88 protein-coding genes and 1 pseudogene (2 of these 89 cut by a window edge) are annotated in these 115,343 nt (G+C 65.1%); 54 read left to right on the forward strand and 35 right to left on the reverse strand.

Annotated elements, in window-relative coordinates; genetic code table 11:
* The 5 genes from AC0MRV_RS10145 to AC0MRV_RS10165 all read left to right on the forward strand — a co-directional run.
* Positions 1–130, forward strand: the 3' end of a protein-coding gene (locus AC0MRV_RS10145) for a type IV pilus twitching motility protein PilT (RefSeq protein WP_472764350.1). It extends 1,448 nt beyond the left edge of the window; the window shows 130 of its 1,578 coding nt (coding positions 1,449–1,578); its start codon lies beyond the left edge, outside the window; it ends in the stop codon at positions 128–130.
* A 5-nt stretch (positions 131–135) separates the two neighbouring features.
* The gene (locus AC0MRV_RS10150; RefSeq protein ID WP_472764351.1) at positions 136–1,212 is read left to right on the forward strand and encodes a type IV pilus twitching motility protein PilT; all 1,077 of its coding nucleotides are present in this window, start codon (positions 136–138) and stop codon (positions 1,210–1,212) included.
* A gap of 206 nt (positions 1,213–1,418) precedes the next feature.
* Positions 1,419–2,369 carry an RraA family protein gene (locus AC0MRV_RS10155; protein ID WP_472764352.1) on the forward strand — a complete coding sequence of 317 codons (951 nt, stop codon included), beginning with the start codon at positions 1,419–1,421 and terminating at the stop codon, positions 2,367–2,369.
* 39 nt (positions 2,370–2,408) lie between these two features.
* Entirely contained in the window at positions 2,409–3,695 is a 1,287-nt protein-coding gene (locus AC0MRV_RS10160) for a mandelate racemase/muconate lactonizing enzyme family protein (protein ID WP_472764353.1), read from the forward strand.
* 31 nt (positions 3,696–3,726) lie between these two features.
* A complete protein-coding gene (locus AC0MRV_RS10165; protein ID WP_472764354.1) occupies positions 3,727–4,794 on the forward strand; it encodes a bile acid:sodium symporter family protein in 1,068 nt (355 codons plus the stop codon).
* Positions 4,795–4,810: 16 nt separating this feature from the next.
* Here AC0MRV_RS10165 and AC0MRV_RS10170 read toward each other — a convergent pair whose 3' ends face one another.
* On the reverse strand, positions 4,811–5,608 hold the full coding sequence (locus tag AC0MRV_RS10170) for a YqjF family protein (RefSeq protein WP_472764355.1): 798 nt from the start codon (positions 5,606–5,608) through the stop codon (positions 4,811–4,813).
* Between the two features lie 272 nt (positions 5,609–5,880).
* Here AC0MRV_RS10170 and AC0MRV_RS10175 point away from each other — a divergent pair, with 272 nt between their 5' ends.
* Entirely contained in the window at positions 5,881–7,050 is a 1,170-nt protein-coding gene (locus AC0MRV_RS10175) for a S41 family peptidase (RefSeq protein ID WP_472764356.1), read from the forward strand.
* A 263-nt stretch (positions 7,051–7,313) separates the two neighbouring features.
* On the opposite strand, the gene AC0MRV_RS10180 is transcribed toward AC0MRV_RS10175, so the two are convergent.
* From AC0MRV_RS10180 to AC0MRV_RS10195, 4 genes are all read right to left on the reverse strand, one after another.
* A complete protein-coding gene (locus tag AC0MRV_RS10180) occupies positions 7,314–8,081 on the reverse strand; it encodes a LytR/AlgR family response regulator transcription factor (RefSeq protein WP_472764357.1) in 768 nt (255 codons plus the stop codon).
* Positions 8,082–8,111: 30 nt separating this feature from the next.
* Positions 8,112–11,267: a histidine kinase gene (locus tag AC0MRV_RS10185; RefSeq protein ID WP_472764358.1), complete on the reverse strand. Its 3,156-nt coding sequence runs from the start codon at positions 11,265–11,267 to the stop codon at positions 8,112–8,114.
* Between the two features lie 128 nt (positions 11,268–11,395).
* The gene (locus tag AC0MRV_RS10190) at positions 11,396–12,439 is read right to left on the reverse strand and encodes a hypothetical protein (RefSeq protein WP_472764359.1); all 1,044 of its coding nucleotides are present in this window, start codon (positions 12,437–12,439) and stop codon (positions 11,396–11,398) included.
* 235 nt (positions 12,440–12,674) lie between these two features.
* On the reverse strand, positions 12,675–14,204 hold the full coding sequence (locus tag AC0MRV_RS10195) for a hybrid sensor histidine kinase/response regulator (protein ID WP_472764360.1): 1,530 nt from the start codon (positions 14,202–14,204) through the stop codon (positions 12,675–12,677).
* Positions 14,205–14,469: 265 nt separating this feature from the next.
* On the opposite strand from AC0MRV_RS10195, the gene AC0MRV_RS10200 reads away from it, so the two are divergent.
* The 3 genes from AC0MRV_RS10200 (at position 14,470) to AC0MRV_RS10210 (ending at position 17,784) form a co-directional block, all read left to right on the forward strand.
* Positions 14,470–16,569: a DNA gyrase/topoisomerase IV subunit A gene (locus AC0MRV_RS10200; protein WP_472764361.1), complete on the forward strand. Its 2,100-nt coding sequence runs from the start codon at positions 14,470–14,472 to the stop codon at positions 16,567–16,569.
* Between the two features lie 99 nt (positions 16,570–16,668).
* Positions 16,669–17,064: a response regulator gene (locus tag AC0MRV_RS10205; protein ID WP_472764362.1), complete on the forward strand. Its 396-nt coding sequence runs from the start codon at positions 16,669–16,671 to the stop codon at positions 17,062–17,064.
* Between the two features lie 63 nt (positions 17,065–17,127).
* Positions 17,128–17,784 carry an HAD family acid phosphatase gene (locus AC0MRV_RS10210; protein ID WP_472764363.1) on the forward strand — a complete coding sequence of 219 codons (657 nt, stop codon included), beginning with the start codon at positions 17,128–17,130 and terminating at the stop codon, positions 17,782–17,784.
* Here AC0MRV_RS10210 and AC0MRV_RS10215 read toward each other — a convergent pair.
* Positions 17,778–19,391 carry a hypothetical protein gene (locus AC0MRV_RS10215; protein WP_472764364.1) on the reverse strand — a complete coding sequence of 538 codons (1,614 nt, stop codon included), beginning with the start codon at positions 19,389–19,391 and terminating at the stop codon, positions 17,778–17,780. The two genes, AC0MRV_RS10210 and AC0MRV_RS10215, sit on opposite strands and share 7 nt — an antisense overlap.
* 173 nt (positions 19,392–19,564) lie before the next feature.
* Here AC0MRV_RS10215 and AC0MRV_RS10220 point away from each other — a divergent pair, with 173 nt between their 5' ends.
* Positions 19,565–21,628, forward strand: a complete 2,064-nt coding sequence (locus AC0MRV_RS10220) for an ATP-binding protein (RefSeq protein WP_472764365.1) — start codon at positions 19,565–19,567, stop codon at positions 21,626–21,628.
* A 74-nt stretch (positions 21,629–21,702) separates the two neighbouring features.
* Here AC0MRV_RS10220 and AC0MRV_RS10225 read toward each other — a convergent pair whose 3' ends face one another.
* A complete protein-coding gene (locus AC0MRV_RS10225; protein WP_472764366.1) occupies positions 21,703–22,866 on the reverse strand; it encodes a hypothetical protein in 1,164 nt (387 codons plus the stop codon).
* A gap of 191 nt (positions 22,867–23,057) precedes the next feature.
* A complete protein-coding gene (locus AC0MRV_RS10230; RefSeq protein ID WP_472764367.1) occupies positions 23,058–24,362 on the reverse strand; it encodes an O-acetylhomoserine aminocarboxypropyltransferase/cysteine synthase family protein in 1,305 nt (434 codons plus the stop codon).
* Between the two features lie 87 nt (positions 24,363–24,449).
* Between AC0MRV_RS10230 and AC0MRV_RS10235 the strand changes: the two genes are divergently transcribed.
* Entirely contained in the window at positions 24,450–25,178 is a 729-nt protein-coding gene (locus tag AC0MRV_RS10235; RefSeq protein WP_472764368.1) for an alpha/beta hydrolase, read from the forward strand.
* Between the two features lie 43 nt (positions 25,179–25,221).
* Here AC0MRV_RS10235 and AC0MRV_RS10240 read toward each other — a convergent pair whose 3' ends face one another.
* The 6 genes from AC0MRV_RS10240 to AC0MRV_RS10265 form a co-directional block, all read right to left on the reverse strand.
* The gene (locus tag AC0MRV_RS10240) at positions 25,222–25,641 is read right to left on the reverse strand and encodes a GFA family protein (RefSeq protein ID WP_472764369.1); all 420 of its coding nucleotides are present in this window, start codon (positions 25,639–25,641) and stop codon (positions 25,222–25,224) included.
* A gap of 8 nt (positions 25,642–25,649) precedes the next feature.
* A complete protein-coding gene (locus AC0MRV_RS10245) occupies positions 25,650–26,003 on the reverse strand; it encodes a DUF2200 domain-containing protein (RefSeq protein ID WP_472764370.1) in 354 nt (117 codons plus the stop codon).
* 13 nt (positions 26,004–26,016) lie between these two features.
* Positions 26,017–27,183, reverse strand: coding sequence for a hydrolase (locus tag AC0MRV_RS10250; RefSeq protein WP_472764371.1), 1,167 nt, complete (start codon positions 27,181–27,183; stop codon positions 26,017–26,019).
* A gap of 134 nt (positions 27,184–27,317) precedes the next feature.
* Positions 27,318–28,973 carry a Na/Pi cotransporter family protein gene (locus AC0MRV_RS10255; RefSeq protein ID WP_472764372.1) on the reverse strand — a complete coding sequence of 552 codons (1,656 nt, stop codon included), beginning with the start codon at positions 28,971–28,973 and terminating at the stop codon, positions 27,318–27,320.
* Positions 28,974–29,122: 149 nt separating this feature from the next.
* Complete coding sequence (locus tag AC0MRV_RS10260) at positions 29,123–29,851, reverse strand: hypothetical protein (protein WP_472764373.1); 729 nt, start codon at positions 29,849–29,851, stop codon at positions 29,123–29,125.
* 106 nt (positions 29,852–29,957) lie between these two features.
* Positions 29,958–30,533: a YMGG-like glycine zipper-containing protein gene (locus tag AC0MRV_RS10265; RefSeq protein ID WP_472764374.1), complete on the reverse strand. Its 576-nt coding sequence runs from the start codon at positions 30,531–30,533 to the stop codon at positions 29,958–29,960.
* Between the two features lie 190 nt (positions 30,534–30,723).
* Between AC0MRV_RS10265 and AC0MRV_RS10270 the strand changes: the two genes are divergently transcribed.
* The 4 genes from AC0MRV_RS10270 (at position 30,724) to AC0MRV_RS10285 (ending at position 35,259) form a co-directional block, all read left to right on the forward strand.
* Positions 30,724–31,584: a MotA/TolQ/ExbB proton channel family protein gene (locus tag AC0MRV_RS10270; protein WP_472764375.1), complete on the forward strand. Its 861-nt coding sequence runs from the start codon at positions 30,724–30,726 to the stop codon at positions 31,582–31,584.
* Between the two features lie 100 nt (positions 31,585–31,684).
* Positions 31,685–33,145, forward strand: a complete 1,461-nt coding sequence (locus AC0MRV_RS10275; protein ID WP_472764376.1) for a hypothetical protein — start codon at positions 31,685–31,687, stop codon at positions 33,143–33,145.
* Positions 33,146–33,171: 26 nt separating this feature from the next.
* On the forward strand, positions 33,172–34,236 hold the full coding sequence (locus AC0MRV_RS10280; RefSeq protein ID WP_472764377.1) for a vWA domain-containing protein: 1,065 nt from the start codon (positions 33,172–33,174) through the stop codon (positions 34,234–34,236).
* A 12-nt stretch (positions 34,237–34,248) separates the two neighbouring features.
* The gene (locus AC0MRV_RS10285; RefSeq protein ID WP_472764378.1) at positions 34,249–35,259 is read left to right on the forward strand and encodes a vWA domain-containing protein; all 1,011 of its coding nucleotides are present in this window, start codon (positions 34,249–34,251) and stop codon (positions 35,257–35,259) included.
* 45 nt (positions 35,260–35,304) lie between these two features.
* Here AC0MRV_RS10285 and AC0MRV_RS10290 read toward each other — a convergent pair whose 3' ends face one another.
* Genes AC0MRV_RS10290 through AC0MRV_RS10300 form a run of 3 tightly spaced genes read right to left on the reverse strand, consistent with a single transcriptional unit; the run spans position 35,305 to position 39,081 of the window.
* Positions 35,305–36,411 (reverse strand): hypothetical protein, encoded by a 1,107-nt coding sequence (locus AC0MRV_RS10290; protein ID WP_472764379.1) that lies wholly within the window; start codon positions 36,409–36,411, stop codon positions 35,305–35,307.
* Positions 36,412–36,441: 30 nt separating this feature from the next.
* Positions 36,442–37,359 (reverse strand): hypothetical protein, encoded by a 918-nt coding sequence (locus tag AC0MRV_RS10295; protein WP_472764380.1) that lies wholly within the window; start codon positions 37,357–37,359, stop codon positions 36,442–36,444.
* Positions 37,360–37,404: 45 nt separating this feature from the next.
* Complete coding sequence (locus AC0MRV_RS10300; protein WP_472764381.1) at positions 37,405–39,081, reverse strand: tetratricopeptide repeat protein; 1,677 nt, start codon at positions 39,079–39,081, stop codon at positions 37,405–37,407.
* A 281-nt stretch (positions 39,082–39,362) separates the two neighbouring features.
* Here AC0MRV_RS10300 and AC0MRV_RS10305 point away from each other — a divergent pair, with 281 nt between their 5' ends.
* From AC0MRV_RS10305 to AC0MRV_RS10325, 5 genes are all read left to right on the forward strand, one after another.
* Positions 39,363–40,211: a M48 family metallopeptidase gene (locus AC0MRV_RS10305; protein WP_472764382.1), complete on the forward strand. Its 849-nt coding sequence runs from the start codon at positions 39,363–39,365 to the stop codon at positions 40,209–40,211.
* Positions 40,204–40,956 carry a TonB family protein gene (locus tag AC0MRV_RS10310; protein WP_472764383.1) on the forward strand — a complete coding sequence of 251 codons (753 nt, stop codon included), beginning with the start codon at positions 40,204–40,206 and terminating at the stop codon, positions 40,954–40,956. Before AC0MRV_RS10305 ends, AC0MRV_RS10310 begins: the two co-directional genes overlap by 8 nt.
* Positions 40,957–41,056: 100 nt before the next feature.
* Complete coding sequence (locus tag AC0MRV_RS10315) at positions 41,057–41,641, forward strand: superoxide dismutase family protein (RefSeq protein ID WP_472764384.1); 585 nt, start codon at positions 41,057–41,059, stop codon at positions 41,639–41,641.
* 87 nt (positions 41,642–41,728) lie between these two features.
* On the forward strand, positions 41,729–42,742 hold the full coding sequence (locus tag AC0MRV_RS10320) for a putative zinc-binding metallopeptidase (protein ID WP_472764385.1): 1,014 nt from the start codon (positions 41,729–41,731) through the stop codon (positions 42,740–42,742).
* Positions 42,739–43,773 (forward strand): D-alanine--D-alanine ligase family protein, encoded by a 1,035-nt coding sequence (locus tag AC0MRV_RS10325; RefSeq protein ID WP_472764386.1) that lies wholly within the window; start codon positions 42,739–42,741, stop codon positions 43,771–43,773. The genes AC0MRV_RS10320 and AC0MRV_RS10325 overlap by 4 nt, the downstream gene beginning before the upstream one ends.
* A 21-nt stretch (positions 43,774–43,794) precedes the next feature.
* Here the strand turns inward: AC0MRV_RS10325 and AC0MRV_RS10330 are convergent, their stop codons facing one another.
* The gene (locus AC0MRV_RS10330; RefSeq protein ID WP_472764387.1) at positions 43,795–45,501 is read right to left on the reverse strand and encodes a potassium channel family protein; all 1,707 of its coding nucleotides are present in this window, start codon (positions 45,499–45,501) and stop codon (positions 43,795–43,797) included.
* Positions 45,502–45,621: 120 nt separating this feature from the next.
* On the opposite strand from AC0MRV_RS10330, the gene AC0MRV_RS10335 reads away from it, so the two are divergent.
* A complete protein-coding gene (locus AC0MRV_RS10335; protein WP_472764388.1) occupies positions 45,622–46,134 on the forward strand; it encodes an asparaginase domain-containing protein in 513 nt (170 codons plus the stop codon).
* A 6-nt stretch (positions 46,135–46,140) separates the two neighbouring features.
* Here AC0MRV_RS10335 and AC0MRV_RS10340 read toward each other — a convergent pair whose 3' ends face one another.
* Complete coding sequence (locus AC0MRV_RS10340; protein ID WP_472764389.1) at positions 46,141–46,563, reverse strand: hypothetical protein; 423 nt, start codon at positions 46,561–46,563, stop codon at positions 46,141–46,143.
* Between the two features lie 176 nt (positions 46,564–46,739).
* Here AC0MRV_RS10340 and AC0MRV_RS10345 point away from each other — a divergent pair, with 176 nt between their 5' ends.
* From AC0MRV_RS10345 to AC0MRV_RS10445, 21 genes and pseudogenes are all read left to right on the forward strand, one after another.
* Positions 46,740–49,463, forward strand: coding sequence for a DUF7133 domain-containing protein (locus AC0MRV_RS10345; RefSeq protein ID WP_472764390.1), 2,724 nt, complete (start codon positions 46,740–46,742; stop codon positions 49,461–49,463).
* Positions 49,464–49,597: 134 nt separating this feature from the next.
* Entirely contained in the window at positions 49,598–50,908 is a 1,311-nt protein-coding gene (locus tag AC0MRV_RS10350) for an ABC transporter substrate-binding protein (protein ID WP_472764391.1), read from the forward strand.
* 256 nt (positions 50,909–51,164) lie between these two features.
* Positions 51,165–51,680, forward strand: a complete 516-nt coding sequence (locus tag AC0MRV_RS10355; RefSeq protein WP_472764392.1) for a hypothetical protein — start codon at positions 51,165–51,167, stop codon at positions 51,678–51,680.
* A 249-nt stretch (positions 51,681–51,929) separates the two neighbouring features.
* Positions 51,930–53,057 (forward strand): LuxR C-terminal-related transcriptional regulator, encoded by a 1,128-nt coding sequence (locus AC0MRV_RS10360; RefSeq protein ID WP_472764393.1) that lies wholly within the window; start codon positions 51,930–51,932, stop codon positions 53,055–53,057.
* Positions 53,058–53,154: 97 nt separating this feature from the next.
* On the forward strand, positions 53,155–55,536 hold the full coding sequence (locus tag AC0MRV_RS10365; RefSeq protein ID WP_472764394.1) for a glycoside hydrolase family 3 C-terminal domain-containing protein: 2,382 nt from the start codon (positions 53,155–53,157) through the stop codon (positions 55,534–55,536).
* A gap of 19 nt (positions 55,537–55,555) precedes the next feature.
* Positions 55,556–56,587: an alpha/beta hydrolase gene (locus AC0MRV_RS10370; RefSeq protein ID WP_472764395.1), complete on the forward strand. Its 1,032-nt coding sequence runs from the start codon at positions 55,556–55,558 to the stop codon at positions 56,585–56,587.
* 88 nt (positions 56,588–56,675) lie between these two features.
* Positions 56,676–57,977: a CitMHS family transporter gene (locus tag AC0MRV_RS10375; protein WP_472764396.1), complete on the forward strand. Its 1,302-nt coding sequence runs from the start codon at positions 56,676–56,678 to the stop codon at positions 57,975–57,977.
* Positions 57,978–57,987: 10 nt separating this feature from the next.
* A complete protein-coding gene (locus AC0MRV_RS10380) occupies positions 57,988–59,328 on the forward strand; it encodes an acyclic terpene utilization AtuA family protein (protein ID WP_472764397.1) in 1,341 nt (446 codons plus the stop codon).
* Positions 59,325–59,666, forward strand: a complete 342-nt coding sequence (locus AC0MRV_RS10385) for an AtuA-related protein (RefSeq protein WP_472764398.1) — start codon at positions 59,325–59,327, stop codon at positions 59,664–59,666. The genes AC0MRV_RS10380 and AC0MRV_RS10385 overlap by 4 nt, the downstream gene beginning before the upstream one ends.
* The gene (locus AC0MRV_RS10390; RefSeq protein ID WP_472764399.1) at positions 59,656–60,837 is read left to right on the forward strand and encodes a thiolase family protein; all 1,182 of its coding nucleotides are present in this window, start codon (positions 59,656–59,658) and stop codon (positions 60,835–60,837) included. The genes AC0MRV_RS10385 and AC0MRV_RS10390 overlap by 11 nt, the downstream gene beginning before the upstream one ends.
* Positions 60,834–61,469, forward strand: a pseudogene (locus AC0MRV_RS10395) (CoA transferase subunit A); the annotation flags it as partial. The gene AC0MRV_RS10390 and the pseudogene AC0MRV_RS10395, both read left to right, overlap by 4 nt.
* 96 nt (positions 61,470–61,565) lie before the next feature.
* Positions 61,566–62,201: a 3-oxoacid CoA-transferase subunit B gene (locus AC0MRV_RS10400; RefSeq protein WP_472765299.1), complete on the forward strand. Its 636-nt coding sequence runs from the start codon at positions 61,566–61,568 to the stop codon at positions 62,199–62,201.
* A gap of 31 nt (positions 62,202–62,232) precedes the next feature.
* Positions 62,233–63,456: an alpha/beta hydrolase gene (locus AC0MRV_RS10405; protein ID WP_472764400.1), complete on the forward strand. Its 1,224-nt coding sequence runs from the start codon at positions 62,233–62,235 to the stop codon at positions 63,454–63,456.
* A gap of 602 nt (positions 63,457–64,058) precedes the next feature.
* Positions 64,059–66,332 (forward strand): tail fiber domain-containing protein, encoded by a 2,274-nt coding sequence (locus AC0MRV_RS10410; RefSeq protein ID WP_472764401.1) that lies wholly within the window; start codon positions 64,059–64,061, stop codon positions 66,330–66,332.
* A gap of 69 nt (positions 66,333–66,401) precedes the next feature.
* On the forward strand, positions 66,402–67,241 hold the full coding sequence (locus tag AC0MRV_RS10415; protein ID WP_472764402.1) for a hypothetical protein: 840 nt from the start codon (positions 66,402–66,404) through the stop codon (positions 67,239–67,241).
* Complete coding sequence (locus tag AC0MRV_RS10420; protein ID WP_472764403.1) at positions 67,238–68,998, forward strand: hypothetical protein; 1,761 nt, start codon at positions 67,238–67,240, stop codon at positions 68,996–68,998. The genes AC0MRV_RS10415 and AC0MRV_RS10420 overlap by 4 nt, the downstream gene beginning before the upstream one ends.
* Positions 68,998–77,619: a hypothetical protein gene (locus AC0MRV_RS10425; protein ID WP_472764404.1), complete on the forward strand. Its 8,622-nt coding sequence runs from the start codon at positions 68,998–69,000 to the stop codon at positions 77,617–77,619. The genes AC0MRV_RS10420 and AC0MRV_RS10425 overlap by 1 nt, the downstream gene beginning before the upstream one ends.
* 3 nt (positions 77,620–77,622) lie before the next feature.
* Positions 77,623–78,153 (forward strand): hypothetical protein, encoded by a 531-nt coding sequence (locus tag AC0MRV_RS10430; RefSeq protein ID WP_472764405.1) that lies wholly within the window; start codon positions 77,623–77,625, stop codon positions 78,151–78,153.
* Positions 78,150–79,229: a hypothetical protein gene (locus AC0MRV_RS10435; RefSeq protein ID WP_472764406.1), complete on the forward strand. Its 1,080-nt coding sequence runs from the start codon at positions 78,150–78,152 to the stop codon at positions 79,227–79,229. Before AC0MRV_RS10430 ends, AC0MRV_RS10435 begins: the two co-directional genes overlap by 4 nt.
* 30 nt (positions 79,230–79,259) lie before the next feature.
* On the forward strand, positions 79,260–80,801 hold the full coding sequence (locus AC0MRV_RS10440) for an autotransporter-associated beta strand repeat-containing protein (protein WP_472764407.1): 1,542 nt from the start codon (positions 79,260–79,262) through the stop codon (positions 80,799–80,801).
* Positions 80,798–83,023, forward strand: coding sequence for an MBG domain-containing protein (locus AC0MRV_RS10445; protein WP_472764408.1), 2,226 nt, complete (start codon positions 80,798–80,800; stop codon positions 83,021–83,023). Before AC0MRV_RS10440 ends, AC0MRV_RS10445 begins: the two co-directional genes overlap by 4 nt.
* 79 nt (positions 83,024–83,102) lie before the next feature.
* Here the strand turns inward: AC0MRV_RS10445 and AC0MRV_RS10450 are convergent, their stop codons facing one another.
* The 5 genes from AC0MRV_RS10450 to AC0MRV_RS10470 all read right to left on the reverse strand — a co-directional run bounded on the left by AC0MRV_RS10450 (position 83,103) and on the right by AC0MRV_RS10470 (position 90,261).
* Positions 83,103–84,533, reverse strand: a complete 1,431-nt coding sequence (locus tag AC0MRV_RS10450) for a DUF1593 domain-containing protein (protein ID WP_472764409.1) — start codon at positions 84,531–84,533, stop codon at positions 83,103–83,105.
* Positions 84,534–84,630: 97 nt separating this feature from the next.
* The gene (locus AC0MRV_RS10455) at positions 84,631–86,382 is read right to left on the reverse strand and encodes an Rne/Rng family ribonuclease (protein ID WP_472764410.1); all 1,752 of its coding nucleotides are present in this window, start codon (positions 86,380–86,382) and stop codon (positions 84,631–84,633) included.
* A gap of 99 nt (positions 86,383–86,481) precedes the next feature.
* Complete coding sequence (gene rodA, locus AC0MRV_RS10460; RefSeq protein WP_472764411.1) at positions 86,482–87,717, reverse strand: rod shape-determining protein RodA; 1,236 nt, start codon at positions 87,715–87,717, stop codon at positions 86,482–86,484.
* A gap of 80 nt (positions 87,718–87,797) precedes the next feature.
* Positions 87,798–89,285 (reverse strand): O-antigen ligase family protein, encoded by a 1,488-nt coding sequence (locus tag AC0MRV_RS10465; protein ID WP_472764412.1) that lies wholly within the window; start codon positions 89,283–89,285, stop codon positions 87,798–87,800.
* 61 nt (positions 89,286–89,346) lie between these two features.
* Positions 89,347–90,261: a sulfotransferase family protein gene (locus tag AC0MRV_RS10470; protein ID WP_472764413.1), complete on the reverse strand. Its 915-nt coding sequence runs from the start codon at positions 90,259–90,261 to the stop codon at positions 89,347–89,349.
* A 245-nt stretch (positions 90,262–90,506) separates the two neighbouring features.
* On the opposite strand from AC0MRV_RS10470, the gene AC0MRV_RS10475 reads away from it, so the two are divergent.
* Positions 90,507–91,475, forward strand: coding sequence for a glycosyltransferase (locus AC0MRV_RS10475; protein WP_472764414.1), 969 nt, complete (start codon positions 90,507–90,509; stop codon positions 91,473–91,475).
* Here the strand turns inward: AC0MRV_RS10475 and AC0MRV_RS10480 are convergent.
* Positions 91,461–92,765: a flippase gene (locus tag AC0MRV_RS10480; RefSeq protein ID WP_472764415.1), complete on the reverse strand. Its 1,305-nt coding sequence runs from the start codon at positions 92,763–92,765 to the stop codon at positions 91,461–91,463. The genes AC0MRV_RS10475 and AC0MRV_RS10480 overlap by 15 nt on opposite strands.
* Before the next feature lie 36 nt (positions 92,766–92,801).
* Positions 92,802–93,959: a glycosyltransferase family 4 protein gene (locus AC0MRV_RS10485; protein ID WP_472764416.1), complete on the reverse strand. Its 1,158-nt coding sequence runs from the start codon at positions 93,957–93,959 to the stop codon at positions 92,802–92,804.
* A gap of 134 nt (positions 93,960–94,093) precedes the next feature.
* On the opposite strand from AC0MRV_RS10485, the gene AC0MRV_RS10490 reads away from it, so the two are divergent.
* Complete coding sequence (locus AC0MRV_RS10490) at positions 94,094–95,251, forward strand: glycosyltransferase (protein WP_472764417.1); 1,158 nt, start codon at positions 94,094–94,096, stop codon at positions 95,249–95,251.
* Positions 95,252–95,256: 5 nt separating this feature from the next.
* Here the strand turns inward: AC0MRV_RS10490 and AC0MRV_RS10495 are convergent, their stop codons facing one another.
* Positions 95,257–96,348 carry a glycosyltransferase family 4 protein gene (locus AC0MRV_RS10495; protein WP_472764418.1) on the reverse strand — a complete coding sequence of 364 codons (1,092 nt, stop codon included), beginning with the start codon at positions 96,346–96,348 and terminating at the stop codon, positions 95,257–95,259.
* Positions 96,349–96,430: 82 nt separating this feature from the next.
* Between AC0MRV_RS10495 and AC0MRV_RS10500 the strand changes: the two genes are divergently transcribed.
* From AC0MRV_RS10500 to AC0MRV_RS10520, 5 genes are all read left to right on the forward strand, one after another.
* A complete protein-coding gene (locus AC0MRV_RS10500) occupies positions 96,431–98,083 on the forward strand; it encodes an exosortase C-terminal domain/associated protein EpsI (protein WP_472764419.1) in 1,653 nt (550 codons plus the stop codon).
* A 34-nt stretch (positions 98,084–98,117) separates the two neighbouring features.
* On the forward strand, positions 98,118–99,698 hold the full coding sequence (gene rny / locus AC0MRV_RS10505; protein ID WP_472764420.1) for a ribonuclease Y: 1,581 nt from the start codon (positions 98,118–98,120) through the stop codon (positions 99,696–99,698).
* 74 nt (positions 99,699–99,772) lie between these two features.
* Positions 99,773–100,183: a preQ(1) synthase gene (queF, locus tag AC0MRV_RS10510; protein WP_472764421.1), complete on the forward strand. Its 411-nt coding sequence runs from the start codon at positions 99,773–99,775 to the stop codon at positions 100,181–100,183.
* Between the two features lie 23 nt (positions 100,184–100,206).
* Positions 100,207–101,619 (forward strand): MFS transporter, encoded by a 1,413-nt coding sequence (locus AC0MRV_RS10515; RefSeq protein ID WP_472764422.1) that lies wholly within the window; start codon positions 100,207–100,209, stop codon positions 101,617–101,619.
* Positions 101,620–101,678: 59 nt separating this feature from the next.
* Positions 101,679–101,861 carry a YqaE/Pmp3 family membrane protein gene (locus AC0MRV_RS10520; protein WP_472764423.1) on the forward strand — a complete coding sequence of 61 codons (183 nt, stop codon included), beginning with the start codon at positions 101,679–101,681 and terminating at the stop codon, positions 101,859–101,861.
* A gap of 66 nt (positions 101,862–101,927) precedes the next feature.
* Here the strand turns inward: AC0MRV_RS10520 and AC0MRV_RS10525 are convergent, their stop codons facing one another.
* The 4 genes from AC0MRV_RS10525 to AC0MRV_RS10540 form a co-directional block, all read right to left on the reverse strand.
* Positions 101,928–103,508, reverse strand: a complete 1,581-nt coding sequence (locus tag AC0MRV_RS10525) for an ankyrin repeat domain-containing protein (RefSeq protein WP_472764424.1) — start codon at positions 103,506–103,508, stop codon at positions 101,928–101,930.
* 328 nt (positions 103,509–103,836) lie between these two features.
* Entirely contained in the window at positions 103,837–104,910 is a 1,074-nt protein-coding gene (locus AC0MRV_RS10530) for a hypothetical protein (protein WP_472764425.1), read from the reverse strand.
* Positions 104,911–104,999: 89 nt separating this feature from the next.
* Entirely contained in the window at positions 105,000–105,875 is an 876-nt protein-coding gene (locus AC0MRV_RS10535; RefSeq protein ID WP_472764426.1) for an alpha/beta hydrolase family protein, read from the reverse strand.
* Between the two features lie 101 nt (positions 105,876–105,976).
* Positions 105,977–107,530 carry a pyridoxal-phosphate dependent enzyme gene (locus AC0MRV_RS10540; protein ID WP_472764427.1) on the reverse strand — a complete coding sequence of 518 codons (1,554 nt, stop codon included), beginning with the start codon at positions 107,528–107,530 and terminating at the stop codon, positions 105,977–105,979.
* A gap of 317 nt (positions 107,531–107,847) precedes the next feature.
* Here AC0MRV_RS10540 and AC0MRV_RS10545 point away from each other — a divergent pair, with 317 nt between their 5' ends.
* Positions 107,848–108,177 carry a hypothetical protein gene (locus AC0MRV_RS10545; RefSeq protein WP_472764428.1) on the forward strand — a complete coding sequence of 110 codons (330 nt, stop codon included), beginning with the start codon at positions 107,848–107,850 and terminating at the stop codon, positions 108,175–108,177.
* A 9-nt stretch (positions 108,178–108,186) separates the two neighbouring features.
* Here AC0MRV_RS10545 and AC0MRV_RS10550 read toward each other — a convergent pair whose 3' ends face one another.
* The 3 genes from AC0MRV_RS10550 to AC0MRV_RS10560 are packed head-to-tail and all read right to left on the reverse strand — an operon-like array spanning position 108,187 to position 111,369.
* Entirely contained in the window at positions 108,187–109,212 is a 1,026-nt protein-coding gene (locus AC0MRV_RS10550; RefSeq protein WP_472764429.1) for a cupin domain-containing protein, read from the reverse strand.
* Complete coding sequence (hisN, locus tag AC0MRV_RS10555; RefSeq protein WP_472764430.1) at positions 109,209–109,982, reverse strand: histidinol-phosphatase; 774 nt, start codon at positions 109,980–109,982, stop codon at positions 109,209–109,211. The genes AC0MRV_RS10550 and hisN overlap by 4 nt, the downstream gene beginning before the upstream one ends.
* A gap of 58 nt (positions 109,983–110,040) precedes the next feature.
* A complete protein-coding gene (locus tag AC0MRV_RS10560; protein WP_472764431.1) occupies positions 110,041–111,369 on the reverse strand; it encodes a DUF2254 domain-containing protein in 1,329 nt (442 codons plus the stop codon).
* Between the two features lie 260 nt (positions 111,370–111,629).
* Between AC0MRV_RS10560 and AC0MRV_RS10565 the strand changes: the two genes are divergently transcribed.
* The 4 genes from AC0MRV_RS10565 to AC0MRV_RS10580 all read left to right on the forward strand — a co-directional run bounded on the left by AC0MRV_RS10565 (position 111,630) and on the right by AC0MRV_RS10580 (position 114,657).
* On the forward strand, positions 111,630–112,439 hold the full coding sequence (locus tag AC0MRV_RS10565) for an SDR family oxidoreductase (protein ID WP_472764432.1): 810 nt from the start codon (positions 111,630–111,632) through the stop codon (positions 112,437–112,439).
* 91 nt (positions 112,440–112,530) lie between these two features.
* Positions 112,531–113,340 (forward strand): SDR family NAD(P)-dependent oxidoreductase, encoded by an 810-nt coding sequence (locus tag AC0MRV_RS10570; protein WP_472764433.1) that lies wholly within the window; start codon positions 112,531–112,533, stop codon positions 113,338–113,340.
* Positions 113,341–113,392: 52 nt separating this feature from the next.
* On the forward strand, positions 113,393–114,058 hold the full coding sequence (locus AC0MRV_RS10575; RefSeq protein ID WP_472764434.1) for a 3'-5' exonuclease: 666 nt from the start codon (positions 113,393–113,395) through the stop codon (positions 114,056–114,058).
* A 50-nt stretch (positions 114,059–114,108) separates the two neighbouring features.
* On the forward strand, positions 114,109–114,657 hold the full coding sequence (locus AC0MRV_RS10580; protein WP_472764435.1) for a hypothetical protein: 549 nt from the start codon (positions 114,109–114,111) through the stop codon (positions 114,655–114,657).
* On the opposite strand, the gene AC0MRV_RS10585 is transcribed toward AC0MRV_RS10580, so the two are convergent.
* On the reverse strand, positions 114,644–115,343 hold the 3' portion of the coding sequence (locus tag AC0MRV_RS10585; protein ID WP_472764436.1) for a WecB/TagA/CpsF family glycosyltransferase. 41 nt of this gene lie beyond the right edge of the window; the window shows 700 of its 741 coding nt (coding positions 42–741); its start codon lies off the right edge, out of view; its stop codon occupies positions 114,644–114,646. The genes AC0MRV_RS10580 and AC0MRV_RS10585 overlap by 14 nt on opposite strands.

Genomic DNA, 115,343 nt, shown 5'->3' on the forward strand with positions numbered 1-115,343 from the left:
AACCGGCGTGCGCGAGGGCATGTGCACGATGGAGAGCTCCATCTTCGAGCTCTACAACAAGCGCCAGATTTCCGCGGTCACCGCCCGCCAGAATATCACCACCAAACAACTGCTCGCGCAGATTCGTTAACCGCCATGGCCGCGATCGATCGACTTCTCAAACTCATGCTGGAACAGGGCGGGTCCGACCTGCACCTCAATGTGGGCATGCCGCCCAAAGCCCGCATCTCGGGCAACCTCGTTGCCTTGGAGGACGGGATTATCAGCAGCACGGAAATGGAGACGCTGCTCAGCGAGATTTGTCCGCCTCACCGCTGGGCGGAGTTTGTGGAAAACAAGGACCTCGACCTCGCGCACGAAATTCCCGGCGTCGCGCGTTTCCGTGGCAACTACCTCTACAACCACTGGGGCCAGGCCGGCATTTTTCGGCAGATCCCGTCGAAGATCCTGTCGTTTTCCGATCTCAACCTGCCCGAGGTGCTGAAGAAGTTCTGCCACATGACGGAGGGGTTGGTGGTGGTGACCGGGCCGACGGGTAGTGGTAAGTCCACTACGCTCGCGGCGATGATCGACTACATCAACGACAACCTCGCCCGGCACATCATCACGATCGAGGACCCGATCGAGTTTGTGCACCCCAACAAGAAGTCGGTCATCGTGCACCGTGAGGTGGGGGAGCACACCCAGACCTTTGCCGATGCGCTGAAAGGCGCCATGCGGCACGACCCCGACATCCTGTTGCTCGGTGAAATGCGCGAACTCGAGACGATCAAACTCGCCCTCGGCTGCGCCTCCATGGGCATGCTGGTGTTTGGCACGCTGCACACCAACAACGCCCCCAAGACCGTCGACCGCATCATCAATACCTTCCCGGCCGAGGAGCAGAACCAGGTGCGCGTGATGCTCGCCGGTTGTCTGTCCGGCGTGGTGGCCCAGTTGCTCTGCAAGAAACAACCCAAGGGTCGCGTGGCGGTGCACGAAATTCTGCTGCGCCATGAGGCGCTGCCGAATACGATCCGCAGCGGTCAGATCGCGAACATCCGCGCCATCATCGAGAGCGGCAAGAATGACGGTATGACGACGATGGATTGGAGCCTGATGGATCGCGTGAAAGACGGTTCCATCACCGCCAAGGAAGCCTTCATGAAGTCGTCCAACAAGGGCGTCTTCCAGGGTATGCTCAAACCCGGCGACCTGGACGGAGAGCATTGAGGCGGAATGGGGCTGGTTTGCTGGCGGAGAGGCAAGGCAGCCCACGGTGCGCGTGCGAACGCGAAGTGCAGGCGAGGCGCTTGCGCCCGCTTTCGTTTCCCCGGGTCGCGCGCGGGTTAACAGATGCGCACACGGTGGGCGCTTCCCGGATTCGGACTGGTGGTGTCGGGCGGGCACGCGTTTGATGGGTGCACCCCAACCCCGTTATGACTCGATCTCGTCTGCTGTGCTGTCTGCTGGCCGCGGCGTGTCTGCACGCTTCGGTCGTCGCCCAACAAATCACGAAGGAGGACCTCCTTTTTCTGACCCGCGAATGGACGGGGGCGCGTTTCGATGACGGCCGACCCCAGGTGCCGGACGCCGTCCTTGAGCGCATGAAGGGGGTGACGCTGGAGGAGGCGTGGGCGGTCCTGCGTAATCACGGGTTTCACTATCAATACGAAGGGGAGTGGGAGATCGTGCATCCGGATGGCGTGCTCGTTGGCCGCGCGGTCACCGCCACCTTCATGCCGGGGCGGAAGGACATCCACGCCGCCTTCACCGACCGCGGCAAGGAACAGGGACGCCTCCTTGGGATGAACACCTGGCCGATCGATATGCTGACCACCGGTGACGTGTATGTGGCCGACCAATTCAACGCCACGATCGACGGTCCCACGGTCGGTGACAATCTGGCCAACTCCATCAAAGCCCGCACCGGCAATGGCTTTGTCTACTACGGCGCGGTGCGTGATGTAAACGGCATGAAGGAGCTCGAGGGCTTCACCGCCTACTTCAAGAGCTACCACCCCTCGCATCATCACGGCAGCGCGGAGCGACCGAACCTCAACACCACCTTGGTCGGGCTCAATCAGCCCACCCGTATCGGCGCCGCCACCGTGATGCCGGGCGACGTGGTGTTGGCGCGCGACGGCGGCGTGATTTTCATCCCGCCGCAGCTGGCCGAGGAGGTCGTGCGCGTTTCCGAAGTCGTGCGACTGCGCGACATGTTCGGGCATCAGCGCCTGCAGGAAAAAGTCTACACCGCCGGGCAGATCGATCGCCGTTGGACCGACGAAATCGAGGCCGACTTCTCGCGTTGGCTTGAGTCGCACATCGACGAGTTGCCGGTGGCCAAGGAACAAATTCAGGAACTGCTGAAGAGCCGCACCTGGTGACGAGTCGCTTTCAACCCCAACCCCCAACCTCTGCAACACATGGCCTCCCGTTCCTCCCGGCGCGCCTTCCTGCGCCATGCCGCCCTCGGTTCGGTCGCTGGCGCGACCGCTCTCTCCACCTCCTTTGGCCAAGGTCTCACCGAGGCGATTGACCGCACTCCACTTTCCTCGGCGCCGTCGGACCTCAAGATCACCGACATCACCTGTGCCTTCATTCGCAACGGCAACGGGCTGTTCGTGAAGGTGCACACCAATCAGGACATCGAAGGTCACGGCGAGGGCGTCGATGCGGTCGCGGGTTCCTACCAGTTGATCAAGCTCATGGCGCAGAGTCTCAAGGGGCAGAACCCACTCGATGTGCATCGCCTCTTTGAACACGTGCGTCGCCAGGGATTCTTCCGCGGCGCGCAGTCCGGCATTTACGTGGCGGTGCTGTCCGCCGTTGAAGCCGCGTTGTGGGATGTCGCAGGCAAGGCGCTCGGTCTGCCGGTTTACCGACTCCTCGGGGGCAAGTTTCGTGATCGCGTTCGCGTCTACATGGACACCGCGCTCTACCAACGCACCTTGCCGGAACCGGCCGACTTCGCGGCCGCGGCGCGCGAGGCGGTCGACATGGGCATGACCGCGGTGAAGTTCGACCTCGATCAGGCCAACGATCCGAATAAATACGACGCCTACAACTGGACGGCCAGCCCGCTGGAACTGCAGCGCATGTATGATCAGATCGCGGCCGTGCGCGCGGAGGTGGGGCCAAGCATCGACATCTGCGTCGACATGCATGGCCGCTACGACGCCCTCACCGGCGAACAGGTCGCGCGGTTGCTCGAACCCTTGAAAGTCATGTGGCTGGAGGAACCGTGCCCGGCGGAAAACGTGCAGGCCTACAAAAAGATCGCCGACTCCACTTCGACGCCGATCTGTGTCGGCGAGAATCAATACCTCGCCCACGGCTTCCGCGAGATGCTTGAGATCGGCGCCGCCGACATCGTGATGCCCGACCTGCAGAAGTGCGGCGGGCTGGGCGAGGGGCAGCGCATCGCCAACTTGGCCAACCTCTACTACGTGCCCTTTGCGCCGCACATGGTGGCGTCCTACCTTGGTGCGATGGCTTCGTGCCACTGCTGCGCTTCCGTCCCCAATTTCCTGATACTGGAATGGCAGATCTACTTTCACAAGAACCCCATGTTCCAGGAGATCGTGAACTTCGACGGACCGATGGTGGAGGACGGGTTCATCACCGTGCGCGACAAGCCTGGGATCGGGGTGGAGATCAACACCGAGGGCATGCGCAAGCATGCCACGCCGGGCTATCCGTTCTTCGAATGATCCTGCACCACCGACTCGCTCCGTATTGCCCATGACCCTACCCCACCAAACCATCCTGCGTGGCGCGTTGGCGCCGCTCGCCGCCGCCGTGGTGCTTTTTGCCCTCGGGCGACCGGTGCTCGGCGGCACCTTGCTCACCGCCTTTTTCCTCGCGGCCTCGCTGGGCGTGCGCGGGAGCGCGAAGTTGCACGGGCTGTCCTTCAGCCTGCTCATCTTTGCCTGCGTCACGTTCTCGATGTGTTTCCCGGCGCTCTTTGTAAGTTGGGGGAGCTTCAAACTGAGCTCGCTCATCGTGCCACTCCTGCAGGTGATCATGTTTGGCATGGGCACGGCGATGAGTGTGCAGGACTTCGCCGGCGTGGTGAAGGCGCCGAAAGCGGTCGGCGTCGGTCTGCTGTGCCAGTTCACGATCATGCCGTTTGTGGGCGCCGGCCTCGCCATGGTCTTTGGATTTTCCCCGGAACTGGCGGCGGGCGTGATCCTGATCGGCGCGTCGCCGAGTGGTCTGGCCTCGAACGTAATGGCCTACATCGGCAAAGCGAACCTGGCGCTGTCGGTCACGCTCACCACGGTGGCGACGCTGGTCGCGCCGTTCATCACGCCGTTTTACATGCAGTGGTTGGCCGGCCAATACATCCCGATCGATGCCCTGGGCATGATGTGGAGCATCACCAAGATCACGATCCTGCCGATCATCGCCGGCCTGATCTTCAATCGACTTTTCCACGGCAAAACGGCGTGGCTCGACCGGCTCATGCCGCAGGTCTCGATGGGCGGCATCGCCTTCATTCTCATGATCATGACGGCGGGTCGACGCGACGAACTGCTGGTGGTCGGCGCGGTGCTCATCGTCGTCGCCTTGCTGCACAACGTGGCGGGCTACGCCCTGGGTTACTGGACCTGCCGCGCGCTGCGAATGGACGAAAAGACGTGCCGCACGATCTCGTTTGAGGTCGGCCTGCAGAATGCCGGCCTGGCCACCGGTCTGGCGCAGGACCTGGGTCGCATGGTGGCGTTGGCGCCCGTGGTCTTTGGCTCGCTGATGAACATCACCGGCGCGACCTTGGCGACGTGGTGGCGGGACAAGCCGTCTAAGTGACGCGTGGCGCCGCGGATCAGCGTAAAGGATCGGGGGTGAGCTCGCCGGCGGCGAGCTCGTCCGGATCTTCCGCCATGTCCCCCAGCACCTTCGGCGGATAGGCCACGACGTCGACCCCCGTGGAGAAAAGCCCGTGGGGCTTCTCGGTCGGCGGGGTCAGGCCGGCGGCGGCGAAGAGGTCGTTGTGGTCGATCTCGACCTCGGCTTCGCGCAAGGGCCACGGCGGGTGGTGGACCTCGCCGCGCACGATTTCACCGCGGCGGTTGAGCGTGTAGAGACAGTAGCGCTCGGTGGCCCAGTGCTCGAAGGAACCCGGCTCGGCGATGAAGCTATCGCCGATCGCCCGATAGCGGCCGCTGAATCGAACCTTGCCGCCGATGCGGCGACTCGCGAACGCGAGCCCATCCTCGCTCTCCTGGCAGCGGATCGAGGCGTAGTGGTAGGGCAGGTGGAAGCCGAGACGACCACCGCACACAATGGGCCAGCTTTGCGCATCGAGGCTGAAAAACCAGACGCCGGGTTTGTCGTCGTATTCGACGTAGGTGCGCAGGTTGAGCTCGGGAAACGAAGGCATGATCGGCAACCAGGGCAACCCGCGGCGGCGCACATGGCCGAGTTGGAAGGGCACCACGGCGATCCAAGGCGAACCGTCGAACTCCTGCAGCTTGAGGTTGCCGGGAATGAGCTCGCGCAGCTCGCGGCGCGAGGCGCGGTAGTGGGCGAAGGCAAGATCGGACCACGTTTGACTCCAGCCCCAGGGAGAGGTGGGCAACGGCCAAGGCCGATGGGAGACGTTTTGCAGAACCGGCAGCATGAAAACCTGGAAGGTGCAGGGCTTAGCCCGTTGTGCCCAGGACCGCAACCCTCTGCATCCGGGAGCTCACGCAATTCCGGTTTCCCGGCGGGCTTGGCGGGGTGGCCACGACCGAACCTTGACCTAGGGTGGGTTCCTTAGGTTTGTTGGCGGCGCTGTTTTCCCGACCCATGCGAAACGACCTGTCCCGATCCCTCCCTCACCGACGTGCCGCGTGGACGAGGATGTGGTCCGCGGGATTGTTGGGTCTAAGCTTGGTTTTGGGCGGGTGTGTGCTGCCGCGCACCGGGCCGCCGGCGGAGCCGACTTACGCGTCGGCGGAGCAGCGGGCCGAAGCGCATCAAGCCGTGCTCGAGCAGGTTTGGGAGTTGGTGGAGAAACGATTCTACGATGCCGGATTCAACGGCGCCGATTGGGCCACGGCTTACGCCCGTTACCGGGACCAAGCGGCCGCCGCGGAGGACAACGAGGCGCTTTACGACGTGATCAACACCATGCTCGAGGAGCTCGGCGACGCGCACACCCTGGCGATGGATCCGCTGGAGGCGTGGGAGGATTACGTGGCGGAGCGGGCTTTTGTCGGCATCAACCTGGAGCGCGTCGAAGACGAGTGGGTCGTGGCGGAGTTGCGGCCCGGCAGTGCGGCGGAGGAGGCGGGCGTGGAGGTCGGCTGGATCGCCATTGCGCGCAACGACGAGCCACTGACCGAGGAGGGCATCACTTTCGGCAGCGAGCCGGGCGAAAGCTACAAATGGACCTTCGTCGACAGCCAGAACGAGCTGCGACAGGTCATGCTCACGGCGCGCACGCTGTCCGACCGCATGCCGCCGATGGAGCGGCACTCGGCGGAGGGCTGGATTTACCTGCGTTTCGACGAGTTCGAGACCGATTACGACGCTTGGCTGCACGAGCGGCTGAAGGTGCACCGCGACGCGCCCGGCATCGTGCTCGACCTGCGCTACAACAGTGGTGGTGCGGTCTCGTCGTTGGAACGGGTGATCAACCAGTTTTTCCCGGATCGCAAAGCCTATGGTGCCTTCGTCTCGCGACAGGGACGGCGTAATGAGGAGAAGTCGGCCTGGCGCAGCGGGGTCGACTACGACGGCGAAGTGGTGGTGCTGATCGGGCCCGGTTCGGCGAGCTCGGCCGAGATTCTGGCGCATGTGATGCAGCATTATGAGCGTGCGACCCTGATCGGGCGACCGACCGCCGGTGTGGTGGTGGCAAGTCAATACCACCGGCTGCGAGATGGCGGCGAATTGCAGCTGGGCACCTACGATTTTGAGACGCTCGATGGGGAGCGTTTGGAAGGCAACGGCGTCGAGCCCGACGTGTTGATTGAGCGCTCGCTGGCCGATTTGCGGGCCGGCCGTGACGCCGATCTGAATGCGGCGGTGGAGTGGTTGCGGGCGCGGGTGAAGTCGCAACGGACACACCAATAGCCAATCGTTTTCAGGAGCGACGATGAGTGACCTTTGTGTGAAAAGGTCCTCCCCCGGAGAAGCGGGTTGCTTTCATCCTAGTTCCTAATCACCGGAGCCCGAAACGACCCCGGGGGAGACGCCGAAACTGTGCGCATTTTGCTCCATTCGTCGATGCCTGTTTGATCAAAGGTGTAACATTACTGACAAACGGGCCTGTTTTTGATGGGGGGTTTACGAAGGCTCGTTCCTCACGCGCGCTCAGGAGCGCAAAATTGTGGCATTCACGGCAGCATTTGCGTCAAACCGGCCTCGTTCAGGCGCTGTTTGAGGTCAGCCACGCGCCGCCGGCTGGCGGCGAATTCGGGCAATGGGGTGTCAAATTGGAAAATGACGCTCTCACCCTCGCCGCGCACGATGGCGCGAACATGAGTAAGATTAATGAGAGTCTGGCGATGGATGCGCACAAAAGTGGCGGCGGGTAGGGCCGCCTCCCAGGATTTAAGGGTGCGCAGGGTCATGAGTTTCTGGCCGTCGGCGAGCAGGAGCTCGGTGTAATTCTCGTTGCTGTTGACGGCCACGATCTGGGCCACGGGCACGAAGCGGGTGGCGTTACCGGTCTTCACGAACACGCGGTCGTCGGGCAGCAGCGGCGAGGTGGAGTGGTCGTTGGCGGAGGCATTGTCGGTGGAGCGTTCCTGTTCGATGCGCCGCAGGGACGCGCCGAGACGCTCGGCGGTGACCGGTTTGAGCAGGTAATCGAGGGCGTTCACCTCAAAGGCCCGCACCGCGTAGCGATCGTAGGCGGTGACGAACACGACCTGGACCGCGGGGGGGATGTGGTCGAGGAGGTCGAAGCCGTTGCCCCCTCGCAGTTGGATATCGAGAAAAACGAGGTCGCAGGCGGTCTCACCAATGACGGCGATGGCCTGGTTGAGGGTGCCGGCTTCGCCCACGATCTCGACCTGCGGATGCGATTGCAGCAGCCGCCGCAATTCGATGCGGGCGAGCGGTTCGTCGTCGATGATAAGGGTGCGCAGAGGAGCGGACATGTTGCGGGAGGCGGGATGCGGGGGCAGGACTCAGGCGGCGGGCGGGCGGCAGGGGAGGCGCACGGTGATGATGACGCGGCCGTCGGTTTCGCGGTGCGCGACGCCGGCCTGTTCACGGTAGTGGCGATGCAGGCGTTGGCGCAGGTTTTGCAGGCCGATGCGGGTGGAGTCGGTGAAGGTGTTTTCCTCTGGCTCGACCCAGTGGCCGGTGTTGCTGACCTCGCAGTGCAGGTTGCCGTCTTCGTGGCGGATGCGCAGCGAGACCTCGAGCAGCGAGTCGGAGGTGCGGCCGCCGTATTTGATGGCGTTTTCCAGCAGCGGGAGGAGCAGGTTTTGCGGGAGCAGGCAGGGCGAGGCGGCGGGATCGATGTCGAGTTCGATGGCCAGGCCGTCCTGCCAGCGCACCTGCTCGATCTCGAGGTAGTTGCGCGCCATCTCGACCTCATCGTCGACGCTCACCATCTCGTCGCTGCCGCGGTTGAGGGTGCGGCGACAGAACTCGGCCAGCTTCGTGACCATCTCGCTGGCGGCTTCCGGCGAGGTGTGCACGAGGGCGCGGATGGAGTTGAGGGAGTTGAAGAGGAAATGCGGGTTGAGCTGGTAGCGCAGCAGCTCGAGTCGCGCGGTCTCGGCCGAGAGCCGGGCGGCGAGGGTGGCGTCGTGTTCGAGTTGGTGCAGGCGCTCGAGGGCCTTGGCTTTGTTGGCGAGCTCGGCGGTGCGCTCGGCGACCACGCCCTCGAGGTCGGCGCGCTGGCGGACGAGGCGACCGGTGCGCAGGCGCACGATGAGATAAACCCCGCAGAGCAGGAGCAGCAGGTAGACCACCTTGGCCCAGGGAGTGAGCCACCACGGGGCGAGCACCTCGAAGTGAAACTGCACGGGTTCACTCCAACGGAAATCGGAGGCGCGCCCGCGTGCCTCGAAGGTGTAGTTTCCGGGCGGCAGGTTGGTGAAGGTGCGTTCGCCGGCGTTGCTCACCTCCTCCAAGCCATCGACAAAGCCAATGAGGCGCGAGGTGTGCAGGGCGTCGGGTTCGCCGGCGAGCCCCGGGGTGCCGAAATAAAAGCGCAGGGAATTCTCGCGGGGCGAGACCTGCAACGGGTGGGTGGAACGATGGGTGACCAGCACCTTGCCGGCGGTGGTGACGACGCTGTGGAGCAGGGTGTCGCCGATGGCCGGGGGCGGACGTTCGCGGTAGCGGGTGACGTTGACCCGCATCAGCGCGTTGCGGCCGCAGATCCAAAGAATTTCGTCGCCGTCGATCAGCTCGGCCGAAATCGAATCGAGGGCGCCGATTTCGCTGAGGTGCGGGAGGGCGAGGGGGGTGAAGACGCCGCCGACCGATTTGCCGATGGAGTAGGCCACGTTGTCGGGTGAGAGGGCCGACGCTTTGGGGCGGGCCTCGATCCAGATGCCACCGGTCGGGGAGGGCGCGAGGTAGTAGGCGCGCCAGGTGCCATCGGTGAAACGTGGGTCGTAGCTGGAGTCGGGGGTGAAGCGATCGGTGGCGGGGTCGTGGCGATACAGACCCGCGCCGGTCATGAACAACGGTGCGCCATCGATCTCGCGCACGACCGCGCGGTTGCGCAGCGTGGGGATGCCGTCGTCCTCGTTGTAGTGCACCGGCTCGGGCACCGGCAGCGGGACGGTGAGATCGGGTGCCGGAGTCACCTCGCCATAGGGCAGGCGCCAGAAGCCATCGTTGTTGGTGCCGATCCAGATGTCGCCCGTCGCATCCTCGGCCATGCCGCCGAACTCGCCACGCGGTTCCTTCAAGGCGTCTTCCATCTTCCAGCTGTCGCCGTCGCGATACCAGATCGCCACGCCGGTGAGATGGAGCCCAAAAACCCGGTCCGGGAAGCGCGAGTGCACCATGAGATCGCGGATGTTGGACGGGCTGGTGAGGGCATCCACGCGACCGTCCTGCACCCACCACAGTCTTTGCAGGCCGCCGAGCAGCACGCCGTCAGGCAAGGGAAAGAAGATATTGAGGTTGTCCTCGATGGTCACCCAACGTTCGAACCGGGGATTGTCGGTGAGCGACTCGCCGGGGCGCAGGGCGAAGGGGCCGCGGTTGGTGGCGAAGACCACCTCACCATCGATCCGGGCGGCACTCTCAACCCCGTTGCTGCTGAGCCCGGAGGCGCTGCCGTAGCGGGTGATGCCCGCGGCGAAGTCGAGGCGGATGATGCCGTTTTCGGTCCCCACCCACGCAATGCCGTCGCGGGTGATTTTGATTTCAATGATGGTGTCCGAAGGCAGGCCGTTGCGGTTATCGAGGTGGAGGATGGGGTTGAGGTTCGCATCGGTGACGAGGATGCCACGGCCGAGGCTGCCGAACAGCAGCCGACCATCGGGCAGACGGGCCAGCGTCATGAGTCGCGAGGCTTTGATGAATTCCCCGACCTCGTCGGTGATGAAACGGGTGGTTTCGCCGTCGGTGTGCAGCAGACCGTGACGGGTGGCGGCACCCCACCAGCCCCCCCGTCCGTCAGGCACGAGGTCGGAGAGCAGCACTTCGCCGATCGGTTCGGTTTCCCACGTCACCGGATCCCACCCCCCGGCGGCATTTGGCATCACCCAACCCTCGGTCCGGCACACGATGAGGCGGTCGCCCTGCGGCATGGCCAGAACGACGAAACGTTCCTGCATCGACCAGGTCTGCAAGGTCTGCCCGTCCCACAGCAGCAGGTAGGCATCGGTCTGAAAATAGACGCCTTCGGGCATGGCATGCACCGTGCGGACGTCGCCGATTTGATCGATGTCGGCCGGGAGCTGCGGACGCAGCGAGACAAAGGCGAGGCGGCCGGTTTCGTCGGGGCGGATCTCGCCAAATTCATTTACGCCGCCGGCCCAGATGCGATCCCCTGAGTCGATGGTGAGCGCGCGGATAAACGCGGCGCCGGGCACGGGGATGGCGCGCCAGGCGATGCCGTCGAATTCGATGACCTCGCCGTGGGCGCCGAAGTAGAGCAGGCCGTTGCTGGCCTCGGCGACGCACCAGATCTGGTTGTGCCCGCTGTAGTCGCGGGGCAAATACGTGCGGATGGCCGGGTAGCCGCGCTCCTCGAGGGGGACGGCCGAGGCCCGCGCCGCCGGGTCGCTTTGTGCGTGCGATGCGCCCACGAATCCACCGCACCACAGGAGGGCGAGGCCAAGACAAAGCAATGGGCGGCGGCGCGACACGGCGGGAATTGAGAACAGATGCGGTGAACCGGGGCGAGCCCGGGGAGTCACGAAGGCTACAGATGACGAACGCGCCACGGGGATTTCCCGGGCGCGTGCTTCGTTTGAAAATGGAGGTGGGGGCGGGTTCAGTCGGGCGGGGTGAGCAGGAAGCCGGTGGAGTGAGCGCCGTGATCGCTGGCGACGATGATGGCACCGGCGGAGTTGGTGCCGAGCGCGGAGCTGAGGTGGAGGGCTTGGCCGGGAACGAGCAAGTCGTCGAGGAACTGCACGCCGCGGTGCGGCGTCCAGCGGGCGGCGCATTCCCGGCCGTCGGGGCGACGGGCGGTGCCGACGATGAGTTGGGCGTCCCGGGCGGCGGCGGGACGGAATTTGAGGGCGAAAGGAATGCCGAGATCGACGAGGCGACCATCGCGCCACAAGGCGGCGCACTCGATGTCGCCCTCGGTGCGCACGAGGCCCACGACCGTGCCATCCGGGGTGAGGGTGTGGCCAAAGGCAGAGCAGTGGGCGGGCGTTTCCAGGGGCTCCCAGGTCTTGTCGCGCCATAGCCAGGCGCGGTGCACGGGATTGCCCGGCGCGAGGCTGCTGACATTGAGGAGCACGGTGCCGGCGTCGTTGATCGCCACGGCATCGGTGAGACCGCCTTCAGGGGCATTGAAGAAGCTGGGGCGGCCTCCCGGGGCGATCATGAAGCCGCGCGAGATGAGCAGAGGTTCGACCGGCAATAAGGTTTTGCCGACGACGATGCCCTCGGCGTTCACCCCTTGGGCGAGGCTGACGGAGCCGGGCCAGTAGAGTTCGCCAAAGTCGCCGAGATGGGAGGCCCAGGCGCGCCGGTTCTGGGCCGGGGTGCCGTGGGTGCCGGCAATGTAGCCGTTGGAACTGAGGGCGGCGTAGGGCCAGGCGTTCTGGGCCTGGTGCCCGCCGAGCGTGGCCTCGTTGGCGACCGGGTGATGCACGCCGCTGGCGATCCATGAACCCTCTTCAAAGCGGGGCGGACGCACCAGGTTGCCGATCATTTCGCCCCGGTCGTTGAGAGCGGCAGGTCGGTAGCCGTGGTCGTCCGGCGGCGCGAAGATGGGCTTGATGCGGTAGGTGTCGGGCACAGTCGCGGCGGCAGTCGGGGACTCCAGGGCCGCGGATGGAAAGGGTGCTTGGGTGTTGAGCATCAGCGGACGCATAGCGACGACGGCGGGGGTGGGTTGACGAGTGGAAGGCTTCCGGGTTTGGGCACCGGGGAACGCGTCTAGAAACGGTCGGTGCAAGCCGCTCGCAAAAGGCGATTGACGGGTGGTGGGGATCAATTGACGAGCGGACGCCGTGGTGGCGCAGGCGTGCCGACCGACTCCGTTATGATCCCGTGCGATTCGCTCAGCCTGAGCCCGAGCCCAACGCGGCCGCGGCCTAGGCCGGATCTTCAGCTTCCTTCAGCGCGAGCGCCTGCACGGCGTGCAGCAGCACGCGGCCGGAAAAAGGTTTGGCGAGCGAAGCGTCGGGTTTCGCCTGGTTGGGCAGTTCCCATTTTTCCGCCACATTGGGATGGCCGCTGATGGCAAGGACGGGCAGCTCGGGGGCGATGCGTTTGAGCACATTGACCAGGACGTCGCCGGTCATGTGGGGCATGTGCACATCGGTGATGACCAGGGCGATCGAGGTCGGATTGAAGTTGATGACCGAGAGCGCCTCGATGCCGTCGGCGGCGAGCATGACCTCGTAGCCGCGCGAACCGAGCGTTTCGCGGATGACGTCGCGGACGGAAGGCTCGTCGTCGACCACCAGCACCCGGGTGCCGGGCGGCGGGCGTCGTGCCTCCACGGTCTTGACCGGCGCGGGCGGTTGTCCTGGCCGGGGGATGGTGGGGAGGCTCACGGTGAAGCGGGTGCCCTCGCCGCGTTTGCTCTTCACCTCGACGAAGCCGCCGTGCGCGGCGACGAGGCTGCGGACGGTGGAGAGTCCGAGGCCGGTGCCCTGGCCGGCGGGTTTGGTGGTGTAGAACGGAGTCCAGATTTCCTCGAGCTGCTCGGTGGTCATGCCGTGGCCGGTATCGGCAACGCTGATACGGACCCATTCGGCGCGTTGGCTGGCGACCACGGTGCCTTCCGGCGGATCGGTGAGGATGAAATTCTCGACGGCGACGGTGAGGGTGCCGTGGTTATTCATGGCGTCGCGGGCATTCACCGCCAGATTGAGCAACAGCTGGTGGAGCTGCGTCGGGTTGGCATGGACCGTCGGCATGTTGGTGGGAATCCGGGTGTCGACGGTGATGGATCGCGGGAATGTTTCCTCCATCACGATCACGAGCTCGTGCAGCACATGGCGCAGCTCGACGGGCCCGCGCCCCTCCTCGTCGGCGTGCGCAAAGTTGAGGATCTGGCGCACGATGCGGGACCCGCGCTCGGCGGATTGTTGGAGCACGGTGACCATGCGGCGCTGGGTGGGGTTCTGGGCGAGCGGCTCCAGCAGGGAACCGGCGATGAGGATCGGCGAAAGAATGTTGTTGAGGTCGTGGGCGATGCCGGCCGCCAAGAGGCCCAGGTTCTCCAGGCGTTGCGCTTCGATGAGTTGGGTTTCGCGCAGCCGGCGGGAGGTGATGTCGACCATGAGGCCGACGATCCCGGTCCCATCCGTCGCGGGATTTTCGCGGACTTCCACCCACAGTGGCAGTTTGCCCTCGCGGAGGATCTCCACTTCGAAGGGCAGGTCGCATTCCCCCCGAGCGGTGGCGGCGTGCAGCGTCTGCCAAGTTTCGCGGCTACCGGTGCTGCCTTCAAACCAGGTGGCGAGGTCCCGCCCCGTCGCCACGGCGGGCGAGCAGCCCAGAAATCGCTCGCAGGCTCCACTCACGTGCGTCAACTCGCCGCTCGGCGCCCGCACGTAGTGCAAGGCGGGGCTAAGGTTCCAAGCTGGGTCGTATTTCGCAGGGCTTTGATCCATCGAAGGGGGAGAGGATCGGGTGACGGTGCGGGTAGCGCAAGGCAACAAGGCTGTTAACACCTTGCAATGAAGCATGATACAAATTTGCGTCATCGGACCTGAGGTGAAGCACCCAGGCCGTGGCGGGGTCGCAATCAAGCGGCAAATGGCCGTGCTTCCAACCAGTTTATCCGCTTCGCCCCGGGCGCGGGCTTGCGCCGGTTCCGGCCGAGCGTTCACCTAGCTCTTTTCGTCCGCCGAACTCCGCTTCCTTTCGTCCACCCGCATGCCCAAACGCAAATCGCCCAAGGCCGATCAATCCGAACTGAATCTTGCCGCCGCCGCCGCCGCCGCGGCCGATACGCCTCCCCCCGTCGAACCGACGGTCGAGGCGGAGTCCGATGGCGATACGCCGCGCGAAGCGCCCTTGGCGGGAGCCTACCGCAATTGGTTCCTGGACTACGCGAGTTACGTCATTCTCGACCGGGCCGTCCCGCACATCGACGACGGCCTCAAACCCGTCCAGCGCCGCATCCTGCACACCCTGTGGGACAAGGACGACGGCCGCTTTCACAAGGTCGCCAACATCGTCGGCGCGACCATGGCTTTTCACCCGCACGGTGACGCCTCCATCGAGGCCGCCCTCGTCAACATCGCCCAACGCGGCTACCTGATCGAGCCGCAGGGTAACTTCGGCAACACGCTCACCGGCGACGGCGCCGCCGCCGCGCGTTACATCGAGGCGCGTCTCACGCCCTTCGCCCGTGAGGTCGTTTTTAATCCCAAGACGACCACCTGGCAGTCCAGCTATGACGGCCGCGCCAAGGAGCCGGTCACGCTGCCCGCCAAGTTCCCGCTCGTCTTGCTCGAGGGCGCCGAGGGCATCGCGGTTGGTCTCTCGACCAAGATCCTGCCCCACAACTTCAACGACCTATGCCGCGCCTCGATCAATTATTTGCAGGGTAAAACCTTTCGGATCCGGCCCGACTTTCCGACCGGCGGCACGGCCGACTTTTCGGAATACAACGATGGAGCCCGCGGCGGCCGCGTAAAGGTCCGCGCGACCATTGAGTCGCAGAGCAAATACGTGCTCGCCATCACCGAACTCGCCTACGGCACGACCACCACCTCGCTCATCGACTCGATCCTCTCGGCCAACGCCAAGGGCAAACTCAAGGTCAAGCACGTCGACGACAACACCGCCGACAAGGTCGAGATCCTCGTGCACCTGCCGCAGGGCGCCGACCCGAAACAGGTGAAGCAGCAGCTCTACGCCTTCACCGACTGCCAGGTCTCCCTCTCGCCCGCCGCCTGTGTGATCGAGAACGTCGAGGGCAAGGATCGCCCGGCCTTCCTTGGTGTGTCCGAGATCCTCAAGCGTTCGACTGACCAGACCGTCGGCCTGCTCAAGCGCGAGTTGGAAATCAAACTCGGCGAGCTTGAGCAGCAGTGGCACTGGGATTCGCTGGAGCGCATCTTCATCGAGGAACGCATTTACCGCCGGATCGAAAAATCCACGACGTGGGAAAGTGTGTTGGAGGAGATCCGCACCGGCCTCGAGCCCTTCCTCGACCGCCTGCGGCGCGAGGTCACCGACGACGACATCACCCGCCTGACCGAGATCCGCATCAAACGCATCTCCGCCTACAACCGCTTCAAGGCCGACGAGAAGATCAAGCAGATCGAGGCCGACATCAAAGAGGTGAAGCACCACCTGGCCCACCTCGTCGACTACGCCATCGCCTGGTTTGAGTCGCTGCAGGAGAAATACGGCAAGGGGCGCAAGCGCCGGACCTCCTTTGACGAGATCGAGCAGATCAACGTGAAGAAAGTCGTCGCGGCCAACCAGCGCCTCTACGTCGACCGCGAAGGCGGTTTTGTGGGCCTCAACTGGCGTCAGCACGAATTCGTCACCGAATGCCGTCCGATCGATCAGGTCATGTGCATCATGGCTGATGGCTCGCTCAAGATGACCAAGGTGGCCGACAAGGTCTTCATGGGCCGCGACATCCTGCATGTGGCCCTTTTCGACAAGAACGGGCCGCCCGAATTCTTCACCCTGCTATACCAGGACAAGAAGTCGAAGAAGTGCTTCGCCAAGCGCTTCACGGTCGGCGGCCTCACCCGGGACAAGCTTTACCCGCTGGTGGCGAGCGAGGGCTCCAAGGTGGTGTATTTCGACGCGACCAAGAACGAGGCGGCCATGCCGGCCAAGGTCCGCATCCAGCTCAGCGGGCGCTGCTCGGCGCGGATCAAGGACTTCGAATTCGACCTCAGTGGTCTCTCCGTCAGCACCCGTGGATCCAAGGGTGTGACCGTGACAAAGTATCCCGTGCGTAAAGTCACCAAGGTCCTCGGCGCCGGGGAAACGGAGGCGGGCGAGTAGCGCGGGCGGGGCGGTCAAACCCCGTAAACGCCTCGCGAAAATGCATTAGGGGCTCGCCGACCGGGAACCCAAGCGTTTGTTTGGGGTTCGAATCCGTTCATGAGCACCGCCGAGTCCGAGTTCAAAAGCCCGTGCGTGTTGGTGGTTGAGGACGAGGCCCAGCTCCTCGAAATCACCAGCCTGCGGTTGGCGAATTTGGGTTGCGAGGTGCATGAGGCCGGTTCGGGCGAGCAAGCGCTGGAGATCTACCGTGAGCACGGTCGCGACATCAACTTTGTCTTCACCGACCTGCGGATGGACGGCATCAGCGGCTTCGAACTCATCGAGCGGCTCCTGGAGCTGAACCCGGAGGTGCGGGTCGTCGCGGTGAGCGCGCTCATTGACGAACTCGATGCGGTGCGCAATCGCTGGGGCGGCCGCGTGCGCATGATGCTCAAGCCCTACAACACCGACGAGCTGCAGGTCCTGCTGCGCCTCGAGAGCGAAGGCGCCTGAACAAGCCCGCGCCAATCGGCGGCGGGGTTTGACCCCGGGGCGGCCCGGCCTTTGTTCGAGTCCATGCTTTTGCGGTCCTTTTGTATTCTGGCGGCGGGTCTGTGGGCGGGGTCGGCGTTGGCCACGCCGCCACTCAACCTCACGCGAGCCAAGGCCGCGGTGGCGGAGTATTATGAAAGCGGCGCGTATCATGCCGACGTGCAGGCCGTGGCGGATGACGCCGCGGCGTGGCTGGAGCGGCGCGTGGCCGCCGCGGAGCCCGGCGAACGCCTCGCGATCGTCTTCGATATCGATGAGACCGTGCTCAGCAACTACCACCAGATGGCGTCACAGGATTTTGGTTACGTGCCGGCCGTGTGGGAAGCCTGGGTGGAGCGCGGCGCGGCGGCCCCGCTCAAACCGGTGCGCGAGCTCTACCGGCGGGCGCGCGAGTTGGGCGTGGCGGTCGTGTTTCTCACCGGGCGCCACGAGGTGAGCGAAGGCGAAGGCACGATCAAGAACCTGCGCCAGACCGGCATGGGCGAGTATGAGCGGCTCATCTTTCGGACCGACGCGGACACCGCGCCGACGGCGGCCGAGCGCAAGGCGGCGCGACGGGCCGAGTTGGAGGCCGAAGGTTACGTGATCATGGCCAGCATCGGTGACCAGCACAGCGATCTGGCGGGCGGTCACGCGGAGCGCACCTTCAAACTGCCCAATCCGTTCTACGAGATTCACTGACCGCGTTCGAGCACCAGGTCGTAAACGGCGAAGCACAGGAGGCGGGCGTCGGCGTGGGCCGCCTCGCGCGCGGGCGGCGTAGTGGAGGTGAGCGTGAGCAGGGCTTCGTCGTTGGCGTCGAACCGCAGGTCGTCGAGCGGCACGCGCAGCGTGCGTCCGGCCAGCGGTGCCTCGCCGGTCCAGAGGGTGCGATCGCCTTGTTGTAGGATGACCTCGGCGGGAACAAAGCCGGTGAGCGTGAACCGAATCACCCCATCGGCGTTGGTCGGCTCGGCTTCGCTTTGAGGGAAGCGGCGCACGCGGATCGAGGCCTCGCCCGGCGTCCAGGTCCAGTAGTGGTTTTTATCCCGTTCGATCCCGAACCAGCCCTGACCTTCCTCGACCACGTAGGCGCTTTCGCCGATCTTGGCGGCCGCGTATTCGTGATCGAATTTGCCGCCATCGCTCAGCATCGCGATGCCGCCAAACACGGAAAGGTTACCCAACACCAGCAAAGCGAGGCCGCGACGTGTGGGGGGCACCAATCGGCAAAACACGAGATGGAGTGGCAGGAGAATGCGCGTGTAGGCGCTGGGGAAGCCTTCAAAAGTGGGCCAACCCAGGATCGCAAACAGGCCGACGTAGCCGATGCCGATCTGCCAGGCGGCTTCGCGCCAGCGTGGTCGCAGGGCCACCACGAGCACCTGCACGGTGAGGGAAACCCAACAAGCGGCGCTGAACCAATCGTAGCGGTTGGCGTTGGCCGAAGGCAGCGACGCGGCGAGCTCGACGGCCTTGTGCCACCACGCGGAGAGGGGCCAGGCGAAGTTGCGCAGGCTGTTGAGATCCCGCCCGAGGGTGAGGTAGACATACAACATCCACAGCGCGAGCGGCAGCACGAGCAGCGCGGCGCGGCCCAGACGATGTCGGGTGGAATCGCCCGGCAACAAGGCCGCTCCGGCGAAGATGGCGGTTTCGCGGGCGAGGGCGGCGGTGGCCATGAAAGCGGCGGCGCCATAGCCCGGCCACTTCCGGCGTTCCAGAGCCAGCAAGGCGGCCGCGATCAGCACCAGCGCCGGCAAATCGGTGAGGGCATAGCGCACGCTGGTGAGCACGCCGCAGGAGCCCATGAGTCCCAGCCAGGCGATGAGGTTATGAGCCGAGTGCGGCGGGAAAAGTCGCAGCAAGATCGCGCCGAGCAAGACCCACGCAACGAGGTTCACCCAAGCGTAGGCGTGCAGGGTGAGCGTGGCGTCTCCGCGGCCCACGAGGGCGGCGATCCAACTGCCGAGAATGCGGCGGGCACGCAGCGGGGGATTGTCAATTGCGATGTGCAGCGCGGGATCGCGGAGCGATGGCCGCAGCGCGAGCTGGCCGTAAAACTGGCCGTCGTAGCCTGTGTTGCGCTCGTAAACGAACACCCGGCCGTGTCGCACCTCCGGCAGCGCGGTGGCGGCGAACTCACGCTCGAGTTGGAAGAAGCGAGTGAAGCCAAAGGCCGGGTGGTGGTAACCGGCAACGGCGAAGCCGAACCACGTGGTCGCCGCAAACACAACGAGCAGACCCACGCCGAGCGCCCACCGTTTGGGCGAAGGAGGCGAGGACGTGGCGGGATAGGGGGCGGGCATGGCGCGGTTGAAAGCAGGCATCGAAGGGGAAAGCCGATGGCGGGCAACCGCATCCTTTGGGCGAGCCCTTGGCAGTGAAGGCAGTTTTTACCGGAAGCACGTCCGATCGTCACTCAGTTGTCACCCCGGGGAATCGACACCTGGCTCGGCCCAAGCTCAGCTACGGGTCGTCTATGAATGCGACCGGCGCGCGATCAGAACCTGAAATGGGGCGGAACGGGGCGGCGAAGGACAGCGCCGACTACGCGGTGCGATCTGTGCCGCTGCCGTCCTTGGTGCATCATCACCACTGGGTGGCGGACGACGAACGTCTGGAGTTTGTCTTCGAAAGATTTCGCGAGTTGGAGGTCGACTTCCTCGCGGTGCGCCAGCGCGAGCGCGTGATCGGGTTGATGGGGCGCAGCCGGTTGGGGCTGCTCATGGGATCGCGCTTCGGATTCTCTCTCTACAGCCACAGTGAGGCGCGAAAATTCATGCTGCCGCACCCCTTGATTGTGGCTGAGTCGACGCCGGTGCACCGTCTGTTGGATCTGGCGTTTTCACGGCAGGGCGACGCCTTCTACGAGGACGTGCTGCTGGTGCGTGATGACGGCGAGTTGGTGGGGTTGATCAATGTGGAGACACTGGCCCGCCTGCAGACCCGTTTGGTGAGCGAACAAGTGACAACCATGCGGCGCCAACACGAGGCGTTGCACGAGCAGAACCTGGCCTTGTTTCGCACCAACCATGCGCTGCGACAGTCCCAGGGTCTGTATCAAGGGCTTTTCAGCAGCGAAGCGCTGGGGGTCGCCCTGCTGAGTCCCGAGGGGCGGGTGGAGCTGCACAATCCGCGGTTCCTGGAACTGACCGGTTTGCCGGTCGACGAGGCCGATGCCGGTCGACTGCTGGAGCGCATGGCGGGGCGGGACCGGGAGAGTTTCGTCCGCATGCTGCGGGATTACGCGGCGGGGGCGCCGGGCATCGAGTCGACCCGGGAGGTGGCTCTCGCGGTGCCGGGCCGGCGCACGCGGATGTTTCGCGTCACCACGGGGTGGATACGAGAGACGTCGCAGATTTGCGCCTGTTTTGACGATGTGACGGAGCAGCGGGCCCTTGAACAGGTGATGGTCCGGCAGGAGAAGCAGCACCTGTTGGATACTTTGGTCGGAGGCATCGCGCACGAGCTGAACAACAAGCTCACCCCGGTGCTGGCCTTTGCCGAGCTGCTGGCGGGGGAAGTGGAAACCCGCCACCGGTCGCAAGTGGATACCATTCGTTCCAGCGCGGCGGAGGCATCGCAGATCATTCGCCAGTTGTTGCAGTTTTCGCGGCCGGTCGAGGCCGAGCACAATCTGGTCGACTTGCGGCGCGTCGTGGAGGAAGGGCTGGCGATGGTCGAGATCACGACCCGCGACCGTTGTCGCATCTGCGTCGATAATCCGAACGAGCCGCTTTGGGTGATGGGAGAATTGGGTCAGTTGAAGCAGGTGTTGATGAACCTGATCCTCAACGCCTGGCATGCGGTCGCCGGGGTGGAGTCGCCGCGGATTGAGGTGAAGTTGTCGCACGAGCAGGAGGTGGCGGAACTGGCGGTGATCGACAACGGACACGGTATCCCGCCCGAAATTTTACAGCGGGTCTTCGATCCGTTCTTTACCACGAAGGGACCCGACAAAGGTTCTGGTCTGGGTTTGAGCATTTGCTACAGCATCGCGCGACAGCACGGCGGAGAGATTGCGGTGGAAAGCAGTCTTGGGGAGGGCACGCGTTTGGTGCTGACGCTACCGCGGCAGGACCCGGCGACCATGCTGGTGCATCGCGACACCGCCCCGCCGGTCTTGTTGGCCCCCGCGGAGGAGGGCCGGCGCCACCGGGTTTTGGTGGTGGAGGACGAGCAAGTGTTGCGCGGGGTGTTGCGTGAGATGTTGCGGTCCCAGTTCGGCTGCGAAATCGACATGGCGGAAAACGGTCGCGAGGGTTTGGAGGCCCTGCGCGCGCGGTCCTATGACCTCGTCCTGTCGGATATCCGCATGCCCGAGATGAACGGACTGGAGTTCTACCACGGCATGCGGGAGGTGCGGCCTGAACAAGCACGGAGTTTCGTGTTTGTGACCGGTTATGCCGGACCGGTGGAGGACATGGTGATGCCGGCGGATGTGCCGGTCTTGGCCAAGCCCTTCAGCTTAAAACAATTTGAAGTGCTTTGCGGTCCCTACCTGCGGGGGGAGGCGACCAAGGCCAAGGCAGTGGCGCGTTGACCACTGCCCGGGCTTGGTGAGAGAACGCGGTGACTCGTTGGCGCCAACCGCGCGCGCGGAGTTGGTTTTAAGTCTTAACCGCTGATCGGCGTTTGGGTGCCGGCCGTCCATCCACCGCCCGAATTCCAGGCCAGTTGGTAAAGCAATCCGATTCCGCTGAGCCCGAGGATGAAGGCGCCACCTTTGGGGTTGTTGACGAGCTTCCAGGTGGTGGATTTGCCGCTGGTGGGAATGGAGCTGGTCGTCGTGCTCCAAGCGCTGCCGTAGGTGGCGATGGTGCTGAAACCGTCGGCGTCGCCGGTGATCACGTTGAGAACCGTGCTGGAGCCGTCGGTGCCGACAAACACGTCAAAGGTGCGGCTGGAAACCGAGCCCGCGGGCAGCACCTGCAGGCTCTGACCGGACCAAGTGCCGCCGCCACCGGCAGCGGGTGAGAACTGATCGATGTCCCAAAGGCCGCCATTGATATCGAGCCCGATGACATGCATGCGGCCGGCGGCGTCCGCGGTTGCGACGCGGACCTGCGCCATCATGGGCAGACCGGCACCACCGAGCGGTCCTTTGCCGATGGTCCAGCCGGCGGGGCCGAGCTGACTGCCGGAGGCGCAGGCGACTTCGGCGGCCCAGCCGGGGCCGGTAAGACCGATCACGTGCGTGGTGCCGGCATTGCTCAGCTCCGGGCGGGCTTCGATCGACGCGAAACCAATTCCGACCGGGCACGGCAGGGCGTAGCCGGGTTGCCATAAACCGTTGCGGTCAAGGTAGGTGGCGACCCAGGGCATGTTGTTGGGGCCTAGGCCGAAGACCGTGTCGGTGTTGGTCAGCTGGGCGCTCAAGGTGCCGGGTGCAAACGTGGTGGGGCCGCTCATCGGACCGCTGCCGTTTTGCCACGAACCGTTCGGCGGCAGGAGACCGGCTTGGTAGAGTTTGCCCGATTGATCCACGCCGATGGCGTAAACGGTGTCGGTGCCGCAGCTGAGCACGAGATCCGCGAGCGGAGCCGGCTGCGCAAAGGTGAGCGGGATGGCCTCGGCCGTCCAGTTGTTGGGGGCCGGGCTGCTGTTCTGTTGGGAGGCGATAACAGGTAGGCCGGAGAGTTTGCCCGAGGTGAGACCGGCAATCATGACCGCAAGACTGAACTCGGATCCGGAGGTGAAGAAGCCGGAGGTGAAGGTGCCGTAGGTTTGGTGGCGGGTGGCCGAGTCGGCGGAGGCCACGGGAGAGGCGAGCGTGCTCATGGGAGTAGGATTTGGGAGTGAAGAAAACGCCGGCCCACAAAGGTTGGTTGAGGCTTTGACGGCGTTGGGCATGCATGCGCGATCGGTCCGTGCGGAGGGGACAGAGCGGACGCAGGATTTCTTCCGGCCGACAAAAAACCCTCCAGCTTGTGACTGGAGGGTGAGATGGGGGGACGAGGTGAACGGGTGGTTCAGCTCGCGGCGTCGAGGGCTTGGCGGAGGTCGGCCTCGAGGTCGGGCCAATCCTCGATGCCGAGCGACAGGCGGACATAGTCGGGCGAGACGCCGGAGGACACCTGTTCGGCTTCGGTGAGCTGGCTGTGGGTCGTGCTGGCCGGGTGGATGGCGAGGGACTTGGCGTCGCCGATGTTGGCCAGGTGGGAGAAGAGCGAGAGACCTTCGATGAACTTGCGGCCGCCTTCGTAGCCGCTCTTGAGGCCGAAGCCGAGCAGGCCGCCGAAACCGCCGCTGCAGTATTTGCGGGCGGCCGCGTGGTGCGGGCTGGACTCGAGTCCGGGATAGTTGACCCAAGCGACACGGTCGTCGGCGGCGAGGAACTCGGCGGCCATCTTGGCGTTGGTCGAGATGCGGGCCATGCGCAGGTGGATGGTCTCGAGGCCTTGGAGGATGGCCCAGGCGTTGAAGGGCGAGATGCAAGCGCCGACGTCACGGAGAAGCTGCAGGCGCATCTTGAGGATGAAGGCGATGTTGGCGCCGCCGGCGGGCGGGAAGGCCTTGAACGCTTCCCAGTGCACGAGGCCGTGGTAGGACGGATCAGGTTCGGTGAAGCCGGGGAACTTGCCGCTGCCCCAGTCGAAGTTGCCGGCGTCGATCACCACGCCGCCGATGGAAGTGCCGTGGCCGCCGATGTATTTGGTCGCGGAGTGCACCACGACGTTGGCGCCGTGTTCGATCGGGCGGTGGAGGATCGGCGAGAGGGCGGTGTTGTCGATGATGAGTGGCACGCCGGCTTCCTTCGCAATCGGCGCGACCTCGTCGTAGGGGAACAGGTTCAGGGCGGGGTTGCCGAGGCTCTCGCCGTAGATGGCCTTGGTGTTGGGCTTGATCGCGGCCTGGAAGGCGGCGGGGTCGCCGGCGTCGACGAAGGACACCTCGATGCCGAGCTTGGGCAGCGTGTAGTGGAAAAGATTATACGTGCCGCCGTAGAGTTGGGAGACGGAGACGATGTGGTCGCCGGCGCCGGCAATGTTGAGGATGGCGTCGGTGATGGCGGCCTGCCCGGAACTGTGGGCGAGGGCGCCGGTGCCGCCCTCGAGTGCGGCCATGCGCTGCTCGAAGACATCGGTCGTCGGATTCATGATCCGGGTGTAGATGTTGCCCAGTTCCTTGAGGGCAAACAGGTTGGCGGCGTGCTCGGTGTCACGGAAAACGTAGGACGTCGTCTGGTGAATCGGCACGGCGCGGGAGCCGGTGGTGGGATCGGGAGTTTGCCCTGCGTGCAGGGCTTTGGTGCCAAGGCCTTGGGGGGTAGACATAGGGAAGGGAGGTTTAGGGAAGAAGTTTGAAGGTTGAAGTCAGAAGTGGAGCGTGCGGGGGATTGGGGCGAACACTTGGAACCTGGCATGACTGAAACACAGCACAGATTGGAGAGCCGCCTGCTGGGTAACGAGCGGACCATCTGGATCCGAGAGCCGACGGAGGCTCCGCGCATCCTGACGGTGGTGCTGGATGCGGAGTTTTATCGGGACCGGATGGAAGTGGTGCCGCTCATCAACGAGTTGGAGGCAACGGGGTCGATCGATCGGTCGCTGGTCGTTTTTGTATCGATGGAGAGCATGGCCGCGCGATGGGTGGAGTGTCCCTGCCACGTGCCGTTCGCGCGGTTCATTGAACGAGAGCTGTTGCCTTGGCTGGAGGCCTTGCATCCGGGGATCGGCGCGGCCCGGGAGCGGGTGATTGTGGGGCTCAGTTACACCGGCTTGGCCGCGGCGTGGGTGGCGATGGTGGCGCCGCAGTGTTTCACGAAGGTGATCGCACAATCCGGCTCGTTCTGGTGGAACGATTGCTGGATAACCGGGCACTTGGCTCGGCTCACGAACAAGCCGCAGGCGGAGTTTTATCTGGAAGTCGGTCGGCTCGAGACGGCCGAAAACGTGCGGCACAAGGAAGACGTCTTGCAGGTGGTCTCCCAGATCGAAGGCGTGAAGCGATTTCGCGATGCCCTGCGAAGTGTGGGTTCCGCCCCCCGTTACGTCGAGTTCGACGGGGGGCATGACTTCGCCGCGTGGCGAAAGACTTTGCCGAACGCATTGCAATGGGCGTTGCCGCGGTCGCGTTTGCCCGGAGCCTGAAGCTGGATCGGAAATTGGGCGATACGGGCGATGGCGGGGGCGCTCAGGACTCCGCGGGCAGCCCCGCGACGGTCGGCACCTGATGCAGGTCGTGATCCCAGTTGGCGCGACAGGCGGTGAAGAGGTGGGCATCGGGTCGACGGGGCACGGCGTCATCCAGGCTCCCGGCCGGGACCATCAGGAGTTTTCCCTCCAGCTGCCGGCTGGGCAGGGCCGAGCCACAGCGCTCGCAGAAGGTTTTGGTGTGGGGCGTGCCGGGCAGCGTAAAGGTGCGGACATGCTCGGCGCCGGACCGGAAGGTCAACCGGGCGGTGCGGGAAAACAGGTTGGCGGCATGAGCGGAGCCGGTGTCCTTGCGGCACCGGTCGCAGTGGCAAAGGTAGAAGCGATCGAAGTTGCCTTCGATTTCGAACTGCACGTCGCCGCAGAGGCAGGAGCCGGAAATCTTCGGAAGCTGAGTCATCGGGAGCCTCACGTGGAGCGCAGGATCTTTGTCATGGGGCGACCCTTGGCCAACTCGTCGATCAGTTTGTCGAGGTAGCGGATCTCGCGCATGGTGGTTTCCTCGATCTCCTCAATGCGCACGCCGCAAATGGTGCCGGTGATGAGGGTGCGGTTGGGATTCATTTTTTTGGCCGAGGCGAAGAAGGTTTCGAAGTCAGTTTGCTTCGCGAGGTGAGCCTCAAGTTGTTGCTGGGTGTAGCCGGTGAGCCAGCGGATGATCTCGTCGACCTCGGCCCGGGTGCGGCCCTTGCCCTCGGCCTTCGCCACGTAGGCCGGATAGACGTTGGCGAAGGGCATGGCGTAGATGCGGTGTCCGGGCATCGGGGGGAGAAGGTTAGTTCGAGGAAGCGAGGCGGTGGAGAAAGAGGGCGGCGAGGCGGGCGCGGTCAGTGAGGCTGGCGACCTCGATGTATTCGTTTTCTGAATGCAGGCCGCCGCCGATGGGGCCGAGGCCGTCGAGCACGGTGAGGCCGGCGGCATGGAGGAGGTTGCCGTCGGAGCCGCCCTGGACGGCGACCCAGTCGGGTTTGCGCTGGCCGAGCTCGAGCGCGCAGTCCTGCAGCGCGGCGAAGTGTTTTTCGGATGCGGGCGTGGATTGCAGGGGGCCGCGATTGAAGCCGCCGGTAAGGGTGCCGTGGTAGCCGTCGCGCGTGTTGAGCTGGTCGACGAGGCGGCGGATGGCGGTGTCGAAGGCGTCCATCGCGGCGGCGGTGGCGGCGCGGGCGTTGATGGCGGCGGTGGCGTGGGCGGGCACGATGTTGACGGTGCCGCCGCCTTCGATGCGGCCGACATTGACCAACAGGTCGGCGATGGCGACCGGGAGCTTGTCGAGGGCGAGACAGATTTCGGCGAGGGCGATGATGGCGTTGCGGCCGGCGGCGGGGTCGCGGCCGGCGTGGGCGGCGCGGCCGTGGATCTCGAGCTCGTAAATGGCGGTGGCGGCGCGGGCGCGGACCATGGCGCCGGTCTCGCGGGCCGGCTCGAAGACGAGCGCGAGTTGATGGTCCGGCGCCTGGGCTTCGATCAGGTGGCGCGAGGCGGTGGAGCCGGTTTCCTCGTCGGGCGTGAGGAGGATGGTCCAACCGAGGTTGGACGCCGCGGGCGTTTGTTCAAAGGCGGCGAGGGTGGCGAGCATCGCGACAATGCCGCCTTTCATGTCCGCGACCCCGGGGCCGTGCAGGCGTTTGCCGTCGGCAGAGAGGCGGGCGGATTGAAAGCGGTCCCCGGCCTCGAAAACGGTGTCGTAGTGGCCGGAGCAGAGGATGCGGCGGGTGGCCTCGGGGCGACAGGTGGCGCGCAGGGCGACGCGGCCGGCGGCATCGAGAGGGACGCGTTCGACGTGAGGGGTGAGCTCGCGGAGGGCGTTCTCGAGGGCGTCGGCCATGCGCGTCAGCCCCGCGAGATGATCCGAACCGGAATTGATGGCGCTCCAGGCGCAGAGGCGATCGAGGAGCGGCGCGGGATCGAAAGGAGCGGCGAGAGCGTCGGGAAGGTCCGGCATCGGGGAGAAGGGAAATCTTAAATCCTAATTTCTAAATCCTAAAAAAGCCCGCCGGTTGAGGGCGGGCTTGGGGGAGGGGAGAAAGAGAAAGACTTAAGAGAAAGATCGGGGGATGCCGGTCGATCGCGTGGGTCTCAGTCGTGGTGGCGGAGGGCCTGGAGGATGTTGAGGGAGTGGTTACCGATGGCCTCCATGTTGTTGAGGATGTCGATGTAGAGCATTTCGGCCTTCACGAGGTCACCGCTGGTGCGCATGCGGGCGATGGATTCCTTGCGCAGGTTTTTGCGGAACTGATCGATGAAGTTCTCCAGCTGGTAGGCGGTCTCCATGTCGGAGGTCTGCACGCCACGGCGGAGGCAGGTGGAGGTGAAGTCAACGAAGCGCAGCACGATGTCGCCGAACTGTCGGACCTGGGTCATGGTTTCGGCGGGGAGTTCGCGCTTCTTGCGGTAGCGGCGCTCGGCGAGCAGGACGAGGCGGTAGCCGCGGTCGCACATGTCCTCGAGCTCGGCGATGACGCGGAGGAGGGAGGAGATTTTGGCGCGGGAGGCGTCGGAGACGCTGCCGGCGGAGCATCGCAGCAGGTAGTCGGTGGTTTCGATCGCCATGCGATCGGAATCCTTCTCGAGCTGTTTGAGCGCCTTGACCCGGTCGCCCATCTTCTCGTTCGGATTTTCGTAGAGTTCGACGAAGCCGGTGACGAGGTCGTGCGTGAGCTTGTTCATCTTTTGCACGTCCTCCTCGGCCTCCGCGAGGTTGAGCTCGCCGGTCTGGGGCAGGAAGGTGTTCTCGTATTTCAGGTGGTCGCCGCCGGTCTTGCGGTCCTTGATGACACGGGTGACGAGCTTGCCGATCTGGGGAACGAAGCCGATCAGCAGCACGGTGTTGATGATATTGAAGCCGGAGTGGAAGGCGGCGAGGTGGAAAGGGATATTGGCCGGGACCAAGGCGTCGCCGGGGACGATGGCGTCGAAGAACTTGGTGAGCGGGATGAACAGGATGATGGCCCAGCAGACGCCGATGATGTTGAAGATGAAGTGCGCCAGGGCGGCGCGCTTGGCGTTGGTGTTGGCCCCGAGAGCGGCGATGTTGGCGGTGATGGTGGTGCCCACGTTTTCGCCCAGGATGATGGCGGCGGCGGTGGGAAAATCGATCCAGCCACTGGCGGCGGCGGTGATGGTGATGGCGCCGGCGGCGGAGGAGGACTGGACGATGACGGTGAGGATGGTGCCGAAGGCGAAGAAGAAGAGGACCGACAGCAGGCCGTGGCCGGTGAAGTTCTGAATGAAGGCGACCTGACCGGGGTTGTTGCGAATATCGGGCACGGAGTCCTTCAGGAACATGAGGCCGATGAAGAGGATGCCGAAGCCGATGAGGAATTCGCCGGTGTCGCGCAGGGTGGACTTGCGCGAGAAGATGAGCGGCATGGCCAAGCCGACAATCGGCAGGGCGATGGACGAGAGGCTGAATTTGAAGCCGAGGAAGGAGACGATCCAGAAGGTCGTGGTGGTCCCGAGGTTGGCGCCCATGATCATGCCGATGGCTTCAACCACGGTGAGCAGGCCGGCGTTGACGAAACTCACCATCATCACGGTCGAGGCCGAGGAGGACTGCACGAGGCAGGTCACGAGGAAACCGGTGCCGACGCCGAGGAAGCGGTTGCCGGTCATCGTGCGCATGAGGGCGCGAAGTTTTTCGCCGGAGAGTTTCTGCAGGGCTTCCGACATGACCTTCATGCCGAAGAGGAACATGCCGAGGGAGCCGAGGATTTCGAAGAGAGTGCCGATCATGCTGGAGGGTTTGTGCGGGCAGAGGGTGGGCGGACGCGGCGGGGTGGGGCAATTCTCATGTCACGTTATCGAAACATTAGCCTCCGAGCACAAAAAACCCGGCCGCTTGGGCCGGGTCGGGGGGCGAGAACGATGTGTTCACGCTGGCGTCACATGCCGCGTTTGATGAAGGCGACCTCGGGGTCTTCGGAGTTCACCTTGACCTCCTGGTCCTTGTCGGTGGTGACGCCGATGTAGTCGACCACGACGGAGGCGAGCACGGGGAGGGCCTTGCGGATGTCGTCGTCCTCGGCCTCGTTCGAGACGTAAACGCTCCAAAGTTGTTCGGGCGGGGAGTCGTCGCCGCTCGAGACGTTTTCGCGGGCGGAGACGCGGAGGTATTTTTCGTAGACGGTGACCGGGATGGTTTTGTCCTCGAAACCGATGAGCTCCTGTGAGGGCGGGTCCATGACCGAGACGCGGCGGTAAACCACGCGGCCGGAGGAGTCGCGGGTCGGGATGATCATCGAGCGGATGCCGCCTTCGATGCGGGCGAAGACCGGGACCTTGCGGGTCTCAAATTCGACGCGGGGCGGTTCGACGTCGTAGTCGACTTCGACGACCATCTCGGCGTTCTCCGGATTCGGGGCTTCATAGAGGCCACGGCCGGAGAGGGCGGCGCGGACGTAGTCGACGGCCTCCTTGGTGCGCAGGTCGGTGCGGGGATCGCCGCCGTTTTTGGTGACGATACGGTAGGACGTTCCCGACGCCTTGTCCTTGTTGGCGATGGCGTTGATTTTAACGTCGTAGCTGTTGGTTTGGCATCCCGCCAGGAGCAGGATTCCGGCGGTGATCAACAGCGCGCGCGTGAGTCGTAACGGGAGGGACGCGGTGGCCATGGCGGAGAAGTGGAAGGGTCGAGTGGAGGCGAGTCGGGGCGGGGAAAGGGGCAGTGACACAGAAGGTGGGGCGGAGTTCCGAGACCGGCCAGCGAGGGCGTCGGGGTCAGGGCGTGGAGGCGGTGGTTTCGCCGCGCAGCTCGGCGAGCTCGGCTTCGAGGCGGGCGATCTCGGCCTGTTCGGCGGCGATTTTGGCCTCGGTCTCGTCGAGCGTCTTCTTGCGGTTCAGCGCCCACTCGCGCTCGGCCTTGAGCTCAGCGAGGCGGGAGCTGGTTTCGTCGGCGCGGCGCTGGGCCTCGGTCAGCTCGGCGTCGGTGATGCGGAAGCCCTGGGCGATGGCGAGTTCCTCTTCGAGCTGCTCTTTGAGGCGGGCTTCTTCCTGGCGGCGGCGGGCGACCTCCTGTTGGTAGGCACGTTCCTGGGCGAGACGGTCCTGCTGGTTGCGTTCTTTGGCTTCCTGGACGGCGCCAACGATGCCGCCGACGATGGCGCCGGCCGCGCCGCCGATGGCCGCGCCGGAGCCGGCATTGCCGGAACCGGTGTTGTTACCGATGGCGGCGCCGGCGAGGGCACCACCCGCGGCACCAATGCCGGCGCCCTTGGCGGTTTTGGAGGGAGCGACCTGACAGCCGCTGAAAGTGACGAGTGAAAGCAGGGTGACGGTGGCGAGAACGGACCTCATTCGGGAGCAACGGTTGAAATTCACAGCAATGCCGGTAGCCATTGGGGTGTTGGGGACGATAGATAGGACGATGTTCGACGCAAGGCCGACCAGCGGAACGTTGTCCGACACGTTCGTCCCTTCAAATGTTCACAAAGACTTTTTGAACTTTCCACGGCACATTTAACCTCGTTCACGCTCTCATACCCCCATGACCCCAGCTCGTTCGCGCGGCTTCTTTACCCAAGATTTTCTCATTCAAAGTGTTGGTCTGATCGTTGCGGTAGTCGGAATCTGGCTCCTCTACAGCGAATACATCCGTCCCCAAGCGGCGGAAGCGGAGATCACCCGTCGCATCCTGGCCGATCGCGGTGATGAGGATGCCCAGAGTTCACAGCGAAATTTTGTCGTCATCCTGAAGGACTACGAGCAGCAGGCGTGCCTGACGCTCATGGTTTGGGCGACGATTCTGCTTTCGCACAAACTATGGTTGGTCTCGCGCGAGCAGAAAATGCTGAGCCGCGACTTCATGAATCTGGAGGTGGGTCAACGCATCCTGCCCGAGGCCGCGCTGGAACACAGCAAGGAGGTGCAGGGCATTCTGGAACAGCAGCGCAGCCTGGCGCACCGGCTGCTGCCCAAGTTCGTGCTGGCGGCGCTGCAGCGCTTTCATGCCACCCATTCGATTCAGGACTCCTCGGCGGCGGTGCAGGAGCAGGCGCAGCTCGCGGCCGATGAACTCGACTCCAACCTCTCGCTCGTGCGCTACATCGCCTGGGCGATCCCTTCGGTGGGCTTCATCGGCACGGTGCGCGGTATCGGTGACGCCCTCGCACAGGCCGACGAGGTGCTGCGCAGCAACGACCTCTCCGGCGTGACGAACTCGCTCGGTGTCGCGTTCAACTCCACCCTCGTCGCGCTCGTGCTGAGCATCTTCCTCATGTTCCTGCTCCACCTGCTCCAATCACGGCAGGAAAACCTTATCCAGGATTTCCAGGAATACTGCCGCCACAAGATCGTGGATCTCATGAAGGTTCCGGCCCGCGATGAGCTCGACGAGACCTTTGTCTGAGCCCGCGACCGGGTCGCCGCTTTAACCGGTTCGACGCCGTCAATCCGCTCCCCCTCTCGACTACGCTTTCCCTTCTTTCTCCCAACCCTCCCCGACGATCATGGCCTACGCTTGTGGAATAGAGTTTTCCGATTTCGGCTTTAACGCCGCCACGGTTTCACCCGATGGCACGACCGAGACAGCGGTCAATGAACTCGACGGCCAATGGCCCGCCTTCGCTGCTTGGGACGGCACGAAGCTCGTCTTCGGCCGGGCCGCCGAGGAGCAATCACGGCTCCATCCGCGCGCCACCAGCCATGTTTTCTGGGAGCACTTGTCTTTGGCGCCGTCGGACATGGAAGGGCCGCCGCGCGTCCCGGCCTACTCGGAACTCGCCTACGCCTTTCTGAGCGAGTTTTGGCAGGACTTGGTGTCGCGTGTGGGCAAACCCGAACGTGTCGCGCTCGCCATGCCCGGTTCGCTGCTGGGCGATGCCGATCACGAGAACCCGGGCATGGGCATGATCCTCGCCATGGCGCGCGACCTCGGCATGCCGCTCACGAGCATCAGCGGACTTTCCACCGCCTCGCTCAATGACTCCGAATCGGTCGCCGGCCTCACGGGGGGGCGCCTGCTTTACCTCGATGTGCACCTGCACTCGGCTGCGATGTCGCTGCTTTCCAACGACGGCGAAGGCCGCATGCACCGTCGTCGCCACCTGCGCCTGCCGCGGTTGGGTTACATCCCGCTCATTCAGGGGCTGATGCGTTCGATGGGGAACCGCTTCCTGCGCGCCACGGCGTTTGATGTCACGGCGCAGCGCGAACTCGAGCAGGCCTTTTACGACCAGACCCGCGAGCAGTTGCTCGCGGCCAGTGGGGGCGCCGATGTGCGCTACTCCATCAACACCGCCACCCGGGTGCACCAGGCCGCCTTCCCGCGCGAGGCGTTGCTGCGCGATCTTGCGCCGATGGAGCAGGGCTGGGCCGATGCGGCCGTGAAGTTCCTCCGTGACGCCTCGTTGGCGACCAAGGATGTGACGGTCGTCATCGCCTCGCGCGGGCGCTTGCTGCCCGGTTTGGAGGATGCGCTCGGTCAACGCGGCTTTAAGCGCGTCGTGCAGATCAAGGACGGTGCCGCCGCGCGCGGCGCGGCCCGGTTTGCCGCGCAATTTGAACCCTGTGGCGATGTCACCGAAGTGCCGGTGGTGAGCGAGGTCACGCTCTCGAGCGGCGGCGGCGCCGGTGGCGGTGCCTTGGAGATCGTGCATCTTGCGGCCGAGCATCCCGTGCCCGGCCTCGCGCCGAGCCACCTCGTGGTGGACGGCTCCGCCTATTCTCTCTTTGCCCTGCCGCCCGTCCTGCACAGCGCCGCCAACGGCGAGCCGGCCGTGCAGGCGCTGGGTCGCCTCGGCGCGGTCGATGTGCGGCTCAACCGCGAGGCGGGCGAGTGGCACATCGAAGCTCCGGCCACGGGCGTGCCGCCTCTGCGCGTCGCGACCGGTGACCGCGTGAAATTGCGATCCAATGGCCAGGAGGTCGATTTGATCATCGCCGCCGAACGCCGCCCGGGCGCCGTCTGACGCCAGGCCTACGCCCTGTTTTTCCCATGCCGCGCAAGCGCCGCTCCACCCCGATCTTCAGCGTCTCGTTCCTGGACTGCATCTGCTGCGGTTTCGGCGGCGTGCTGCTGTTGTTCGTGCTGGTCGCCGGCAAGCAGCGCAACGCCCAGGAAAAGCAAATGGCGGACATCCGCGAAGTCGTCGGTCGCTTCGAATTCGACGTGAAGAGCAAGGAGCAGGAGATTCAGGAACTCAACGTCGTCACCCAGGTGAACCAGACGCGCTCGGAGGAGTTGAAGCAGATGAACACCGAGGCGAAGCAGGAGCAGGAGGAACTCCAGGAGACGCTGGCCAAGCTGATGAATGACCTGAGCGAACTGCAGGAGGACCTCGACGAAAAGTTGGAGACCAAGGAAGAACTCGCCACCGCCGAGAAGCCCGACCCGGTGCCGATTCCCAACGTCAAGCGCCGCCAATACCTCACCGGTTTCCAGCTCGAGGGCCAATACATCCTTTTCCTGGTGCGCGCCTCGGGCAGCATGGTGGGCGACACCATCGAGGAAGCCGTCGCCATGCAGTCGAAGAGCGACGAGGAGAAGCGAAACTCCCAAAAGTGGCAGCGGGTCGTGCGATCAATGCGTTGGCTGATCTCGTCGCTCCCGGCCGAGTCCTCCTTTCAAGTGATGCTTTTCAACGAGGAGACCAAGCCGCTGATCGAGAGCTACTCCTTCGACTGGATTGCCCGCGACGATGGCGAGACGATTCGCGAAGTGCTGGAGGAGTTGGAGAACTACGTGCCGCAGGGCGGTGCCAACCTCGAACGCGCCTTCCTCGAAATCCGCGGACTGCCGGCGGTGCCGGATTCGCTGGTGATGCTGACCGACGGCTTGCCGACGCAAAGCGATTCCTACGCTTCCGGGGAGTTCGTGTCCGACGAAGATCGCGTGCGTTTCTTCCAGGCGGCCCAGCGCGTCGCCGCGCCGGATATCCCGGTCAACACCATCCTTTATCCGCTCGAAGGCGACCCGGCTTCGCCCTTCCTGTTCTGGCAATTGGCCGACAAGACCAAGGGCGCGCTCGTGAGCCCCGCGCCGTCCTGGCCCGACATCTGATTTTCGTTTCGCATGAGACCCCGCAACAAACGTGAAGGCGCCGACTTCGGCCTGTCGTTCCTGGACTGCATTTGCTGCGGTTTCGGCGCGATCGTGCTGCTCTTCGTCATCACGATGGGCTCGGCCAATCAAATGATCCAGTCGCTGCGCGATCGGTTTCAGGAAGTCACCCAGCGGCGGCTTTCCAAGATGGAGCAGCTCGACGCGGACAAGACCGAAGCCGCGCGCGTCGCCGCCGTGACCGCGCAGGTCGTGCAAAGCGCGGAGTCCCTCAATGCGCAGCTGCGCGCCATGATCGACCAGCTCAGCACCGAGAAGGCCATGCTGGAGGCGCGCCGCGGGGAATTGATGATCGAGCTGGAGGAGGAGAAGACCGAGATCGCCTCGATGCAAAAGGAGCTCGAAGTGGAGATGGAGTTGCCCGACATCAACCTGCCGGTCGGTCTGCCGGTGGAGAGCAATTACATCGCGTTCGTTTTTGATACCTCGGGCAGCATGCGCGACACGGCGACCGACAACCTGCACGCGGCTGCGGTGGAGAAGATTCGCAACGTGCTCGACAGCTACCCTGACATCAAAGGCGTGCAGTTCCTCGACGCCGACGGCCGCTTCATGCTGCCGGGCACACCGGGCATCTGGCTCGACGACGACCCCGGCACGCGCGAAGGCGCGCTGCGCGTCCTCGCCAACTACCCCTACTTCAGTAACTCGAATCCGGTGCCCGGTATTTTCCGCGCAATCCGCTCACTCTATCAGCCGGATAACGAGGAGATGCACATGGCGGTCTTCGTCTTTGGCGACGAGTTCACCGGCAAGGCCGAACCCGTGTTGCAGCGGCTGGAGATGATCAATCCGCGTAAGGAAGACGGCAAACGCCACGTCTCGATCAGCGCGGTGGGATTTCCGACGGTGTTGCGATATCCGCTCATGGGCGCGCACACCGGGATGAAATACGCGAACCTCATGCGCGAGGTCGCTTTCAAGCACGACGGCGCGTTCATCGCGGTGCGCACGGAACGCTGATGCCCCCTGGGGGTTTCGGCGAAACCGCGCTCCCCGGTGACATCCTCAACCGCCCAGGCCGAGCAGGCGTCGCAGGAATTCCACGACATCGACGCTGCTGCCTGGCTTGGAATCCGGTGACGGCGGTTGGCTTGAGCTGCTCGAAGAGGAACTGCTGGAACTCGAGCTCGACGAAGAGGACGAGGATGAAGACGAACTCGACGAAGACGAAGAGGAGGACGAGGAACTTGAAGAGGAAGATGAGCTGCTGCTCGAGGACGGCATGCCCATACTGTTGGACGGTTGCCCGGGCATCGGGTTGAGCTGCGCGAGCTGCGGTTGGCCCTGACCCTGGCCTTGGCTCGAGGACGAGGACGGCGACTGGCTTTGCGACGACGAGGAAGACTGCGATTGGCCCTGACCCTGGCCTTGGCTGGATTGCATGCCGGGCATCTGACCGAGCTGCGCCATCTGGCCCTGCTGACCCTGTTGGCCCTGGCCTTGGCCCATGCCTTGCTGGCCTTGGGAACCGGATTGTTGACCCTGATTTTGGCCACCGTTCACGACCATGGCGGGGCTGCCGGGGGCCTGTCCTTGGCCTTGGCTCTGCCCCTGTCCCATCGAGGTGAGTTGAGCGAGTTCCTGGCCGTTGCCGTAGGGATCGGAACCGTCGGGGTTGTCGCCCATGCCGTCGCCGCGATCCTGTTCGCCGCCGGTGCCGTCGCCCATGTCGGAGCCGTCGACCGCCATGCCGTTGCCGCCGAGACCACCCTGGCCACCACGCATACCGGCCGGGACCTTGCGCGGGTCGTAGGTGTAGAAGACGACGTCGACCGTGCTGCTGCCGAGCGCGGCGTCCTTCATCACGAGGGTGTTGCGCAGCTCGTGCATCTTGTTCTCGTGCTCGCGCACCTTGATTTCGTCCTGCACGGGACCGAAAAAGTAGGTCAGGTTCTCGTGCCGATAGCGCACATACCAACCCTCGTCGGAGAGGCTTTGGTCGGTGAAGTCGATACCCGGATACTCCTGCTTGAATTCTTCGGCATCGAGTTCCCAAGCGGCTTCAATGGCCTCGGTGGGCAGCACCATGGTGAAAGCGTGCAGCACCGCGGGCAGCGCCAAGATGGCGCCAAGACTCACGGTGAAAAACAGGCGACGATGGGCGCGGTTCATGGGGCGGGGTTCCTTGGGGTTGGGGAACGGTTAAAGATTGGAGGGGATGTCGATGCCGCGTTCGGAGCCGGAGCCGCGTTCGCCGGATTGTTGGCCGGCGGCGGATTTGATGGCCATGCGGTCTTCGCCTTTGGCGTTGCCGTCCATGGTGCGGCTGGAATCGACCACCGGCACATCGGCTTCGGCGAGTTTGGCACCTTCGTCGCCGATCTGCACGGCGTCGGGCTTCTCGAGTTGGCGGCCTTGGCGGCCGGCGAGTTGGGGCGCTTGTTGGTCGGACGGTGCGCCGGCGGGACCCTGCTGGCCCGGTTCGCCTTCGCTGCCTTCACCGCCCTGTCCACCCGGGCCCTGTTGGCCTTCCTCCCCTTCTTCGCCTTCGCCGCCGCTCTGGCCCTGTTTGCCGCGATCGCCCATATCGAGCGTGGGCAGGGAAGGGAGGCTGGGACCGCCGGGCAGGCCGCCGCCGCCGCCCATGGACGGGATCGGCAGACCGGGAAGGTTGAGGCCCGGCATCTGTGGGCCGGCCACCTGCATGCCGTCGGGGCCGCCGCTGTTCATGGAGGCGTCGCCGCCGGGGCCCTCGCCGCCGCCACCTTTCTGGTCGCCGGGGCCGGGCACATCCTGGGTGGACGGTTGCGGTTGGCCCGGCATTTCGAACTGGGCGATGAGGCCTTGTTCGGGACGTTCCTCGGGTGGGAATCCCGACCCGTTGAAGATGCTGGTGTCGGGAATACCGCCGGAGGTCGAACGGCTGCTCGACGAACTCGGGTAACGAGAACTCGAGGTGGTGGTGGAGGGAAGGTCGTAGACCGGCGGGCGTTCGAGCGTCGGACGGGGCGTGGCCTGGAGCGGCGGGAGCTCGGTTTGGGCCAGCGCATGAGCGCATCCGAGCGAACCCGCCAAGGCGACGAGGGCCGCGAGATGCGGACGGGATAGATGCGGGCGCATGGCGTGGGGGGGGGGTGAATCGAGCGGGGTTTAGGGAGACGGGGCTCAGGAGTCGGCGCGCACATTGCACACCACCGACACCTGATTGGTGGACATCTGCGGGCGCACTTTGAGTTTCAGCAGGACGTCGCGGTAGTTCTTGCGTCGGCCGACGACCTCGTAGTCGCCGGGGGGCAGAGCGACGGTTTCTTCGCGGATCTTACCGAGCATTTGGAAATTGGTGATGCTTACCCAAGTGCGGGAGTCGGAGAGGAAGGTGATGTTCACCGGGCGGCTGTTGAGCTCGAGCGTCGCGCGGATGCGGGCGACGTCGGGGGTGATCTCGAGGTAGCCCGGTTTGCTGGCCATGGCTTCGTTGAAGCGGCGAATGGCGCCTTGGAAATCGGCGATGTCGACGAGCTGTTGGGTGAGCTCGACGAGCTTTTCGTATTCGAGTTTGGCCCGGACGGTTTTGCCGACGCGGATGAGTCCCTCGATGGCATCCTCGTGTTCGGGCTCGAGATCGAGCAGGCGTTCGTAGGCGACACGGGCCTCGTCCCACTTGTATTCGCGTTCAAGGTCGTAGGCCTCGGCGAGGGTGTTGTAGACCTGGGCGTCGTGGAACTCGACGCGGGCGTTGGCGAGGGCGTCTTTGATCTCGTCCTTCTTCGGGTAGACCTCAAGGGCGTCTTCGTAGCGCTCGATGGCGGTGGCCCAATCCTCGGCGGCGGCGGCGGTTTCGGCGGCGGTCACGAAGCCGTTGAATTGGGCTTCCTTCTGATCGGCCTTGGCGCGGGAGGCGCCCTGTTGGGCGACGGTGGAAAACTGATCGAGGGCAAAGGCTTCCTCGTAGGCCGCGATGGCGGTGTCGTAGTCGGCGACGGCCTCGGCGGCCTGGGCAGTTTCGAGCAAGGCGTGAACCTGTTCGATGGTCTTGGCGCGATCGAGTCCGCGCAGCGCGGTGTCGTTGGCGCTGTCGTAGGTGAGGGCGGCTTGGAAGGCGGATTCGGCGGCCGGTCGATCGCCCTCGGTCAGGGCTTTTTGGCCGTCCCGAATGTTGTCGGCCACGAAGGTGGCTTTGCGCGACTCGAAGTCCTCGAGGGTGTCTTCGGCGTTGTCGAAAGCCTGCCAGGCGGCGCGGAAGGAGCCCTGCTCGAGAAGCAGGCGGCCCTCGCCGATCGAGGCGTAGGCGGAGTCGTAGGCGGCGGGATCAAATTGTTTCACGCGCTCGGCGGTGCGCAGGCGGCTGTAAAGGTCGTCGTAGCGCTTGTTGGCGTTTTGCTGCATCTCGACCGTCTCGGTGAACTCCGCCATCTGGCCGGTCACGCGTTCGAGGGCGGTGGAGGCCTCGTTGTAGCGCTCGTCCTGAATGAGGCCCTCGGCGGCGATGAAGGCCTTCTCGATGAGCGCGATTTCCTGCAGGAGGTTGGGGTGGTTGGCGGGCAGCTTGCGGACGCCGGTCAACGTTTGTTTGGCAGTCTCATAGGCCAGTTCGGCCCGACCGCGGCTCACATAGGCGGGCTCCCGCTCGGCTTGCGCGGCGGCGACGGCGGCCTCGCTTCCGGGGCCGCCGGGCGGGGCCCGGAAGGAATAGGCCACGGCGAGTCCGGCGACGACCACGGCGATGATCGCGATCGCGGCGAAGAGCTTGGTGCGGCCGGAGTTATTGGCCTGGGTGGCGCCTTGGTGTGCGGCTGGATTCCAATCAATGACCCGGTGCTTTGGGTTTGGTTTGTCGGACATGGTTTGGTGAAGGGGTGGCTGAGGTAAAAAGCGCGGAGACGGCCTTGGACTGCGGGGCGGAGCGTTTGTTCAGTCGTGGAAGCGAATTTGCACCAAAGCCGATTCGCGTCGATTTCTCAAGGTGTCGGATGGTTTCAAATCGCGCATGATTTCCCGGAATGTAGCCAGTGCCTTGCCAAAATAGGTGCAGTGGAACATTGATGCGCGGTTTTTGGTCTTCGGGCCTTCCCGCTTCCCGCTTTCATGTCTTTCGTTTTCCCGTCGCAGGATCGAACCACCCCATGACTCGTCGCCGCCCCCGTTTTTCGTCCCCTCTCTTGCTGGGCCTCCTGGTCGCCGTGCTCGGATTTTCCGGTTGCTACAATGTCCCGGTCACCGGGCGCAACGCCGTCGCGCTGGTGGATGAGCAGGACGTGAAGGAGAAGGCCCTGGTAGAGTGGGAGCAGATGAAAAAGATGAACAAGATCTCGCGTAACCCGGCGCAGATTCGGGTGGTCAACGAGATCGGCGCACGGCTTTCCCGCACCGTTTTTTGGGACGTGCCGCTGGCGGATTGGGAGTTTGTGGTCTTTGACGCTCCGAGCGTGTTGAACGCCTTTGCGCTGCCGGGCGGCAAGGTCGGCGTGTTTTCCGGCCTCATCAATTTCTGCGACAACGAGGACCAGCTGGCCTCGGTCATCGCCCACGAAATCGCGCACGTCGCGGCCAAGCACACGCACGAACGTTTCTCCCAAAAGATGCTGCTCTCGCCGCTGGGCACCGCGACCTCGATCGGGGTCGGCGGCGCGATCGGCGGAGTGGGGGTCTACATGCCGAGCGTCGGCCGGTCGGCCGGTTCGGGGGTGCAGGCCATGACGCAGGCGGCCTTCGATCGGGGCAAGGAGCTGGAGGCCGATGAAATTGGTCTCAGTTACATGGCCCGGGCGGGCTACGACCCGCGACAGGCTTTGGAACTGCTGATCAAGATGGAGGAAGACCAGGCCGCCAAGGGCGTGACGGGTCCGGGCGCCTGGTTGGCCAATCATCCGGACTTCCCGGAGCGGCAGATTCGGCTTAACGAACTCCTGCCTGCGGCCATCAAGATCTATGAAGGTGGCGGCGACTCGGCTAATCCTATCGTCATTGAATAATCCCCTTTCACGTTTCCGTGGTCGCTTGGGCGTGCTGCTGGCATGCGCGGCGACGTTGTCGCTTTTTGCCGCCGACGATGAGGTGGACCCACCGCGCCTCACGCGGCCGGTCGAGCCCAACTACCCGTCGGACCTGCGCGATGCGGGCGTCGAGGGGCAGGTCGACGTGCATTTCGTGGTCGACCGTTATGGCGCGGCCAAGGACCCGGAGATCCGTTACGCGACCCACAAGGAGTTTGGCGAAGCGGTGAAGGCGGTGGTGCCGCGCTGGCGTTTTTCCCCAGCCCGTCGCGACGGCCTGCCGGTCGAGCAGCGTGTGCGTATGCCGGTGCTCTTTGTGGTGCGGCAGAACGACCCCTTGAGCAAATGGGCCGGTCGCAACGTCTTTCGGAAAATGGAGGACAAACCGCCGGTCGACGCCGATGAGTTGGGCATTTGGCCCGAGCCGGCTGCCTGGATCGAACCGTATTATCCGCCGCAACTCAACGGCACCGGCAAACGCGGCGAAGTCGTCGTAAGTTTTGTCATCGACGAACATGGCGACGTCGTGAACCCCGAGATCCTCGTCGGTGACGATCCGCATTTCATCGCCTCGGCGCTGGCCGCGACCGTGAGCTTGGACTTTTCCCCGCACCTCGATGAGACGACCGGCGAACCCGTGCCGGTCACCATGGCGGTCTCCTACCACTTCGACGAAAAGAAGCAGCAGCAGTGGGATCGGGCGGTCAGCGAGCCGGACAAGTGACGGATCTACGGCGCGCCGGGGCAAAATTGGGCTGCAGGGTGGACGTCGGGCCAAGGCCCGCGTAGTTTGTAACCCGTTTCATTCCAACCCTGATCGCACGATGATGTCTTCCTTCGCCTCCTCTCTTCGCTCCGCCGCCCTCGCTGGCGCACTCCTGCTCACCGTCGCCTTGCCGGCCCGGGCCGAATCCCATGGGCATGGTCACGATGAACCCGCCGCAATGGCGCCGGTCGGCTACAAGGCCATCGCGGTGCTCGTGGCTGGCAACGACTCCGGCGTGAGCGGCACGGTTACGTTTGAACAGACTGAACACGGCGTGCGCGTCGTGGCCGACGTCAGCGGTCTCACGCCCGGCAAGCATGGTTTCCATGTCCACCAGAAGGGCGACCTCTCCGCCGCCAACCTCACCTCGACGGGTGGTCACTTCAACCCGACGGGTCACGACCACGCCGGGCCGGACTCCGCCATGCGCCACGTGGGCGACCTGGGCAACCTTGAGGCCGATGCCAATGGCCATGCCCACGCGGACTTCGTGGATCCCAAACTCGCGCTGGCGGGCGAGCACTCGATCATCGGCCGCGGCGTGATTGTGCACGCCGGCGAGGATGACCTCACCAGCCAGCCGACGGGCAACGCCGGTGGACGTGTCGCGGGTGGCGTGATCGGCATCATCGGCACGCCCTGAGCCAGGACCCTATTCCGCGCGCGGTGGCGCAACACGCGACTCGTCGCTCGACGAACGCGGTGCGGCCCAACACATTGCCCGCACCCCATGGCCGGCCGTTGGCAAACCTACTCCGAAGCCCGACTCCTTGAGACGCGACTCTGTGACCTCCCGTTGCGTGTGGATGGCACGGTGGTCGCGGAACGTCGCGACCGACTCTACGAGGAGCTCGCGGCCAAGGACCTCCGGTTCCGCCCGCACTTTTGGCTGAGTCAGGAATGGTTCACCCCCGACGGGGTGCCGGGTATCGCGGTTCCTTTCTACCTGGCTCACCCGCGACTGGTTCAACTCGAACGGCAGTTCATGCTCGAGGCCGAGGGATCGACCGAGGCCAACTGCATGCGCATCCTGCGCCACGAGGCGGGGCACGCGATTGACAACGCCTTTCGCCTGCACCGGCGCAAGCGTTGGCGCGAATTGTTCGGTGCTTTCACCGATCCCTATCCCGACGCCTACCGCCCGCGTCCGGCCAGCAAGCGCTACGTGCATCACCTCAACGGTTGGTATGCCCAGGCGCATCCGGCGGAGGACTTCGCCGAGACCTTCGCGGTCTGGCTCACGCCCGGTTACCCGTGGCGCAAGCGCTACGCAGGCTGGCCCGCGTTGGAGAAGCTGCTTTACGTCGATGAGCTCATGGCCGAACTCGTCGGCCAAACGCCGCCGGTGCGCACGCGTCGGCACATCGAACCGCTCCGCGAGGCCAAGCTTACGCTGGCGGAGCACTATGAACGCAAGCGCGCGCACTACTCGGTCGAGTGGCCCGGCTACTACGATCGGGATTTGCGACGTATTTTTGACGCGGATACGAAGTCCACCAAGCGGCCGGCCGCGTCGGCCTTTCTGCGCGCGCATCGCCGCGAGTTCAGCCGCAAGGTGGCGGAGGCCTCCGGGGTGCCGCCTTATACGATCGATCAACTGTTGGTGAACATGACCGAGCGCTGCCGCGTGATGAAGCTGCGCCTGCGCGAATCGCCGACTCGCACCCGCGAACGCATGCTGCTGATGTTGACCGTGCACACCATGCACGTCGCCCACGCCGGATATTTCCCCATCGCCGTATGAGCAAACGCCGCCATCACCCGCCGCTGCGCATCCTTGCGCTGATGCACGAGGACCTGGTGCCGCCCGATTCGGTCGAGGGACTCACGGAGCAGCAGATCCAGCCCTTCAAGATGGAGTTCGATGTCATCGCCACGTTGCGGCAGATGGGGCACGAGGTGCGGGGCGTCGGCATCTACAGCGACCTCGGCGTGCTGGGCGCGGCGCTGGATGAGTTTCAACCCGACATCGTGTTCAACATGTTGGAGGAGTTCGCGGGGCAGGTCCTGTTCGACCAGCACTTGGTGAGTTTCCTCGAGCTCAAGCGCGTGCCTTACACGGGCTGCAATCCGCGCGGGCTCACGCTGTCGCACGACAAGGCGCTGTGTAAGCGCATCCTGGCGCACCACCGGATTCCGGTGCCGGCGTTTGGTGTCTTCCGGCCGGGTCGCAAGGTGAAGCGACCGGCGCGGCTGAAGTTTCCGCTGCTGGTGAAGTCGCTCATCGACGAAGGCTCGGTCGGCATCTCGCGCGCGTCGGTGGTCAGCGACGACGCGGCGCTGGAGGAACGCGTCGCGCTCATCCATCGCCAGTCGGGCAATCCGGCCATCGCCGAGCAATACATCGCCGGGCGCGAGCTCTACATGAGCATCATCGGCAACGAGCGGCTGAAGACCTTCACGCCCTGGGAGCTGTTCATGCATCGCCTGCCGGAAGGTGCGCCCAACATCGCCACCAGCAAACTCAAGTGGAGCTACGCCCACCAGGAACAGGTGGGGCTGGAGACGCGTCCGGCCGAGCTCGCGCCGGAGCAGCATCGCCGCATCGTTTCGCTCTCGAAGCGCATTTACCGTGCGTTGTTCCTTTCTGGATACGCGCGCTTGGACTTTCGCATGTCGGAAGCGGGCGAGTTCTACCTGCTGGAGGCGAACCCCAATCCCTGCCTCGCCTACGGGGAGGACTTTGCCGAGGGCGTCGAAACGGGCGGTCTCGCTTACGAGGACCTGCTGGACACCATCCTGCGCAACGGCCTGAGCTACCGGCAGCAGTTGTGAGGCGCCGCGCGGCGGGGCGAATCACACGGCGCCGAAGGTGTCGTGGAATTTTTCCTCGGCGGCGACGGAGCCGATGAGCACGAGTTTGCCGCGAGGCGGCAGGATGGCCTGCGGACCGGGTTGCAGCTCGCGGTGCCCGTCGCGGTCGATGGCCAGGATGGAGCAGCCGGTGAGCGCGGGCACCTGCGAGTCGGCGAGCGTTTGGCCGGCAAGTGAGCCGGGCACCGGCGCGGTGAACACGCTCACGCCCTCGGCGAGCAGCAGGTTGTCCTCGTCGCGCAGGAAGTTAAAAATCGTGTTCGCGCTCATCGAGGCGTAGGAGAGCACGAGGTCGGCCCCGGCGCGGTGCAGGCGGGCGACGTTGGGCTCGTGGGTGCAACGGCTGATGATCTGGGTGCGGGGCCGCAGCTTGCGGTAGAAGATGGTGAGGAAGATGTTGGTGTCGTCGTCGTGGGTGGTGATGACGATCGAGGTCGCGTCGTGCATGCCGGCTTTCACCACGACATCAAACTCGGCGCCGTCACCGATGTGGGTTTGCTCGGGGAAATGGACCCGGGTCGCGTCGCGCTCGATGATCGACCAGGTGATGTTGCGTTCGTCCAGCGCCCGCGCGGTGGCCCGGCCAACGCGACCGCCGCCGACGATGACGACGCTGGTTTTCGTCGCCTGGTCCGGGCCGGTGCTCCCGTGCGAATAGAGTGCGTTGTAGGTCGCGATCTGCGGCACGGTGCCCGCGACGATGAACAGGCTGCCATCGGCGAAGACGAAATCGGGGGTGGGTGGCACCAGGTTGCCGTGATCCCAGACGCCGACGACGCTGAGTCCGGTGCTGGCGCGCAGGCCGGAGGAGGCGATGGTTTGGCCGGCGAGGGTGGTGCCGTGGGCGCTGGCTTCGGCGATGACGAGATCGCCGATGTTGCCGATGGGTTGGGCGACGGAGGTGCCGGCCAGCACGCGGCGGGAAAGGGCCTGGCCCATCATTTCGTTGAGCGAAAGCAGGTGGGTGACGCCGGCGAGTTCGAGCACATCGCGGGCCGCGGTGGAGCGAGCCGAGGCGATGATGGGCACCGTCTCAGAGACTTCGCGGACCGAGAAGGTGACGTTGGTGTTGATCACGTCACTGAGTGTCGTGACGACCATCGCGGCGCGATCGACCCGCAGGCGGCGGTAGGTGTCGGGATCACTCAGGTCCCCGACAACGACCGGCACATCCCGGTCGTGCAGCTCAAGGCCCTCGGCTAGGGTGGGGACCAGCGTGTAGTAGGGGTAGTGGTGCTTTTGCAGCAGTCGGGTCAGCAGCTTCGTGGTGGGCCCGTGCATGGTGAGGATCACGTGGCGCTGGGTCTCGGCGGGGAGTTCCCGCGGCGCGCGGGCGGCCGCCTGGGCCTTCATCCACGGGGCGTAGAAAAATTCGATGAAGGTGAAGGGGAGCAGCACCAGCAGGAAGATCACGCCGGTGGCCAGCACCACGATGGAGAAGCCGCGGCCCAGGTCGGTGTGGAAGGTGATGTCACCGAAGCCGAGGGTGCTCATTACGGTGAGCGTCCAGTAGAACCCGGTGATCCAAGTGTAATGTTGGTCCTCGCGTTCCATCAGCACGTGGAAGAGCACGGTGAAGATCAGGACCAGCCCGGCGAGGAGCAGCAGCAGTTTGCCCAGGGTCAGCAGGTTGCTGCGACTGGTGCGGCTTTCGAGGAAGGTCGTGAGGACGGATCCGAGGGCTTTCATGCGCAGGACGATGCCGGGAGGCGATCGCGAGGTTCAGCAGGCCCGGAACCGGGCGCAACCCTAACCGGAAACCGGTGCGATTGTGGTTTGCGGCGCGGCCATCGTGACTAGCGTGCGCGGATGGAATCGACTCTTCCTTACGCTCCGCGGGTGCGGGTGCTCGCTGTGGGCGGCACCATCGACAAGGTCTATTTCGACGCCAAGAGCGACTACGAGATCGGCGAGCCGCAGGCCGGCGCGATCCTGCACGAGGCCGGCGTGAGTTTTGATTTCACGGTCGAGAGTGTGCTGCGCAAGGACAGTCTGGCGATGACCGATGAGGACCGAGCCTTGGTGCGCGAGCGGGTGGAGGCGGCGCCGGAAAAACACATTCTGATCACGCATGGCACCGACACGATGACCGACACGGCCAAGGCCCTCGGCGAGCAGACCGACAAGGTCGTGGTGTTCACCGGCTCGATGCTGCCCGCGCGCTTTCGGCAAAACGACGCCCTCTTCAACCTCGGTTGTGCGGTGGGCGGGCTGCAGGCGCTGCCGCCTGGCGTTTACATCGCGATGAACGGTTGCCTGTGGCCGGCGCACCGGGTGCGGAAAAACCGCGACCAAGGGCGCTTTGAGCCGATCGATTCCTAGCGCGTTTCAGTAGCGCCCCATCACGCCCCACATGACCCAGGTCAGCGCGAGCGAGAAGCAAGCCATGCCACCGACGCCGCAGGCCATCAGAAAGGGGTCGCCCCAGCCGAGTAGCGTCAGCAGCCCGAGCACGCCATTGCCGCCGATCATGAGCACGAGGTAGTCGCGCAGTTTTTTGTTGGGGCGGACCGGAAGCGGTTCGAGGTCTGGAAACTCCAGTTCCGGTGAACCGGGGGGCGGCACTGGCGGACGGGTGCCGTCGCCGGCGGTCTGACGTAGCGCCCAAACGTCGTGGGCGGGAGAGGTTTCGCCGCGGGGAATCGGCGGATTCGTCACCACAAAATCCGTCTTCGGCTTCAGCTTGAACGGCGAGCGGGTTTCGCCGGGCTGAGCTGCGGGAGGAGGCGTTGGCGGTGAATCGGAATCCATCGGGTGCAGGAGGAAGCGAACACGGCGAGGTGGGCGGAAGGAAAGCCCGGAAAATGCGTGGCCGCCAGCCCAACTCGAATAACGGTCAGCGGGGACGCCGGCAAAGAGTCCTTGCGGGCGGGGACGATGGTGTTCGGTTTCAACCCCTGCGCCTTGATGCCGGCGCTTGTTTACCCATGAAATGCCTTCCTGATTTCGTCCGTTTGTCGCTGGCCCCCGTGCTCTGCGGAATGTTGGTGTCCTGCTCCTCGACGCCGTCTGATTCACCTGCCCCCACCAAACCTGTTGCGGTGGTGGAGGAGCCCGCCGAATCGCCCGAATCGGTTGAATCCCCGGACTCGCCGCCGCCGTCGATAGGCCTGTCGCCGGCCGCGTCAATCGCCACGATGGAACTGCAGCCGGGTTATTCGCTGGAGCCGGTCCTCACCGAACCCTTCATCGCCGAGCCCGTCATGGTCGCGTTCGATGGGAATGGGCGGATGTATGTCGCCGAGATGCGCACCTATATGCAGGATGCCGAGGCCACGGGGGAGCAGGAGCCCGTCAGCCGCGTCTCGCGCCACGAGGACACCGACGGGGACGGTATTTACGATGTGCATACCGTTTATGCGGACAACCTGCTGTTGCCGCGCATTCTCTTGCCGCTCGATGACCGGGTTATCATCGGCGAAACCAACACCAACGACCTTTATATCTACCGCGACAGCGATGGCGACGGCGTGGCCGATGAGAAGACCCTGTGGTTCGAGGGTGGTCGTCGTGGCGGCAACATGGAGCACCAGCCCAATGGCCTCGTCTGGGCCTTGGACAACGGCATCTACTCGACCTACTACGACTACCGGCTGAGTTTCGGCCCCAACGGGGAGGCGGTGAAGGAAGAGATCCCGGTCAACGGCGGCCAGTGGGGGCTCACCCAAGACGACTGGGGCAAGGTCTGGTTCGTGAACGCCGGCAACGAGACCGGTCCGATCCACTTCCAACAGCACATCATCTACGGTGCCTTTGAAATGCCCGACCAACACATCGGCGACTACAAGGTGGTGTGGCCGATCGACAAGATTCCCGACACCCAGGGTGGTCCGGGGCAGCTCCGTCCGGACAACACGCTCAACCATTTCACCGCGACCTGCGGTCAGGACATCTTCCGCGGTGACCGCCTGCCGGCCGAGTTGCGGGGAGACCTGTTTTTTGCCGAGCCCGTGGGCCGCTTGGTGCGTCGCACGGCCGTCGCCGTGGAGGACGGCATCACGCGCTTGGCCAACCCCTACGAGGCCGAGCACGGTGAGTTCATCCGCGCCACCGACCCGCTGTTCCGCCCGGTCAACATGGTGACTGCGCCGGATGGCACGCTCTACCTCGTCGACATGTATCGCGGCATCATCCAGCAGGGCAACTGGACCCGCAAGGGCACCTACCTGCGCGAGCAGATCGAGGCCTACAACCTGCAATACGAGATCGGTCGCGGTCGCATCTACCGTCTGCGCCACGAGGACTTCGAGCCGGGTCCGCAGCCGCGCATGCTGGATGAAACGCCGGCCGATTGGGTGGGGCATCTGTCGCATCCAAACGGTTGGTGGCGTGACACCGCCCAAAAACTGCTCGTGCTCCGCCGCGACCTTTCGGTGGTGCCGGCCTTGGAGAAACTGGCAGCCCGGGTCTCCGCCGATCCCCGTCCTCGGCTGCACGCGCTGTGGACGCTCAACGGGCTGGGCGCTTTGTCTGATGAGTTGGTGCTGCAGGCCCTCACGGCCGATGACCTGCAGGTGCGCATGGCCGGTCTGCGCCTCGCCGAGTTGCGGGTCGATGCCCAGTCGCCCGCCGACTCGCCGCTGGTCGTTGCGACGCTGGCCGCCTTGCACGATGCTGAACCGCAGGTGGTGATGCAGGCCATGCTCACAGTGCGCCGGGCCGGTTTGGCCGACGCCGAAGCCACCATCAAGGCCACCGCCGAGACTTCGTCCTCCGCCGGGGTGTTTGCCCTCAACGAACAACTCTGGGATGCCGCCAACAATGAGGACCCGCAGCTCATCCGCCTCCTCGGCCCCAACGGCCTCAAGGCCTACCGGTCGGGCAAGACGCTCTACAACTCGCTCTGTTTCGCCTGCCACGGCACCGACGGTCAGGGGTCGCCCATGCCGGGAGCCGAGCGCACCATCGCCCCGCCGCTGGTCGGCTCACCGCGCGTGATCGGCGACGAGAAGGCCGCGATTGCCATCGTGCTGCACGGCTTGCAGGGCGACGTCGACGGCGTCGACTACGGCGCGCCGATGGTGCCGATGAATTCGTATCCCGACGACCAACTCGCGGCCGTGCTCACCTACATTCGCAACAGCTTCGGCAATCGCGCCCCGCAGGTCTCGGCCGAGGCGGTCGCGGCGGAGCGTGCGGCGGGGGCGGATCGCACGGCTTACTGGACGCTGGACGAACTCAATGCCCGCATCCCCGCCTTGACCGTTCCCCGCCATCGCTTCACCCGCCGCGACGAATGGAAGCTCGTGGCCAACATGGAAGCGCGCGACGACTCACCGGTGGAGGCCATGCTCGATGGCGACATCGAGACCGCCTACTTCACGCAGGGCTTCAAACCTTTCCCGGTCGAGTGGCTCACGGTCGAGCTGCCCGCGCGCAGCACCATCACCGGCATCGACGTCGATTCCAGCCACGCCATGAACCCGCGCTCGGGTGAGCCGATGGGCTGGGCGCCGGTCTACAGTGTCGAAGCCTCCGACGATGGCGAAAACTGGACCATGGTCGCGCCCCACGTGGTCGGTGAGCCGCATGCCCGCCTCAACCTGCCGGAGCCGATCGAAGCCAAACACCTGCGCATCACCATCACGGAGAAGGAAGGCTGGCAGCCCTGGGTGATTCAGGAGCTGAACCTTTACGGGAAAGAGGGTTAAGGGAGATGTCACGTCCGCGGTGCGCCGGTTCGAATCGGTTCGGCGTGCCGATGGAAAATACGTAGCGGCGACATTCAACTCGCCCCGGTGACCGGGGTGAGTTGAACCTCGGCCGGTTGTTTCGTGTTCCGGTCGTGATTTCTGCTGTTTTGTTCCCGCGTTCGTTGAAGGTCGCTCTGTTGGGCGCCCTCACGGCTTGTGCGCCGGTGATGGCGGAGGACCTGGAGCTGGTGACGCTCCAGCTCAAGTGGAAGCACCAGTTTCAGTTTGCCGGCTATTACGCTGCCATCGAGCAGGGCTATTATCGGGAGGCCGGACTGGAGGTCACTTTGCGCGAACCGGCCGTCGGTGAGGAGGCGGCGGCGGCGGTGCTGGCGGGCAAGGCGGAGTTCGGCATCGCATCTTCCGATCTCGTCGTGATGGTCGACCAGGGCCTCCCGGTGGTCTCACTCGCGGCGATTTTGCAACACTCGCCCCTGGTCCTGGTGGCTCCGCGGCGCGGGGACATTTCCAGCGTCCACGACCTGGCGGGCCGGCGCCTCATGCTGGAAAAGCATGCGGAGGAGCTCATCGCGTATTTGCTTTTTGAGGACATCTCGCATGACGAGATGGATATCGTCCCGCACGGGTTCAGTCCGCAGCCGCTGATCGACGGTGAGGTAGGCGCGATGTCGGCCTATGCGACGGATGAAATCTTCCTGCTCGAAGCAACGGGTTTTGACTACCAGATGTTTTCGCCGCGTTCGGGCGGAATCGATTTTTACGGCGACACGCTCTTCACCACCCGCGAGCAGTTGGAACGGTATCCGGAGCGCACGGCGCGTTTTCGTGCGGCCTCGCTGCGCGGTTGGGCCTACGCCCTGGAGCATGCCGAGGAGATCATCGATCTGATCCTGTCACGTTACAGCCAGCGGCACAGCCGGGAGCACTTGCGTTTTGAGGCGGAGCAGATGCGCAAACTCATCCTGCCCGACGTGGTCGAACTGGGTTACCAAAATCCCGGTCGCTGGCGGCACATTGCGGAGACCTATCACCGCTTGGGTTTGGTGCGGGAGCACGTGCCGGTTGAGCGGATGATCTATGCCCCGGATCAATCGGCGGACGTGGCCCGCCTCTACCTGGCCTTGGCCGTGGCGCTCATCGTGATCGGTTCTTTGGTCGGGGTGATCTGGCGTTTCGCGCAGCTCAACCGGCGGGTGCGGGAGCAGGCGGCTTCGCTGGAGCAGGCCATGAGCGAGATCAAGGAGCTGCAGGGCATCATCCCGATCTGCTGCGGCTGCAAAAAGATCCGCAACGATGAGGGCTTCTGGGATCAGGTGGAAATCTACCTCGAGGAGCATACCCGGGCGGAGTTCAGCCACGGCTTCTGCGAAGACTGCATGAAGCGGTATTACCCGGAATTCGTCCCGCGGGATCCGGACTCGGACGGGCCGAGATCGGTCTGATCGGGTGCTGGGGGAATATGCGAAGCGCTCATGCAAATCGCCTACGTAATCTTTCCCCGCCACCGTCTTTGACAAACCACCGCGCTGTGCCGATGGTTGTCTCGTTCCCGCTTAGCGGGGACTTTTTTGGGGTAACTAAGAAAGCAAATGGCCGGTCACTTAGGGGTAGGTGACCGGCCAACTTTTTTTACCAGCTTGCCGGGGACGGCGGCGGGGTTAGAAATCGGCCCTCCCCGTTCCGATCGCTCAACGCCCCATGAGCTCCAGTCCCACCACCAGCTTTCGCATCCGCCCGCGCTTCGAGGAAGTGCTGCGCGACGACCCCGAATCCCTGCGTTCCCGCATCGTCGCGGCGATCGGCAGCAAAACCGACGAGTTTCACGTCAAAACCTACCCGGGATTCATCGGCATTCACATCGATGGCGAGGAACGACGACGCTGGTCGCCGCAGTTGCACCTGAGCATCGATGCCGCGCCCGAGGGCGGGACGCGGGTCATCGGCGTCTACGGCCCGGAACTCGAATACTGGGCCATGTATCTCTACGGCTACATCTTCTGCGGCCTGGCGGGGCTATTCGCGGGGATCGTGGGTGTCGTGCAAGCGATGTTGGACCAGCGTCCGTGGGGCCTGTGGATTGTCGGCGGACTGCTGGTGGTGTGCGGCGGACTCTACCTGCTTGCGCAACTGGGCCAGAAGTTTGCCGCCTGCCAGACGCTGCGGCTGCACCAGGCCTACCGGCAGGCGACCGGCCAAACGGCGGAGTGCGGATAAGCGGCCCAGCGCGCGGGAGGCGGGGCGAATTTCCTCTCAAAAATGTAATGATACATGAGTTGACGGGAGCGAAAACCTGCACGACGGTGGCGTTGTTCCCGCTTAGCGGGGACTTTTGGGGTAACCAAGAAAGCAAATGGCCGGTCGCTTAGGGGTAGGCGACCGGCCAACTTATTTTGGGGCGCGCGAGGGGCGGACGTGAGTGAGTTGCATGGCGCCGGATCAACGCTCATAGAGGTCATCTGATCCATGCCGGCCCCGCTGATCGAAGACCCCCGTTTGCAGACACCCCTGCTGGCCTTGTTGGAAGCCGACGACTTTGACGAGTTTTGGTTGGCAACGCGGGCGGTGTTTCAGGCGATCCTCCCGGACGACGCGGTGACGGCGTATCTCAACTACCTCGACTTCGCCAAATCCTGGAAGGCGTCCGCGATGTTTGCGACTTCGGCCACGGTGAAGTCCGATGCATGGCACGAGGAGCGCCGTCGCGTCGAAGTCACCGCTCCGTTCCTCGCCGAGCACCCGGGGGTGCGCTTTTACCGACTGTCGGACTTGTTTCCGAATCGCGCCGCCTTCACCGCCTCGCCCTTGTTTCAGACCTTCATGAAACCCTACGGCTGGGGCGATTCCGTCGGGCTGGTTTATCGCCGGGGCAGTGAAGTGAACTCCGTGATCTCGCTGCGCCGTCCGGCTGACCGCGGACCCTATCGGCAGGCCGAAATGCGGCTGCTGCGGCAATTGCATCCGCACTTCGAGGCGGTGATCCGCCGGCTCATCCGCGCGCAGGAACAGCGAGTGAAGTTGGACTGGTTCGAAAACTTCAACGAGCACCTGCCTTTCGCGTTGTTGCAGTTGGATTGGGAGCTCAAAACGACTTACGCCAACCGCGAGGCGATGCAGCAGTGCTGCGCGTGGAACTACGGCCCGAATCCGCGCAAGCGCTACAATCCCAGGAGTGTCTTCCGCGTGCCGCCGCCGATCGTCGAGGCCTGCGCCACCTTGCAACGGCTGTGGCTCAAGCGAGCGGTCGCCGGCGAGTCCGTGCGCCTGGTTCATCCGGAGCATCCCCAATTGCGTGCGACGGTGACCTTGCAGGCGCACGAAGCCGGTTCCGCGACGCGGCCGGTATTTGCCGTGTGGTTTGTCGACCAAAGTGAACCCGTCGACGCGCTGCAGCCTGTGTCGAGCTTGCCGGCGGCGGATCGGTTGACGCCGGCCGAACGCGAGCTGGCCGAATTGATCTGCTCCGGTTGCAGCAATGTGGAAGCCGCGCAGCGCCTCGGCAAAAGCCGCAAGACCGTCGCCGGTCAGCTCACCTCGATCTACAAGAAACTCGGCGTGCCCAGCCGCGCCCGCCTGATCGCGGCCCTGCGCTGATCGTTTAGGACAAATGTCCTATGGCCGCCGCCAGTCGGTTCGGCTAGGATGAGCGGAACCCCACCGCGGCTTCGGCCGCCTTAGCCCCTCGCTCCCCATGAAACCGTTCCTTCCGTTCGTTTCGCTGTTCTGCACCCTGATCACTGCCATGAGTGCCGCCCCCGACTCCTTCCGCGCCCAGGCCGAAAACCTGGTTCAACAACTCACCCTCGAGGAAAAAGCCGGTCTGTGTTCCGGCGGCACGATGTGGACCACCAAGGCCGTCGAGCGCCTTGGCATTCCGGCCATCACCCTCACCGATGGCCCGCACGGCGTGCGTATGGCCAACCCCGACGCCGGTTTGCAGGGACTCAATGCCAGCCTGCCGGCCACCTGTTTCCCGACTGCGCCGGCGCTCGCCGCGACCTGGAATGTCGATCTCATTCGCAGCGTTGGTGAAGCCCTGGGCCAGGAGTCGCAAACGCACGGCGTGCAGATCCTGCTCGGCCCCGGCGCCAACCTGAAACGTTCCCCGCTCGGTGGGCGCAACTTCGAGTATTACTCCGAAGACCCGCTGCTCTCCGGCAAGATGGCGGCCGCCTGGATCAAAGGGGTGCAAAGCCAGGGCGTGGGCACCTCCCTCAAGCACTTTGCCGCCAACAATCAGGAATGGGAGCGCATGATCGGTGACTCGATCGTCGGGGAACGCGCGTTGCACGAGATCTACCTGCGCTCGTTCGAGATCGCCGTGCGTGACGGCGAGCCCTTCACGCTCATGTGCGCCTACAACAAGGTGAATGGCGTCTTCGCGGCCGAGAACCGCACCTTGCTCACCGAAATCCTGCGCGATCAGTGGGGCTTCGAGGGCATCGTGATGTCCGACTGGGGCGCGGTGAACGACCGCGTCGCCGGCGTGTTGGCGGGGCTCAATCTCGAAATGCCGGCGTCCGGCGGTTTCAATGATCGCAAGATTGTCGCCGCCGTGGAGGCGGGCGAACTCGATGTCGCCGTGCTCGACGAACTCGTGGCCGAGATGCTGACCATCACCCTGCGCGCCCACGCGGGTATTCAGAAAGATGCGACGTTCGCAGCGGCCGACCACCACGCTCTCGCCCGCCGCGTTGCCGGCGAGGGGGCGGTGCTGCTCAAGAACGATGCCCGCACGTTGCCGCTCACCGCCGCCCGCGATGCCAAGGTCGCGATCATCGGCCAGTTTGCCAAGGTGCCCCGTTACCAAGGCGCCGGCAGTTCGCAGGTCAACCCGACCACGCTCGACAACGCTTTTGCCGCGCTGACCGCCGACGCGTCAGATGTCAGTTTCAGCTATGCCGCGGGTTACGATTGGGAGGGGGCGGTCACGCCGGCGATGCTCGCCGAAGCCGTTGCCGCCGCGGGTGCGGCCGATCACGCCGTCGTGTTTGTTGGCCTGCCGGACAGCTACGAGTCCGAAGGTTTTGACCGCAAGGACCTGCACCTGCCCGTTGGTCACAATCAGTTGGTGGAGGCCGTCGCCGCGGTGGCGCCGCGCACCACCGTCGTGCTCATGAACGGTTCGCCCGTCATCCTGCCGTGGCTCGATGAAGTTGACGCGGTGTTGGAAGCCTACCTCGGCGGCCAGGCCGGGGGTGGGGCGATCGCCGACTTGCTGACGGGTCGGGTGAACCCGTCCGGCAAGCTCGCCGAGACCTTTCCGGCCCGCGCCGAGGATACTCCGACTTTCCCGAACTTCCCCGGCCGCGACCTGCGCGTGCTCTACGGTGAAGACGTGTTCATCGGCTACCGTCACTACGATGCCCGCCAGATTGAGCCGCAGTTCCCCTTCGGATTCGGCCTCAGCTACACCACCTTTGCCCTTTCCCGGCTCAAGGTGAGCGCGTCCGAATTCGCGGTCGACGACGGCGTCGACGTCACGGTGACCGTGGCCAACGAGGGCAATCGGGCCGGTGCCGAAGTCGTGCAGGTCTATGTGGGTGAAACGGCCCCGCAGCTGCCGCGTCCGCCGCGCGAACTGAAGGCCTTTGCCAAAGTGTTCCTGCAGCCCGGCGAATCCCGCGCGGTGACGTTGCACCTCGATCGCGATGCCTTTGAGCAATACGATACGGTGTCCGAAGCGTGGTTTGTGCGCAGCGGCGACTACTCCGTCAACGTTGGCACCTCCTCCCGCGATCTGCCCCTGGTGGCAACCGTCACGGTCGACGGAGGTTCGCCGCCGCCGCCGGTGATCACGCGCCATTCCAACTTCGGCGAGGTCGAGCGTCACCCGAAGGGCAAGGCGATCTACGACAACTTCATCGCCGGCATGCTCGGCAACCAGCCGGAGTTGGATCCGGAAAAGATGAGCCCGGCCGACTACGCCGCCGCCAAGAAAGGCCGCGACACCATGCTGATGTTCATGCGCGAAATCCCGATGGAGAAACTCGTGATGCTGTCCCAGGGCGCCTTCACCGAAGAGGCCCTGCAGGGCATCCTCCACGCCCTCAATGGCGACGCGGCACAATAACCCCACCCCAGATTCCACCATGAAAACACGCCTCCTTCTGCTCTTCGCGCTGGCTGCCCTCGGCTGCGCCGCGGCGGATTACCCGGCCGGCACGGTCGTCACCGAGAAGCTCTATTCCAAGCACCTTGAAAATCAGATGGGCGAGAGCGCCGAACGGGCGGTCTCGGTGTATCTTCCCCCTGGATACGAAGAAGGTGAGCGGCGTTACCCCGTCATTCACTTCCTGCATGGTTTCACCGGCGACAACACCATGCTTAAATACGTGGCTCCCCTGCTCGACCAGGCCATCGCCACGAAGCGCATCCGGCCCTTCATTATGGTGATCTCCGACCAGAAGACGACCTACGACGGCAGCTTCTACAGCAACTCCGGCGTCTTCGGCGACTGGGAGGACTTCACCGTGCAGGATCTGGTGGCGTATGTGGATGACCACTACCGCACCATTCCCGCAGCGGGCAGCCGCGGCATCACCGGCCACAGCATGGGCGGCTATGGCGCCCTGTTGCTGGCGATGAAATACCCCGAAGTGTTCAGCACGGTTTACGCCCTCAGTCCCGGTGCACTCGCCATCGTGCGCGAATACGGCCCCAACAGCCCGACCTTTAAGGAACTGTCCACCATCACCACCATGGAGGACCTTGCGAAGACTTACTTCGGTAAGGTGATGGTGGCCTTCGGCCGTTCCTGGTCACCCAACCCCGACAAGCCGCCATTCTACACCGATCTGCCGTTCACCTATGATGGAGATGAACTGATCGTCCACGAGGACGCGTTGCAGAAATGGCAGGCCAACATGCCGTTTTACATGATCGACGACTACCGCGAGAACCTGCGCAGCCTGCGCGCGATCAAGTTGGACTGGGGGCGCAACGCTGGCGAGCGCTTCACCATCCAATGCGCCATGTTCAGTCAGCGGCTCGAGAACGCGGGGGTGACCCACTTTGCCGAGGAATACATCGGCACCCACGTGAGTGACATCTACACGCCCGAAGGTCGTATCCCGCAGCAGATGCTGCCGTTCTTCGACTTCTACTTGGATTTCGAGCAATAGCTCCCACGCGTCCCCGCTGTAGCCGGCCTCGGTGAGGCCGGTCCGGATTCAACGACCCCGGCACCAGTTGCCTGCTGAAACTTCCCCCATGCTTTTCGTCATCGGACTCACCGTCATCGTCGTGGTGCTCGGGCTCATCCTGAGCAAACGCACCACCGCGATGACCGCTTTGATTCTGGTGCCGGTGGCCGGATCGCTGGTGGCGGGCTTCGGACTTGAAACTGCGACCTTCGCGGTGAGCGGCCTGCGGCAGATCGCGCCGGTCGCGGCGATGTTCATTTTCGCCATCCTGTTCTTCGGCGTGCTCACCGACGCCGGCCTGTTTGACCCCATCATCCGCGCCGTGCTGCGGGCCGTCGGTCAACATCCGGCGCGCATCACCGTCGGAGCCGCCGTGCTGGCCATGGTGGTGCATCTCGACGGTTCGGGCGCGACGACCTTTCTCATCACGATCCCGGCGATGTTGCCGCTCTTTGATCGACTGGGCATGGACCGCCGCATTCTCGCCGCGGTCGTTGCCCTCGGTGCGGGCACGATGAACCTCGTGCCGTGGGGGGGGCCGACGCTGCGCGCGGTCTCGTCGCTGCAGCTCGACATGACGGCGCTCTATCACCCGCTGCTCATCCCGCAGGCGGCCGGGTTGCTGTTTGTGATTGCGCTCGCCTGGTGGCTGGGCGCGCGGGAGGGCCGCCGGTTGCAGCTTTCCGCCGCCGTGGCGGCGGCGCCGGTTGTTGAACCGGAGCTCAGCGCCGAACAGCTGGCCTTGCGCCGTCCGAAGCGCTTTGTGGTCAACCTGGCCCTGACGCTCGTCGTGGTGGTGGCGCTGGTGACCGGCTTCACCTCGCCGGCGCTCATCTTCATGGTCGCGGCGACCCTCGCGCTGATGATCAACTACCCGCAGCTCGCCGAGCAACGTGCCCGGGTGGACGCGCACGCCAAGGCCTGCCTCATGATGGCGAGCGTGTTGATGGCCGCTGGGGTCTTCAGCGGCATCATGCGCGAGTCGGGCATGATCGAAGCCATTGCTGAACACGCCGCCGACGTCATTCCGTCCGGGGCGGGCGGGGCGCTGCCGGTCGTGCTGGCGGTGTTGAGCATGCCGCTGAGTCTGTTGTTCGACCCCGACTCGTTCTACTTCGGCGTGCTGCCGGTGCTGGCCGAGGTCGGCACGGGCTTCGGCATCGAACCGGTCACCATGGCGCACGCCTCCCTGCTCGGCCAAATGACGACGGGTTTCCCGCTCAGCCCGCTCACCGCCACCACTTTTCTGCTGGTGGGTCTGACCGGCGTCGACCTGGCCGACCACCAACGCTTCACCTTTAAATACGCCTTCCTGACCACGCTGGTCATGACGGCGGTCGCGCTGTTGGTCGGCGTGCTGCCGATCTGAATACACTGCCATGAAAACCATCCGCATTGGATCCGGCGCCGGTTTCTCGGGCGATCGCATCGAGCCCGCCGTGGAGTTGGCGCAAAAGGGCGAACTCGATTACCTCGTCTTCGAGTGTCTGGCCGAGCGCACGATCGCGCTGGCCCAGCAGGCGCGACTCAATGATCCGGGTGCCGGCTTCGACGACCTGCTGGTGGCGCGCATGGAGGCGGTCTTACCGATCTGCGTGGCCCAGGGGGTGCGGGTCATCAGCAACATGGGCGCGGCCAATCCCCGCGCCGCTCTTGATCAGGTCGTCGCGGTGGCGCGCCGGCTGGGCCTGCCTGGACTCAAGGTGGCGGCGATCACTGGTGACGATGTGCGCAGTGCCGTCGAGGCGGATGATCCGGCTTTGCTGGAGCGGGAGGGGCGGGTCGGCGATCTGCGCGCGCGTTTGATCTCCGCCAACGCCTACCTTGGCGCCGAGCCCATCGCGGAAGCCCTCGCGCAAGGCGCGGACGTGGTCATCACCGGGCGCGTGGCCGATCCGGCCTTGTTCTGCGCGCCGCTCATGCATGCCTTCGGGTGGCGGGCGGATGACTGGCGGCGCATGGGGCAGGGGACCCTGGTCGGGCACCTCCTGGAGTGCGCGGGCCAGATCACCGGCGGCTATTTTGCCGATCCTACGACCAAGCCCGTGGCCAATCTGGCGCAACTCGGCTTTCCCATCGCCGAGGTGACGGCCGATGGCGGGGTGGTCATCACCAAAGTGGACGGGTCCGGCGGCGCGGTGACCGCGCGGACCTGCAAGGAGCAACTGCTCTACGAGATTCACGATCCGGCAGCTTACGTGACACCGGATGTGGTGGCGGACTTTTCGGCGGTGGAGATTCGTGAAATCGGTCCCGACCGGGTGGCGGTGACAGGGGCGACGGGCCGGGAGCGACCGGCGGCGCTCAAGGTTTCCCTGGGTTACCGCGACGGCTTTGTCGGCGAAGGACAAATCTCCTACACCGGCCCCGGCGCGCGGGCGCGCGGTCAACTCGCGCTCAAGATCGTGCACGAACGCCTGCGGCTCATCGGGCTGGCGGCGGATGAATTGCGCGGCGAGTTGATCGGGCTGAACGCCGTCGCCCTGGCCGGCGCGAGCGACCGGGCGGCCGAGCCCGCCGAACTACGGGTCCGCGTGGTGGGTCGCACCGCCACGCTCGAAGAAGCCGTGCGCATCGGCAACGAGGTGGAGACGCTTTACACCAACGGACCGGCGGGCGGCGGTGGCGTCACAAAATCGGCGCGGGAGGTCATTGCCATTCATTCGACGCTGATCCCGCGCGAGCGGGTGCAACCTGTAATCCATACCGCCACGACATGAAACTGCACGCCATCGCCCATGCCCGCGCGGGAGACAAAGGCAATGTCTCCGACCTCACGCTCATTCCGTTCGATGAGCGTGACTTTCCGCGCCTGGTGGCCGAGGTGACGACGGATCGCGTGCGGAGCCACTTCGCGCCGGTCGTGCGCGGAGAGGTCGTGCGATACGTGCTGCCCCAACTGCATGCCCTCAAGTTCGTGTTGTCCGACGCCTTGGGCGGAGGCGTGACCCGTTCCCTCGCGCTCGATGCGCACGGCAAGACCTACTCCGCGCTCCTCCTTGATCTCGAACTGCCGGTCCCGCCGGCGGTCACCGCTTTGCCAGACCATGAAGAATGAAATCGTAGTCGTCAGTTCCGCACGCACCCCGATTGGCGCCTTCCAAGGTGGCCTCGCGACCCTGCCGGCCCCGCGACTTGGCGCGGTGGCGATCTCCGCGGCGGTGAAACGGGCCGAAGTCGATCCGGCGCGGGTGAGCGACGTGTTCATGGGCCACGTGCTCGCGGCCGGCAGTGGTCAGGCACCCGCGCGGCAGGCGGCGCTGGGCGCCGGGCTCGAGCCGGCGGCGCATGCAGTGACGATCAACAAGGTCTGTGGCAGTGGACTCGAGGCGGTCATCCAGGGAGCCCGTGCATTGCAACTCGGCGAAGCCTCGCTCGTCGCGGCGGGCGGCATGGAAAGCATGAGCAACGCGCCCTACCTGCTGCCGCAGGCGCGGGCCGGTTTTCGACTCGGCCATCAGCAGGCGATCGACTCACTCGTCCATGACGGACTGTGGGACCCTTATGGCGACGTGCACATGGGTTCCTGCGCCGAGCAGTGTGCAAGTAAATTTGGTTTCACCCGCGAGGACCAGGACGCCTACGCCATCGCTTCGTTTGAGCGCGCCAACGCGGCGCAGCGGGCCGGTCAGTTTGCTGCTGAAATCGCGCCAGTGGAGATCGCCGGCCGCAGGGGGGCGACGACCACGGTCGAGCAGGACGAAGGTCCGGCCAAAGTGATCTACGACAAAGTGCCTTACCTTAAACCAGCCTTCGCCAAGGACGGCACAATCACGCCGGCCAACGCCTCGACGCTCAATGACGGCGCCGCCGCATTGTTGCTGGCGACCGCCGTCGGTGCGGCGGAGCAGGGACTCCAGCCCCAGGCGAGGATCGTCGCGTGGGCCACGCATTCGGCCGAGCCGCGGTGGTTCACCACCGCCCCGGTGGGCGCCGCGCAGCAAGCGCTCGCGCGCGTCGGTTGGACGGTCGACGATGTCGACCTGTGGGAGGTCAATGAAGCCTTTGCGGTGGTGCCGATGGCCTTCATGCGTGAGCTCGGGGTGGCGCACGAGCGGCTCAATATTCGTGGCGGCGCCATCGCCCTGGGTCACCCGATCGGGGCGAGCGGCGCGCGCATCATCGTCACCTTACTCGCGGCCCTGCGCGAAACCGGCAAACGCCGCGGCGTCGCCGCCATCTGTATCGGCGGCGGCGAAGGCCTGGCCCTCTGTCTGGAGCTCTTATGAACAAAGTCTACGCCAACGCCACCGACGCTCTCACTGGCCTGCTCGCGGATGATCTCACCATCGCCGCGGGTGGATTTGGCCTCTGCGGCATTCCCGAAAACCTCATCGCCGCGTTGCGCGACAGTGCTGTGACCGGCCTCACCATTGTCGGCAACAACGCGGGGGTGGACGACTTCGGCATGGGCCTGCTGCTGGCCACCCGTCAGGTGCGCAAGGTCCTCGCGTCCTACGTGGGCGAGAACAAGGAGTTCGAGCGCCAGGTGCTCGCCGGCGACCTCGAACTCGAACTTGTGCCGCAGGGCACCTTGGCCGAACGTTTGCGCGCGGGGGGCGCTGGCATTCCCGCGTTCTACACGCCGACCGCCGCCGGCACCCTGCTGGCCGAGGGCAAGGAAACCAAAGTCTTCGACGGTCGCGAGCACGTGCTGGAAAGTGCCATCAAAGCCGATGTCGCGCTGGTGAAGGCGTGGAAGGGCGACACCAATGGCAATCTCATCTTCCGCAAGACCGCGCGGAACTTTAATCCCATGATCGCCACCTGCGCGACGGTCTGTGTCGCCGAGGTCGAGGAGCTGGTTGAGGCCGGCGAACTCGACCCCGACGCCATCCACCTGCCGGGCATCTACGTGCATCGCATCCTGCAGGGCAGCGGCTACGAAAAGCGCGTCGAGTTTCGCACGGTCCAAGGCGCGGTCGCTTCGCGCAAAGTTTCGCCGACGCGCGAACGCATGGCCCAGCGGGCCGCCCGGGAACTGCATGATGGCGCCACCGTCAATCTCGGCATCGGTATTCCCACGCTGGTGGCGAACTTCATTCCGACCGGCATGCAGGTTACGCTGCAGTCGGAGAACGGCCTGCTTGGCATCGGACCTTTCCCGGACGAGGGCGACGTCGATCCCGATCTCATCAACGCCGGCAAACAGACCATCACGGCGGCGACAGGGGCGGCGTTTTTCTCCAGCGCCGATTCTTTTGCCATGATTCGGGGCGGCCACGTCGACCTGTCGATCCTCGGCGCCTTCGAGGTGTCGGCCGGCGGCGACATCGCCAATTGGATGATTCCCGGCAAGATGATCAAGGGCCCCGGCGGCGCGATGGATCTCGTGGCCAGCGTGCCCCGCGTGGTCGTGGTGATGGAGCACTGCGCCGCCGACGGTCGTCACAAGATTCTCAATACGTGCAGCCTTCCCGTCACCGGCCGCGGCGTGGTCGATCTGATCATCACCGACCTTTGCGTGTTCGAGGTGAAACCCGCCGGCGGTGGGCTCGTGCTCATCGAGCTGCAGGCCGGCGTCACCGTCGAAGAAATCCGCGCCAAAACCGAAGCCCCTTTTGAAGTCGCCGCGCAGGTGGCGACTCTCTGAACCTCCAACCCAACCCCCATCCCCTCCGCTCATGAAACGTCTCCTCTCTTGCGCCTCCGCGGCGCTCTTGCTGTCTTCCGCGCTGTTGGCCGCCGACACCTATCAGGTCGTGCTCGATGAATCGGTGCACGGCAGCTTCACCGTTGATCCCGCGTTGCCGGCCGATGGCCAAGTCGCCGCCGGCACCGTGCTCACCGTCACCGCCAAACCCGCGCCGGGTTACGTGCTCGATGCCGGCTACTATTCCGTCCCGGGCCGCTGGGGCGCGATGTATCACGAGTCGCCGACCGAAGTCTTCGAGGTGGTGATCGATGAGGACAAACACATCGGGGTCTCTTTCATCGAACAGTCGGCCGTCGACCATATCACGGTGAAGAACAACATCGTCTACGCGCAGCCCGGCAAGAAGCCGCTCAAGTATGATGTCAATTCGCCCAAGGGTGCGAAGAACCTGCCGATCATCGTCATCATCCACGGCGGCGGCTGGACCACGAATGACGAGGACGTGATGCGCGGCCTCGCGCGTGAGCTGACTCGCGGCGGCCAGTTTGTGGCGGCGAGTATCGACTATCGTTGGGCCGGCAAGGCCGATGGTGATGCGACGAACAACACCATGCCCAACCTCATTGAGGACTGCTACGGCGCGATCGCCCACATCATGGAACACGCGGCCGACTACGGTGGCGACCCGACCCGCATTGGCGTGACGGGTGACAGCGCCGGCGGACATCTTTCGGCGTCGGTTTCGGTCATGGTCGAGCGCATCGGTGACCGCGGTTTCGGGCTCGAGGACGGTGTGTTTGAGTTCAAGCCGACCTACTTGCCGGCGGGTAAATCGGTCGCGCAGGTGCGCGCCGAAATGTTGCACGCCATCCAAGCCGCCGCGCCGAGTTACGGCGTGTTCGCGGGCGAGTGGCTGAAGGCCGACCCGGAGAACCCGAAGTCCAACGCCGAGTGGGACAAGGCGGTCCAGCCGCTCCATTCGATTCCGGAGGCATCGGTGCGGGCGGTGCCGCAATACCTGACCCGGGGCACGATGGATAACCTCATCTCCGACGCCATGTGCCACGACTTCATGGAAGCGCTGGTGAAAAAGGGCCAGCGCGTGCAATACGTGCAGGTCGGCGGTGCCTACCACGCCTTCTTCGACTGGAAACCGGACGACCGCACGAAGAACGTCTTCTACCAATACGGCGTCTATTATGCCGCCGAAATGAAGGCCTTCTTTGCATCCGTGCTGCACGCGCAGGATTGAGCGGTAATCGCATTCCCAGGTCTCCGTGCTGCCGCAAGATTCGGCGGCACGGAGGCGGTGTCGGTCGGGCGGTTTAGGTGCAGGTGTGGGGAGCTATTTGGGAGGCTCGGTGGAGGTGAGATAACCTATCGGGGCAGTGAAGACGCTCCAGAAGAAGGGGGGGGAATACCCGCTAGCAGGGGGCTTTTTTACTTGGTTTTCGCCATTTGCTGGCGACACTCCGCGGACAGTTTGGTATCCAAGACGATCCAACGCAATCACTTGCAGCGGATCGCTCTGGTCTGAGAACTGTTTACTCCCCGTCGTATTTTCGATCTCTGCCCAGCGTATTCGGAATATTAGTCACTCCCTGTAAAAGACTTAAGTTTGGTTGGTTTCGTGAGTTTCAGATGTAATACATTCCCGGGCGTCGGAGCCGGACGGTGGGCACAAAACTCGATTGTCGATACGTTCGGGGTAGCCGGGTGGGCGGAGTCATTGGGCGCCCGTGCCAATTTTTCCCGACCCGTTTGCGCGGTCTTTTACACCGCGCCCCAGCGTGTGCGCCGGCCATTTTCCGGCCCGCAACTGCCCTTTTCCCTGCCTTTTAGCCGTCCCCGCCCATGAACCTGATTCCGTCCTTCCTTACCCGTCGCGCTGCTTTGTCGCGTCGACTCCTTGTCGTTCTTCTCGCGGTGGGGCTGCTACTGCCGCTGGCCCGCGGTCAAACGGCGACGAGCGCGGTGCCCGGCTTGATCAGTTACCAAGGCAAGGTGACCGATGCTTCGGGCAACCCGATTGGGGCCAGCCCGAGTCCGGTGAATAGACTGGTGACCTTCCGCATCTGGAGCGATTCGACCAACAGCGGGGTGGGCGATCTGATCTACTCGGAGCAGCAGACCATCACGATTTCCGATGGCGAATTCAGCGCCCTGATCGGCCAGGGTGTGGCGGTGTCTGATCAGCCCTTTGGCTATGACGAATCCGGCAAGGGACCGCCTTCGTTGAGCGTCAGCTCGGCCGCGGTGTTTGCCGGGTCCGACCGGTATCTGGGGGTGACGATCGACGACGGCTCGGCGGCGGCGGATCCGGAAATTTCTCCGCGGCAGCGAATGGTGACCTCGGCCTTCGCCATGCGGGCCAAGGTGGCGGAAACCCTGAGCACGGGGTCGACCGATGCGCTCACGGCCGCCGACAATGGAAACGTGGGGGTGGGCGTCGGTGCGCCCTCGGCCAATCTCCATGTGCGCGGCGATATCCGCTCGGGTGCGGCCGGCACGCAAGCTCCGCAGGTCACCCTCATGGCGAGTTCGGACACCCAGGTGGCTCTGACGATGGGTTACGCCAACACCGCCGACGCCTTCAGCACCGCCGCCGAGGCGGGTGATTCGGTCATTCGCACGGACAACAGCGGAACGCTCATCCTCCAATCGGGCACGGCCGGGCCGGCCCTGACCATCGACTCCGCCAACAACGTCAACGTCGCCAACGTCCTGAGTGCCAATCTCGTTCACGTGCACAACGACCGACCGACCCATTCCTACGGCGGATGGCTGGAGTGGAACAAAGAGTCGAACCTGGGCAGGACTTACCTGCTGAACCAGAAAGGAGACGGCACGGGGGGCATCGTTTTTGGAGAGGTGGACACGGCTAACAGCTGGGCCGAGCACATGTTCATTTCGGGTTCGGGCAGCGTGGGCATCGGCACCTCGGACCCGGGCGCGAAGCTCAATATTTCGGACCCGACGGACCCCAATATTCTCCTGCAGCACACCACCGGCGGCGGAGGCACGCAAATGGGCGTCTACATGGGCTCCACCTCCTACGGGGTCTCGCGGCAGGGAGATAACCTGCAACTGCTCTCCGGCAGCGGAAACCTCACGTTTGGCACCGCGAGTTCCCCGCCCATGACCCTCACGAGCACGGGCCGGCTGGCCATCGGCAACTCCGCCCCTGCCGCGCCTCTCGCCGTCCGCACGGGTGCGGCGACCGACCCCTACTTGGCCGCGGAATTTGTCTCCTCCAACATCGACACCATTCTGAGCCTGTATGTCGGCAAGCTGCACAATGGGCTTACGGGCGGAAGGCTTGCGTTGCTCGATATCGCAGGCGCGAACCCGGGCCATTTGGCCATCAACGACGATGCATCGGTCTGGGGTAAGTTCGGGATCGGCACGGATTCGCCTGAGGTCCCGATTCACATCGTCACCACGAGCCCCCGGAGTATCTCGAACTACGCTTATCTCAACAGTTCCACGACCGGAACGATTGCATCGACGCAGGATGTCGGCGTTTCGTTCCTGGCGGTGGGCCGAGTCGTCACCGAGACCGAGTTCAATGTCGTCTCCGACGAGCGGGTTAAGGTCACGGAAGGGATTTCGTCAGGCAACGAGGACTTGGAAACCCTGATGCAGCTGGAGGTCACCGACTACCACTACGTGGATCCCGTTGCGCACGGAACGGCCTCGGAGAAGAAGGTCATCGCGCAGCAGGTGGAGGCCGTTTATCCGGCGGCGGTGAGCACTTCCACGGGCTTTGTCCCGGATATCTTCACGACGGCCTCGGTTGCAGACGATTGGGTTCAGCTTGCGACGGATCTGGCGGTGGGGGATCGGGTCAAGCTGATCACCCGGACCTCGCCCGAGACGGTCCGCGAGGTTTTGGAAGTCGGCAGCCGGGGCTTCCGGGTGGACCTGCCGGAAACCGTGGACGAAGTATTCGTCTATGGCCGCGAGGTGGATGACCTGCGCTCGGTCGACTACGATGCGCTCTCCATGCTCAACGTCTCCGCCACCCAGCAGATCAAACGCGAGAAGGACGCCGAGATCGCAGCCCTCACCACCATCGTCGAGGACCTGCTCGAACGGGTGGCCGAGCTTGAGGCCGCCGCCAAGTGATCCGCCCGCTGACTTGAACGCCTGATCCGATTCGACGTGCGGTTTACCTTGCAACGCCCCTGCTCCCGGATGCGCCGCTGGCTCCTCGCCGCGCTCGCCGCGGGCACCGTCTTCACGACCTGGTCGGCCGCGTTTCCGCCGGCGCCGTATTACGTGCTGTATGGTGTGGTCCGCGATCAAGTCGGCACCACCCTCAACGTCGAAGGCGCGGAGGTCGTGCTGCTGCGCGATGGGGTCGAAATCAAACGCACGCCCATCCTCACCGGCGTTCGCATTGAACTGAATTACGAGCTCAACATCAGCATCGAGCAGGATCGGCCCGACACCCGCAGCTACTCTGACCGTTCCGTGCCGCGACAGGGCGTCTTCTCGCTCGCGGTGGAAATGAACGGCGAGACCTTTTACCCGATCGAAGCCGATGGCAGTCTGCGGGCCGGGGAGGGCGGCGAGCGCGTGCGGCTCGACCTCAACATCGGCGCCGATGCCAATGACGACGGTTTGCCCGACGCCTGGCAGGAGTGGCAGCTTTACCAAGCCGGTTTCCGACCGGGCGACGCGGGATGGGACATCGGCGCCATCACCCGTGACGGCGACTACGACGGCGACGGCACGAGCAACTTTTTGGAATACCTCGCCGGCACCTTCGCCACCGATGCCACCGAGCGTTTCGAACTCGTCATCACCGAGCGCACCGAGTCGTTGGTCAGCTTTGAGTTCTTTTCCATCACCGGCAAAGTCTACGCCATCGAAGCGAGTTCCGACCTCGTCAATTGGGAGCCGGTGCCGCTGCTCACTTCGCCCACCGCCGAGCCGGTGGATTTTTACCGCGCCACCGCCGTCGACATTCTGCCGATCCACGTGGCCACCGAACCCGGCGCCCAGCGCTTCTACCGCATCACGGTCCGATGAACTGGCGCCCCTTCCGATCCCACCTCGTGCCTCATCGGGTTTCCCGGTGGTGGTTGCTGGGCGTGGTTTGGCTGAGCGCCGGCGGCGCCTTCGCCCAGTGGGAAACCGTGTCCTACAACCTCAAGGGGGGGTGGAATGCGATCTACCTGCCGGGCGAGGTCGATTACGACACGCTGGAGAACATCTTCCCGCCGTCGACCAACGTCACGGCGGTGTGGCGTTGGAACCCCAATCCCAACCCGATCCAAGTGGGCACGTCTTCGGTCGTGCCCGCGGCCGGCACCCCGGAGTGGCAGGTGTGGACACGTGCCACGGGCGATGCCGACACGCTGATCTCCTTGCCAGGGCAATCCGCCTACTTGATCGAGTGCAGCGGCACGGCAGGGGACAGCACGACGGTGAACATCACCCAGAAAGTGCAGCCGCCGCGTTATTCCTGGGTGCGCAACGGCGCCAACCTGCTCGGTTTCCCCGCGCGACTGAGCGGCAACTACCCGCTCTTCACCGACTACTTCGCGACCTTCCCGGTGGCGATCGCCAGCAACTCCAAGATTTTCAAATACGAGGGTGGTCCGCTCGGCCCGGGCAATCCGGTGCAGGTGTTCTCACCGTCGACCGAACGGCTCGACCGCACCAAGGCCTATTGGTTTGAGGCGCCGGTCGTGGGCAACTTTTACGCGCCGCTCGAAGTCGCGCCCTCGCGCCTCGACGGTCTGCACTTTGGCCGCACCGATTCCCTCATCAAAGTGCGGGTGCGCAACCGCACCGCGGCGACCGTCAATCTCACCGTCTCGCCCGTGAGCTCGGCGGCGGCACCGACCGGAACGGAGCAGATCACCGGTGACGTGCCGCTCACCTTCCGGGAGTTTGATTCCGGGGCGGGCGAATACGTGTTCAATCCGGTGACGGGAGCCATCCCGGTTACGATTGGTCCGCAGTCCGCGGTGGAACTGGGTTTTGGCGTCGACCGCACGCAGATGACCGGCACCGCCGATGCGCTTTACGCCTCGCTGCTGCGTTTCACCGATGGCGGCAACCTCATGGATGTGGCCCTGCCGGTGTCGGCCCGCGTGGCGACGCTCGCCGGCCTTTGGATCGGCGAAGCCACGGTGAGCAACGTGCAAAGCCACGTGCCGGGCGAGGCGGGCACGGGCACCGGACGATCCTTTCCGCTGCGCGTGATTCTGCATGTGGCGGACGACGGCAACGCGCGGCTGCTCTCGGAGGTTTATCTCGGACCGTTGGCATCAGATCCCACTGGCGTGGGATTGGCCACGGTGGAGGGCGCGCTGGCCGCGGCCAGCAAGGCCAACGCTCGACGCATCACCGCGGCGCACCTGCCGCCCGACACCGTTGCGGACGATACGATGGGCACCGGTGCCGTGGCGATCGGTCAAACGCTCACCCGCACGATCACCATCGGTTTCAACGCGCCGACCAATCCCTACGTGCACACCTATCACCCGGATCATGACAACCGGAACGCTCGCTTTGATGCCATGCTGCCGGCGGGCGAGGAGAGCCCCACCATCACCCGGGCCCTGAGCTTTGCCTTCACCGCCACGCCGCCGGCCGGCACCAGTTCGCAAGGGTGGGGCAGTGCGGTGATCGGCGGCAACTACACCGAGGTCATCTCCGGTCTGCGCCGGGCCAAGTTGTCCGATGGCAGCACCACCAGCGACGTCACCGTCTCCGGCACCTTCGTGCTCACGCGCGTGAGCGAAGTCGGCAGCCTTTCCACCACCCCGGCTCCGTGATGAACCGCCTGACCGCCATCCTCCGTCGAGGCTTGTTCGCCACCCTGCTGCTGGTGGCGGCGGCGCCGGTCGCGCGCGCGCAGTTCGAGATGCGGGGCGCGACGCAGAACCGCCTTTTTCAATCCAACACGATCGCGGATCTGACCCTGATCGACGGTGGCAGCGGCTACACCTCGGCGCCGACGGTCACCTTGGTCGGTGGCAGCGGCAGCGGGGCGATCATCGCGGCGACGGTCAGCAACGGGGCGGTCACCGGTTTCACCGTCACCGCCACCGGTTCGGGTTATGCCTTCACCGATCCGCCCACCGTGAGCATTTCGGGGGGCGGCGGATCCGGCGCCAGTGCGCGGGTGGTCTTTCGGTCCGTGCCTGATGGACTGAATCCGGCGGTGACGACGCCACAGTTTGCCAGCATCGCCGGTCACTCCGGCGGTTCCGCCGCCGTCGTGGCGAACGAAACCCTCTCGGTGCGTTATCCCTCCAGTAGCGCGGGACTGGTGCTGCAACGTTCGGCCTTCGGCGGTGCGGTGGCGGTGGGTGTGCCGCGCTATCTCCTGGGCGATGTGATCGCCCCTCCCGCCACCCAGGTCGATGGTATCACCCCAGCGGATACAAATTACTGGCGCGCCCAGCCGGTGAAGGTCGGGGAGGACTTTGTGCAAACCGCCACCTCCAGCACCGATACGCCCATTCCGCTGGAGTTGAGCGCGATTGAGGTGGTTGAGGGTGGCGCCGGCTACACGTCGGTGCCGACCGTCTCCATCACCGGCGGCGGCGGCACCGGGGCGACCGCCGAGGCGGTGGTGGCTCAGGGCGTGGTCACCGCGATCAATCTCACCAACGCGGGTTCGGGCTACACCACCCTGCCGGCCGTGACCCTGTCAGGCGGAGGCGGGACGGGCGCCACGGCCACGGCGGCGGGCCAGCAACCGGATTTTTATTTCAGCCCCCACGCCGAGCGGGTCTTCGCCACTCAGGCCGGCCGCGTGGCCATCACCTGGGTGACCCGCGTGCCGGTCACCTCGCCCGCGGAACCATCGACCGCGAAGTATCGGTTCCGCGACCAGTCGTTTTCGGTTTCTTCCACCACCGCGAAACCCGCTCGCACCATTTACTGGACGGAGCGCAGTTTTAATGGGCCGCTGGTCAACATTCCCCTGGGGCAGATCGAGACCATCAACCCGGTCTTCAGCACCAACTTCCCTGAATTTGTGCGGGAGGAGTATCAGCGGGTGGGGTCTTCCGCGCCGTCGGACATCAGCCTGCCGCCCGAGCGTCGCACCCTGTGGTTCGACAAGACCGGGGGCATTGGCCAACTGCATGCCTACAACCGCGAAGGCCGGGTGTTCATCGAATACCTGGGGCCCTTGCAGGCCGATGGCGGTGGCGAGGTGCACGAATTTCTGGGGGCGGACATTGTCGATGTGGTGCGCGTGGCCGAGCCGGTGCAAACGACCGTCTACCTGGGTGACCAGCTGACGCCGCGCGATGCCAGCAATCAATTGCTGCCCCGTGACGGTAGCTCGGAGTGGCGGGCCGCGCCGGTGACCGCGGTCAGCACGGACACCGTCAACTATTACGGGTCGATCGCCCGTCGCGACGGTGTCACGGAGTATTTTGCCGAGCGGGAAAACCTCACCCCTGACCGCGTTTCGTTCTATTGGCTGGAGGAAGCGGACGCGGCGATCCACTTCAAGCAAACCGGCTTCGAGCCCGACCTTGGCATTTTCTGGCCGCGGATTCGCAATGAATACCTGCAGGTCTGGCCGACCGACGTCGCCGCCTACGCCCACTTCGTGGTCGGTCAGCTCGGCAGCACCCCGGAGACCGGCATTCCCTTTGCCGGCGCGCAGCAGCCCCAGGTCGTGTTCCAGGATGATCCGGCCCAGAGCGAGGCGCAGATCGATGCCACGACGCAGCGGTTTTTTGTGCAGTTCGCCGGCGCCGATGGATTGAACCGAGCCCTGCTGAAGTTCAGTGGTGCCAACGAGCTCTGGTATGTGCGCCTGTTCACCCAGCGGGAGGATCGGGGGCGAGAGATCGAGATCACGAACGGGGGTAGCGGTTACACCTCCGCGCCCACCATCACCTTCACCAATGGTGGTGACGGCGCCACGGCCGTTGCGACCATCTCCGGCGGCAAGGTCACCTCGATCACCATCACGGATCCCGGATATAATTTCACGCCATCGACCCAGGTGGTCATCTCGGGCGGCGGCGGTTCGGGGGCGGAGGCCGTGGTCTCCCAACTCGGTTTCCTCGAAGGCGACGGCAACGCCGCGATCGTCGAAACCGCTTACGTCGGCACCCGTATCGATGCACCGGACGGCCACGCCGTCGCGGGTTACGTTGCCAGTGGCAATAACTACAACCCCGGCGCCTACGCCGATCCGTTTGCCGTCGGCATCCCGGCCGCCGCCAGCGCGGCGATCATTCCGGTCAACGCAATCCCGGGAAGCAACGTGCTGAAAGTCTGGTGGTTCAGGGAAGTCGCCCCTCCCTCCGACTCCTTCCAAGGTTTCTACACGCCAGCCAAGGTCGGCACTTACACCGTCCAGTATCCGACCGAACCCGCCAAGATCATCCTCGCGTCCAACCAAGGCAGTGGTGACCTGACCGCGGCGGAGATTGCCGGCAGCCTTTACGTGCAGAACGATCGCAGCGCCGTCGGTTTCAATCCCAACGAAGAGCACGCCTTGGCGCTCGCCGGACGGATCTACGCGCTGCGGGATGACCTCAACAACACCACGGCGAATGCCTCGGTTTACACGTCGGAGCCTTTCGTGTTGTGGGACTACATCCACCCCGATGATGGCCGGCCCGCGATGCGCGCCTTCAAGGTCGAGCGCGAATTGGATGTGGCCGGGACGGCCAACGACCTTCGGTTCAACTACGAGGTGACGGCCGGTTCGATCATCCAGCCGCCGATGCCCTTGCCGATTCTGCCCCTGCCGCTCAATGCCAACGGCGTGGTGCTGAACCGGGAGGTGCCGGGTCTTGGCGATGCGGCTCCGCATGCGGATGCGCCGGCGGCTTACGACAACTTCACCTTCGAGGATCGCAAGGGCTACGATTGGGTTTATCGCGGGCCGCATGGGGCGGGCCCGGTCAATTCTGTTGCGATCACCAGTGGCGGCACCGGTTACACCTCCGCCCCCACGGTCACCTTCACCGGTGGCGGGGGCAGCGGCGCGACCGCCACTGCGACGGTGGCCAACGGGGTCGTGACCGCGATCACGCTGACCAATGTGGGCAGCGGTTACACCTCGGCCCCGACGATTCAGTTCGCCGGCGGTGACGGCACCGGCGCGGCCGCCACGGCGATCGTGGGTCCGACGCTGGGCATGCAGTTCTACTACCTTATGCGCGAAGGTTTCTACGTGCCCGGCTTCTCGACCCAACCGGCCGTGGGCACCGCGCTGCCCTACCTGCGCCCCCTTTCCGGCGGCACGCCGCAAGGCGACCCGGTGACCGGCACGCCCTTGACGATCACCTACCGGCCGGTCTGGCCGGCAGTTGCCCCGGAGCTGCGGGTCGCCGAGACGCTCACCATGCCGAAGTTTGGTCTGCCGGCGGTGCTCACGCAAACCAGCGCGCAGGTGCTCTACGAGCAGTCGATCGCGACCCTCGGCGCGACCCGTCCGAGCGTCACGCTGCACGATCCCATTCGCGAAAAATCCTTCGCCCTGGGCGGGACCAATCAACTCTCCGCCATCCCCGCGGCCGTGCGCACCAGCAGTTTCCAGGGCAAAGTCTATTTTCAGTCCGTGCCTCCGCATCTGCAGCAACGGTTCTTCTTTGACAGCAGTCGCGGGGCGAATGGCGAGCTGGTGTTGACCGGCAAGTTTGTCGATGCCGCCGCCGGCGAGGACTACCTGGCGTTGAACGTCTTAAGCAACGAAGACGTCGCGGCGCTCAAAGCCTTGTGCGCGGCCACCGATCCCGACAAAGCGCGATGGGATGCCGCCATCGATCAGCTCACCACGCGGGTCGAGACCTTTGTGGAGAATCCGCTCCAACCGGGGACCTATGTTTCCGACGGCAATCCGGTCACGGTCGGCCCGGTCACCTTGGCCCAGCCCTCCGATTCCGACACCTCGGTCGTGGACTACGCGCTCACCGCGACAGGCAAGGGTTCCGGCTGGGTGTCATTGGTTTTTGGAGACGGTGAGGCGTTCACTCCGTCCGGCGACCCGGTGAGCGTGGCGGTGTTCCGGGTGGCGCCCCGGCTCCATGCCGGTGAGCTCAAGGTGGAGCCCTCCAGCAATCCCTTGGATGAAATGGTCTCGCTGCGGCACTCGAGTGATTTCGCCGCGCGGTCGACGGACTACGAATTCGAATGGCGCTACGCGCCGCCGCAGGGTGGGGTGGCGCCGCCAGTCTATACCTACACGCTGTCGGCGTTGGCCGCCGACACGTGGCAGTTCGTCGCCAACCCGGCGGGCAACCTGCCGAGTCCGGCGGAATACACCGCCGCCGGTTCGCCGGTCTCGCTGCCGTTCAACGTCGCCATCAAGACCGATGCCACGCGACTGGCGACCGAGCCGGATCGCGTCGCGCGGAAAACCTCGCCGCTGGATTTCTCGGGCGGTGTGCCGGGACGGGTTATTTTCAGCGCCGATTTGGCCGACTCCAATGCGGGCCTGGTGCTCTACGTGAACGGCGCGGCGACTGTCGCCTACAACGCGCCGGCCGGATTCACCAACGTGACGAGTTCCACCGGCCTCACCGCCACGGGCCTTACCCACCAGTTCGAGGTCTCGCCCGATGCCTTCCAGGTCGGGCCAAACACGGTCGAGATCGCGCTCTTCACCAGTTCCGCCGTCGCGGCCGCAGCGCCGCTTAACTTTCGGCTCCATGCCTCCACCGAGACCGACGAAGTGGTCGGCTCCTCCACCTGGCAAACGCCGAGTGGCACGCTCGGCGCGCAGGTCGTGGTCGGCGGTTCGCCCACCGCTCCGTTGGGCAGCCCCCTGCTCGTGATGACGGACAACTACTTCACGATGCGCTATAGGCCGAAGATCAACACGAGCAACGTGCTCGCGTCCGGTTCCGATCAAAGCGCGGTGGCGTGGTCGCGCTGGACCGAACCGAAATTGGTCGAGGGCTGGATCAAGCGCGTCGTCGCCGGCATCAACCCCTTCAACCAGCGCGTCAACGACCTCTACAACAACGCGGTCAACACCGATGTCTCGCTGCTCACCCAGGCGGGCGCCCGCTGGGAAGGTGACGTCTCCCTCAACCTTTCCAACATCAACGATTTTGGCCTCATCGAGATCTACGAGACCGTGCTCAACCGCGGCAAGACGCTCAGCATCGACGCCGGGTTCGACTACGCGCCGGCCAACGACGCGCTGCTGTTGGCCGCCGGTTATCTGAACGACCTCTACACGATCCTGGGCAACGAGGCCTACGCCGATGCCGCCAATCCCACGATCGCCATCGACGACAGCGCCACCGCGACCGAGGTGAACACCTCCCGCTTCTCCTTTGAAGGCCAGGTGGCCAGCGTGCTCGAAGAGGAGTTGGCCCTGCTCCGCGGTCGGGATGATTCCCTGACGCCCGGAGTGAAAGTGGCGCCAGCCTACAATCGCCTGTTCTGGAACTACACCCGCGGCATCAATTCCGGCGAGGCGCTCTACGTCGCGAACTACAACATCACCGAGAAGACCGGCAGCTCGACCGCCAACGGCGTGGTGGATGCCGCCGACGCCCAACGCATGTTCCCGCAGGCCCACGGTGACGCCTACGGTCATTACCTCACCGCGCTTAAAGGTTACCAGCGCCTGCTGCAGAACCCGAGCTTCACCTGGACGCCGCGTTCCGAGGCCGTGAGCGTGCTCGGCCAAACCATCCAGGTCGATTACCAGGACGAGCGAAAGTATGCCCAGGCCGCGCTGAACGTCGCTCGCACCGCCCAGCAAATCATGGCCCTGACGCACCGTCAGAGCTACCGGGACGACCCGTCCGCCGGTTGGAGTCATTTGCGCGACGGTCAGACCAACAGCCAGACCGGCATCACCCGCCATTGGGGCTTGGATGAGTGGGCCTCCCGCGCCACTCAGGGTGCCTACTACAGTTGGGTCGTGGGCAACTCCATCCTGCCGGAGGACGACACCGATCCGAACCACACCGGCATTCAGGTCATCGATCGCTCGACGGTGCTCGAGCTCACGCAGTTGCCGACGATCGCGGAAGATTTCCAGATCAAGATCGACAACGCCAACGCCCATCTCAACCCGCTGGGCCTGAGCCCCAGTGCGATCGCCTTCGACATCTCCCCGAGTGAACTTAAGGCCGGTCAGTCTCATTTTGACCAGATCTACGATCGCTCCCTGCGGGCTGTCACCAATGCCAAAGGCGCCTTCGATCAGGCGGCCCGGATGACCCGCTTGCTCCGCAACCAGGAGGATCAAATCGCGGACGCCAACGACGCGATCGTCGACGAGGAGTCCGCCTTCGCCTCGGCCTTGGTCGACATCTACGGCACGCCTTACCCCGGCGAAATCGGCGCGGGTAAGACCTACGCCGAAGGCTACACCGGTCCCGACCTCTTGCTGTGGAACATCATCGATCGCCCGACCGACCAGGTTGACACCACCCAGGCCGTGACGATCACCGCGCGCTCGCCCACCGGAGTCAGCGCCAGTGACGTCTTCGACCTCACGAAGTTCTCGACCACCGACGTCAACAAGCCGCTCACCGAATTTTTCACCGACCGCGCCATCACCATCAATCCCGACAGCTTTGTGCAGTTCGCGGACACCTGGAAACAATCGGCCGGAAATCTCGGCACTCGCTCCGTGGTGGGCACCTTGCAGCAGGCACTGCTCGATCGCTACCAGGCGACGATCGAACTCCGAGCCGGGGCCGCGGCCCTCAATCAAGACATCGCGGCGCTCGATCAGCAGCGTAAGCTCCTGCTCATCATGTTCCGCGCGCACGCCGATGCGGTGAAGGCGGAAAAGGATGCCGGCGACACGGTGTATGCCCTGCGCATCGCCCAAGTTTCCTTGGAATCCGTGGGCGAGCTGCTGTTCACGGAGGCCGACTACATTCAAGGTTTGTTTGCGGGGTCTTCCGAAGCGCCGCCCAAAACCGTCGGCACCTCAAACGACGCCACCTCGTCGATTCGTTCGGCCTTCAGTATCGCTGGTATCACGTCGTGGTTCACCGTCTCGCGGGCAGCATCGGTTCTAAACAGTATCGCCCGAGGTCTCGAGGTGGAACAGGAGCGGGTCACTCGCGAGATGGAGCAGTCGATCACCCGGTTTGGCTTCGATTACGAAAAGGCTCAGGCCGCCTGGGAGTATGAGTCGGCCCTGCGCGAACTGACGACCAACGTCTACGAAATCACCCAACTGATCACCGAAGTGCAGCGCGCGGATGAAGCGGTGCGCAACCTCATCGCCGCCGGCAACTCCCTCCAGGCCAACCGTGCGACCTTCCGCCAGCGGGCGGCCGCCAAGGTGCAGGGCTACCGCACCAACGACCTCACCTTCCGCACCTTCCGCAACGAGGCGTTGGAGCAATACCGCACGCTCTTCGATCTGGCCGCCCGCTACACCTACCTCGCCGCCAAGGCCTACGATTATGAAACCGGCCTGCTGGGGTCGACCGCCGGGCAGTCCGCGATCAACGCCATCGTTGGTTCCCGCGCGCTGGGCGACCTCACCGATGGCACGCCGCAGGCCACGGTCAGTGAATTCGGCGACGCCGGACTCGCCGGCACCATGGCCCGCCTGCAGGCCGACTGGGCGGTGGCCAAGCCGCGCCTCGGTATCAATAACCCGGATACGAATGGCACGGTCTTTTCCCTGCGCCATGAGCTCTTCCGCCTCGCCTCCGACAGCAGCGGCGACACCGCCTGGCGGCAAACCTTGGAGCAGCACATGGTCAGCAACATCCTGGCCGACCCCGATGTCGCCGCCCACGCCCGCAACGTGGCCAAGGCCGACGGCAGCGCGGTGCCGGGCATCATCATTCCCTTCAGCACCACCATCCAGAAGGGCCACAACTTCTTCGGTCTGCCGCTCATCGGCGGGGACCACGCCTTCAGCGATTCCAATTTCGCCACCAAGATCTACAGCGTCGGCATGGTGCTGCGGGACTACGTCGGCATGGACGCCTACGCCACTGGCAAAGTCGACGCCGCCGGGCCGGCCTCCGGCGACGCCAACGCCCTGAGCGCCACGCCGTATGTTTACCTCATCCCCACCGGCACCGACTACATGCTGGCGCCGCCCTTGGGCGACACCGGCGTCGTGCGGTCCTTCACCGTGCACGACCAGGCGCTGCCGCTGCCCTTCAATCTCGGTTCGACCGATTTCTCGGACAACCAGTTCTTCGACGCCAACGGCACGCTCACCGAGCAACCCTGGATTCTGCGCAAGCACCAGGCCTTCCGTCCGGTCAGCGATCCCGCGTTCTTCTACTCGTCTGTGCCCGAGGAGTTCACCAACTCTCGGCTGGTCGGCCGCAGCGTGTGGAACGGCGGGTGGAAGATCGTCATTCCCGCCTACACCCTGCTCAACAACGAGCAGGAGGGCCTCAATCGCTTCGCCGCCAGCGTGAGCGACATCGAGCTCTTCCTGCGCACCTACTCGCACTCCGGCAACTGAGTCATGCGTAAACCACTGCTCATACTCGGATTCGTCGCGCTGGCCGGAGGGCTCGCGTGGCACTTGCTCCGGCCGGCTGCCGCGCCGGCGTCGGAACCGGCGCGGGAAACGACCGCCTGGGTCGAAACCGAGGACGCCCGCCTGCAACTGCAGCTCAATCGAGCCGAGGTGTTCCGCCGCGCGTTCTGGCGACAGCCCACCGCCGCCGAGAACATCCTGCACGCCGAGCGTCGCCACCGCTTGCGCGAGCCGAATGGCGGGGTGCAGGAGTGGCAATGGTTCATCGCGCTCGAGCCCGGCGACGCGTTTGCCGCCTGGCTGCTGGAGGAAAACCCCTTCGAACTGGTCGCCGCCCCGGCGGGGACGGTAGCGACCTTGGCGGACGCGCCGGACTGGATGCCAAACCGCGCGGCGCTCGCCCGCATGACTCATTATCGCAAACCGGGCAGCAACCTGCAGGTCTTCCGCGACCCGGCTACCGGACGTCTCTACGCCACCGACGCAGGCGGTGGGTTCAACCTCGCTCAGAAATGATACTCTCGTCGCGATTCACGTTCCGCCTGTTCTCCGCGTTGGTCGGCGGCTTGGTGCTGGCCGCGGTCCCGGCCTTTGCCCAGGCCGGCGCGTCACGACCGGTTGGATACATCGTGCAAACGATTCCGGCCGGCCAAAGCCGTTCCTTTTCCATCCCCTTGGATGCGCCCGCGTCGAGTTTGGCCAACTCGGTCGGCAAGGTGACCGCGGTCGGCAGCAACTGGCTTGAAAATGCCGCCGCCGCCTGGACGCCGGGTGCGTTCTCCACCGCCGGCGCGCCCTACTACCTGCGCCTCACCTCCGGCGCGCAGTCCGGCCGGCTTTTCCGCATCGTCAACCCGGCCAACACCGCCACCCGCGTTTACGTGGCCGACGACGGCGTGGGCCTGGCCGAGCTTGGCATCGAAGTCGGCGAGAACGGTGCGGGCTACGAGATCATTCCCGCCGACACGTTGGGCACGCTCTTCGGCACGGCGGACGACAACAACCTCTTGCTGCAGGGCGCCGACACGCCGCACGGCGCCGACCTCGTGCAGGTCTGGGGCGGGGCCTCGTGGATCAATTTTTATTTCAACACGACCTGGAATCGCTGGGCGCGCGACCTCGACAGCGTGGCGAGCCCAAGTCGCAACGCCTTTCTCCTGCGCCCCGATCGCGGGGTCATGATTGCCCGCCGCGGCGACACCGATCTGGTGATCCCGACGCTGGGCCGGGTGCTGGTCCAGCCGCCGCGTGCGGTGCACACCCGCACCCAAAACGCGCTGACTTTCCTGGCGACGATGCAGGCCACTGACACGACATTGGGCGAGCTCGCGTTGCAGACCGCCAGCCGCACCCACGCCTGGAAGTCGTCCGCCGATGCCACCGAGGCCGACTTGCTGGTGGTGTGGGCCGGCGCCTCCTGGTTCAGCTTCTATTTCAACAGTGAGGTGGGCCACTGGCAGCGGACGAACGAGACCACCACCAACCGCGACGGTTACGTCATCAAAGCGGGCACGCCCATTTTTGTGCAACGGCGCGAGGTGGGAGCGACCGCCGCGGACAAGACCATTCAGTTCCCGTCGATAGGAGGCTGATCCGCGCGTATGGGCGGGCATCTTCACACTTTGCTTCGGCGACAAGGTGGCTTCCGCACGGTTCGCTGCGGGATTGTCACCAGCCTGTTCGCCACCGCAACGGTGGCGCAGACCGTGGTGTTGGACAGCTTTGACGATGGGTCGGCGACGGGTGCGCCGGCGAGCGGCACCACCTGGACCTCCGCCGTCACGCAACTCTCCACCAGCATCCAAGTGGGCAGCGGCGCGACCGACGTGAACGGTTGGGTGGCCACCGGCCTCAGCCTCGATGCCAGTGGCCAGAGTTACCTGCAGATTCTGGCGCAACGCGATGCCGGCAACGCCAGTCCCTCGGTCGTGGTCCAATTCAACGACATCAACCTCACCCAGGATGCGGGGGCGTTCTCGGTCGGCAGCGATGCGTTTGCCGAAGGTGCGCTCACGTGGGTGCAGATTCCGCTCTCCGATTGGGGCAGCGGCTTCGATCCCAGCCAGATCACCGATTGGAGTCTGGGTGGTGGGGCGACGGGCATCACCGCTTTTCGTATGACCTTTGCTCAGCTCGAGCTCGCCGCCGACCTGCGCGCGCTCGAAGGCGGCACAATCATCACCGCCGGCGATCAGGTCTACACCACGGCCCAGTCGCTCACGGGCGCGACCGTCCTGGGCAACACCGGCGGGGCCAACAACACCGGCACTGCGATCACCTTTAACAACACCATCGACGGCGCTCATGATCTCACCCTCAACACGTCGGGCGAGACCACCCTCGATGGCGCCGTCGGGGCAACGACCCCTTTGGCCAGTCTCACCACCGACGCAGGTGGCTCCACGGTTGTCGGTGGAGGCGCCGTCACCACGACTGGCGATCAAAGCTTCAACGACGAAGTTCAACTCGAGGCCGACGCGACCTTCACGACCACCGACGACGGCGAGATCAGTTTCGGGAACGGCATCGACGGTGGTGGTTGGAGTCTCACCGTCAACTCGCCCAACTGGGGCAGCCTGAGTGCCGCGCAGGACCTGGCGCAGTTCAAGAAGCAGGGCACCGGCACCTTCGCGTTGACCGGGCAGAGCACTTACAGCGGCACGACCACGATCGAGGGCGGCATTCTGCAGTTGGACATTGATAACGCGCTCGCTGCCTCCAGCTCACTCGTCCTCGCTGGCGGCACCCTCGACCTCAACCAGCACAGCCTGACCCTCTCGTCATTTGCGGTGAGCGCCGACTCCGCGATCGATTTTGGCGGCAGCGGCGGCGGACTGACCCTCACCAGCATCGCTGGGTCGCTGTGGACGGGCACGCTGAGCATCAGCAACTTCGACCCTGCGGTGAATACGCTGCGTTTCGGGACATCCAGCTCGGGCATCCACTCCGCCAACCTCGGCCAGTTCCGATTCGTGGGTTACGGCAACGCGATCGGCCAGATCGATGCGTCCGGTTTCATCACTCCGTCGGCCGTGCCGGAGCCGGCGACCGTTGCGGCCATGGTGGGACTGGTGGCGCTCGTCGCCGCCGCGATCCGTCGCCGTCGCCAGCGTGATCCGATGGTCGACGAGCGCCTCAATAACCCCGACGCTTCCACCCCGTGATCCACCGCTTGGCCAAATGGTTTGTTGTGCTGGGGCTGACTTTCTTGCTCGTCGGCTCGACGTCGGCGCAGACCATCGTCGTGGAAACCTTTGATGCCGGCGCGTCCACCGGCTCCGTCGTCCCCGGGAGCACTTGGGACGGGAACGTGACTCAAAACGCCGGCTCGATCACTGTCGGCGGGGACGCGCTCGACGAGAACGGTTGGTTTGCGCCGGCTGTCAACCTGGATGCCACCGGCATGAACGTGCTCACCGTCACGGCCCAACGCGACAGCGGCAACGTGGCCTCTTCGGTGGCGATCCAGTTTGAGGATACCAATCTCAACACGTCCGTGTTTTCGATCGCCACCTCCCAGTTTGCGGTGGGGCAGCTCACCACGGTGCACCTTACTCTCACCGGCTGGACCAGTGGGTTCGACTTCACCCAGATCACCGGTTGGAACTTCGGCGGCGGTTCGCCGGGCATCGTGCCCTTTCGCCTGACGATCGATGAAATCCTGCTCGAAGCCGAGATCCTGACCGCGCCGGAGATCACCTCTTCGACGACGGATGAAACCGTCGATGAGGGCGCAGCGGTGAGCTTTGCCGTCACGGCCACCGGCACCGATCCGCTGGCGTATCAGTGGTTCAAGGACGGTGTAGCCATCACCGGCAACGCGTCCGCCGCGACAGCCACGCTCACCTTCGGTGCGGTCACGCCGGCCGACGCGGGGACCTACACGTGCCGCGTGAGCAACGCGTTGGGTGATGCCACCAGTGGCGCGTTCAACCTCACGGTGCGCCCGCAGGCCACGGTCGTGCTGTCAGGTTTGGAAACCACCTATACCGGCGAACCGCGGGTGGTCACGGCCACAACCGAGCCGACCGGGCTGATCGTCGAGGTCACCTATGATGGGGCGACCACGGCGCCCACCGACGCGGGCTCCTACGCGGTGGTCGCCACCGTGATCGACGATTCCTACATCGGATCCGCCAGCGGCACGCTCGTCGTGGCCAAGCGCACGCCCGTGATCACCTGGGACGCGGGTGGCCCGATCAATGACGGTGACCCGCTTACTGCCGCCAATCTCGCGGCGACGGCCGATGTCGACGGCACCTTCGTCTTCGATCCTCCGGCCGGCACCACCCTTGCGACCGGCGAGCACACGCTCACCGCCCAGTTTACCCCGACCGACACCGCCAACCACCTGCCGGTTTCGACGACGCGCTTGCTGGCGGTCGGCACCGCCGCGCCGGCAATTCTAAGTGGACCGAGTGCTCGCACGACCATCCTCGGCCAGCGGGCGACCTTCACCGTCAGCGCGGTGGGTTCCGGCACCCTGATGTATTCATGGACCAAGGACGGCGCCAGCCTGCCGGACGCCACCGCGGCGACGCTGGAACTCACGGATCTCACGTTGGCCGATGCCGGCACCTATGCGGTCGAGGTTTCCAACGCGGCCGGCGCCGCACCGGTGCAGAGCGCGCAGCTCACCGTGCTGGATGTCGAGCTGTCGCACGCGGCGGTGAGCAGTGGATACGTGCCCGGCGCGGCGGTTGAGATCACCAACACGGTGCGGGTTGGCGACGGCTTGAGTGTTTCGCAGCTGACCTGGAGCGTGCTGCCACCGCCGCCGATCGAGTCGCAGGATTGGAGCTTTGAGTCGAGTGCGGGGGACACCTCCGCCGCCACGCGCCCCACGGCTGGCGACACCGACTTGTTTGAGTGGAACTGGACAACCGTGTCGACCAGTCCGCTCAGCTTTACCTACACCACCACGGCCCCGGGCAACGCGAGCGGCTCGGTGAGCTTCACCGCGATGGCGAATCTGACCGTGAATGGCAACGCGATCGACGCGATGGTGCGTCCTGACCCGCTACAGCTTGAGCCCCAGGCAACCCAGCACAGTGCGGATATCGACGGCGACTTCGCACTCAACCTCCCGGAGCTGCTCCGCGTCATCGAACTCTACAACACGCGCTTCGGCACCACCCGCACCGGACGCTACCGCCTCGATGGGTCGAGCGAGGACGGCTTCGCTCCTGATTCGACCAGCGGCGCAGGTGAGCCTACGACGCTGGGCGAATTCCATTCGGCTGATTCTGATCGGGACGGCTTGGTCAGTCTCGCCGAGTTATTGCGTGTCATTGAACTCTACAACACGCGCGAGGGCACCACCCGCACGGGTCGCTACCACATTGATGGTTCGTCCGAAGACGGTTTCGCGCCGGGCCCCCAGTGATTGGGGGCGATGCGTTTCTGCCTGCGGAAAGCCAGCGAAAATAGGGTCGTGCGCGGACGAGGGCCGGCGGTGGGTGAGGTCACGGCGTGATCGTCACGATGATGCGGCGGTAGCGTGAAAGTTGCGGCGTGCCTTTGTCGGTGACCCGCAGGATGAAGTGGGCGGTGACCGGTTCGGTCACGGTCGGGGCGTTGAACTGGTAGCGGTCGACGTTCTCGGCGCCGCCGGTGGTGATGACACCTGGGTAGGTGCCGGCCTCGGGATAGTGAAACCAGAGGTAGCTGATGCTGTCGCCGTCGGGATCGCTGCTGCCATCGGCGTCGAGGGTGACGCCGGCGCCGGATTTCACCGTGAGTCGGTCGGGATGGTTGAGGTGTGCCACCGGCGGGTGATTGGCCCCGGCGTAGGATTGGGTGCACCAGTCCATGCGGGCGGCGAAGTCGTTCTGAAAATCGCCGCGCCAGCGCCAGAGGGTCACCTGGTTGCCGGTGAAGCTGCGGTCGCTGCGGTGAACGGGCCGCTTGTAGGTGCTGGGCAGATACGGGGTGTAGGTGTCGGACGTATCGGTCCAGAACGGCCGGGTCTCGGTTTCGGCGACCACGATGGAACTGCCATCGGCAAAGGTGGAGGTGTCGGGAATGGCGAGGGCGTAGCGGCCGCCCCAGCCGCCCCAATCGGGATGTTCAGGAGCGTTGAGGCCGTTGGGAATGAGGCCGAGGAAGGACGGTGTGTCGCCCTCCATGCCCCAGGCGATGTCGGGGTAGGCGGCGCCGAGCGGTCCGTGCCCCTGTTGGATATTCGCGGCGAGCCAGGCGTTGGACACGGTGGTGTTGTCGATGCCTTTGTGGGTGTTGACGATCCCCACCCAAGTGGATCGTTCGTAATCGTCGCCGGGGGTGGCGATGTAGTGCAGGGCGGGGAAGGTGCGGCGCATCCAGGCCCCGCTGTCGTCCTGATCAGAGATCGTGTAGACGCGAAGTTTGGCGATGAGCCGGGCGGCCTCGGCGGCGGGTTGAGTGGCGTGGAGTTTGAACAGGGCTTGGGCCAAGGTGTTGGCGCCGCCCCAAATGGTTACCCACAAGGGTCGCTTGTCGTCGCGGGCGAGCATCTCAAGGATCCAGTCGGAACCTTCCGAGTCGTGGCCCTCGCCAACGCCCTGCATGCCATAGACGGGCAGACCACGTTTCACTACGGCGCGCAGATCATCGGCCGGGGGGAAACCTGGTTCGTGCAGGTTGAGGTTGGGCTGGACCGTATCGTAGGCGTCGAGGGCGGCCGTGATGAAATCGGGGCGGATGCGATCGCGTTGCCAACAGGAGGTGGTGGCGACGAGGCCCTCGATGTCGAGTTGGTTGGCGTAGAGCAGCAGGCGCACGAGGGACTGCTGATCGTCGGGGTCGGCGCCCATGTCGGTGAGGACGAGAACTCGGGGTTTGGCGGGCGTCGACAGGGCGGAGCCGGCCGCCAAACAGAGGAGCAGAGCAAGGGCGAGGAGACGACGGGGTATCATGGTGGACCAAGCAACTAGCGAGGGCGTGGATGGCGGGCAAAACAAAGGCGCGCCGGATGGGCGCGCCTTGGGGTGAAAACGGGGACCTGAACGAGCCTCAGCGATACTCTTCGCCGGTGATGGCGTTGATGATCTTGAAGTTCTCGACGTGGTAGCTGAGGTCGGCGCGGAAGGCCAACTTGACGCCGAAGTCGCGCTCCATGCGGACGAGCAGCTCGGCGTCCTCGTTGCGGAGGCGTTCGAGGATCGACGGGTGGACCAGCACGCGCAGGGCGTATTCGTCCTGGCCGCCCTTGGTGGTGAGGCGGCGCACGATGGAGGAGAGACGGCGTTGCAGCTCGACCGAGATCGTGGTGGCCGACTTCACGATGCCGCGGCCGCGGCAGTAGGGGCAGTCGGTGTAGAGGTTGGACGACAAGGACTCCTGCTGGCGCTGGCGGGTCATCTGCATGATGCCGAGCTGGGAGATGGGCAGGATGTGGGTCTTGGCGCGGTCCTGGGCCATGAGTTCGCACATCTTCTCGTAGACGGCGTTGCGGTGGCGCCGCTCCTTCATGTCGATGAAATCGATGATGATGAGTCCGCCGAGGTTGCGCAGGCGGATCTGGCGGGCGATTTCGGCGGCGGCCTCGAGGTTGACCGCGTAGATGACGTTCTTCTCGTCGCCGCCGCGGTTCTTGTGCGAGCCGGTGTTCACGTCGACGGCGATGAGGGCCTCGGTCTCGTCGATGATGATCTCACCGCCGGAGGGCAGGCCGACTTTGCGCAGGGCGGTTTGCTCGATCTGGCGCTCGATGTTGAAGCGCTCGAAGATCGGAATGTTGTCCTTGTAGAGGGCGATCTTGCCCTTGGAGCGGGTGGAAATCTGGGCGACGGCGGCCTGGGCGCGGGCGTGGTCCTCGGTGTTGTCGACGAGGACGCGGTCGACCTCCTCGGTGAGGAAGTCGCGCACGGTGCGTTCGACGATGTCGGGCTCCTGGTAAAGGCAGGCGGGGGAGCGTTCGCTTTTCTCGCGGGCCTGGATCTGGGCCCAGGTTTTGAGGAGGAGGTGGAGGTCGCGGACGAAGTAGCGGGCTTTCTTGCCTTCGCCGGCGGTGCGCACGATGACGCCCATGCCCTCGGGGATGGTGAGCTCGTTGACGAGGCGCTTGAGCCGCTGGCGCTCCTTGTTGTCCTCGATCTTGCGGGAGATGCCGCACTGGTCGGAGAACGGCATGAGCACGAGGTAGCGACCGGGCAGGGAAAGGTTGGTGGTGGTGCGGGGGCCCTTGGTGCCGATGGGGCCCTTGGTCACCTGGATGACGATCTCGGAGCCGGCCGGGTAGAGCTTGGGAATGTCCTTAACGGTGGGCTCGTTGCCGGACTTTTGCTTCTTCTTTTTGCTGTTCACGCGCACGACCTCGACGGAGGAGTCGGCCGCGGCGGGGAGCATGTCCCAGTAGTGCAGGAAGGCGTTCTTGTTGTAGCCGATGTCGACGAAGGCGGCCTTGAGGCCCGGGTCGAGGTTCTTGATGCGGCCCTTGTAGATGCCGCCGACCATGCGGTTGTCGGACTCGCGCTCGATTTCGTATTTCTCGAGCACGCCGTCGACGAGCAGGGCAACCCGCTTTTCGAGCGGCTCGGCGTTGATGATGAGTTCGCGGAAGGAGGATTTCTCCTTCTGGAAGGCGGCGACGATTTTTTGGAGCAGCGGGCGCTGCTTGGCGCGGTCCTGGGCGCCTTTCTTCAGGCCCTTGCGGTCGAGGGCTTCGGCTTTGCGCTGGGCCGGGGGATTGGCCAGTTCTTCGTCATACTGGGAGGCCGGATCGGCGGATGGGCCGCCGGAGCCGGAGGAATGCTGATCGCTCATGGTGGGTTTTGTCCTTGGGTTGGACGGTGGCCCGTTCCGCGAGGGTTGCGGCGCGAGGGTGCCCGGTCCGGCGTGCGATATCGGCGGAAAGGTTCAGTTTCACGTGAAGTCCTTTCTGAAGCGATAGACGCTCTGGACGAGTCCTTGCAGCAAACAGCAACTGAGCATGAAGGAACCACCGTAGCTAATGAAGGGAAGTGGTATGCCCGTAATGGGCACCAGCCCGATGGTCATGGCGATGTTCACAAACACGTGCACGGCGAAGAGCACTGTGACGCCGAGGGCGAGCAGAGTGCCGAAGCGATCCCGGGCGAGGCCGGCGATGCGAATGCCATTAAACAACATTAAACCAAACAAGCTGAGAACCGTGAGGCTTCCCAAAAGTCCTTTCTCCTCGGCGATGACCGAGAAGATGAAGTCGTTGTGTGCGACGGCGCGCGGCAGGTAGCCGAGCTGGGCCTGGGTGCCCTGCGTCCAGCCCTTGCCGAGCAGGCCGCCGCTCCCGACGGAGATGAGCGACTGGCGTTGATTCCAGCTGATGCCCATCGGGTCGATTTTGTCGGGGTTGGTGAAAGAGATGATGCGATTGCGCTGGTAGTCGTGCAGCGGCAGGATGCCGTGCGGGTCATACTTCCCACGATCGCGCACGAACGAGTAGTTGTTCTCCTCCATGAACTTGACGTAGCGGACGCAATCGACCGCCACGAGTCCCACCACCAAAAGAAAGGCCGCCAGCGCGCCCACGAAGAACCGCGTCGAGAGACGGGAAACGTAGAGCATTGAGAAGACCATGGGGGGCAGGACGATAACCGATTTGAGGTCGGGTTGGAGCAGGATAAGGAAGATGGGAATTCCCACGGCAAGCGCCAACTTCCCCAGCACGCCCAGCGACTGGAACACGCCACCGACCTTCTCGCGCATGAGAATCGTCGCCGCGACGAACAAAACCGCGATTTTGGCCAGGTCGGAGGGCTGAAATCCCAGCGGGCCGATCCGGATCCAGCGCTGGGCTCCGTAGGCGGAGGTGCCGATCCCAGGGATGAGCACCAAAACCAGGCAAATGAGGCTAAGTGCGTATAACCAATGAATTACGCTTAACCAAAACCGGTAGTCGACGAGCGAAACCCCCACGTAGACAAACAGACCCGCCCCCAGCCAGACGGCCTGTTTCACCCAATCCGCCTCGGTTGTGGAGAACTGGGCGCTGTAGATGAAGGCCATGCCGATCATGCTCAAGGTGGCGATGATCAGCGGCGTCCCGATGTCCCAACGCTCCCGGGTCGTCAGCTTGATCACGCTGAACATTTCGATGGGAGCTCGCAAATTGACGGCCATGGGTCGGGTCAATGTGTCGCGACGGCCGGGCGAAGCGCAAGAGTCGCGTGCGGCGACCGGGATATTCCACTTGTCACGTATTACGTGACAAGGGGTCGGTCCTCGACCGGGCCGGCTTCGGTCGCTGGGGTGGTCGTTTCGGGCGGCGCGGTCTGCCCGTTGGCGGCACCGAGCAGCAGCCAGAACACGACCGCGCCCATCGGGCCTTCCAGCACCACGCCGAAGCAGGCGCTCACAAAAATCACCCACGCCGCGATCCAGAGGCCGACGGCCGGCGAATCGGGGGTGTTGAGCGCCCGCCAGGTTTTGCGGGCGCACAACGCGATGAGCAGCAGGAAGGGCAACAGTCCGACAAAACCCATGCGCGCGAAGATCGTGACGACGATCGAGTGGGGGCTGCGCACCGCGTAGTCGCCGGAGTTGTCGCCGTAGTAGGTCTGCATGAAGGTGCGGGCGAGGTCGTAACCGAAGCCGAGGCCGGCCACCGGGTTCTTCTCCAGCGTTTCCCGCGTGAGGAGCGACCACCACACGAGGCGGTAGCGGTTGTTGTCGCCTTTGTTGAAGGTGTCCTCGCCACGGTAGTGTCCTTGACCGGTCGGATCGACCACCGAGACGACCTTCTCGTAAAAGCCCCGCAAGGGTGTGTCCTCCCAAGGCGTGTTGTTGGTGCGGGCGATCCACAGCGTGCCGACCACACCAAGGATGACGGTGAAAACCGTCACAAAGGTCAGCCGCCACCGACCGCCGACCACGAGCCAGGTGCCACCCATGGCGAGGGCCAACATGGCGGCGCGGTTGTCGGTGCCCAGAATCTCGAAACACATGGCGCCGATCACCACCCAGCGCCACCAGCCACCCCGCTCCTCGAAGCGCAGGTATTGCAGCAGGGCACCGATCGCCAGATAGATACCAACCAGATCCGCCTTGTAGAAGATCAGCGGAATACCGCCGACCTGCAGCACGTTGAAGAACACCTCCGGGAAGAGCTGCCACAGCCGATGGGTGACGAGCATGACGACGGCTGAAATCCGCACGACGCCGATCAAGCGCTGGCCGAAGCTCGGCGATTGGCGGGCGACGTTTTGCGCCAGGAAGAAGAACACCGCGTAATAAACCGTCGCGAAGTCGCGCAGGGCGTTGAAGCCGTAGGTGCGGAAATCGAAGAGAAAACGCACGCCGCCGATCACGATCCACAGGAACACGATGACGTCCATCGGGCTGATGCGCGCGCGCGCCGCGTCGGCGGAGACCGCCCGGCGAATGATCTGCAAGCTGGCCAGCACCATGATGGCGGATTCGCCCGGCAGCAGCGGCAAGCCCGGCACGAGGGAAAACTGGGCGAAGCCGCGATTGCCCACCACGTAACCTACCACCAACGACCCGATCACGCAGGCTTGGAACACGGTCGTGCGCACCATCGAAACGATCACCGCCAGCGAGGCCGCGATGACCAGGGTGGGAATCAGAAAACCGCCCCGGGCGGTGAAGAACCCGCAGATCACCGCCAGCAGCACCCCGCCGCCGGCGAAGAGGCGGTCACGCCACAGGGGTGCGATTTGATACAACATCGGGCGGTCGGTGAAGGAGTCGGTGGGTCGAGGCAGGATGGTGCGCGCGCCGCGCGGCGGGTCAATGGCGCCAGGCGGGCAAGTTGCGACCGAGATACGCTTCGACCGCATCGATGGCGGGCCGTGCGTCGTGCAGGATGGTTTCGCGCAGCTCCGGGGCGAGGGGGGTGCGCGGGATCGGCCGCGAGTTGAGCCGCGCGATCCACGCCTTGAGGCCGATGCGGAGGGCAGGCGAAGTCAGGCGACGCAAGGTGCGCCGCAGCCCCAGTGGGGCGTTGTGCGTAAGGCGTTGCAGGATCTGCGAGCGTGCCTCTTTGCGTTCGTTTTCGGCGGTGAAGTCGGGCGTGAACTCCGGGTCGATAGCCAGGAACTCCAGCACGCGGCGAAAGGTCCCCCGCGTGTCTGCCCGCATCTCTTCCTGAACGATCACATGCAGTTGATCGGGGGCGAAGTGCTGGGTGAAGCGCGCCAGTTGGGTGCCGAAGTCGACCACCGTAGGGTAGCGAAAAAACATGCGCTCAGGGCGCGGGGCGGCCGTCGTCGCGGCTTCGCGATCCCGCAGGTAGGCGCGGCCGAAATCGGCTTCGGTTTCCAGGCAGGAATAGAGGCTCTGCGCGTGCAAGGACTCCAGCAGGTCGGCCGGATTGCGCAGCATGATCACGATCTTCGCGGTCGGATTGAAGCGGGCGATCGCGGCTGCGGCGACGGATGACATCAGATAAAAGACCGACGCTTCGCCGATCCGGCGAACGTGCTCCGTGGCGCCGGCGAACAGCGCGAGGTAGGCGGCGCGGTCCGGAACCCATTGCAGGTGATCCACCACCGCGGGATCACCATGCAGGTCGGTCGCGAAATGATGAGGCTCCTTCAACTGCGGGTGCATGAACACCTCCGGGTGGGCGGCCAGCCGGTAGTGCAGGAAACTCGTGCCGCACTTCGGCGCGCCGACGATGAAGAAATTTGGAGCCTTTACCATCGATGTGAGCTCGCCCACCGTGCGTCCGCATGCCGGAGCCTGCAGCCAGATCCCGTTGCGAAGGTGCCGAAGGAGCGAACCGCATCGTGGAGCCGTCGGCCGGCCCGGAGCAACCCGCGAGTGCGAGTGGTCGCGCCGGGGTTGTAGCGGGTAACTCTGTAGCCGGGGGCGGTGACCCCGGACCCGCGCTGACCGCTCCGGGGTCACCGCCCCCGGCTACAGCGGAAGGGAAAACCGCATGGGATGTGACGTGCCCGTTTCGGCGGGTGCTGGAGGTCGGGCGCGACCCGTTGATCGCCGCGGCATGGCCGGAGCGCACCGTGTTTCGTGCGACCGGCACGCCGCTGCGACCCGGTCCGGCGCCGACGACACCCTCGGTGTCATGGGCGCGCGTGGGGTGGGGATTGTTGCGCCGCGAGTTTGATGCGCTCGTGCTGCCGGCGATCCATGTCGATTGGCAGCATGACGCGGGGGCGGCCAAACGGGGTGCTCGCCAAGCGCTGGGCGGCGCCGCGCGCAGCGAGGTCGTGCCGCGCTGGATCGCTCGCCTGGCTGGACTTTCCCGCCGCCCGATCGCGGTGCTCGATGGGGTGGATCATCCGAGAGTGAGCGCCGACACGCTGCGGCTTTATCCCCCCCACGCGCGGCATTTTAAGGTCAATCTCACGCCCGCCGATGCCGCGGCGTTCGGCACTCGGGTGAGGCCGTTGCCCATGGCCTTGGCGCCGGCGGCCTACGCGGCCTTCGGCGATCAGCCCAAGCGCCACGATGTCTTTTATGCGGCAGCGCTGGTGAGCCCCGAGCGCCGGGCCGCCCTGGCTCAGGTCGAGGCCTTGCGTGCTGCGGGCATCCGCGTCGACGTCGCCACCGAGCGCCTGCCTTTCGCGGACTATCTCACGCGCATGAGTCAGGCGCGACTGACGCTTTCACCCGCCGGGCACGGCCACCAATGTTGGCGGCATTTCGAGGCCTTGATGGTCGGGTCGGTGCCGCTCATCTCCCGTCCGCCTGAGCCGCGTTGTGAATGGCTGGAGCATGGGCGCGACGCGTGGTTCTACGCTGCCGACGCCTCTGATCTGGTGAGCGTGGTGCAGGACACGCTCACCGCGCCGGAGCGTTTGAGCGCGATGGCCGAGACGGGTCGGCGGCACGTGCTGACGACCCACACGATTCCGGCCGTCGCCGCGCGGGTGTTGGCGTCACTGCAAGAGTGAGCGCGCCAGTTCTCGCCAGCGGGCAGGGCGCACGATGATGACCAAACCGTTCCATTGGGCGCGCGCCAACGGTCGCAGCGGCGGCAGTATCCAAGAAGTGAGCACGCCGCCAACGAGCGCGCCGGCACCCACGGCGTAGGCCGCGCCGAGCATACCCCATTGCTGCAGGCACCACGGCGCGAGCGCGACCTGCACCGCGACGGTCACCAAGGCGGCGGCCAGGTTCCAGCCCGAGTGGGCGACGAGCAGGGCCGCGTGCCAACGCGCGGTTGCACTCAGGAGCAGCAGACCCACCCAGCCCCGTGCGATCAATGCGGGCGCCGCGCCGGCGTATTGTGGACCGAGCACGCCGCTCACCAACCAAGGGGCGACCAAGGTGAAGCCGATCGCCGACACCCAACCGAGCGCGCCCAGCGCTTCAAAGAGATTGCGCAGGTTCGATTGAAACCGCGCCACGTCGTCCCGCGCCGCAGTAAGTCCGGGAAACAAACTGGTCACCAGCGCGGCCCCGGCAAAGAGCGCGAACTCGGTGAAGCGGTTGGCGGCGAGATAGAGGCCGGCGGCGTGATCGGAGAGTTCGACCGCCACCAGCACCTGATCATAACGACCGCCGATCCCGGCGACCAGTCCGGCCAAGGCGAGCGGCAGCCCGGCGCGGAGCAGCGCCCGCGCGATCGCGCCGTCGAAACTCCACCGCGTGCTGCGTTGCGGTGCGCCTCGGTAGGCGATGACAAAGCCGAGTGCGTAGAGCACCGCTTCCAAAACGATGGTGCCGACAAACGCGCTGAGCGGCGCATTCAGCACCACCAGCAGCAGTTTCACCGCCGCCCCCAGATAGATCACGACGGTGCGGGCGATGACCGAGCGGCGCGACTGCAGGTGACGTTGGAACCAGAGGTCGACCACCGCCGCCGATTGAAAGACGAGCGACGCGCTGGCCACGACGAGCAGCGGCCATTCCTCCGGCAGGGTCCACCAACCGACCGCCACCACGCCACCGATCGCGGTCAGTCCGCCGCCGACGCGCAGCGCGCAGGCCGTGCCGAGGATGGCGCCGGCCCGGTCGGGTTGACGCACCAGTTCCCGCACCACCACCGCGTCCAGACTGAGGGTGGCCCACGGCGCGGCGATCGCCATGATCGCGAGCACCGCGTTGAAGTGGCCGAAGGCATCCGGGCCAAGGTGGCGGGCGACCGCGCCGATGACCACGATCGTCACCAGCATGCCGGCGATACGACCGCCCACGATCCACAAGGTGTTGGCGAGGGGCTTGGCGGCGGACGAAGGCACGGGCGTTGTCATGGAGCGCGAGGTTGGGCGGCGCAATCAGGGTTTCGGCCTGTCCAAGATTTCCTGATACACCGCGCGATAGCCGCCGAACATGGCGTGCAAGCTGAAGCGTTCCGCCGCAAAGGCGCGGGCGTGGGCCGCGACCTGCCGCCAGAGCTCCGGCTCGGCCAGGGCTTTTGACAGGACCGCGGCGAAACCGGCCACGTCTTCAGCCGGGGCGCGGTAGCGATGGCTCGAGGGCAGCACCTCATCGCAACCCGGGGCGTCGGTGGTGAGCACCGGGACGCCGGCGCCGATGGCTTCGAGCGCGACCAGCGGCAGACCTTCAAAACGGGAGGGCAGCAGCAGGAGGTCGGCGTCGCGGAGGCGCTGGGAAAAGTGTGCTTTGGGCGGGTGCAGGCGAATGGTCCAGCCTTCCGGTGGGGTCGTGGCGAGCGCCTGCAATTGCGCCGCGTGTTCGCCGCTGCCGAACAGATCGAGTTCAGCCCGCACGCCGGATGGCAAACGGGTGGCGCGCAGGATCGCAGGCAGGAGGTCGGTGCCCTTTTGGCGAGTCCAGCGCCCCCCCATGAGCAAACGTCGCACCGACGGATCGGGTTGCCGCCTGTTGGTCGCTTCAGGCAAGGCGACGCCGTTGGGAATGATGCGGGGTGCTGCGGGCAGCGGTGCGATGTTTGCGCGCCGGTGCAGATCGCCTACGGCGGCGGCCGCGCTGTGGGACACGGCGATTTCATGCACGCCGGCCTGGACCAGGCGGCGATCGCACCAATGGGCGAGCGGCGGCGCGAAAATCCAAAACACCGGGCTGTGGGCGGTGCGAATCCAAGCGCGCGACCGGCCACCGAGGCGCAGCCCGATGGCAGCGGCAGCGGCGGCCTCCGGAATCTCGGTGTGGAGCTGCACGATGTCGGGATCAAAGCGGCGGAGGACGCGGGCCAGTTGCAGTCCGCTGGTCAGGGCGCCGCCGAGGCGCAGGCCGACCGGGAATCCGCCGGTGACCGGCACATGGGCGCGGCCGAGGCGGTCGAGCAGGATGCGGCCGCTGTCATCGCGCGGCCGTGTGCCGCGCACGGCATGCACCGCGCAGTCGAACTCGTTGGCGAAGTGGGTCGCCAGGTTCACCGCCACCTGCTCGGCTCCGCCCAATCCGAAGCGGGAGATGCACTGCAGAATGCGGGGGCGGGCGGGAGGCATGGTCGGGTGTGCCGAAACGATGGATACAAGAGACGGGGCTTGCGCCGGAGGGCGACGCGCATTGCATCGCGGCGGTGACTCAAGCGGCGGCAAAATTGGAGGCGGAGCGGGCGACCTTGCAAGCACCGGTGCCCTTGACGCACATCGCCGCGTGGGTGCGCAGCATCGGTGGAGTTGAGACCTTGTTGGCGCGGCACGCGGTGGCGGACGCGGCGGGGGGATTTGCCGCCACGCAGGTGGCCCTCTTCGATCGAGCGCCCTTCGTGGGTGAGCCGGGTCCCGACTATGAGCCGATGCGTTTCCATGGGCGCTGGCGGGTTGGCGCAATGCGTCGGGCGATGGCGAGGGAAGGTGCGCGTCGGCCGGGCGCATTGACACTTTGGCATAACGGCTGGGGTTTACCGTGGTTTGCCGATGCGGACGGGTCGGCGCGCCGCATCGTTTGTCTGTGGGACAGCGTGGAGCACTTTGGCCCGTGGCTGCAGCGGGTGCGCCCGTGGTTGGACGGGGTGGTTTGCATGAGCAAGGCGGCGGCGGCGGATGTGGCGCGTTTGTTGCCGGATTGGTCGGCGGAGCGCACACAGGTATTGAGGGTGCCCTTGGAGATTCCGACGGGATTGCAGGTGGAGCGGGCCGCACGATCGGAATGGGTGATCGGCTGCGCGGGGCGTCTGGTCGGTCCGCAAAAGCGCTGGGAGCGGCTGGTGCCGTTTGTCCGGGAGCTACGGGCACGGGGTTTGTCGTGTGTGATCGAGGTGGTGAGTGACGGACCGCTGCGCCCTTGGTTGCAGGAGCAATTGAGCGGGGATGCCGGCGTTCAGTTTTTGGGCTGGCAAGAGCGCGACGCCTACTGGGCACGGCTGCAGACCTGGGATGCGGCCGTCTCGTTTACCGACCATGAGGGCGGTCCCATTGTGATGCTGGAAGCGATGGCCGGCGGCGCGTTGCCGATCTACCCGGCGATTGGTGGTAGTCTGGTGCGGGACTACCTGCCGGGGCTGGACGCGAGGTGTCAGTATGCGGTGGGCGATCCGGTCGCGGCAGCGCAGGCGGTGGCGGCTTGGATGGCGGTGCCGCTGGCGGAGGCGAATGCAGTGCGCCGGCGGGCGGTGGCAATCGCCCGGGGACATCGCCCCGAGAACTATGATCGGGATTTTGCCGCGTTTGGTCATCGCATCGCCGGACTGCCCCGGATTTCACGATCGCCCTCGGGGCGGGGGCCGCGGCGCTGGTTTGACCTGTTGCCCCTCGGGTTGGTGACGCGAGTCTGCCCTGCAGTGTTGTGGCGGTGACCCGCCTAGCGCAGCGCGTCGGCCACGGCGGTGGCGAAGCGGTCCTCGGTGTAGTGGTTGAGAAAATACGTGCGCAGGGCGCCGTCGGGACGCGGGGTCGCCGCGACCGTTTCAAGGGCGTCGGCGATGGCCTTGGCGGAGCGCTCGCGTGCCGGAATGATGTGCACGTGCTCGGCGGGCAGGCCTTCGGCCACGGCGTGCCAGTCGGTGACGATGAGCGGCAGATCGTAGGCGAGGGCTTCGAGGATGACGAGCGGATGGGCCTCGGCGTCGTAGCGGGTGGGAAAGAGCAGGACGTCGGCGCCGGTGTAGAGGTGGTGTTTGCTCTCGGCGGTGACGAAACCGACATGGTCGACCGGCACGCCGGTGCGCGCGATGACGGCGCGGAAAGCGCGTTCAGTGGCGTCGTCGGTGAAGTTGCCGGCGACGGTGAGGCGCACGCTGCCAGGGCTGCGCCGGTGGGCTTCGACCACGCCGGAAAGCGCGGCGAGCACGCCTTTGGCGCGGGTGCAGTTGCCCACGAAAACGGCATGCAGGGGACCGCGGCGCGGCGCGGTGCGGCGATGCCATTGCGGGCAGGGGTCGGTGATGCCGTTACGCACCACGACGGTGCGCAGCGGATGGAGGCAGGCAACGTCGGCGCGCAGCGCCTCGCCGAGGACGATGGAAAGGTCGGCGCGGCCGAGGGCGCGCCGGACGAGGGCGCGTTCGAAGGGGCGGGCGTGATGTTGCAGCCAGTGGCCGAGACCGGTGGCGTGCCAGTGCAGCACGAGGCGGCTGGCGAGCGGGCGGCACAGGAACATGACGATGAGATCGCGGTAGAGCGCACTGCGTTTGCCCGGGGCGGGCACGTAGTAGAGCGTCATGCGCCCGTGGCGTAGGGTCGTGCGCCAGACCTGCCAGACGGCGGCGAACAGGGGCAGGAGTTTGCCGAGGCGCCATGCGCCAATATCGGCGTGGCTGCGGGAGAGCGGCAGGTTGGCGTGGTGGAGTTCGATCTCGGGCGTGGTCCGGGGCAGGGCGTCGAGCAGGGTCTGCACCATGAGGCTCTGGCCGTGAATCGGCGGGGGAGTCTGCGCGAGGATCAGCAGCTTCATCGCGGGCTTGGAATGTGGCGCAGCTCTCGGAACACTGCCCGCCAACTTGAACCGAGACGCTGCGCCAAACCAGTCTGGAATCGTGCGATCGCCGTGGGCGGCGGCGGCGGTGTGCGCGTTGCTCGGTTTCGGGGTGTTTCAGTTCTGGGGCAACGCGGTGCGGGGTTACATCGATACGCGGTCGGTGTTTTGGTGGTGGGGCTGGCAGTGGTTCAACCCGGGTAGCGAGGCGGAACACGGGCCGCTGTTGGTCGGGCTGGCGGTATGGTTGGGGTGGCGGAATCTGAACATGTCGGATGTAGGATGTGAGATGTCAGAGGTGGGGAAACTGTGGCCGGGGGTGGTGGCGATGGTGGGGGCCTTGGCTCTGCATGCCCTGGGCTTCGTGGTGCAGCAGACGCGCATCTCGATTGTGGCGGTGCTGCTGTTTGCGTGGGGCGTGATGCGACTCGGCGGCGGCGCGCGCTGGGGGCGGGCGACGGTGTTTCCGCTGGGCCTGCTGTTGTTCGCAATTCCGCTCGGGGTTTTGGATGCGGTGGGGTTTCACCTGCGCTTGGGTGTGATCGCCTCGACGGAGGTGATTGCGCGGACCGTCGGCATCGAAGTGGTGCGCAACGGCACGCAGTTGTTTTCGCCGGACGGGAGTTACCAATACGATGTGGCCGCGGCGTGTTCCGGGGTGCGCTCGTTGTTGGCCTTGTTGGCCCTTTCGGCGTTGATCGGCTACCTGTGGGTGCACGCATGGTGGCGACGCGGGGCGGTGTTTTTGTTGGCGTTCCCGCTGACCTTTGTGGGCAACGTGGTGCGGATCGCCGCGATCGTGTTTGCGGGCGAGTGGTTTGGGCAGCGTGCCGGCGAGGTGCTGCACGACTGGGCCGGCTTCCTGGTCTTCGTGATCGTGCTCGGCGGGGTGTTGGCGGCGAGCACGTGGCTGGCGAAGCGGGAACCCAGGTCACCTACCCCTGCACCAGCGGAGTTGGACGCGGCTGAGGTTTGTCACGTAGGACGTGACAAATGGTCTGCGAGGGTCTGGCGGGCGGTGGGCGTGGTGGCGTTGGCGGTGGTGGGGACGGTGGGCTTGGTCACGCGCGTGGAATCTTGGGAGGTGCGGGCGGTGGCGGGGATTCCGCTGGCGGAGGATGGGCTGAACCCGGCGCCGTTGCCGGTGTTTTTGGGCACGGATTGGATCGGTCGGGAAACCGAAGTCACGGCCGTCGAACGCGAGATGTTGCCGCCGGACACGGGTTATTCGCGCCGGCTCTATGTGGCGATCGAGGACCGCAACCAGCAGGTGCTGATTTCGATCGTGCTGAGCGGACAGGACCGCACCTCGATCCATCGGCCGGAGATCTGTCTGGTGGGGCAGGGGTGGACGATTGGGGCGCGGGAGGAGGCCCGGTTTGAGGGAGCGCAGGACACCGCGGTGCCGGCGGCTTTGTTGCACTTGCAGCGGGAGGTGCCGCGCCGGGACGGCACGCTCACGCAGGTGCCGGCGCTGTTTGCGTATTGGTTTGTGGGGCAGGACCGCGTGACCACGACGACGGCGGAACGGCTGTGGCACACGGCGCTCAATCGACTGCGGTTGCGGCCCGATCGCTGGGCCTACGTGGTGGCGCAGACGGTGCAGTTGAGCGGCGAGTCCGAAGCCGACGCGCGGGCCCGGATGAACGAGGTCGTGGGGCAGCTTTTACCGCGACTCGTCCCTGCGACGGGCGAGCGGCAACTCCGTGATTGAACTTTAACCGGGGGCCCGCACGCTGCGCAGCCTCTTGGAATCAACCAGTGTCGCCGACTTCGCTCTGTTGATCGCCGAGGGTGACCCAGTAAACTGGTCGCTCGCGGCTGCGCTGGTGTTGGGCCTGGGCGCAGGCTTCTTTGTGGTCTGGATGCTGTCGCGCAACACCCTGCGGCAGGCGCGGGAACAGGCCGACCAAGTGCTGGCGGTGGCGCGTCGCGAGGCCGCCGTGGCCGCGGAGGAAATCAAACAAGCCGCCGAAAAGGACCTGGCCACCCGACGCACTGCGCTCAACCGCGAGTTTGACCGGCGCGATATCGAGATCGACGTGCGGCTGCGCGAGATTCGTTCCCATGAAGAGTCCCTGGGCGCGCTGGACTTTGAGTTGGAGCAGAAGGGCGAGCGCCTGCAGCGCGAGGCCGCCGCGATCAAGCAGGCCCGCGACGCGATTCGCGCCCAATCGAAATCGCTGCGCAAGCGCCTCGAAGGCGTGGCGCAGATGGACGCCGCAGAGATTCAACAAGCCTTGCGGGACGAGGTGCAGATCGAGTGTCAGGACGAGTTGCGTGCGCTGCGTCGGCAGATCCTGGAACGCTCCGAGCAGGACGTGAAAAACGAGGCACGCCGCATTCTGATCGCGGCGATGCAGCGCCTCTCCTCCCAGCCCAACAACGACCTCACCGCCACCATCGTGCAGTTGCCGAGCGAGGACATGAAGGGCCGCATCATCGGACGCGAAGGACGGAACATTAAGTCCTTCGAAGCCTCCACCGGCGTCACCCTGCTCATCGACGAGTCGCCGCAGATGGTGCTCATCTCCTCGTTCGACCCGGTGCGTCGTGAAGTCGCCCGCGTGGCTTTGGAGGCCCTGGTTAAGGATGGCCGTATCCATCCGGCCAATATTGAGGAGTTTGTGAACCAAGCCCGTGAGGAAATCGACCTCAAGGTCGAGCAGGCCGGTGAGGACGCCGTGGCCCAGCTTTCGATCAATGGGCTGCACCCGGAGGTCATCAAACTGCTCGGCCGCCTGAAGTATCGTTTTTCCTATACGCAGAATGCGCTCGATCACTCAATCGAGGTCGGCCAGCTCTGTTCGATGCTCGCCAGTGAGCTTGGGCTCGATCCACAGGTCGCGAAGCGAGCGGGTCTGCTGCACGATATCGGCAAGGGCATCGAGGGCGATTACGAGGGCAGCCACGCCGCGATCGGCGCGGAGTTTGTGAAGCGTCACGGCGAGACGGCGACGGTGGTCAACGCGATCGCCGCCCATCACGAAGAAGTGCCGCCGGAGTCAATTTATGCAGGGCTGGTGATCCTGGCCGACACCGTGTCGGCGGTGCGTCCGGGCGCGCGGGCCGAGTCGATGCAAAGTTACATTCAGCGGCTGGATCGACTGGAAAAGTTGGCACGTTCGATTGATGGCGTGCGGCAGGCTTTTGCCATCCAAGCCGGACGCGAAGTGCGTGTGGTGGTGAACCCGAATGTGGTGAGCGACGACGAGGCCAGCGAGATCGCCAAAAAGCTGCGCCAGCGCATCGAAGAAGAGCTGCAATATCCGAGCACGATCCGCGTGACCGTGATCCGCGAGAGCCGCTTTACGGAGACGGCCACCTAGGTTTGGCCCACGGACCACACGGAAAACACGGAAGCGCCAGCGGGTTTGATACCGGCTGATTTGGATTTCCATCCGTGTCTTCCGTGTGTTCCGTGGGCGCCTCCATCATGGCCGATCCAAAGATTCTTGAGACCTTTCCCAATCCCGCGCCGAAGCGGGATTTTCTGATTGAGCATACCCACCACGAGTTCACCTCGCTGTGCCCGATGACGGGGCACCCGGATTTTGCCCATATCACGGTGCGTTACGTGGCCAACAAGACCTGCGTCGAACTCAAGTCGCTCAAGCTCTACTTCCACGCTTACCGCAACGAGGGCATCTTCTTCGAGGCGGCGACCAACCAAATCTGCGACGACCTCGGCGCGGCGCTCAAGCCGCGCTCGCTGGTGATCGTGGCCGATTGGAAGGCGCGCGGCGGTTTCAGCTCCCGCGTGACCGCCGAGTGGAAGCCGCCGACAAAAAAGGCTAAACGCGTTCGGAAGTAGCGCCGAAGACAGCTGTCCCGAGCGTGTCCGCCTCCGTTTTTGATCTTCCGCAGGGACATCCTGCCCGTCAGCGGGCCATCATTCGGCGCAGTCTGAAGATGAGCTCCTTCGAGGCGGTGCTGGCCATGCCGCTCGTTTACACCGGGCAGCCGGCCAACTTGGTCCTGGCGGCGCTGCTGGCGTCGGGACTGCAACTCGAACCGGGCGCCTACGGCCTCGTGGTTTCGCTGCCATTTTGGTGCAACATGCTGCAGCTCTTCGTGACGCCGGTGCTGAGTCGCTGGTTCGCGATGCGGCAGATCTTCATCACGGCGATTTGGCTGCACATCATCATCTGGGGTTGTTTTGCCAGCACGCTGCTGATCGCGCCGGAGTGGTCGCTGGCGCACGCGGTGCCGCTGTCGGTTGGCTTCGTCGGCGGTGCCGGCATGGTGGCGGCGGTGATGGGTGTGGCGTGGACGGCCTACATGCAGTCCTGGGTGCCGGCGCGCGTGCGGGGCGCCTACTTTGCGAAGCGCAATCGCCTCGCGCAGGTCTCCAACTTTGCGTTTCTGCTCTTGGCCGGCTGGGCGTTGATGAGGCCAGAGCTGCCGGTCATCGCCGGCCTCATCCTATTCGCCTGCTGGACTCGCGCGATCTCGGCGATCGTGGCGGGCAACACGCCGGCCCGCGGCGATCCGGTGGCGGCGGAGCGCGTGCCGTGGCAGGCGCAATGGGCAGCGTTGCGCGGCAACAAGCGCTACCTGCGGTCGGTGTTTTTTGTGGCGGCGTGGATGGCGGTGTTGAACGGCTACGGCGCGTTCCAGCCGGTCTTCATGCTGCGGGTGCTGACGGACAACGCCGGCCTGGCCTCGTTGCCCTTGGCCTTGTCGCTGCTCTTCGGTGCACTCGCGCTGCCGGCGTGGGGGAAGCTGCTCGATCGCTACGGCGCGCGTCCGGTCTTGTTCAATGCGGTCGGCTTGTGGGCGCTGATCGGGTTGCCGTGGTCGATCGTGACGAAGGACACGCAGTGGCTGCTCTACGTGGTCTGGGCCTTCACCGGCGCGGTCAACGCTGGCATCGTGGTGGGGCAGCTCAACCTGCTGATGAAGCTCGTGCCGCCGGAGTGCAAGGCGCTCGCGGTCGGACTGAACATCGCGGCCGGTTCGGTCGGCACCGCGATCGCGCCGATTGTGACCGGACAATTGCTGGAGGCGCTCATGGCGCACGGCTGGACGGAGTTGCAGACCTACCACGCGTTCTTCGCGACGATGCCGCTCTTCGCGCTCGGGGTGCTGTTCCTCCTGCGCAAGGTCGAGGAGCCGCGATCGGCGCCGGTCAATCACGTGCTCGGCGCGTTGCGCAACGTGCGCACCCTCGGCGCGGCTTTGGGCCTCGGCTTCATCTCGCAATCGCTCTTCACCCCGCGCGGGCCGGGCAAGCGCAGCGAGTATTGAGCTGGGGCATCTTGATTTTGCGGGCACCAAATCCCGTGAATCGGGTTTATGAACCTGATATGCCCCTGCTCACTGTTCTGCTCTGTGTCATCCTGCCGCCGGTCGGCGTCGCGGTAACTCGCGGCCTCGGCAAAGACTTTGTCATCAACCTGCTGCTCACGTTGCTCATGTGGCTGCCGGGTGCGATCCACGCGCTCATTGTCTGCAGCAACGGCCAGAGTTCTTCCTCGACCGCGGCCTGATTATTGATGCGGCCACGCTCGCCCGCCCCGCTTGCAAGCGAGGCAGGCGGCGTGTCGCTTGACGGCTCAGCGCGGCGCTTCGAGCCAATCTTCCAGAATCTCCATGATGGGCTGGGGCGGCTCGCCGTTGCTTTCCCAGGCGGTGGGTGAGCCGGCGGCAAGCAATAATTGCGCGACGGCGCGGTGGTCGCGCTCGGTCGGATCGTTCGCGTAGGTGCGGCAGCCTTCGGCGGCCCAGATCAGAGCTTGGGCTTTGAACTCGCGATCGAGCGCGGTGAGGGATGCGCCGTGTTCTATCAACACGCGCACGGTGGCGGGTTTGCCAGCGTAGGCGGCGGCGTGCAAAGGCGTGCGGCCGTCGGCGGGATCAACCGGACTCGCGTCGAAGCCGCATTCGAGCATGGCGGCGAGGCCGTCGCCGTCGCCGTTTTCCGCGAGCTGGAAAAGCACGCGGGTGTGTTCGGCGGTGAGCTGGTCAAGCAGACCGGGATGGTTGTCGGCCAGCGTGCGGGCGGTCTCGCGATCACCTTGTGCGGCCACGGCGGTGAAGCGGTCGATCGTGGCGAGATCGGACTCGGCGTCGTGCGCGCGCAACCAGTCGGCGGCGGCGGTGTTGCCGTTGAGGCAGGCGAGCGCGTAGGGCGTGCGTCCGTCGCGGCGGGCGCGTTGGAAATCGGCGCCATGCGTCGCGAGCAATTCGAAGACCTCCGGACCCGAGCGGCGCGCGGCGAGGTGGGCGACGGTTTCCTGTTGTTCGCCGTTGAGTTGATTGGGATCGGCGTCGTGTTCGAGCAGCCAGCGAGTGCCGGCGGTGGTGCCGGTCCACTGCAACTGGGCGTAGAGCGGAGCGGAGCCGTCCGTCGCCCACGGCGTGTCGACCGTCGCCCCGTGGCGATGCAAGAGATCGAGCGCGGCGGTGTCGCCGCTCATCGCCGCGAGGGTGAGAGTGACGCCGTCGTTCGGGTCGGCGCCGGCGTCGAGCAGCACTTCGGCCAAGGGCAGCAGTCGCGTGGTGCAGATCGCGCCCCAGAGCACGCCGCGTTTCACGCCGTGGTGTTCCCACGGGAAACGGGTGTGCGGATCGGCGCCCAGCTCAAGCAGGCGACGGGCGAGGGTGACGATGCCCTCCGCCCGTCGCGGATCGGTGGCGGCGAGACAGGTGTGGCAGAGGTAGTGCAGCGGCAACCAGTCGCGGGCGCCGGTCGGTCGGGTAGCCGACTCCGGGTCGAGGAGTTGCGTGGCCGCGTCGATATCACCGAGCACGAGCGAGGGGGCGAGGCCGGCGTGGGCGATGCCGGGATGCAGCGCCAGCAGGCGCAGGGCGCGATCGCGGCGGCCGTCGGTGGCGGCTTCGACGAAGGCGTTGACGGCCGCGTCGAAAGCGAGGGTGCGATCCTCGACGTGTTCGCGCAGGGCGTTCCAGGAGGTGAAGCCGTGCTCGCGGGCGATGACGGACTGGGCGTCGTGCAGGGCGATGCGGCGGGTGGCGAGCGCCGCGGCGTCGAGATCGGCGAAGGCCGGGAGTTGGCGGAAGCGAGCCTGAGCGGCGTCGTCGGACGCGCGGGCGGCGCGGAGGAGTTCCTTGGCCTGTTGTTTGAGTTGGCCGAGATGCGGGCGCTCGGGGAGCGCGGCTGACTGAGTGGTCATGTTTGGATCCATGCTTGAGGCCGGTGGTCCGCAGCCTGGCCAGCACGGTCGGATGACGTGCAGTCGATGAGGAGAAAGGGGTGGACTCAGTCCTTCGCGCGGACCCGCTGGCGCCCCGCGGCGCACGTGCGAACCTCAGGCCAGCAAGCCGGCGGTGTCAACGCGCGGATGTGGTTGGCGCGATTGCGACGAACTACAGAAAGGCAAATTGACCGACGCTGGGGATGGTTTTGTGGGTCAATGCAGTGGTGGGCGGCAGGCTGCGGTGGAGGATACCGAGGGCCTGAGGGACATGACATCGCCGCAAGTCTTGTGTGGGCATGGAGCGTCAGTCATGGATCGCCGAATCCGCCACATCTGGTCGTTCAAATCCAAACACCGTGGCTCGGATCGGCGCGGAGACGCAGCCCAGTTCCGTCAATTCGACTCGGTGGATCGCACTGAGGCGGTGCAGCAGCTCGGTTAAGTCGACCGGGTTTCCGGCTTTCGCCTCGGCTTCGAATGCAGCCACCTGCTCGTCATCGAGACCAAATTTTGCGGCCAAGTAGCGGGCGAAGGCAACGGGTGCAAAAGCGGTGCGAAAAATGAAAACATTGTCTTCGAATCGTTTCCATTGCCGCAGAGAAATGTCCGATTCCTGTTGCAGCGACTCGATGCATTCAGCCTCCCATTGCTCGATCTCCGCAAGTTTGCTCGTGTGAAACGACTCTTGCATGATGGCCTCCGAAACACGGATTCCAGAATTGGCCGCAACGCGCCGCAGCTCTTCCTCTGTGATGCCACCGCGCATCGAACGCCATGCCATGTCCTTCTTATATTCCTCCTCAAATTCGGAGGCAAAGGTCTCCAAGGATGAAGCAACGAGCGGATGACCAGAGGTTAGCTCGATGGCGCGTTCGATCACCGTTCTCGGATCCGCTTTGGGAAGAAAAATCTTCTCCGTTGCAGGTCGCGTCTCGATCTCCCGTCCGTATGGGGAGTTGGAGACTGTGAGGTCCTTGTCGGCTTCGAAAGTCGCGCAGACGTCAAGGACGATACCCGCGAAGGGGTGGTCATAAAGACAGGCGGAAAGGCGGAGCTCAGGATGGTAGAAAGCCTGCACACTGACACCGGATATCGGTGTGACCTCGTAACACCGGCCTGGTTGAAATCCCGCTTCGATCAACGCCGCGTTGGCGTGTTGCGCGCGGGGCTTTTGGGTCCATTCGCAAGTTTCCAGCGGCACAAGTTTCACGGTCGAGGGGGTCCCCCTGTCGTTACTGATTGCGGCTTTGAGCAACTTCCATTTCCAGACTACCCACAGCGCGACGAGAGTTACCATCGCCAAGACGATCAGGGCGATGCCTCCGAGAATTTTAAGGAATAAGTCCATGGCGTAAGGCGTTGAGCGCTCGGTGGCCATGGCCGAACAACTTCGGGAGTTCGACCGAACTTGTGGTTAGCCACAAGTCCTGAATGTTCGGTCGGTTTAGCCTTGTCGCGTCGGAATGGTTATCGGGTCTCCAGAAAAGAAAGGATAAGTTCCGGTAACTCGCGCTGGAAGGCGGCGCGGTCGAAACCCGCGGGGTCGTTTGCCGGCGGAAAGTCGGGTGAGCGCATGCGTTCCGGGAAGGGCGTGAGGAAGGCGAAGTGGCCGGCGCCGGGGATGACTTCGTGCGTCAGGGGCGTCGTGGCCGGTAGGCTGCGGCGGAGGATACCGAGGGCCTGCGGGCCGGGCGTGAGCTCGTCGCGTTCGGCGGTGAGCAGGAGGATGGGCGTGGTCACGTTGCTCAGTCCCTGATCGTGGTCATACCAGAAGGTGGCCGGGGCCATGAGCACGAGCGCTTTCACCCGCGGGTCGGGCACGGTGCCCACCGGCTTGCCGTCGAAGGTGTAAGGCCGGCCGCCGGCGATGGCCAAGGCGGTGTAGCCGCCCATCGAGTGTCCGATGACAGCGGCGTGATCGGTGTCCGCGTGGGGGCCGACCAATGACGAGGCGGCGATCGCATCCAGGGTGAGGCTCAGGTGGCGCGGGCGCAGCTCGAGCGTGAGGTCGGCTTCGGAGGCGGAGGCGTCGAGGTAGTTGTCCTGGTGATGCAAGGGCAGGGCGACGATGTGCCCCGTTGCAACCAGGCGCTCGGCGATGCCGAAGTAGCCGAGGTTGGTGCCACCGCGGCCGTGCGAGATCAACACGACCGGAAACGACCCCGGGGCCGGGGGCTTGCCCGGGACCGCGTTCACGGAGAAAGGACCGAGGTTGAAGGGCTGGGCCGCGGCGTCGCCAGTCGCTGGATACAGCACGATGGCGGGAAAGGTCAGGCCGTGTGCGGAGTCGGCGACGTCAATTTGCAGGAAACCAATGGAGGGCGGAGTGGCAGAGGCAGTCACGGCAAGGAGGAGGACGAGGGAGGTGAGGACTTTCACCGCTCGATCCTAGCAGGTGCGGCTCCGCCGCGATTTGATCATTCGTGCGATTGCCGGGCGCCGACTCACGCGAGACCTGTCAGCCGGGCGAGCGTGGCGGCGTCGAGAGGGCGGCAGGCGCGGTAGCCCTCACCGTGTTCCGGTATGGCGGCGATGAAGGCGTCGCGCTCGGCGATGGTCTCGAAATCGAAGCCAATGAGCGCGCGGCCGATGCGTTCGCCGGATTGACGGTAGTTGAAGTAGCAGAAGCTGGCGCGGTCGCGCACTCGGCTGTGCAGGAAGTCGAGCAGGGCGCCGGGGCGTTCGTAGAAATCGAGGCGAAAGAAGGCTGGTTGGTGCAGGAGGTCGCCGCGCAAGGGGATGGCGCGGAAGCGCACATCCTCGGCGTCCTCCAGTTCGGTCCACGCGTAGCCGCGTTGCTCGAGACGGGCAGGCAGGTCGTCGAGGGCGGCGTGTTCGTCGGCGGTGACGGTGAAAATGGGCCAGGCCTCGGCGGCGTCGCTTTTGCCGTATTGGAAATCGGCGATGTTGAGCCCGTTGAAACAGGAGCCGAGCAGACCGAGCATGGCGCCGCGTGTCTCTGGCAGACGGATACGCAGGGTGCGGCTGGCTCGGGGGGAGGTTTGGGCGATAAGGCCGATTTGGCGGAAGTCGATATTGGCGCCGGTGATGACGATCAGCACGCGTTGCCCGGCGAGGGCGGCGCGGTGTTTGAGCACGGCGGCGAGGCCGAGGGCGCCGGAAGGTTCGGCGATGCAGCGCAGGCTTTCCCAGAGCACGCGGATGGCGGCGCCGACTTCGGCGTTGGTGACGGTTTCGACGCGGTCGAGGGTGTCGCGGCAGATGGCGAAGGGCAGTTCGCCGGCCCGACGGACGGCGGTGCCGTCGCAAAAGATGTCGACTTGGTTGAGCGTGACGGGTTCACCGGCGGCGAGCGCGGCTTGCATGGAGGCCTGGCCGGCGGCCTCGACGCCGATGTTGGTCATCTCCGGCCAGAAGGTCTTCCACCACGCGGCGGCGGCGGCGGCGAGTCCACCCCCGCCGATTTGGAGGTAGGCGGCATCGAAGGGACCGTGGCCGGACATCACGACCTCGTCGGCCATGGTGCCCTGGCCGGCCATGACCTGTAGGTCGTCGTAGGCATGGACGTAAACGGCACCGGTGGCATCGGCCTCGGCGCGGGCGGCGTCGTAGGCCTCGTCGTAGCTGTCGCCGGAGAGCACGATGTCGACCCATTTGCCGCCGTGACGGCGCACGGCGTCCTGTTTCACCCGAGGGGTGGAACGCGGCATGTGAATGCGGGCGCGGACGGAGAGGGCATGGGCGGCGAGGGCGACGCCCTGAGCGTGGTTGCCGGCAGAGGCCGCGACGATGCCGCGGGCGCGTTCGTCGGACGTGAGCAGGGCCATGCGGTTGCAGGCGCCGCGCCATTTGTAAGCGTTGATGGGGGAGAGGTCCTCGCGTTTCACCCAGATCTCGGGGCCGGGTTCGTCGCCGGGCAGCACCAGGCGCTCGAGCGGCGTGGGCTGGCCGTAGTGGTAGACCCGCTCGCGGGCCAGGAGAATGCCTTGGCGGAGCTGGCGATCGAGCGGGAGGTCGGCGGCGGTGGCGTCGGACATGTGCTCCCAGTTTGTGCGGTGGCAGGCGCGGATAAACCGGAAAGTGGACCACCCGCCCGCTTTGCTCGTCGGAGTGAATTTGTAACCCAATAGGTTACAAATTACGAACCGCTTGGTGAGGTGAGTTGCTGAGGGAGAGGCGATCGATGAATAATTTGTCACCTATTAGGTTACAAATTATGCAGGGTGGTTACGTTAGGGCTGATGGTTGCCTTGGGCGGGGAGGTGGGTGGAATGCGGAGATGGAAATGTTGTTGCCGCGGGTGTTGGTGACTTTGGCGACCTTGGCGTATGCGGCGGGGCCTTTCGTGGTGGATATGAATCGCACGCACCTGCGGCATCCGGCGTGGCCGGGGCATGCGCGGCTGCATTTGTTGTGGGCGGCCGTGGGGCAGCTCGGGGTGGGGCTGGCGGGGTTGGGGTGGATGTGGTGGGGCGCGGGCGACCCGGTGTGGCAGGTGCGGGTCGTCGCGGTGGTGGGCTTGCTCTTCACCGGCGGTTTCTGGGTCGCTTTGGCTCTGCGCCGGTTTTACGGCGGGACGCTGCATGATCCGCAGGGCGTGCCGCCGTGGCGCGGGATTGACGGCAACCTCATCGCGGTCGGAGTGATCGACGCGATGTTGGTCGCGGCGTTGCTGCTGGTTTGATCAGCCCCACTATTCCTCGCCGTCGAAGTAGTCGGCTTCGGTGACGCGATAGATCTTTCCGAGCGCGCGGGAGCCGTGCTTGTCGGAATCGGGGTAGTGAAAGCTGTCGAAAGGCGGGTTGTCCGTGAGGATGAGCAGCAGGAGGTCGTCGGGACCCGGGTTGCTGGTTTGGTGGGCGGTGCCGGGCGGGTGAAAGACGACCTCACCGGTTTCGAGCTCGTGAGTGCCTGCGGTGGTGCGAACGGAGGCGCGGCCGGACAAGACGAGAAAGAGTTCGGACTGGGCGCTGTGGGCGTGAAAGGGGCAGATGGTTTTACCGGGCGGCACGCGGCGATACTGAACGTCGAAGGGGTGGCCGCCGTGATCGACGTCCTGGTTGCGCACGCCGCCAAGGGCGAGGGAGACGTTGCGGCAAAACGATTCGTAGCGGCCCTTGGGGGAGCGTTGTTGTTCCCACGGGACGTCGTCGAGATGAACGATGCGAGTGAGCGACGGCTCGGGCGCGTGCAGGGGATTGGCCGGGCGCGTTTCGGTGGGAGCATCGGGTTCCTCGCCGTCCCAGTAGTTCACTTCGGTGCGGCGAAAGAAGCCGTGGCGGGAGATGCCCCATTTTTGTGAATCGGGGTAATAAAAAAAGTCGACCGGCGGATTGTCGGCGATGAGCAGGAAGCGCAGCGGCGTGTCGCCGGGGTTGGAGATCTGATGCGCTTCGCCGGGTGGGTGCAGGATGACGTGGCCAACGCCGAGGTCGCGGGTATCGCGGCCAAAGCGGACGCGGGCAGTGCCCTGCGTGATGATGAACAGTTCCCACTGGGCGGCGTGACTGTGGAAGGGGCAGGCGTGGGCGCCGGGCGCGACCTCGGTGTGTTCGAGATCAAAAGGGTGACCGCCCTGGTGGGGCCGAGCGCCACTGACGGCGCCAAGGGCCTCCGACACGAGCTGGCCGGCGCTGATACAGGTGCCGCCGGGAGACGGCCATTGTTCCCAAGGCAGATCGGAGAGGCGGACGCGTTGCATCAGGAGGAAACGGCTCAAGATCGGAGCGTCGCAAGCGTCTGCGCGTGGAGATCGGCGGTCGCGGCGGCGACAATCGACTCGGCCGGATAGGGTGCGTCGCCGGACCAGTCGCTGATGGTGCCGCCGGCGCCGCGCACGACGGGGACGAGGGCGGCGATGTCCCATGGATTCATGATGGGATCGAGCGCGAGGTCGACGAAGCCCGTCGCAAGGAGCAGGTAACCGTAACCATCGGCCCAGGTGCGGTAGAGACGGCAGGCGTCGATGAGGCGATCGCAGGCCGCGCCGTCCTGATAGCGGGCGAGGTTGCGATGGTCGCTGGTGACCAGGGTGGCGGTCGCGAGCTCGGAGGTGGCGCGGGTGCGGACCGGACGGTCATTCAACGTGGTGGTGACGTTGTCACCGATGACGAGTTGACCAAGGTTGGGCTGATGGATGGCGCCGAGCACAGGTTGGCCGCGATGCAACAGGCCAATGAGGGTGGTCCAGAGCGGGACGCCGGTGATGAAGCTCTTGGTGCCGTCGATGGGATCGAGCACCCAGACCCATTCCGCGTCGGGGTTCACGTTGCCGTGTTCTTCGCCGATGATGCCGTGGTCGGGAAATCGCGTCGTGATGAGCTCACGCATGACGGCCTCGGCGCCGCGATCGGCGGCGGTGACGGGCGAGTCGTCGGACTTAAAGTCGACGGCGGTGGACGGGTTGCCGAAATAGGGCGCGATGAAGTCGGCGCTGGCGCGGGCGAGTTCGGCGATGAAGGGGCGGTAGGGCGTGAGGTCCGGTTCCACGGCTGGTGTTAGAAACCACGCAGCCGGCGAAATACACGAAATAATCGCAGGATGCGGATCAGCCGAGGGCGGTGGCCGTGGCGGTGCAGGCGCTGGCAAAGGCTTCGCGGTCGCGTTCGGCGGCGAGGTGTTCCGTCTCCGCCTGCAGCGATTCGAGGGTGCGCTGCGCCCAGGCGCGGTCGGCTGCACGTCGCAAATGCGGGGCGACGGTGGCGACGGCCGTGGCGAGGCGTTGCATGACTTCGGGGTGCCCGCGGCCGTAGTGGCGCAGGTTGTCAAAGGCGGCATCGGCGATCTCGGCGAAACCGTCGCGGCGGACCACGGCGCGAAGTTGGTCGGCGTCGTCGTAGCGGGTGGGCGACGGAAAGGCGCGGCGGGCGAGGGCGATAAAATTCTCCGTCAGGTAGTCGATGCAGGCCACTGCTGTCACCGGATCGTTGATACCGGGGGAGAGGCAACGGACGCCGATTTCGGTGAGTTGGCGGACGCCGTATTGGATGTCCTGTTCGCCGGTGCGTTCCGGTCCGAGAATGATCCAGCTGCGACCGGTGGCATCGAGTTCCTCGTCTGGCAGGGACTCCGGGGGCAGACCATGGAGACGCGCGAGGGTGGTGCCTTGGGCGATGAAGTGGCCGGGTTTGACGGGCAGTTCGATCACGAGGTCGTGGGTGCGGGCGAAGTCGAGCACGGCCTCCAGGTTGATCGCTTGGATGTAGCCGGCGCAGGCCGACTCGATGACGTGGTCTGGGTCGCGCTCGGCGTAGGTCCTGGCATCGGCAGGGTTTTCGTTTTCAGCGGGCTCGTCGGCACCGAGTTCGGCCGGATACATCAGGCTAATCGTGCGGCAGGTTTCCTGGTGAGCCCGCAGGACAATTTGGGAGGCCTGCACAGAGCGCGCGACGTGATGAATGAAGGCAATGAGGGTCGCGAGGCTGCCCAGCGCCATGACGAGGCCGAGCGTGATGGTGAGTCGGGGGACGGCGGCGGAAGGGGAGTCGGTGGAGGAAAGGTGACCGAGGCTCAGCAGGCAGAAGGCAAAGGTGGCGACGAAGACACCGAGCACGATTTGGTAGAAGCGATCGGCGGTGAAGTTGCGCAGCACTCGCGGACCGAACTGATTGGAGGCCAGCGTCAGCACGACCATCATCACCGAAAAGCTGATCGTGGTGAGCGACACCATTGAGCCGGCCAGCGTGGTCAGCACCTGACGTCCGCCCTCCAGTCCACCCGGATAAAGCACCGGCAGCCGAGCGAGGGCCGATTGGAAATGGGCATCCATCCAGATGGAACCCTCGGCCAGCACGGCGGCACCGAGGGCGAGAACCGCGGGCACAAACCATAGCGTGGAGCGGAGGTGTTCGACGATGTTGTTCCAACGGGTGCGCATGGCGCGCCATGGTTGCTGGAAATGGTCCAACGGGGCGGTCAACCGGCGCCGGAGGCGAGACTACCGAGGAGAAAACACCAGGCATTTTGTCGGCGGCCGGACGTGGCGCCCCGGGCTTCGATGCACATTGCCCGACCCGACGACGTGCGATCGTGCAGGATGCCCGGTCACGGCGGGACAATTCCTCTGGTCATCGCGCGATTTTCCCGGGCTGAGACCACGCGGCGGATGACGGCATGAACGATGCGACCTACGTTAGCATGCGTATTCCCAAAGACTCTCTTCACGACCGCGTTGCCCTCGTCACGGGTGCCGGTTCCGGATTGGGCCGAGCCACGGCCAAACTCCTGGCCCATGCCGGGGCCAAGGTCGCGCTGTTGGGGCGAACCCAAACGCAGCTCGATGAGGTGGCCGATGAAATCAACGGCAGCGTCGCCACGGCCGGCGAAGGCATGGTGGTGGTGGCCGACATCACGGATGCCGCGGCGATGGAGTCGGCCGTCGAAGCCATCGACGATCGTTGGGGGCGGCTCGACACCCTTTTTGCGAACGCCGGGGTGAACGGAGTCTGGACGGGCCTCGATGAGCTCAGCGCGGAGGATTTTGCGAAGACGGTCGACATCAACCTGACCGGCACCTTCAAGACGCTGAAGGCAGCGGTGCCCTTGATGGGGCGATCGGGTGGCGGCTCCGTCATCATCACCGCCTCGGTGAATGGCACCCGCATGTTCAGCAACACCGGAGCGACGGCCTACGCGGCGTCGAAGGCCGGGCAGGTGGCGATGGCGCGTATGTTGGCGGTGGAGTTGGCATCGGATGGCATCCGGGTGAATTCGATTTGCCCGGGGGCGATTCACTCGGAGATCGACGACAACACGGAACGCCGGGACTTGGCGGCGCTGCGGCGGCCGGTGGAATTCCCGGAGGGCAAGATCCCGCTCACCGGGCAGGAGCCCGGCACGGCCGGACAGGTGGCGGAGGCGGTGTGGTTTCTGGCGTCGGATGCATCAAGCCATACGACCGGCACGGAGCTCTTCATCGACGGCGCGCAGTCCTTGTTGCAGGGCTGACGGGACGACCGACGCGCGTGAAAGCCATGAAAGTTTCGGGCGTGATCACGTCGGGCTAGGCGGTGCGATGCCGCTGTGATACGCAGCGGTCATGCGAATTCCTGAAGGATCCCTGGCGGGCCGCGTTGCTCTGGTCACGGGGGCGGCGACTGGCATCGGTCGGTCGGTGGCGAAGCTGCTGGCCCATGCCGGGGCCCGGGTGGCGTTGTTCGACCGCAAAGCGGCGGAGTTGACCCGGACGGTGGAGGAGATCAACGGGCCGGCGGGGGTAACGGGCCCAGCGATGGCTTGGCGCGGCGACGTCACGCAATTGACCTCGCTGGAGCAGGCGGTGGCGGCGATCGAGGACCGCTGGGGCCGTCTCGATATTGTGGTGGCCAACGCCGGCGTGAACGGCGTGTGGGCGGGGATCGACAGTCTGACGGAGGCCGAGTTTGGGCGGACGGTGGACATCAACCTCACGGGCTCGTTTCGGACCGCGAAGGCAGCGGTGCCGTTGTTGCGGCGCAGTGGCGGTGGATCGATTATCTTCACCGCCTCGGTGAACGGCACCCGCATGTTCAGCAACGCCGGGGCGACGGCCTACGCGGCGTCCAAGGCCGGGCAGCTGGCGATCGCGCGGTTGTTGGCGGTGGAACTCGCGCCGGACGGGATCCGGGTCAACACGGTGTGTCCCGGGGCGGTGCATTCGCGGTTGGAGGAGGAGACGGAACGACGGGAGACGGAGCGGCTGGGACGGCCGGTGGTGTTCCCCGAAGGGGCGGTGCCGCTGACGGGCAAGGAGCCGGGCACGGCGGGTCAGGTCGCGCAGGCGGTGTGGTTTCTGGCGTCGGACGCGTCGAGTCACACGACGGGCACGGAGCTGTTCGTCGATGGGGCGCAGTCGTTGTTTCAGGGTTAGACGTGCGGCGCAGGCTTGTGCCGGTGGGGGGAGCAGGTTGTCGTCGAGGAACATGTCCTGGGTGCGGCAGACGATTCACTTCATTGATTTCGAGGGCGGCGCCACATGCGGGATCCTGGAATACGGCGTGGTGACCCTGCGGAGTGGGGAAATTGTGGATACGGCGACGCGGCTGTGCCAGGCGACGGGACGAGTGCGGCCGGAGGATGTGGCCGTGCATGGCATCGCGGCCGAAGCAGTCGCGGGCGAGGCGGTGTTTGGTGAGGAGTTTGAGCGTTTTGCGGCGCTGCGGGAAAGCGGGCCGCTGGCGGCGCATTTTGCGAATGCGGAGAACACGATGTTGAAAAGCGTATGGCCGTATACGCGGGTGGCGCCGGACTGGGTGCGGCCGGATGAGACGTCGACGGAGTGGGGGCCGTGGATCGATACGGGGCGACTTTACCCACAGTTGTTTCTGGGGCTGGAATCGGCCCGGCTGGAAGATCTGGTGGGCCGGATGGGCTTGCAGAATGAGTTGGATCGCGTGGCGCTGGAGCTGTGTCCGGCGGGGCGGCGGCGCTATCACGCGGCGCTCTACGACGCGTTGGCGGGTGCGTTGCTGCTACGCCGGCTGGCGATGGAGCCCGAGGTCGCCGCGCAGTCGCTGGGGTGGTTGCTGCAGATGAGCACGTTGGATCCCGAAAAGCGCGAGGCGATGACGCAGGGGGACCTCTTTTAAAAACGCTGAAATGCTGAAATGCTGAACGACGCACAGGTGAAAGGGAGGCGATGAAGATACCGCGAGGAGCCGAACCGCGGACCGACTTCGAGCGGGTGATGGTGGAAGGTTACAAGGAGGACATGATCGCCTTCATGGCGGAGCACCAGCGGGCTTTTGGCGAAGCGCTGAAGCTCGCGACGACGGATCGCCAACCTTACGCGTGGCGCGCGGCCTGGCTGGTCGAGACGCGGATGGAGGACAACGATCGCCGCGTGCGGCCGGCCATCGGCGCGATGCTGGCGGCGGTGCCGGATCGGCCGGAGGGGCACCAACGGGAGTTGTTGAAAATCCTGCTGCGCCTTGAGCTGGGCGATGAAGAGGAAGGCACGCTGTTCAACCTCGCGGTGGCGTGGTGGGAGGATGTGAGCCGGCGGCCGTCGCTGCGCTGGTTTGCGATCAATTTCATCCTGCGGATGCTCGAGAAGTATCCGGACCTGAGCGGTGAGGTGCGGCTGCTGGTGAGACCGGCTTACCTGAAAGCCCTGTCGCCGGGCATTCGGCGCTCGGTGGAGAAACGTTTGGCGCAGGCGTTGCCGGGGCCGATCAGCGACGACTGAATATGGACCGCAACCACAGCCAAACAAAGCGCGGATTGTTGCGCAGGTAGCGGGGGCCGAGGCGGCGGGGTTCGGCGCAGAGGCGATAAAACCACTCCAGGCCGCAGCGTTGCATCCAGCGCGGTGCCTGGGACACGCGGCCGGTGTGGAAATCGAAGGCCGCGCCGACGCCGATGAGCAGACCGGTGTCGAGGTCGGCGGCGTGCGTGGCCATGAAGTGTTCCTGCTTCGGGGTGCTCAGGCCGACCCACATGATGTGTGGCTGAGTGCGAGCGATGTCGGATTGCAGCGTGGCAACCTCGACGTCATTGAGCGGTCGATACGGCGGCGTGAAGGTTCCCACCACGTCGAGACCGGGGAAGCGGGCGATGAGGGCGTCGCGCAGCTCTTCGGCGACCCCGGGGGCGCCGCCGTAAAAGTAGTGGCGTAACCCGCATGCGCGACCGGCGTCGCAAACCGCGAGCATCAAGTCGGGGCCGTAAACGCGTTCGGTGCCCGGTGGGCCGAGCCAAACGAGGGGCATGCCATCGGGGGTGACGAGGAAAGCGCGTTTGTAGATCTCTTGCAGTTGCGGGTCGTCCTGGGCCTCGATCACGCCGTGCACGCCAGTGACGCAGACGTAGCCCGAGTGCGGTTGGCGCGCGGCATCGAGGATGGTGCGCGTGGCCAGATCCAGGGTCAGCGCG

Origin of the sequence: Actomonas spartinae (assembly GCF_051209155.1) — a bacterium.
Classification (GTDB): Bacteria; Verrucomicrobiota; Verrucomicrobiia; order Opitutales; family Opitutaceae; genus Actomonas.

Coding starts and splice junctions, on each gene's coding strand:
- AC0MRV_RS10385 (WP_472764398.1), top strand. CDS start 59,325: ATGAAACTGCACGCCATCGCCCATGCCCGCGCGGGAGACAAAGGCAAT.
- AC0MRV_RS10265 (WP_472764374.1), bottom strand. CDS start 30,533: ATGAGGTCCGTTCTCGCCACCGTCACCCTGCTTTCACTCGTCACTTTC.
- AC0MRV_RS10435 (WP_472764406.1), top strand. CDS start 78,150: ATGATACTCTCGTCGCGATTCACGTTCCGCCTGTTCTCCGCGTTGGTC.
- AC0MRV_RS10330 (WP_472764387.1), bottom strand. CDS start 45,501: ATGAAAGCCCTCGGATCCGTCCTCACGACCTTCCTCGAAAGCCGCACC.
- AC0MRV_RS10525 (WP_472764424.1), bottom strand. CDS start 103,508: ATGACCACTCAGTCAGCCGCGCTCCCCGAGCGCCCGCATCTCGGCCAA.
- AC0MRV_RS10540 (WP_472764427.1), bottom strand. CDS start 107,530: ATGTCCGACGCCACCGCCGCCGACCTCCCGCTCGATCGCCAGCTCCGC.
- AC0MRV_RS10580 (WP_472764435.1), top strand. CDS start 114,109: ATGAAGATACCGCGAGGAGCCGAACCGCGGACCGACTTCGAGCGGGTG.
- AC0MRV_RS10415 (WP_472764402.1), top strand. CDS start 66,402: ATGCGCCGCTGGCTCCTCGCCGCGCTCGCCGCGGGCACCGTCTTCACG.
- AC0MRV_RS10530 (WP_472764425.1), bottom strand. CDS start 104,910: ATGGCCACCGAGCGCTCAACGCCTTACGCCATGGACTTATTCCTTAAA.
- AC0MRV_RS10290 (WP_472764379.1), bottom strand. CDS start 36,411: ATGAACCGCGCCCATCGTCGCCTGTTTTTCACCGTGAGTCTTGGCGCC.
- AC0MRV_RS10485 (WP_472764416.1), bottom strand. CDS start 93,959: ATGCCTCCCGCCCGCCCCCGCATTCTGCAGTGCATCTCCCGCTTCGGA.
- AC0MRV_RS10520 (WP_472764423.1), top strand. CDS start 101,679: ATGCCCCTGCTCACTGTTCTGCTCTGTGTCATCCTGCCGCCGGTCGGC.
- AC0MRV_RS10410 (WP_472764401.1), top strand. CDS start 64,059: ATGAACCTGATTCCGTCCTTCCTTACCCGTCGCGCTGCTTTGTCGCGT.
- AC0MRV_RS10380 (WP_472764397.1), top strand. CDS start 57,988: ATGAAAACCATCCGCATTGGATCCGGCGCCGGTTTCTCGGGCGATCGC.
- AC0MRV_RS10195 (WP_472764360.1), bottom strand. CDS start 14,204: ATGGATCAAAGCCCTGCGAAATACGACCCAGCTTGGAACCTTAGCCCC.
- AC0MRV_RS10325 (WP_472764386.1), top strand. CDS start 42,739: ATGAGCAAACGCCGCCATCACCCGCCGCTGCGCATCCTTGCGCTGATG.
- AC0MRV_RS10465 (WP_472764412.1), bottom strand. CDS start 89,285: ATGTTGTATCAAATCGCACCCCTGTGGCGTGACCGCCTCTTCGCCGGC.
- AC0MRV_RS10280 (WP_472764377.1), top strand. CDS start 33,172: ATGCCGCGCAAGCGCCGCTCCACCCCGATCTTCAGCGTCTCGTTCCTG.
- AC0MRV_RS10205 (WP_472764362.1), top strand. CDS start 16,669: ATGAGCACCGCCGAGTCCGAGTTCAAAAGCCCGTGCGTGTTGGTGGTT.
- AC0MRV_RS10255 (WP_472764372.1), bottom strand. CDS start 28,973: ATGATCGGCACTCTCTTCGAAATCCTCGGCTCCCTCGGCATGTTCCTC.
- AC0MRV_RS10235 (WP_472764368.1), top strand. CDS start 24,450: ATGACTGAAACACAGCACAGATTGGAGAGCCGCCTGCTGGGTAACGAG.
- AC0MRV_RS10390 (WP_472764399.1), top strand. CDS start 59,656: ATGAAGAATGAAATCGTAGTCGTCAGTTCCGCACGCACCCCGATTGGC.
- AC0MRV_RS10160 (WP_472764353.1), top strand. CDS start 2,409: ATGGCCTCCCGTTCCTCCCGGCGCGCCTTCCTGCGCCATGCCGCCCTC.
- AC0MRV_RS10570 (WP_472764433.1), top strand. CDS start 112,531: ATGCGAATTCCTGAAGGATCCCTGGCGGGCCGCGTTGCTCTGGTCACG.
- AC0MRV_RS10225 (WP_472764366.1), bottom strand. CDS start 22,866: ATGAGCACGCTCGCCTCTCCCGTGGCCTCCGCCGACTCGGCCACCCGC.
- AC0MRV_RS10400 (WP_472765299.1), top strand. CDS start 61,566: ATGGCCCAGCGGGCCGCCCGGGAACTGCATGATGGCGCCACCGTCAAT.
- AC0MRV_RS10425 (WP_472764404.1), top strand. CDS start 68,998: ATGAACCGCCTGACCGCCATCCTCCGTCGAGGCTTGTTCGCCACCCTG.
- AC0MRV_RS10495 (WP_472764418.1), bottom strand. CDS start 96,348: ATGAAGCTGCTGATCCTCGCGCAGACTCCCCCGCCGATTCACGGCCAG.
- AC0MRV_RS10355 (WP_472764392.1), top strand. CDS start 51,165: ATGAGCTCCAGTCCCACCACCAGCTTTCGCATCCGCCCGCGCTTCGAG.
- AC0MRV_RS10220 (WP_472764365.1), top strand. CDS start 19,565: ATGAATGCGACCGGCGCGCGATCAGAACCTGAAATGGGGCGGAACGGG.
- AC0MRV_RS10450 (WP_472764409.1), bottom strand. CDS start 84,533: ATGATACCCCGTCGTCTCCTCGCCCTTGCTCTGCTCCTCTGTTTGGCG.
- AC0MRV_RS10470 (WP_472764413.1), bottom strand. CDS start 90,261: ATGGTAAAGGCTCCAAATTTCTTCATCGTCGGCGCGCCGAAGTGCGGC.
- AC0MRV_RS10215 (WP_472764364.1), bottom strand. CDS start 19,391: ATGCCCGCCCCCTATCCCGCCACGTCCTCGCCTCCTTCGCCCAAACGG.
- AC0MRV_RS10545 (WP_472764428.1), top strand. CDS start 107,848: ATGAATCGCACGCACCTGCGGCATCCGGCGTGGCCGGGGCATGCGCGG.
- AC0MRV_RS10360 (WP_472764393.1), top strand. CDS start 51,930: ATGCCGGCCCCGCTGATCGAAGACCCCCGTTTGCAGACACCCCTGCTG.
- AC0MRV_RS10245 (WP_472764370.1), bottom strand. CDS start 26,003: ATGCCCGGACACCGCATCTACGCCATGCCCTTCGCCAACGTCTATCCG.
- AC0MRV_RS10190 (WP_472764359.1), bottom strand. CDS start 12,439: ATGCTCAACACCCAAGCACCCTTTCCATCCGCGGCCCTGGAGTCCCCG.
- AC0MRV_RS10565 (WP_472764432.1), top strand. CDS start 111,630: ATGCGTATTCCCAAAGACTCTCTTCACGACCGCGTTGCCCTCGTCACG.
- AC0MRV_RS10285 (WP_472764378.1), top strand. CDS start 34,249: ATGAGACCCCGCAACAAACGTGAAGGCGCCGACTTCGGCCTGTCGTTC.
- AC0MRV_RS10165 (WP_472764354.1), top strand. CDS start 3,727: ATGACCCTACCCCACCAAACCATCCTGCGTGGCGCGTTGGCGCCGCTC.
- AC0MRV_RS10345 (WP_472764390.1), top strand. CDS start 46,740: ATGAAATGCCTTCCTGATTTCGTCCGTTTGTCGCTGGCCCCCGTGCTC.
- AC0MRV_RS10300 (WP_472764381.1), bottom strand. CDS start 39,081: ATGTCCGACAAACCAAACCCAAAGCACCGGGTCATTGATTGGAATCCA.
- AC0MRV_RS10430 (WP_472764405.1), top strand. CDS start 77,623: ATGCGTAAACCACTGCTCATACTCGGATTCGTCGCGCTGGCCGGAGGG.
- AC0MRV_RS10575 (WP_472764434.1), top strand. CDS start 113,393: ATGTCCTGGGTGCGGCAGACGATTCACTTCATTGATTTCGAGGGCGGC.
- AC0MRV_RS10365 (WP_472764394.1), top strand. CDS start 53,155: ATGAAACCGTTCCTTCCGTTCGTTTCGCTGTTCTGCACCCTGATCACT.
- AC0MRV_RS10305 (WP_472764382.1), top strand. CDS start 39,363: ATGACTCGTCGCCGCCCCCGTTTTTCGTCCCCTCTCTTGCTGGGCCTC.
- AC0MRV_RS10250 (WP_472764371.1), bottom strand. CDS start 27,183: ATGCCGGACCTTCCCGACGCTCTCGCCGCTCCTTTCGATCCCGCGCCG.
- AC0MRV_RS10275 (WP_472764376.1), top strand. CDS start 31,685: ATGGCCTACGCTTGTGGAATAGAGTTTTCCGATTTCGGCTTTAACGCC.
- AC0MRV_RS10180 (WP_472764357.1), bottom strand. CDS start 8,081: ATGTCCGCTCCTCTGCGCACCCTTATCATCGACGACGAACCGCTCGCC.
- AC0MRV_RS10375 (WP_472764396.1), top strand. CDS start 56,676: ATGCTTTTCGTCATCGGACTCACCGTCATCGTCGTGGTGCTCGGGCTC.
- AC0MRV_RS10240 (WP_472764369.1), bottom strand. CDS start 25,641: ATGACTCAGCTTCCGAAGATTTCCGGCTCCTGCCTCTGCGGCGACGTG.
- AC0MRV_RS10335 (WP_472764388.1), top strand. CDS start 45,622: ATGGAATCGACTCTTCCTTACGCTCCGCGGGTGCGGGTGCTCGCTGTG.
- AC0MRV_RS10370 (WP_472764395.1), top strand. CDS start 55,556: ATGAAAACACGCCTCCTTCTGCTCTTCGCGCTGGCTGCCCTCGGCTGC.
- AC0MRV_RS10320 (WP_472764385.1), top strand. CDS start 41,729: ATGGCCGGCCGTTGGCAAACCTACTCCGAAGCCCGACTCCTTGAGACG.
- rodA (WP_472764411.1), bottom strand. CDS start 87,717: ATGGCCGTCAATTTGCGAGCTCCCATCGAAATGTTCAGCGTGATCAAG.
- AC0MRV_RS10295 (WP_472764380.1), bottom strand. CDS start 37,359: ATGCGCCCGCATCTATCCCGTCCGCATCTCGCGGCCCTCGTCGCCTTG.
- AC0MRV_RS10210 (WP_472764363.1), top strand. CDS start 17,128: ATGCTTTTGCGGTCCTTTTGTATTCTGGCGGCGGGTCTGTGGGCGGGG.
- AC0MRV_RS10405 (WP_472764400.1), top strand. CDS start 62,233: ATGAAACGTCTCCTCTCTTGCGCCTCCGCGGCGCTCTTGCTGTCTTCC.
- AC0MRV_RS10150 (WP_472764351.1), top strand. CDS start 136: ATGGCCGCGATCGATCGACTTCTCAAACTCATGCTGGAACAGGGCGGG.
- AC0MRV_RS10315 (WP_472764384.1), top strand. CDS start 41,057: ATGATGTCTTCCTTCGCCTCCTCTCTTCGCTCCGCCGCCCTCGCTGGC.
- AC0MRV_RS10560 (WP_472764431.1), bottom strand. CDS start 111,369: ATGCGCACCCGTTGGAACAACATCGTCGAACACCTCCGCTCCACGCTA.
- AC0MRV_RS10340 (WP_472764389.1), bottom strand. CDS start 46,563: ATGGATTCCGATTCACCGCCAACGCCTCCTCCCGCAGCTCAGCCCGGC.
- AC0MRV_RS10230 (WP_472764367.1), bottom strand. CDS start 24,362: ATGTCTACCCCCCAAGGCCTTGGCACCAAAGCCCTGCACGCAGGGCAA.
- AC0MRV_RS10260 (WP_472764373.1), bottom strand. CDS start 29,851: ATGGCCACCGCGTCCCTCCCGTTACGACTCACGCGCGCGCTGTTGATC.
- AC0MRV_RS10420 (WP_472764403.1), top strand. CDS start 67,238: ATGAACTGGCGCCCCTTCCGATCCCACCTCGTGCCTCATCGGGTTTCC.
- AC0MRV_RS10270 (WP_472764375.1), top strand. CDS start 30,724: ATGACCCCAGCTCGTTCGCGCGGCTTCTTTACCCAAGATTTTCTCATT.
- AC0MRV_RS10170 (WP_472764355.1), bottom strand. CDS start 5,608: ATGCTGCCGGTTCTGCAAAACGTCTCCCATCGGCCTTGGCCGTTGCCC.
- AC0MRV_RS10155 (WP_472764352.1), top strand. CDS start 1,419: ATGACTCGATCTCGTCTGCTGTGCTGTCTGCTGGCCGCGGCGTGTCTG.
- AC0MRV_RS10200 (WP_472764361.1), top strand. CDS start 14,470: ATGCCCAAACGCAAATCGCCCAAGGCCGATCAATCCGAACTGAATCTT.
- AC0MRV_RS10455 (WP_472764410.1), bottom strand. CDS start 86,382: ATGAGCGATCAGCATTCCTCCGGCTCCGGCGGCCCATCCGCCGATCCG.